Here is a 115,343-nt window from a genome sequence, read left to right as displayed (position 1 = left end):
ACCACCCATTGACCGGACGATGATCACAAATATCGCTCATGCCCTTTGGAGCCGGGAAGTGGCAAGAAAAGGGCGGCGCTGCATGAGCCGGAATTGTGGTTAAAAATCGAGGACGCTTACAACCTCGTAGGCGCCGTTGCCGGTAAGAAATGTAAGATGCAGACGATCGCCATCGCGCGGCGCTGTCTTGCCGTTACCCAGCAGCGGAAATATCAACACCCCGTTGGTTTCATCAAGTTCCGGCGGGCCAAATAGCGCCATCGAGTTCGCAACGTGGGCAATCACGCTTCCCATGTCGTACCCGGCCGGTTCAACAGCCACCATAATCGTCCGCGCTTGGGCATCGAAAGATGCAGCACCGAAAAGGTCGTTCTGGCCGTTCCATTGGACAGGCACCAAGGCTCGCGCCTGATCGATACGCAGGCCATTGGCACGGTCGGGCTGGGCAAAATCGAGATGCTGGGTAAATTGCGCCGCGACAGGCACACAGACGTCCGAACAAATGCCCAGAACGATATCGACATCGATCAGAACCTCGTCGGCGTCGATGTCCAACTCGAGCGGCAGCACTGTATGGCCGTAATAGACGTGATCGATATAACCCTTGTCAGTTTCGCGCATCGGCATCGGCCAAGCGACCGTATGGCCGGTAAGTCCTTGAGAACGGGCAAAATCGAACTTTGCGGGGATACCTGACTCACCGGGAACACGCCAATATGTCTTGGTATCGTCGGGCATTTCGATTTCCAGGCCGATCCAAGTGGTTCCCTCAGGCGTTACACTATTGGAGGCCACAAGCCTCATCTTGACGTCGGGCGCCACGTCCTGCCACAGAGTTTGGGACGCCCAAAGCGGTGCGGGCACGCTCAATAGCAGCAGAAAGGCAATCAGGATTCTCATAGCCGAATGTCTTATCCCAGCACTCCATCACGTAAAAGCACGATGCTATCAGGGCTTCGTGAACGCGCTTTCTTTGCAGTTATGTCATTCCCACGTTAAGATAAGGTACGGGAGGCCAAGGTAAAAACCAAACGATCCGAGTAGCACGATGGCCCAGACATTGGATTCGCTGAAAGGACAATTTCTGATCGCTACGCCCGACATGACCGATGAGCGGTTTGCCGGGACGGTGATCTATCTTGTCGCCCATGGGGAAGATGGGGCAATGGGTCTGGTTGTAAACCAGCCGATGCCCGACATGCATCTTTCCGACATTCTGGATGAGATTGACATGGGAGAGAACGCGGATTCGATCCGGATTTCTCCCAATCTGCTCAAGCAGGACGTGTTGCGGGGCGGCCCGGTCGATTCAAGCAGGGGATTTGTTCTGCACACATCGGACTATTTCCGCGATGGCAATTCCTATCTTGTCGAAGACAATATCTGTCTCACGGCAACGCTTGATGTATTGCGCGCCATCGCCGACGGCAGCGGACCCGAAAAAAGCCTTCTTGCCTTGGGGTATTGTGGCTGGGGAGCCGGACAGCTTGAAAACGAACTCAAGCAGAATGGTTGGCTGACAGCGCCGCGCTCGAACGACCTGCTGTTTTCGGTGCCGATTGCCAAACGCTACGACAAAGCGCTCGCAACGCTGGGGATCAACCGGGCCAATCTGTCGCCCAGTTCAGGCAGCGCCTGACCGGCAAGCCGCTTTCTTGCCCTACTTTGCAAATTGTGCGGCGAGTCTGCGCTGCAACTCGGCACCGGTAACTGCTGCACCGAACGCGAACCCCTGCGCGTAACGGCAATTGAGTGCCTTTAGCCGTGCGATTTCATCACTGTTTTCCACTCCCTCGGCAATCAGCATTAGATCGAGTTCGCGTGCCAACAAAACCACCGAATTTATGATCGGAATCTGGGTATGGGAAATACTGCTGTCGTCGCGAAGCTGAACAAAGGCCTGGGGTAGCTTGATCGTATCGAAGGGGAAGCGGTGCAGGTAAGAGAGCGAGGAATATCCTGTGCCGAAGTCATCGAGGGCCAAGCCAAGTCCCATGGCCTTGAACGCCTGTAACATATAGACGGCGTGCTCGGGATTGCTCATCACCTGGCTTTCAGTCACCTCGAGCTTGAGATGACGCGCCGCCGCACGATACTCGCTGAGAATACCCTTGATGTCATTGACCAGCGACTCACTGGTCAGTTGACCTGCAGACATGTTGACTGAAATGAAAAACGCGTCGGGAAGCTTTAATGTGCTGGTCCATTCCTTGGTCTGGGCAGCTGCCTGCTCGAACGCAATACGGCCCAAACGCTCGATCTGCCCGGTGCGCTCGGCCAAGGGAATGAATGTGCTGGGGCTGACCTGTCCGCGCTCGGGATGTTCCCAGCGCATAAGAGCTTCGGCGCCTACAACCTGTTCGGTATTGATGTCGACAATGGGCTGAAACAGAAGCTGCAGATCGCGCTGTTCGAGCGCCTGTTCGAGATCGTCCTCAAGCGCCTGAGCATAGACCGCAATCGAGCGCGTCGCAGCGCGGAAGGCCTCAATACGATCACCGCCATGGCGCTTTGCGTAGTGCATTGCCAATTCCGCGTCGCGCAGCACGTCTTCGGCCGCGACCGGCTTGTTGTCGTAAATCGTAACGCCGATCGAAGCGGTCAGCGTGAGATCGCGATCACCGAAATTGAAGGGCGTGCGCAGAGCCTTGCGCATTTGCTCGGCAAGGTCGGCAATTTTTGAGGCCGATTGCTCGGAGATCAGGATGACGGCAAACTGATCGCCGGTCACGCGAGCCAATGTATCGAGCGGCTTAAGGAGACGCGACAGGCGCCGCGATACCGCAAGCAATACAGAGTCCGCCGCCATATGGCCGATGCGCTCGTCGATTTCGGTGAATTTGTCGATGTCGATCAGGAAGACCGCTGGCTTGGATTCATTGAATTCGCGCGCCCGCAACAATGCGCGCTCCAATCTATCGAGCAGCAATTGCCGGTTGGGCAGACCTGTCAGGCTGTCGTGGACGGCATCATGCAGCAGCCTCTCGCGTGCGGCGCGTTCATCGGTCACATCCTGCAACGTACCCACGATGCGATTGACCTGGCTATCCCCGCCAAGCACGGGTTTCACCCGCATCTTGAAGGTGCGATAAGTGCCATCAAAGCCTGCAACGCGGATGTCGGAATTGACTTTTCCGCGTTTGAGTTCAACCAGAGTATCGAGTGCTGTACGGAAGCGGTCGCGGTCTTCGGGATGCACCCGGTCGAGCCAACGCTTGATGGCACCGCGCAGCGCCCCTTTTCGTTCGCCAAGCCGTGTCGCCAATTCATCGGAAACGCTGACACGATCGCGGTCGATATTCCAGTCGAAAACGAAATCGCCGCTACCGGTAACCGCAAGGGCCCGACGCTCCACTTCCGATAGCGTGCCGATGGAAACCTGCCCATCGGCAAAGGCGTGCTGGATCGCCGTAAAGCCAAGCAGCATTACGATGAGCACGAGACCGCCTGCGACAGCCGATTGGGCGATATCATTGGAAATCTGCCCGCTCGATACCATCCAGGCATAGAACAACCACGCGAGGAAAATGACCCAGGTTGGCACCAGCAGCACGGCCCGGTCATAGCCGCGGATCGAAAGCAGGATAATGAGAAGCAGCCCCATGATGCCGATGAGTGCCAGCGCCGTCCGCGCGATGCCCGCCGCGATTTCCGGATGAATGAACGAATAGATGAGCAGAGCGACAAAAATAGCCGTCAACCCCAGCGCCAGATGGGTAAAGCGGAAATGCCATCGGTGCAGATTGAGATAGATGAAGAGAAAGCCGAACATGGTGGTTGCCAAGCCGGCTTCGGCAGCGGCACGGAAAGCCTGCATATGTGCATTGCCGACGCCCAAGAGGTTGCCGAGAATGCCAAAATCGACAAGCAAAAACGCCAGAACCGACCATGCGAGAGCGGCAGTGGCGGGGAATACTCCCCTGCCCTTGACCACGAACATAATGGTCAGAAACACTGCGGCCAGACTGGCAATCCCCAGCACCGTGCCACGGAAAAGGGTAAACGAGTTTACATAATCGCGATAGGCATCGGGCTCCCAGAGGTAAAGCTCGGGCAGGTCCTCAGAACGCAATTCTGCAATCAGGGTTACGGTTGCGCCCGGATCGATCACGACCCTAAAGACATCCGCTTCCCGGTCTGGCACGCGCTCGGGCCGCAAGCCATGGCTGGGGGTCAGCGCGTTGATCCGGGCCGAGCCAAGGTCGGGATGGAAAACGCCCGATCCGGGCAAACGATAAAAAGGTGCCACAATGAGGCGTTCGATCTGCACATCGCTCTCATTGCGCAGAGCGAAGACGGCCCAATTCGGATCTGTCTCCGGATCGAGCGCAAGCACTTCGATGCGACGAATGATGCCGTCTTCACCCGGTGCCGTGCTGATCTGCACCCTGCCATCCTGACCGTCCATAACATCGATGGCGGCCTGCAGATTAACCGCGTTGATGCCTTGGGGGATCGTAATGACTTCAAATGCGCCAGCACGCGAAATTGCTCCAGCGCTCGCCAATACGAGCAAGAAAAAAAGGAGCAAAGAACGCAAGGTCAACTGGGGCATAAATCTCGAAATTCCTGAAGTAGCGCTTTGTGGTAGCGGTCTTTGGAAGGCTTAACAACCGGTTAAGCAGGCATTTCAACCAGCAAAACCGATATAGCGCTCTGCCGTCAGCGCAAATAAGAGGTGATCGCGCCAGGCACCGTTGATTTGCAGATAGTGCTCGGCCAAACCAATTTCCTGAAATCCGTTCCTGATCAACACCCGCCGGGAGGCCAGATTGTCCGGCAGACATGCCGCCTCGATCCGATGGAGCCCCAAGGTGTCGAAAACAAAAGGCAAGATCAGGGCAACGGAGCGCGTCATGATGCCCTGCCCGGCATAATCCACACCCATCCAATAGCCGAGCGTCACGTTCTGAGCGGCGCGGCGGCGGATATTGGAAAGGGTAAGCCCGCCCATGAGCTTGGGAATGCGCGATTTATCATCAAAAATAAGGAAAGAATACTCTGCGCCATTGGCGGCATCGCGACGATTGCGGCGCACGCGGGACGCGAAAGCCTTCTGAGTCAACTCAAACTCGGACCAGCGCGGTTCATAGGGTACAAGGAAGGCACGACTCTTGCTCCGCAGGGCCTGCCATTGGGCAAAGTCAGACCGGATAGGGCATCGCACGAGCAAGCCATCACCGCGGATAACCGGTCCTGATTGCGCCAACCCGGCAAGCCTGAACATCGTCTTGGCTTACCCCTACTTTAGCCGATCAGCCAAGACATCATAATGCGGCATTCCCTTGACCGGCCCGATTGAGGCAAGTGCAGGCTTGGCGCCTCCGAATATCTCGCCGGCAACGAAACGCACGCGATCGGCATCGATCCGATTGATTCGATCGACCGTTTCCTGCAGCGGAATGGGACGTCCCCAGAGTATCTGCTGGCGGGCCAGCTGACCGGCACGCGAGGATGGACTTTCGAGCGACATCAGCAGACCGGCGCGAATCTGGGCGCGTACACGGCTTACTTCGTCGTTTGAAATGTCCAATGTGGCCTTTTGCAACTCTTCAAGGATGACCGGCATAAGCTCTGCTACATCATTTTCGCCAGTCGCTGCGGCAACTCCGAAAACGCCACTATCGGCGAAAGCCCAGTGAAACGCGTAAATCGAATAGCAAAGGCCACGCAACTCGCGCACTTCCTGGAACAAGCGCGAACTCATGCCGCCGCCAAGAATCGAGGAGAGGATCTGCGCCGCATAAAAGCCATCGGAATTATAGGCGCGCCCCTCGAGACCGAACACGATATGGGCCTGCTCATGCTCGGAGGGTTGCCGTAGTTCGCCGCCCAGATATTTCGCGCTGTCCGGCGCGGGCGCTCCGGTGGTTTTGAGTGCATGGAACCGGTCGTTGACCATATCGACCAACTGGTCATGGTTCACGTTACCCGCTGCCGAAATGACCATATGATCGCCGACATACTGGCTATCCATATAGCTGCGGATTGCGTGGCGATCGAGACTACGCACCGAGTCTTCGGTGCCCAGAATGGTGCGGCCAATCGCTTGATCGGGAAAAGCCGCTGCCTGAAACAGATCGAAGACATGATCGTCGGGATTGTCGTGCGAAGCGCCGATTTCCTGAACAATCACGTTCTGCTCGCGGGCCAGTTCTCGTTCCTCAAATACGGAATTTTGCAGAATATCGGCCAGGATGTCCGCAGCCATAGGCACGTCATTCTTGAGCACACGGGCGAAATATCCGGTATGTTCGATCGAAGTCGCGGCGTTGATATCGCCCCCCACAGACTCGACTTCTTCGGCAATGGCGCGAGCGGTGCGCGTTTTCGTGCCCTTGAAAGCCATGTGTTCGAGAAGATGAGAAACGCCGTGCTGTTCGAGCCTCTCGCTGCGCGAGCCCGACTTGACCCAAACGCCCAGGGCAGCACTTTCCAGATGCGGCATTGCATCGGTAATGATGGTCATGCCGTTATCGAGGGTCGTGGTGCGTACGGTCAAATCTCAAGCCTCCCAGGCACGTGTTTTTGCGCGAATGAAATCTTCAACGATTTTCTGATCATTGGCCAGAACTGTAAAGCGTTCTTGCCGCGATGCGAGATCGCCCAATCGTTCGGGCAAGTTTGGATGGATGCCTGTAGCCTTCTCAACGCTTTCTGGAAATTTTGCCGGATGGGCGGTTGAAAGCGTGATGATCGGGGTGTGACCGAAGTTGAACCCGCGCGCAACGGCAACACCGACGGCCGTATGAGGATCAATCAGGTAGCCGGACTTTTCTTTTACATCCCCGATGATCGTTGCCGTCGCCGTTTCATCGGCCATGCCGGTGCCGAAATCTTCCCTGATACGCTCAAGCGCGGACTCAGGAATGGCGAAGGCCCCCGACTGGCGCAGGGATTCAAATAGGGCCTTGGTCTTTTCTCCATCGCGCTCGACCACTTCAAATATAAGCCGCTCGAAATTGGATGACACCTCGATATCCATCGAGGGGCTTGCGGTTTGCTGCACGCCGCGCTTCTCGTAACGGCCCACCTTTACTGCACGTCGCAAAATATCGTTGCTGTTGGTTGCAATGATGAGCTTTTCGACTGGCAAGCCCATGCATTTGGCAACGTAGCCAGCAAAAATGTCGCCGAAATTTCCGGTCGGAACCGAAAAGCTCACCTTGCGATGAGGCGCCCCAATGGCGACGGCAGAAGTGAAATAATAAACCACCTGGGCAACGATACGGCCCCAATTGATGGAATTGACGCCCGATAGCGCTGCGCGATCACGAAACTCGTGATTGTTGAACATGGCTTTGACGAGCGCCTGACAATCATCGAACGTGCCTTCGAGTGCAACGTTATGCACATTATCGTCGCGTACGGTTGTCATCTGCAGCCGCTGGATCGCGGATGTCCGCCCTTTAGGGTGCAGGATAAAAATATCGGTGTTTTCGCGTCCACGGAATGCTTCAATGGCGGCCGACCCGGTATCGCCCGATGTGGCACCGATAATGGTCGCGCGCGCACCCCGCTTGCCCAGGATATAATCGATCACCCGTGCGAGAAACTGCATGGCGACATCCTTGAACGCCAGCGTTGGGCCATGCCAGAGCTCCAGAACAAAGTGGCCTGGCTCAAGCTCCACCAGCGGAGCGACGGAGGGATGATTGAAACTCTGATAGGCGCCTTTGATCATCGCCTTGAGATCGTCGTCAGGAATCTCGCCATCAACGAACCGGGAGATAACGGCAAGCGCAACATCCTCATAATGGCGATTTGCAAAATCGGCAATTTCCTGTGCTGAGAATTGCGGCCAGTGCTGTGGGACATAAAGACCGCCATCGCGCGCCAGACCGGCCAGAACCGCGTCGCAGAACCCAAGGCTTGGTGCCTGCCCGCGCGTACTCACATATTGCATTTATGTTTGTCTCCCAAGATCAGGACGCCACCATTGCCCTTGATTTGCGTCGCAACCGTAATGGCCCTCTCCGCTCAGGGCAAGCGCCGCGATTTGCGCTGCCGCCACAGCCAGAAGCCCAGCATTATCGGTGTTATCCCGGCGAAGGCGAACCATGTTCCAGCATATTCGAGATGGCGGTTTGAAAAAACGATCTCGGTTTCACCGCCCTGGGGCAACGCTCCAAATTCGCCGGCAGGCAAATCTATCGTCACAGGAGCGACGGGAACGTCATTTTCGGACAGAAATGCGGAAAGCCGCTCGGGATTACGCACCCAGTCGCGCCGTTCGGACAGCTCCGACCCAGGCGTGAAAGCATTGGCACGCTCGGCTCTTCGGACGACACCCTCTATGGTTTGCTCGGCTTCGTCATCGACAACGCCGCCCTGGGCATAGGAGGACGCAAGATGGGAGGGCACAAAGCCACGATTGATCCAGACGATGCCATCGTCCGCAACACGGAGCGGCGCCATTACCCAATAGCCGGCACCGCCAAACTGGCCCCGAGCATCAACGAGGTTGTCGAAGACCAGCACGGTCTGCGTGTGATCGAATTGCCCCGTCAGACTGACCGGGCGGAAATCGAGCGCCTCGGGATCGATAGCATCCCATTCGCGCACCGGGGGGAAAGGAACCGGAGCAAGATCGAACCGTGCTTCGACCGCTGCGATCTGAGCTTCTTTCTGACCGAGGCGTTCAACCTGCCACATACCGAGGACGACAAAAAGCGCGGTCAGGCCTAGCATCAGGACGACGAAACTGACCTGGGCGATCCGACCGAGCGGAGCAATGCCGGATTGTTCGGTACTGTTCACGTGTCGTCGCGCTCCCCGGGACCGCCACCTGCAATGGCGCCAGCCTTATACTGGAGATTGATCATGGCACCCTTGAAGGGGCGCAGCAGCAGAACCGACAAAATGATGGTGGTCGAGAACCACAAAAGAATGTGAACCAGGAAGGACAAGCCGAATAAGGCATCGGTAATGAGCCAGAGCAGCACCACAATGGTGCCTACGGGAAACATGATAAGCACCGCTGGCCCATCACCGGAATCGGCGAAACTCAAGTCCAGGCCGCAGCTTTCGCAGCGGTCGGCCGGGGTGAGAAAGCCGGAAAAAATATGGCCCTCTCCACATCTGGGACAACGGCCCTTTATGCCGGTCACCAGTGGAGAAAGCCCCCTGTCTTGTTCTGTCATGTCAGGTTGCCGGAGCACAGATATCATCTGCGCTCCGGCCTTTCTTAGTCTTATTAGTGGACGGCTATCGTGGCGCCCCAGGAGCCCCAGACATAGATCGAGGCAAACAGGAACAGCCAAACCACGTCAACGAAGTGCCAGTACCAGGCCGCGAACTCAAAGCCGAGATGCTGCTTGGGCGTAAAGTGCCCCCTCAACGCCCGGATAAGGCATACGGCAAGGAAAATGGTACCGATAAAGACGTGAAAGCCGTGAAAACCCGTCGCCATGAAGAAGGTTGCGCCATAGATCGAGCCCGAGAAGCTGAAATGGGCCAGGCTGTATTCATAAATCTGAACAGCGCTGAAAAGCACACCGAGCATGACCGTGAGCGCAAGGCCCCACTTAAGACCCTCTCGGTCGTCCTCGAGAATCGCATGGTGTGCCCATGTTACGGTCGTTCCCGAAAGTAGAAGAACAAGCGTGTTGAACAGCGGCAAATGCCATGGATCGAAGACTTCAACGCCTTGCGGGGGCCATACCCCGCCTGTATAGGCCACGCGGGCTTGCTGCACGATCTCGTCGGGAAAGAACGCAGCATCGAAATAGGCCCAGAACCATGCCACGAAGAACATGACTTCCGAAGCGATGAACAGGATCATCCCATAGCGGTGATGAAGCTGGACAACTTCGGTGTGGTATCCGGTTTCGGCCTCATGGACCACGTCGGCCCACCAGCCGTACATTACATAGAGTACGGCAACCAGCCCGGCAAAAAACAGCCAAGGCACGCCACCGTGCATCCACATAATGCCACCAAGGGCCATTACGAATGCACCGACCGAGCCAAGTAGCGGCCAGGGGCTTAAATCTACCAGATGGTAGTCATGGTTCTTTGTCGTGGCTGCCATGTTGAAGCAAATCCCCCGTTAGGATTGATGAAATGAGTACGACAGCGCAATTTGACGGATCGTGCGCAATTCGCTGTTTAGATCAAGGTCCGGATCAACAAAATAGGTAACCGGCATTTCAACAGTTTCATAAGGTGCCAAGGTCTGCTGGGTAAAGCAGAAGCATTCGATCTTGTTGAAATAGATACCTGTAGAGTCCGGCGTTACATTAAAGCTCGCCGTCGTTGAAAGCGGTTCGCTAGACATGTTCGTCGCGCGATAGACTACCGTGGACACTGTGCCCATAGCGTTCGTCTCAATCCGGGCCGGTTCCACGCGCAGCAGCAGGCCGGGATCGACGGTGGCAAGGAACCGAACCTCCATCTCGCGGTCGATAACACCCTTGGGATTACCTTCGGACACCTGGGTCGTTCCGCCAAACCCGGTGACACGACAAAACAGGTCATAAAGCGGCACAGCGGCAAAGGCCATGCCAAGCATGAACAGGGCAAAGGCGACCAGCCAGCGCATGGTGCGCATGTTGGCGCCGGAACGATCGTTGGAGGTGGAAACTGAACTCATGGCGACCTCCTTCTAAAGATCCCGAACCATAATTTCCGGCCCAAGCTTGACGACCGTGATTGCGTAAAAAATCACGACCAACGCAGCCAATACCACAGCTATTGCAATGGAGCGGCGACGCCGGCGCTTGATGAAATCCTGCTCCTGCTCCGTGAGCACCTTGTTATCGTTTGTCACGATACACCTCCGAACCATCTGATCAGGCCAACGTCAGCCAACAGGGCAACGAAAAGCACGAACAAATAGCTTAAGGAATAGGTGAAAACGACGCGGGCACGGCGCTTCATTTCAGCGCCTTGGGAAAAGCGCAGCCGAACGGCGAGCACCGAGAAAACAACACCGAGAACCGCTGCCGGAATGGCGTAGAACCACCCGACAAGGCCGGTCAGAACGGGCCCAAAACCGGTAATGGTCAGCAAAACCGTGTAGATGACGATCTGATTTTGGGTAACACGCTCGCCTGCGACATTGGGCAGCATGGGAATACCTGCGGCCTCATAGTCGCCCTTTTTGTATAGCGCCAGGGCCCAGAAGTGGGGTGGGGTCCATAGAAAGATAATCATAAAGAGAATCAGCGCATCGAGCGAAACCGAACCGGTTACTGCAGCCCAACCGATCATTGGCGGAAAGGCGCCGGCTGCGCCCCCAATCACGATGTTCTGCGAGGTCGAACGCTTGAGCCACATCGTATAGACAACGGCGTAAAAGAAAATCGTAAACGCCAGCAATCCGGCAGCCAGCCAGTTCGTTGCCAGCCCGAGAATGGCAACCGAAAAGACCGATAACGTCATGCCGAAGCCAAGCGCCTCGCCCGGAGCGATCCGGCCCGAAGGAATCGGTCGGTTCATCGTGCGGCTCATGACCCGATCAATGTCAGCATCGTACCACATATTGAGGGCGCCGGACGCACCAGCGCCAATGGCAATGCAAAGGATCGCGACAAAGCCGATAACCGGATGAACCCCACCGGGAGCCACCAGCAGGCCGACAAATCCGGTAAAGACAACAAGCGACATCACCCGCGGCTTGAGCAGGGCAAAATAGTCCTCGACCCGTCCGGTCGAGACGGTCTCAAGGGTATCGCTGTTGTTCTCAGCATAGGCCAAGAGTGAGGCTCCTAAAGTGATGGTATGACCCGGATTTCCGGGTCATACCAAAAGTTGTGGCGTTGGACTGGCCGCTTACTTGAAGCGGGGCAGAGTCTCGAACTGGTGGTATGGCGGTGGGGAGGACAATGTCCACTCCAGCGTAGTCGCACCTTCTCCCCACGGATTTTCCGCAGCTTTGCGCTTGCGCATGATCGCTTCGACAACCGACCAGAAGAATACGCCCATCGCTACCAGGGTCACAAGGTAACCCCAGGACGATACACTGTTCCACAGCGCATAGGCATCGGGGTAGTCGATATAGCGGCGTGGCATACCGGCAAGACCAAGGAAGTGCTGCGGGAAGAAGATCAGGTTTACGCCAATAAACATGATCCAGAAGTGCAGCTTGCCGAGGAACTCGCTGTACATGATGCCGAACATCTTGGGGAACCAGTAGTACCAGCCTGCAAAGATCGTGAATACCGCTCCGAGCGAAAGCACATAGTGGAAGTGGGCAACCACGTAATAGGTATCGTGGAAGGCCCGGTCGGCGCCAGCATTGGCGAGAACAACCCCCGTCACACCGCCAACGGTGAACAGGAAGATGAAGCCAACAGCCCAGAGCATCGGCGTGGTGAAACGCATAGAGCCGCCCCACATCGTCGCAATCCAGGAGAATATCTTAACCCCTGTGGGCACCGCAATGATCATGGTTGCAGCCACGAAGTAGCGCTGTGCGTTGAGCGAAATGCCAGTCGTGTACATATGGTGCGCCCAAACGATGAAGCCTACGGCACCGATTGCGATCATCGCATAGACCATGCCGAGATAGCCAAAGATCGGCTTGCGCGAGAAGGTCGCGATGATGTGGCTGATGATGCCAAAGCCCGGCAGGATCATAATGTAAACTTCGGGGTGCCCAAAGAACCAGAACAGGTGCTGGAACAAGATCGGATCCCCACCGCCGGCAGGATCAAAGAAGGTCGTGCCGAAGTTGCGATCGGTAAGCAGCATGGTGATCGCGCCTGCAAGAACCGGCAGAGCCAGCAGCAGCAGAAACGCCGTTACCAAAACCGACCACGGAAAAAGCGGCATCTTGAACATGGTCATGCCAGGGGCACGCATGTTCAGAATCGTGGTGATGAAGTTGATCGCACCAAGGATAGAGGAAGCACCTGCGATATGCAGCGAAAGGATCGCATAATCCATTGCAGGCCCAGGATGCCCGGACGTCGAAAGCGGCGGGTAAACCGTCCAGCCACCGCCAAAGCCGAGCAGGCTCGGAGGCCCTTCGACAAAAAGCGAGATCAGCAGCAGAATGAAGGCGGGCGGCAGCAGCCAGAACGAAATATTGTTCATACGGGGAAATGCCATGTCGGGCGCGCCGATCATAAGCGGCACGAAATAGTTGGCAAATCCACCGATAACCGCCGGCATAACCACAAAGAACACCATGATCAGGCCATGGGCGGTGGTGAACACATTGTACATGTGCTTGCCGGCATCGAGCGCGGCGTCACCGTCGACGCCATAAACCATCTGAGCCAGACCGGGGAAAATCTGAATACCCGGCTCGGCCAGCTCCCAGCGCATGAAGCCGGACAGGGCACCACCGATTATGCCAGCAAAAATCGCAAAGTAGAGGTAGAGAAGACCGATATCTTTGTGATTGGTTGAATAGAGCCAGCGCTTCCAGCCGGTAGGCGTGCCGTGCGCGGCGTGGGCAGTGTCAGCTTGCGCTTGTGCCATATTGAATCCCTCTCGAATAACCGTGCCGCGTCAGATCAGTCGGCCTGCGCCAGAAGCAGATTGGCGCCATCTAAATCCCCAGCCTGTGCCGCTTCGAGCCAGGCGTCGTATTCTTCCTGCTCGACCACGCGAACGGCGATCGGCATAAAGGCGTGGTCAATCCCGCACAATTCCGAGCACTGCCCGTAATACATGCCGGTACGCCGTGCATAGAACCATGTCTCGTTGGTGCGACCGGGAACCGCGTCCACCTTGACCCCGAATGAGGGCACTGCGAAGGCGTGAATCACATCCGCAGCCGTTACCAGAACGCGCACCGTCGTGTTTACGGGCACCACGAGCTCCTGATCGACAGCAAGCAGGCGAGGTTCGTTTGGCTTGAGTTCGGCGAGCTGCTCGTCATTAAGCATTACGGAAATGAATTCAACGTCGTCATCGATATACTCGTAGCCCCAGTACCACTGATAGCCGATCGCGCGAACCGTCAAACCGGGCGCCGGCACATCGACCTCACCGCCGGAGAAAATCGCAGAACCCAGATACTGGCGCTCTCCATCAGGAATGGTTTCCTGATCGGCCAGAACACCGAAGGATGGAATCGCGATCACAATGAGAATCAGGATCGGCACAACGGTCCAGACAATCTCAATCAACGTGTTGTGCGTTGTCTTGGTTGGAACCGGATTGGCGCGATGATTGAAGCGAATGATGACCACAATCAGCAATGCCAAAACCAGCAGAACGATTGCCGTAATAATCCACATCAACAATCCATCATGGAAAGCTACGATGGAATCCATGATCGGGGTTACCGATGTCTGAAAGCCGAGTTGTCCCGGAGCGGGCTGCCCAACCTGTGCAAATGCAGCGGCAGGAAAAAGCGCAAGAAGCGCCACGAGCGAGGCCTGTACGAGACGGAAAGACAATCCTGTCACCTGGATCTCTCCTGAACGTGTTTATTTTTTAGCGCCCTCGTATAGCCATATGCGCATGACAAATGCCACACGCTCCCGACTCATTTGCAGGGTGCAGGTTTTTCTCCAAGAGAGCTAAACCACATCCAGACTTTGAAGGCAATTGAGCAAGGTGCCACATTTTGTGCGTCAAATTGCGCCACTTGTACGCACAATATGCCTCAAGCCTGCCGCAGTTTTGCGAGAGGAGGCGAGATGCAGACATCAAGACTGCCCTGTTGACAAGGCCGTTGCGCTGCCCGACACAAAGACAGTCAATACCCATTTTTCGGCTATCGGCAGGAGTACAGCCTCGATATGCGCATCAAATACCTTGTTCAAACCTTGATGATCGGCCTCGTTTTTGCCGGAAGCAGCCTTGTAGCCCTCGCCCCGGCCCAGGCGCAGGGAGCCGTTCGGTCGCAGCATGGAGACTGGCAGATGAGCTGCGACATGCTGCCGGGCGCAAGCGAAGAACAATGCGCGCTGATTCAGAACGTAACGGCCGAAGATCAGCCCAATGTGGCGCTTTCCGTCATCGTTTTGAAAACCGCAGATCAACAGGCGCGCCTGTTGCGCGTGCTCGCGCCGCTCGGCGTATTGCTACCCAACGGACTGGGCCTCAATATCGACGGCGAGGATCAGGGGCGCGTCGCCTTTGTACGCTGCCTGCCCAATGGCTGCGTTGCCGAAGTGGTGATGGATGACGAACTGATCGAAAAACTTTCCAATGGCGATACCGGTATCTTCATCGTGTTCAGAACACCGGAAGAAGGGATCGGCATCCCGATTTCCCTTTCTGGCTTTGCAGAAGGCTTTGAAGCCCTGCCATAACCATTTGCAGAACCCCAAAGCATAAAAGGCCGGACCCTAAGGTCCGGCCTTTCCGTTAGGAAACAAGACAATCGGCAAAAATTGTCCTTGTTTTTCAGTGCCCTTTGAAAACGGAGCCGAGCGTCGGCAAAAACGGCCAGCTCCAAGGGACTGAAGGGGTGCGTTCAACAATCTCCAGCGCGACGCTATCGATCGAAACGCTATATGGCTATCGGCAAGGGGTCACCGGAGCCATTCGGCTGCGCGCTGGCTGCGCCGCGCGTCAAGAATTTGCCCGGCAGCGTTACCGCCGTGGCGCATAGCTTCCGCAATGTCAAAGTGAGTCAATCCGAGATCATTAAGACGGGCGGAATCCATTTGCATCATGTCGCGCAAGGTCGACCGACGCATTTTCCCACCCCAGGAACGTCCAAACAAAAAGGCCATAGTGTCCACTCCAAAAGAAAATCGACAGCCTCACCGCCCAAAGCTCGGATTGGCATTGCCATCACGGCAACAATTCACTCTATCGAGAGAGTCGCGTTTTCAGCGCGATCACTCTTTACGTTGTGACTTTTAGATAAGGGCTTGTCTCTCATTATTCAAACAAATAGATTTCATCTATTCGATCAAAATTCGTGATGAAAGATTTGTCATGGCCAGCCCGCTCGATCTCGATCAGTTACAAACGTTCTGTGCCATTGCCGATTGCGGCAGTTTTACCGAAGCCGCCAAACGCGTTTACAAAACCCAGTCAGCGGTTTCGATGCAGATCAAGCGACTCGAAGAGCGGTTGGGACAAGTTCTGCTGTTGCGGGAAGGTCGACGTGTCACGCTGACCAATGAAGGGGAGGCGCTTTACGGCCGCGCGCGGCGTATGCTCAAGATCAATGCAGAGATCATCGATCTGTTTTCCGACACCGACCTTTCGGGCAATATACGGTTCGGTGTGCCGGACGATTACGCGGTCAAGCTATTGCCAATCCTGCTTTCCAGCTTTCAACGTACCCATCCGAAAATTACCGTCGACGTCCGCTGCCAACCATCAGAGGAACTGCTTGAGGGTATGCGCTCGGGCCGCTACGACATCATTGTCTTTACGCAAGGCACCATGCACGAATTCGGAGAGTTGTTCCGGACGGAGAAAATGTATTGGGTTGCCAGCCACGGCGGGCGGGCACTGAGCAGCGATCCCCTGCCCCTCGCTTCCGGGCCGCAATATTGCATATGGCGCGCCGAGGCCGTTGAGGCACTGAGCCGAATGAATCGAGACTTCCGTATCGCTTACACCTCGTCGAACGCGACAGCCATTTCGAGCGCGGTACTTTCCGATCTTGCTGTTGGGTTCCTGCCGGAAAGTGCGCTACAGCCCGGAATGCGGGTGATCGCGGAAGATCACAATCTGCCCAGATTGCAGGATGCCCAAATCGCGCTGTTGCGCGCTTCCCACGCTTATGGTGGCATTTACGATGCGCTTGTCAGGCATATCACGGAAGGTATGGGCAATCTGCCGGGATCGCGTAACGAAACGCCCGAACAGGCGGCAGAATAGGCGCCGTCTTTTCGCCTATTCACCTCGGCCGGCCATGGCGTAATCGGTGAAAATGCGGTTTATGTCGCCGTTCCACTCACCGTGATAGAGATCGAGCAGGCGCTCAGCCGGGGTCTTGCCGGTTTCGAGCGTATATTCGAGCGGCTTGAGGAAGACGGCTTCGTCGGCGCCTTCCCAGTTGAGATTGTTGCGCGCCTTGAGCCCGGCCCGTGAAATCTCGACGGCGCGCCGGGCAATTTCATGCAACGTGCCATTGCGGAACGGGGTGTTGAGCGCCAGTTCGGGCACCTGGTGCCGTAGCGCATCGCGTTCTTCGTCGGTCCAGTCCTTGACCAGATCCCAGGCGGCGTCGAGCGCGGAATCATCATAGAGCAACCCAACCCAGAATGCAGGCAGCGCGCAAACACCCTGCCAAGGCGCCCCATCGGCGCCACGCATTTCAAGGAACTGCTTCATCCGCACTTCAGGGAAAAGCGTCGAGAGATGGTCTTCCCAGTCCTTGACGGTGGGCAGTTCGCCGGGGCGCTGCGGCAATTTTCCCTCAAGAAACGCCCGGAAGCTCTCGCCCGCACAATTGATATACTTGTCATCTCGAATGATAAAATACATTGGCACATCGAGCGCATAGTCGACATAGCGCTCAAAGCCCATGCCGTCCTCAAATACGAACGGCAACATACCGGTGCGCGCATTGTCGGTATTGAGCCAGATATGGGACCGGAACGAAAGCAACCCGTTTGGCTTGCCTTCAAGGAATGGAGAATTGGCAAACAGCGCGGTTGCCACTGGCTGAAGCGCAAGGCTGACGCGCATCTTCTTGATCATGTCGGCTTCAGAGGCAAAGTCGAGATTGACCTGCACCGTGCAGGAGCGGAACATCATCGATGTGCCCAGCGTACCGACCTTATTCATGTAAGGCGCCATGACGCCGTAACGTGACTTGGGCATTTGCGGGATTTCATCGAGCGTCCATGTCGGCGCGGTTCCCAGGCCCAAAAACTCGATGCCCATAGGCTTTGTATATTTGTGCAGCGCCTTGAGGTGATCGTTTGTCTCGATACAGGTTTCGTGCAACGTCTCCAATGGCGCGCCGGACAGCTCGAATTGCCCGCCCGGTTCAAGCGAAATAGCCCCACCGCCCTTGGGATTGTTCAGCCCGATAACATTGTCGCCATCATAATATGGCGTCCAGGCGGTTTCCTCCTGCATGAGATTGAGCAGGCGGCCAATGCCATTTTCCCCAAAGTACGGTACGGGCTTAAAGCTGTCCTTATAGAACGTGAACTTTTCGTGCTCGGTGCCAATGCGCCATTCGTTCTTGGGCTTGCATCCGCGCGACAGTGTTTCGATCAATTGCGCACGCGATTCAATGAGCGGAGACGGCTTGTCTGCCATAGGGTACCTCGATGGTCGAACCGGCGACGGGATCTGCCGCGCCGGTGCCGCGACAATAGCGCGTCATATTCTGAGATCAATCCCCTTTATCGGCAAATTGCGATAAAAGAATTACCAGTCGCCGATTGTGGACTGAATCAGCGCGAGAGCGGCGACAGCAGCAGTATCGGCCCTTAGAATACGAGGGCCAAGGCTGATGGATGTTACAAACTCCTGTTCGTGCAGCAGCGCGCGCTCGTCGGCCGAAAAGCCACCTTCGGGGCCGATGATGAGGCCCAGTTCTTTTCCTTTGAGCGGCATAAGCGTGTCGATTGGCGAACTGGACGCAGATTCTTCATCGCAAAAGATCAGCTTCCGATTGCCATGATTTTCTTTCCAGTTCGCGATGAGTGGCTTGAGTTGAACTGGCTCGCGAACCTGCGGAATAGAAATAACCTCACATTGTTCAGCGGCCTCGATAGTGTTGGCCCGAACCTTGTCGAGATTGACGCGCGTATTCTGCACATATTGGGTCAGAATGGGCTGGATCACGCCCGCGCCCATTTCTGTGGCCTTCTGAACGCAATAGTCCATCCGCTTGATGGGCGCAAAGCCGTACCAGAGCGTGCTGGGCGGCGTTTGTTCGGCGCTTTTTTCAGCCAAATGCAGTGTCACGGTTTTCTTTCCCGCCTGAGCAATTTCGGCGAGAAATGCACCGTCCCGACCATTGAAAACGACGCAATTGTCCCCGGCCGCGCGCCGCAGCACGTTAACAAGGTAATTTGTCTGGTCCTTATCGAGCGCGATCTCGGCGCCAAGCCGCATCGGAATATCGATAAACAAGCGGGGCAGCGTCTTGTGGGTTCGGGGCATTTGGACCTGTTGACTTGTCGTGTTGCGGCGTTACAGCCTTATTGCCACGATTAGTAATGTGAGAACCGGAAACATGCCAAGCCCTCAAACGCCGAACGGAACTGTGGCCGATGCGCCAAAGGGCAATTGGGTCGACCGGTATGCGCCCGATGTGGCCAAGCCGTATTTCCGCATGTCGCGGCTGGACCGCCCCATAGGCTATTGGCTGCTGTTCTGGCCCTGCGGATTTGCGCTCGCCCTTGCCGCCATCGCGACCGGCACAGCCTTCAACTGGTGGTATCTGGCCCTGTTTCTGATCGGGGCCATTGCCATGCGGGGTGCCGGCTGCACGTTCAACGACATTGTGGATCGCGATATCGACGACAAGGTTGCGCGCACGCGCTCACGCCCCATTCCGTCCGGGCAGGTCAGTGTCAAGCAGGCTGCAGTATGGCTCGTGGCGCAATCTCTTGTCGGCCTGATCGTTCTGCTGCAATTCAACCTCACCACGATCCTGATGGGCATCGCTTCGCTGGGACTGGTCGCCATATATCCGTTTATGAAGCGAATAACCTATTGGCCGCAGCTTTTCCTCGGATTCGCTTTTTCCTGGGGCGCTCTTGTGGGCTGGACAGCCATCACCGGCGAATTGGCCTGGGCGCCGTTTGTCCTTTATGCCGGGACCATCGCCTGGACTATCGGGTATGACACCATCTATGCGCTGCAGGATGTCGAGGACGATATTCTGATCGGTGTCAAATCCACCGCTCTTTTGGCCGGCGACAAAGCAAAGCCCTTTATCGCCGGCTTTTTCGCGCTGACGCTGATTGTCTGGGCAACTGCCAGTTTCATGGTTGCGCAGACACCGCTCGTGCTGCTCGCCTTGATTGCACCAACGGCGCTCATGGGGTGGATGTTGGCAACCCTTGACCGGCACGACGGCGCTAACTGCCTTGCACGTTTCAAGGCCAACCACTGGGTTGGGCTGGCCTTTACTGCCGGACTTGTCATCTTTTCCATGCTCTAGAAACAAAAATGCCCGGACTTGTCCGGGCACTTAAAACCTTATCGATGGAGTGCCGGTCAGGCAGTATTCTGGCCGGGCTTGCGACGGCGCGCAAAGCGTGTGCGCCGCTCGGCATCGGTGGCCAACATGCGGCGACCGGTCTGGTTGCCGACAAGAACGCCATCGACCTGCTGGGAATAGGGAATGAGTTGGCCATCGCCCGAGCGGATAAAGAGTGGCAGGCGGAGCTTTTTGCCCCAGTTCTGCCATTCGGCAACGACCGAACCATTGCCCTCTTCTTCAAACACGCGATAGTTGAAATCATTATCGGGATGAACAAGTTCTATCGTGCTGGTCAAAACGCCTTCTTCTGAAATGCGCGTGCCTACGGCAACCCCGACATATTCCGCGACGGGAACCTTGATCTTTACGGCAACCCCACTCTTGTCCAGCTTGCGCCGGACAGTCACGGTCATTGCTTCACCCGGAGCGCGATTGTCGTTTGCCGGTCTGCCGATACGGCCCATCTGATATGCCGCTCCTCGCAAGAGAACGAGTTGCGAACCAGCCATGCTTACGCCGCGAACCATTGTTTTAGCCTCACTGTCAACTTTCGAGAGCTTGTTTTTTTCCGCTCTCTTGATGAGGCCAATCTACGTGCGGCATCTCCACATCCGCTTAAAAAACTGGGTTAAGTTTGTCTTGTCTCAAAATGGGTTAGCAGATGGTGACTCGGTGTAAGAGCCGATTAACCCCATCCTCTTGCCACCGCGCGCCAACCGGCATAGGAAAGGCCGCAATACCGGGCGGCGCAGGCCGACTCGATCAAGCGACCTTTCAACCTCTTGGACGAGCAATGGCTTCAGCCGTATCGACAGATCCGCAGGACGATCTCAAGCTCTTGAAATCGGCAGCGGTGCATGCGGGGATCATTGCACTGGGTTTCTTTCGATCCGATCTCAAGACCTGGACCAAATCCCATTCCTCTCCGGTCTCGGAAGCCGATATCGCTGTCGATACATTTTTGACCCAGGCTCTGCGCGCGGCGCGACCTGCCTATGGCTGGCTGAGCGAAGAAACGCTGGACAATACCGACCGGCTCTCGCTGGATCGTGTCTTCATCATCGACCCGATCGACGGTACACGCGGCTTTATTCGAGGTGACGATAGCTGGACGATTTCGCTTGCCGTGGTTGAGAATGGCGTGCCGGTTGCCGGTGTGGTCTATGCGCCCGCACGTGACGAAATGTATGCGGCCGCCATCAATGACGGCGCGACGCTGAACAACCGTATCCTGAAGGCACCAAGACGGACTTCGCCGGGCTGGCTTATCCCTGCCCCGATGGCGGTGCATACCCTATTGTCGGAAGGGGGGCTAGATTATGAGCGCGGCCCCTCCTATCCATCTCTTGCCTATCGACTGGTGCAGGTTGCATCGGGCGATCTCGATGCTGCGGTCGCACGACGCGGCGCACAGGATTGGGATATTGCAGGAGCCGATATCATTCTGCGGGAGGCCGGGGTGACATTTGAAGACGTTTGTCTTGGCACGCCTATCTACAATCGTGCCGAAACCCGGCACGCTGCCCTTGCAGCGACAGCAAGCCCTTCATTACTATCGCCATTGCGCTCTGCCTTGCGCAGCGTTTATGGATGCCCTGATCAACTACAACATGCTTCGGAGTGATGCCTGACATGAGCGAAACACAATCCAAACAACTGCTGCACCTTGTCATTGGCGGCGAGCTGGCAGGCCTTAAGGGCACCGAGTTCAAGAACCTTGACGAGGTCGATATTGTCGGCGTCTATCCCAACTATGCTGCCGCATATGACGTTTGGAAGCAGAAGGCGCAAATGACGGTCGATAACGCCGAAATGCGTTACTTCATTGTCCACCTGCACCGGCTTCTTGATCCCGCCGACGATTGATCGCTATTCGCCGATCGACTTTTTATAGGCGGTGAAAGCCGCCTCGGCATTGGCATAGGGCTCCTGCCGTTCGACGCTCCAATAGGTCAGTTCTTCCACAGGTATAGGCGAGCCCGTCACCGCGCAGCGCACAAAGGTGCCGGGCTTGACCACCACATAATCGGCGTCGAGATAGCGAAGCTTTGCTTCCGAAGGCGTAAAGCCGGTCTCAAGAATGTTCACAGCAAGGCTCCAGAACAGGCACAGTGATTGGATCGTCGCTTGTCATTAGCGCGCATTTTTCAGCGCGTCAAAACAGGCTTTCCTGACCGCCCGGTGAATTGTCCGGCTTCGGCTTGCGCCGGGGGACCGCAGGCGCGCCGCTGACATTGGCGTCAATCTGGCCATCGGCAAGCTCGATTAAAAGCGCGTCACCGGGTTTGACTGCATCGGCCTGCCGGACAAGATTGCCATCGGCGTCCTTGACCAGAGCAAAGCCACGCGCCAGCACACGCTGATAACTCACAGAGCCCAGCAGCTTGGCCTGCAGATCAAGACGGTTCCTGCATTCGACAATCAGGCGACCGGCTGCGGGAGCGAGTCGGGAACCAGCATTTTCCGTTCGCCCCTGCCCGGTGTCGATCAATCCACGCAGCAATTGCGGACGCAAGGATGGCTCAGCTCGCGAAAATGCCATGCGGGTTCGCGATAGCCTGCCCTCGGCCAGGTGGCGTGCGCGCACAGCGTGGCGATCCAGCAGGGCACGTGCCTGTTCAGTGCGCCGCTCAAGCAAGGCTGGACCGAACCGACCGGTCGTTTTGCCCAGGTCCATGGCCTTGGCATGTCGCGCTCCGCTAAGAGCCGAGGCCAGACGTGTTGCGGCCATATCCAGCCGCTGGCGTTGAGTGGCTGTAAGGTCATAGCCGCGCGGCAGTCCGGCGCTGGCTGCGCGCAACCGATCCTTAAGGTTCACCGCAATGCGTCGCGTCGCGTTGCGCTGGCGAACACCCAGATCATCAACATAGGCAATAAGTTCGCTTCTGACGGGCACCGCCATTTCAGCAGCCCCTGTCGGCGTTGGTGCCCGGCGATCCGCCGCATAATCTATAAGCGTAATGTCGGTCTCGTGCCCGACCGCCGAAATAACGGGAATCGTGCTTTCGGCAACGGCGCGAACGACAATCTCCTCGTTAAAGCCCCAAAGGTCCTCAATCGAACCGCCGCCGCGGGCAACGATCAAGAGGTCCGGGCGCGGGATCGGTCCATCGGGCGCAAAGGCGTTGAAGCCACGCACGGCATTGGCAATTTCGGTGGCGCTGGTGTCGCCCTGAACCCGCACCGGCCAAACCAGCACATGAGAGGGAAAGCGGTCGTCCAGCCTATGCAGGATGTCACGGATCACCGAGCCGGTTGGCGAGGTTACAACGCCAATCACATTGGGTAGATATGGCAGTTCGCGCTTGCGCTCGGGCGCAAACAGGCCTTCGGCCAAAAGCTTCTTGCGCCGCTCTTCCAGCAGTGCCATCAAGGCTCCGGCCCCGGCGGGCTCGATCTGCTCGATAACGATCTGGTACTTGGACGAGCGCGGATAGGTCGTCAGCCGCCCGGTGGCGATGACTTCCAGCCCTTCCTCCGGCTTGAACGTAAGGCGGGCGAAGTTACCCTTCCAGATAACCGCATCAATCGAAGCGCCTTCATCCTTCAAGGTAAAGTAGGCATGGCCCGAACTGTGCCTTCCGCGATAGCCGGAAATTTCTCCCCGGACGCGGACATGGCCAAATGTATCCTCGACCGTGCGCTTTACGGCCTGAGAAACCTCGGAGACGGTAAATTCGTGAGCATTGGAGGGTGCGCTTTCCATATCCGACTTGGTGGCCGATGGAATGGATTCGGTCAAGGGTGGCGATATCGTCCGGGCCATGATAGAGGGGCGCCAACGCACAGAACGGGGATGGACAATGCGGGTATTGCTGATCGGATCGGGTGGACGTGAACATGCTCTGGCGTGGGCGATGTCGCGCTCGCAGCGCTTGACCAAGCTGTTCGTGGCACCGGGCAATGGCGGCACGGCGAAGCTTGCGGAAAATCGCGATCTCGATATTGCCGATCATGGGGCTGTCGTTACGTTCTGCCAGTCCGAGCGGATCGATCTTGTGGTTGTCGGTCCTGAGGCGCCGCTGGTTGCCGGGCTGTCCGACGATCTGCGACAGGCGGGCATCACCGTTTTTGGCCCCTCAAAAATCGCAGCCCAGCTTGAAGGCTCAAAGGCCTTCACCAAGGCGCTTTGCGACGAAATGGGCATTCCTACCGCAGCCTATGCCAAGTTCGATGCAATCGAACCTGCTCTTGCCTATCTCGACAAGGTTGGTGCGCCCATCGTGATCAAGGCCGATGGGCTCGCCGCTGGCAAGGGCGTGACGGTTGCCGAAACGCTCGAAGCGGCCATTGCTGCGGTCAAGGATTGCTTTGAGGGGGCGTTCGGTGCTGCGGGGGCAGAAGTGGTTATCGAAGAATGCCTTGTTGGCGAGGAAGCGAGCCTTTTTGCCGTTTGCGATGGCGAACACATTGTGCTGTTGCCGTCGGCTCAGGATCATAAGCGGGTTGGCGATGGGGATACCGGGCCCAATACAGGCGGTATGGGCGCCTATGCCCCTGCTCCGGTGATGACCGATGCGCTTGTCGAACGCTCGCTGCGTGAGATCATAGCGCCAGCCATCAAGGGCATGGCTGCGCGCGGGACGCCGTTTTCCGGCGTTCTGTTTGCAGGTCTGATGATTACCGCCGATGGCCCCAAACTTATTGAGTTCAATACAAGGTTCGGCGACCCTGAATGCCAGGTGCTGATGATGCTGCTTGAAAGCGATGTGCTGGACCTGCTGGAAGCGGCCAGCACCGGCACGCTGGGTCAGATCACTCCGCGTTGGCGCGAGGAGGTGGCGCTCACCGTTGTGCTTGCAGCCAAGGGTTATCCCGGCAGTTATGAAAAGGGTAGCGTCATCGCGGGATGCGACACGCTGAACAGCGAAACCGTTCAGGTTTTTCACGCCGGGACAACGCGTGAGAACGCAGTGGTAAAAGCCAATGGCGGGCGCGTACTCAATGTTACCGCCCGCGGTGAAACCGTGGCCGAAGCGCAAGAACGCGCATACAAGGCCGTGGATGCCATCGATTGGCCCGAGGGATTCTGCCGCCGCGATATTGGCTGGCGCGCAATTGCGCGGGAAAGCTAACGGCGCGAGGGACTCGTGCTATCACGTTTTGCCCCTGCCACATTTCCTCAATTGCTTCTCAACCTTCTTGAGGCATAGTATGGGCCTTAAAGTTGAAGGCAGGGCTTGCCCGTGGGCACGATCAACGATCCGCGTATTGGAATAGCTTTGGGCGGCGGTTCAGCACGCGGGCTGGCGCATATCCCTTTCATCGAAGCCATGGACGAAATGGGCGTTAGACCCAGCGCCATCGCGGGAACGTCTATTGGCGCGCTGATCGGCTCTGGTTGGGCCGCCGGGATTGCGGGTCGCGATATTCGCGAATTGGCCTATGAACGGCTCGGCTCGATGAACGGGTTGTTCGGGCGGCTGTTCTCTCTCCAAATGCGATCAGTCAAGCAGGTGCTTCGCGAGGGGCTATCGATTCAACTCGATGCGGAGCGCGTTTTCGAGGCCTTTACCCCAGCCGACATGCCCAAGCGGTTTTCCGAGCTCAAGATTCCCTTCACATCGGTTGCGACAGACTTCAAATCCTGGCATCAGGTGAGTTTTCACGAGGGCCTTATAAAGCCTGCAGTAGCTGGATCGCTAGCGATTCCTTCACTCTTTAAGCCGGTGCATTATCACGACACGCTGCTGGTCGACGGCGGCGTGGTCAATCCGCTGCCGCTCGATGCGGCCGCTGCCGACAGCGATATTCTGATTGGTATCGATGTGAACGGCGATCCGCAGGACTGGCCTTTGGGCCGGGTCCCTTCCGCGCTTGATATCGGGCTGGGCTCGGCACAGATCATGATGCGGGCGCTGACATCGCATATGATTTCCGCCTATCCGCCGCATCTCTATTTCAGGCCGTTCCTGAAGTCCTTTGGCGCCTATGAATATTGGCGGGTGCGCGAGATCGTCAAAGCAGGCGACCGGGAAAAAGATCGGTTCAAGCGCGAGCTTTCGGCCAAGATCGAGACGTTCATCTCCGCTCAGCGAAAAATTTCCTAAGCATCTGAGCCGCCTTCTCTTCCGCGATGCCTCCGACGACTTCAGGCGCGTGGTGGCAGGTCGGCTGAGAAAAAAAACGCACCCCATTATCGATTGCGCCGCCCTTTGGGTCCTCGGCGCCATAATAGACCCTCCGCAACCGCGTGTGGGCGATTGCGCCTGCGCACATGGTGCAAGGCTCCAGCGTCACATAGAGATCGCATTGCGCCAGTCGCCCGCTGCCGATCTTTGCCAGCGCTGCGCGAATGGCCAACATTTCAGCATGTGCCGTGGGATCGCCGCTTGCGCGCATACGGTTTCGATCGGCGGCAACCAATGCCCCGTCGCGCACAATCACAGCACCCACGGGCACTTCGCCTGCCAAAGCGGCCTGCTCGGCCAGGGCAAATGCCATTTCCATGGGTTTGAAGCCGGTATTCATGTAGCGGTTCCGTTTTGAGCATTGGATCAAGACCCGATGCGGGGTGCAATAGGCGTATGGGCGACGTAAACTGGCCGCAAAGGAGAATCACAAACTTATGGTCATCCGGCAACTTCCAGACGATTTGGTCAACAAGATTGCTGCGGGCGAGGTGGTGGAACGCCCTGCTTCTGTAGTCAAGGAGCTTGTTGAGAACGCTCTGGATGCAGGCGCGAAGCGCATTGCCATCGCCACGGCGGCTGGTGGAAAGTCGCTTATCCGCATCGAAGATGACGGCCATGGAATGGACGAGGACGATTTGCGTCTCTCAGTGCAGCGGCACGCAACCTCCAAGCTCGCCGACGATGGGCTGGATGACATCCGGACGCTTGGTTTTCGGGGCGAGGCACTGGCTTCAATCGGCTCGGTCTCGGACCTCTCGATTGCCTCGCGCAGGGAAGATGGGCCAAGCGGCATGATCCTTACGGTCAAGCGCGGCCAGATCGATGGCCCGCGGCCTCACCCGATGAACCGGGGCACGATAGTGGAGGTCAAAAGCCTCTTTGCGGCCATCCCGGCGCGGCTGAAATTTCTCAAGTCCGACCGGGCGGAAGCCAACGCTATTACCGATGTGGTCAAGCGCCTCGCCATGGCGCATCGCAATGTGCATTTCGTTCTAACCGGCTCAGACCGGCAGACGCTCAATTGGCCGGCGCAAAGCGGCGAGACAGCGGTTCAGTCACGGCTGGCGCAGATCATCGGCACCGATTTCCCCCAAAACGCACAAGAGATTGCCTTTTCGCGGGGCGGTATTGTCGTTGGCGGGCTGGCCGGACTACCAACCTACAGTCGTGCCAATACGCTTAACCAGTACTATTTCGTCAACGGACGATCGGTCCGCGACAAGGTGCTGCTGGGCGCAGTGCGTGCGGCCTATGCCGACTTCCTGCACCGGGACAGATTTCCGGTGCTCGCGCTCTTTGTGGCAATCGACCCGGCGGAGGTCGACGTCAACGTGCATCCAGCCAAGGCGGAACTGCGGTTTCGCGATCCAGGCGCCGTGCGCGGCACGGTGATCCGGGCGATATCCGAGGCGCTGGCGGCGGCAGGCTTCCGAGCCTCTTCGTCAGTGGCACAATCGGCGCTTTCCAGCTTTTCCGTGCCGCAGTCGCGGGGTGAACCGGCAACGACTGCTACCGGTTTTGCTGCGCCACAGACCGAGCCCTTGCAGTATGGCGGCGACACTCCAGCCACGCGATCATATGCAGCGCCGCAGCCCAGCCATCGGCAGTATTTTGAACAGTTCGACGCACCCAGCGCGCGGATGGAAGACGTTTCGCCGCAACCGGAAAGTGCCAATGGACTGGACTATCCGCTTGGCGTGGCGCGCGCGCAGGTTTTTGAGAACTACATCGTGGCACAAAACGGCGATGCGCTGGTTCTTATCGATCAACACGCGGCCCACGAACGGCTTGTCTATGAGCGCTTCCGCAACCAATTGCGTTCTGGCCCCATCGCCAGCCAACGGCAATTGATTCCGGTCGTCATCGAATTGCCCGAAGAAGATTGCGGACGGCTGGAGGATGCCGCAGAAGTCCTTGCGCGGCTTGGCCTATATCTTGAACGATTTGGCCCGCGTGCGGTCGCGGTCAATGAAACGCCGGCGCTGTTGGGGCAGACCGACATCGAAGGGTTGATCCGCGACCTTGCGGACGGGCTTGCCGAATGGGACAGCGTTGCAATTATCGAGGAGCGGCTCGACGCCATCATCGCCCGGATGGCCTGCCACGGCTCGGTACGCTCCGGGCGCAGGCTTCGCGCCGACGAAATGAATGCGCTCTTGCGCGATATGGAAGCAACGCCCCATTCGGGCCAGTGCATTCATGGACGCCCAACCTATATCGAACTCAAGAAGGATGATCTCGAACGGCTGTTCGGACGACGCTAAACGGCTTCCAGCAGTGTAATTGTCGTATCGCCGTAGTCTCGCTGATTGACGATTTCGGTGCCTTGGGGCGCGGCGATTTCTGCGCCCTTTTGCTCTTCAAGCACAATGAGCGCGCCGGGCGCGATCCAGCCACCAGCAAGCGCGCTGGCAATGGCCTTTTCTCCCAGCCCCTTGCCATAAGGCGGATCAGCGAAAACAAGATTGGCCGGGCGAATGCGCTCAACAGGCCCCAAATCTGTTGCGTCGCGCCGCAAGAGTTTGACCTGCCCAGCGACGCCGAATTCCTGAATATGCCCCCGGATCAGCCCACGCGCCTCGATACCTGTATCCACGAAAACGCAATGCTCTGCCCCACGCGAAAGGGCCTCCAGCCCCAACGCACCTGTGCCCGCAAAAAGGTCCAGCACATGAATGCCATCGAGATTAGGCCCCAACCGTGAGCCGATAATCGAAAACACTGCCTCGCGTACGCGATCCGCCGTGGGGCGAATCTCGTCACTTTTTGGCGTTTCGAGCTGCTTGCCGCGAAACTTTCCGGCAACGATGCGCATGGTTTAGCTGCCCTTGCGACCGCGCGGCCCGCCTGACGGGCGACCACCGGATGGACGACCGCCACCAGGCTTGCCTCCGCGTGGGCCACCGGCGGGTTTATCACCCCCAGGCCTACCACCCCGCGGACCTCCGGACGGCTTCCCCCCGGGGCGAGCGCCTCCGGGACCGGCAAAGCTCCTACCACCGGGCTTGCCGCCGGGCCGCGATGATGGCTTTGGACCATCGAAGGCTCGGCCATCACGTGGCCTTTCCGACCGTTCGCCGAAAGGCTTGCCGCCATCCCGGCGCGCGGGACGACCAGCGGAAGCCGATTGCTCGCCGGTGCCTCGAGGACCGGTGCCATAAGGCTTTTTGCCGCCTGCACGCGCAGGGCGATCGCCAAAGCGCTTGTCTTCGGTACGCGGACCATCCTTGCGGAATGGTCTGTCTCCATCCTGCCGTGGTTTCCGCGGTCCGCCATCGCCACGTTTGGCAAAGCCTTCACCGGACGTCTTGCGGGAAGGCTTGTCGCCTTCGGCGCGTGGTTTCCGCGGCCCGTCGTCATACCGCTTCTTGAAGCCAGATCCGTCGGACGGGCGTTCACCACGGCCGGAACGATCATCGTCACGCTTGCCGCGCTTGAAATCCGGCTTTTCGACAAAGGTTTGCGAGGGACGACCATCGTCGAAATGGACTGTCCGCTCCCGCCCCTGCGGCTCCTCACGGCGCTTGAAATCAGGCCGTTTGCGCAAGCCGCCATATCTGTCGCGCTCCGTCGGTCGATCATCGCGCTCCGGCGTCCGGCGGCGCGGTGCGTTGCCCGTTTCAGGAACCGGGCCATCGAAATCGGCACCGGCGCTTTCAGCCAGGCGTTTACCAAGCTGATCCTTCAAAACCCGGTCCTTGACCTTTTCGACCGCTCCGACCGGGAGGTCGCCAAGTTGAAACGGGCCATAAGACAACCGGATCAACCGGTTCACTTCGAGCCCGAGGCTTCCTAAAACGTTGCGCACTTCACGGTTCTTGCCTTCACGCAAAGACATGGAAACCCAAACATTGGCACCCGCCGTGCTGTCGAGCGTTGCTTCGATGGGACCGTATTCCACACCGTCAACCACTGTGCCATTGGCCAGCGAATCGAGTTGCTCTTGCGTCACCTTGCCGAACGCCCGAACGCGGTAGCGCCGCACCCAGCCGGTCGATGGCAATTCCAACGTGCGCTTGAGCCCGCCGTCATTGGTGAGAATCAGCAGCCCTTCTGTATTGAAGTCCAGGCGCCCGACAGTGAGAACGCGCGGCAATCCGAGCCGCTCGAAAGCCTCAAAAACCGTGGGGCGGCCTTCGGGGTCCTTTTCGGTGACCATCAGGCCAGCGGGTTTGTGATATAGCCAAGCCTGTGTTGCCTCGCGCTGGGCAATCGGCTTGCCGTCGACAACGATCTTATCGGTCGGCACCACGTTGAAGGCCGGGGTTTTGACCGGGCTGCCATTGACCGCGACGCGACCCTGGGTGATCCAGCTTTCGGCATCCCGCCGGGAGCATACGCCAGCGCGAGCAATAACTTTTGCAAGCCGTTCGCCCGATGGCGCCTGTAGTTTATCGCTCATGGGGAGCGTTCTCTTTCGTTATCTGTAATCAAAATGAAGCGAGGCCCCATTTGCCGAGGCCCCGCTCCTGAAACGTTCAATGCGCCTGAGCCTGTCAGTTAGCGCCCAACTGAGCACGCACTTCGGGCGGACAGCTTGGATCCGAGATCGAAACCAGATCGCCATTGGGCGCAAGGCAGACGAGACTCTGATTGCCGACACGCGCGAAATAGTCTTCCGGCGGCAGATAGATATTGCGTTCTGTCATGCCCTGAGCGCGGCGATATGCTGCCATGCGCGCGGCGAGCTGGCGGGTTTCCGCGTCAGTGAGCGGGCGACCAGAGGCCACTCCGGAGCCAACGACACGCCCCTGTTGCAGCAGGCGAAGGTCGGCATCGGTCAAGCCCGTCGGGTCAACAACAACCCTGCTGGAATCTTGTGGCAGGCTCGCGGTGCGCTGCTGTGGCGGCGGCGGCACCGCTCCGGACGCCGGTACGACCAAGGGGCCACGCTCTGCCACCAGAGGATCCCTGGTTTCCTGATCGATGATCCCAACGCCCGAAAGCGTTGAGCGCAGAACCTCGCGCTCGAAGGTCATCGGATCGGATAGGGCATTGGTGCCTTCGATCGTCGTGCAGGCTGCCAGCCCAAGCGACATGCCGGCAAGCATGGCAAAGGCGCCCAGACGCCGCAAAATGCGGTTCGGACGATCACTGGAGGAGGATGAAATATTCATATAGCGCCTCTGAATGCCCAATCGTGGTTTGGCCCTTTGCAAAAAGGTCCGACCTAATCCGTTGTTATAAAGCGCATTTTCTTGGCCCTCGCAAAAGCATTTGCGTGAGGCCGCGCCCGATTTTCCGGCTTTATAGCCCATTGGTTGGCCTATGACCAGAATTTGACGGAATTCAGGATGGATTCGTTTTCGTTTTTCGGGGCCAGAAGACATCGAATATCAGCAATGCGACGCCAAGGCTGATCGCGATGTCGGCAATGTTGAAAATGTAAAACGACCAAGTGCCGGCATAGAAATGAAAAAAGTCCGCAACCGCCGTATAGACAACCCGATCCACCGCGTTGGAAAGCGCGCCGCCGATGGCCAGCGCGATGCCTAGACGTGTGAGCAGCGAGTCATCCTTCCACCACCACACAGCCAGTGCGATCATGGCAATTGCCATGATCACCAAAAGGACTTCAGGTGCCATACCGCCCAAAAGGCCGTAAGATATTCCGGTGTTCCACACCAGAACGTAATCGAAGAATGGCAGGACGGGGATAACCTCCCCGCCCGTCCAGCCGATCATATCGACCTGAATATATTTATGAACCCGGTCCACGACGAATGCTGCCAGCAGCAAAATCACGCTCCAGCGCACCGATGCCTTAGCCCAAAACTTCATGCGGTCATCCCGGCGGCAATGCGCTCACGCATCGCCTGGGCATCGCGCGGAGTCAGATCGGGATATTCGGCATCAGCGCCGACATCCTTTGTCACTTTCCACGAACGGGCGCAGCGGGTGCCTTCGGCCCTTGCAAAGCCCACGGCAACACCAGGCACATCATCGAGCGTGAAGGCATTCGCATTAACGGACTCGACCTTGCGCAGATCGATACCGGAGGTGATGCAGAGATCGGCAAAGGGCTGATCCTTGACCGCTTCATAGAGTGCAGCATCGGAAATCTCGACGACGGGCGCCGCTTCAAGCGAGGACCCGATGACCTTGTTCTTGCGCTCGATCTCCAGAGCCCCGGTAACGACGCGACGCACGGCCCGGATTTTCTGCCATTTTTCCGCCAGCGCGTCGTTGCGCCATTTGGCCGGCAGATCAGGGAAAATGCGCGCATGAACCGAAGAACCATCGACCGGATTGCGCTCAAGCCAGACCTCTTCCATCGTGAACACGAGAATCGGCGCCAACCACGCCGTGAGGCATGAATAAAGCTGGTCAAGAACCGTCAGCGCAGACTTGCGCGTGTTCGACGAGATCGGATCGCAATAAAGCGCATCCTTGCGGATGTCGAAATAGAAGGCCGACAATTCCAGGTTCATGAAATTGCCGACCAGCGAAACGACCCGCTTGTAATCGTAGGTCTTGTAGGCCGCGCGCACCTGTTCATCGAGCACCGAAAGCCGGTGCAGGATCAGCTTTTCCAACTCAGGCATATCTGTGTAACCGACAGCCTCTTCGGCCTTGTAATGGGCAAGATTGCCCAAGAGCCAACGGAAGGAATTGCGGATCTTGCGATAGCTTTCAACGGTATTGGCGAGGATCTCATCGCCGATGCGGTGATCTTCCGCATAGTCGATGGTTGCCGCCCAAAGGCGCAGGATATCGGCACCGAACTTCTTGATGATGTCCTGCGGGGCGATGGTGTTGCCCAGCGACTTGCTCATCTTGTAGCCGTTCTTGTCCATGGTGAAACCATGGGTCAGAACCGACTCATAGGGCGCATGACCGTTTGTCGCGCAGCTTTCGAGCAGTGAGGAATGGAACCAGCCGCGATGCTGGTCCGAGCCTTCCAGATACATAGAAGCCGGGAATTTAAGGTCTGGCCATTTCTGCTCATTGCGCAGCACGAAGGAATGGGTGGCCCCGGAATCGAACCACACATCGAGAATGTCGGTGACCTGCTCCCAATTGTCATGGTCGGACACATCATTACCCAAGAACCGCGCCTTGGCGCCTTCGGCAAACCATGCGTCCGAGCCTTCGTCCTCGAAGGCTTGCGCGATACGCTGGCTGACCGCTTCGTTGACGAGGATTTCGCCAGTGTCCTTGTTGACGAAAACCGTGATCGGCACACCCCAGGCGCGCTGACGCGAAAGCACCCAATCGGGACGATCGGCAATCATGGCACGCAGGCGGTTCTGCCCTGCAGCGGGATAGAACTTTGTCGCATCGATTGCGTTAAGCGCACGAGCGCGCAGCGTATCGCCCGCAGCGCTAAAGTCGCGGTCCATATAGACGAACCATTGCGGCGTATTGCGGAAGATGATCGGCTTTTTCGAGCGCCAGGAATGGGGATACTGGTGCTTCAGGCGTCCGCGCGCAAAGAGCTTATCGGCATCGATCAAAGCCTTAATAACGCGATTGTTGGCGTCGCCCTTCTTGCCCTTGTCATCGATGATCCGCGCAGGCCCACCTTCGGCGTCTGGCCCGAAGCCCGGCGCATCCTTGGTGTAAAAACCGGCGTCATCGACGGTAAAGGGGATCGTTGTATCAATGCCCTTGGCCGCGATGTCTCGCCCCTTGGCCATCCAGATATCAAAGTCGTCCGCGCCGTGGCCAGGTGCGGTATGGACAAAGCCCGTACCCGCATCGTCGGTGACGTGATCGCCGTCGAGGAGAGGAACGAGGAAGTCGTATCCACCGCCAACGCCGCGAAGGGGATGGTGCAATGTCATCGATGCAAGTTCGTTGGCACTGACGTCGCCAAGCCGAGTGAATGTCAGCTTGGCCTTGGTCGCACTTTCTTCGGCGAGATTGTCGGCAAAGATCAGCTTCTCACCGGGCTGGGGTCCGAAATCGTTCTCCGCCGTTGTGACTTCATACAGGCCGTAGCCGATGCGCGACGAAAACGAGACCGCGCGGTTGCCGGGTATGGTCCAAGGGGTTGTGGTCCAGATGACCACAGAAGCGCCCGCCAGTCGCTGTTGAGCAGAAGATTTCTCGCTACCGTCGCCCCATGTGGGAGAAGGTCCAACGCCCAATACTGGAAACTTCACCCAGATCGCATCGGACTCATAATCCTGATACTCGATCTCGGCTTCCGCCAGCGCAGTGCGCTCGACAACCGACCACATGACCGGTTTGGACCCGCGATAAAGCTGACCGGAGGCGGCCACCTTCATCAGTTCGCGCGCGATCTGGGCTTCGGCGTCGAAACTCATGGTGAGATAAGGATTGTCCCAATCGCCCATCACGCCGAGGCGCTTGAATTCCTCGCGCTGCACATCGATCCAGTGCTCGGCAAATGTCCGGCACTCGGCGCGGAATTCGTTGATCGGCACTTCGTCCTTGTTCTTGCCCTTGGCCCGATACTGCTCTTCGATCTTCCATTCGATGGGCAGACCGTGGCAATCCCAGCCCGGCACATAGGCCGAATTATAGCCCAGCATCTGCATCGAGCGGGAAACGAGATCCTTGAGCGTCTTGTTGAGCGCATGGCCGATATGGATATTGCCATTGGCATATGGCGGGCCATCGTGAAGCGTGAATTTGGGCTTGTCGCGACTTTCCTCGCGCAGCTTTTTGTAAAGGTCCATATCCTCCCAGCGCTTGAGCCATTCGGGCTCGCGCTGTGGCAGACCGGCCCGCATGGGAAATTCGGTCTGGGGCAGGAACAGGGTCTTGGAATAGTCGCGCTCGGTCGTCGCGCCTGGTGCAGTTTCGGTCATTACAACTCGCACAATGATCTTGAAATGTCGTCAGTTGGCACCGCTTTTAACAGCGGATGCCGATGGATGCCAGCGGCTAAGCTGAGACAAAGCCCAGTGCGGCGTCCAGCTTCGAGAGCGGGCGCGCCTGGGCGGTGATAATTCGCGCCTGGGTGCTGTCATGATCCATTTGCGCAATCAGCCCGTCCAATCCGTTAAATGTCATCTGGCCACGGATGAAGCCCAAAAGTGCAACTTCCAGCTCCTGACCGTAGATGTCCCGGTCGAAATCGAAGATGAAAGTCTCAAAGGGCGGCTTCGTGTTATCGAACATCGGCTTGCCATAGGCCGCTACGCCGTCGAAAACCACGCCGTCAAGCCGGGCTTTCACCGCGTAAACGCCCTGCGCAAGCCCGCAGGTTTCCGGCACCGCAAAATTGGCTGTCGGGTAGCCCAGTTCGCGACCGCGTTGATCGCCCCTTACCACGGTGCCTTTGAAGAAATGATGGTAGCCCAAAAGCGCATTGGCGCCAGCGACATCGCCTGCTTCAAGTGCAGCCCGAACGCGCGAGGAAGAAACCGGCTCCGCACCCTCATCGAGCATGTCCACGACCTCGACAGCGAAACCGCGCGCCTGGCCCTGCTCCTTGAGAAAACCGGGCGTCCCTGCCCTGCCCTTGCCGAAATGGAAATCTCCCCCGACAACAACCGCGGAGACATCGAGCGCATCGATCAGATAGCGCGCAACAAAATCGGGAGCCTCGACGCCCGCCAGGTCGCGGGAAAATTCCATGACGGCAATACCGTCAAAGCCAAGCGCCTTTACAAGCTCCGCCTTGGCGTCGCCGTCCGTCAGCCTGTAGAGCATGGGTTTGGGCGCAAAGACATCGCGCGGGTGAGGCTCAAAGGTCAGCACGACACACGGTACGCTGTTTTCCTCGGCCAGCTTCCGTGCCGCGGCAAAGACATGCTGATGCCCGCGGTGGCAGCCGTCAAAATTGCCAATAGCGACAATGGCGCCTTTGAGCGCGTCAGGCACGGCACCAAGGCCACCTATCCGGACGAAGTCTGGTTTGGCATTCATGAGCGACAAATACATGCAATCGTGAGGACTTTATCGAGCGCGGAAACTGCCCTTTTGAGCCGCTGAATGCAAGTACCGGTTTTCACCACTTGAGCTTTGGCATGTAGCCAGCCATCCGCGCACGGCTTACCGAAACGAAATCGGCAACTCGCTTTGGGTCAGGATCGTTAAAGGCGTCCAGTTCTTCGGCATGGATCGATCCGGTAACAAACAGCAGGTCGATGCCAAATTGGGCAGCACCAACCGCATCGGTGCGTACCGAGTCGCCAATAGCGAGAATGCCCGAGCGGTCCACAGTATAGCCGAGCGCCGCATCGAGCAGGCTCTTGGCTTCCTCATATATCGGATTGAATGGCTTGCCGGCCATCATCACCCGGCCACCAATATCCTCATAGGCGTCCGCCAAGGCCCCGCCGCAATAGATAATGCGGTCCCCCTCTTCCACCACCTTGTCTGGATTGGCGCAGATAAGCGGCAAATCGCGCGCCAGCCATTGAGCCATCCGGTCACGATAGTCATCGGGCGTATCGTCGTCGGTATCGAGATCCGTAACGGCGATGGCGCTGGCCTCTTCCACCGTTCCAAGCGTCAGGTCGAGTCCTTCAAACAAGACGTCATCAATTAAAGGACCGACCCGATGCACAACCTTGCCGCGATAACCTTCGAGCAGGGTGCGCGTTGCGTCCCCCGATGTCACGATGGCATCGTAGGCTTCGCGACTGACTCCAATTACATCGAGTTGCGCCATGATTGCGTCGCGCGGGCGCGGCGCATTGGTGATCAGCACCACGCGTCCTCCGGCACGACGATAGGCAACAAGCGCATCTACAGCGTCCTGATGCGGGGACACGCCATTATGAACGACGCCCCAGACATCGGAAAGAATGCCCTTATAGGACCGAGCCAGCGCGGAAAGGCCAGAAAGCGGGCCGGATGGGGCAGTCATATACAGTCCTTTAGTCTCTGGGCATAATCGAGCTGCCAGCGATGCAAGTTGCAGGCGCCATTGTTCCTGCGGATCAGCGCGCGGCCCGCTTGGGCATTTCTTCTTTCTCGTCTTCACGCAGATCATGGCGGATCGGGCCGACCTTGGCTATGCCGGGGCCTTGCGCCAAACCGATACCGTCATCTAGCAGCGCAAGGATTTGCTGGTCGTTGCGAACCTGTTCCATGCAAAGGGCGATGCCGAAGCGCTTCACATAATCGTTGATGTCTGCGGAATGGAAGTCGGACAGTTTCGCCGGACTTTCAAGGAATGTCGTGGCATTGGCAGAGATCATCTTGACGCCGCGCGCGGAGAGCTTGGCAAAATCGAGCCGTAGCGATTGCGCATCGCGAATGGCGATGCCCACGCCCTGCTCAACGATCCGATCGAGCGCAGCACCACGCTTGGTATCGAGTTCATCCCAATCCTGATATTCAAGCGCAAACATCAAATCGGGGCAGACCGCCCGATTTGCGGCAAGCAATGTCAGCAATTGATCCACAGCCACTGCGTTGTCCAGAGACGTAGCGGTCAGCGGCACGAGCATATGCACCGGATCCTGGATCGTGCGTGCGCGGCGAACAATGGCGATGGCCTGTTCCGCGCATATCCGGTCGACGCGCCGTACAACGGTTGCGCCATCCTTGTTGCGATAGGGCATATAGTCGGGGGGATCGGCCAGTTTGCCGTCGTCGAGCCGCAGGCGCGGTATCATCTCGAAAGCGTAAAGTTTGCGCTGGGGCAACGTGACGATCGACTGGGTGTGGTGAACAAGCTGCCCACCTTCAATTAGGCGGCGCACATCCGCCAAGGCAACGGTGGGCGCTTTTGGTCCTTCGGACGCTTCTGGCTTTTTGGGCGAAGTGGTACCGTCATCCTTTGATGCGGTAGCCGCGTGCGCATTTTCCAGATCGGATACAGCTTCGGCGACCTGACGGGTAACAGTTCCAAGAACCGAAATATCTGCTTCGAGGACATCAAGGCGCGAACCGAGGTCCAGATCGACCAATGCCTTGACGCGCTGGCTCAGCAATTGCCCTGCCTGTGCGTCCGTGCTCAACAGCCGCCCAAGCTCCTGAATGCCTTTTTCAAGGCGCGATTCGGCTCGGTGGCGGAGGGTGCGCTCATGAAAGAAAATGCCGGCCAGAATCACCATAAGCCCAAGCAAACCGGCCTCTATCGGGGTAAATGCAAGGGCAAAATATGCAGCCACTCCAAGCCCCAGGCCCGAGAGAGCAACAAATAGATAGACCAGACCCTGCACGCCAGTATTACCCCTATGGAATCGCCGCTATGACCGCATTGCTTCTAGCATTGCCCGGCCGAAAGCAAAAGCGCGCGGACGCCTAAACAGTGCATTTGCCAACGGTTTGTTTACCCTAATAGTTCGATAGTGGGGAAAGACAAGATCAATTGCCTTTGCACCGGCCGGGAGATAGCTGCCTGATGCAATCCGGACACCAATCCGTCGCAGATGTGACCATTTTGCTGATTGAAAGCAATGCGGCAGCATCGCGCCAGACCGAAGCCGCGCTGACAGCCTATTGGGGCGATGCCCTGCGCCTGTTGCGTTGCGCGTCCGGTCGCGATGCGATTCCGGTTATTCGCTCGGGCGTCGCCGACGTTATTTTGGCAGATCTATCTACGGTTTGCGATCTGGGCCAAAGCTCGGAGGCCGCATTTTCCCGTCTCGCGCAGATGGCGCGCTCAGCGTTGGTTATCGCCCTTTCCGACGGGGATTCAGTCTCCGCCGCCGTCGAGGCGTTACGCGCGGGCGCACATGATTTTCTTGCCAAGCCAGTGGCTGGCGCGGCGCTTGCCGCGCGGCTCGAAGAACTGGGCCGCAGGCATGGCAAAGCCAGAGCGCTAGGTTGCGAAGCGGCAGTCGTCGGCGCCGCAAACGACTTTGAGGGCTTTGTTGGTAAGTCTCCGCAAATGCGGGCGATTTACGATCAGATCACACGCATAGCACCTTCCAACGCGCCGGTGTTTATCACAGGTGAGAGCGGAACCGGAAAAGAAGTCAGCGCCGAGGCGCTGCACAAGCGCTCGCCGCGTGCGGAAAGGCCCTTTATTGCCATTAACGCCGCAGCGATCCCGCGCGAGTTGATGGAGAGCGAATTGTTCGGCGCGGCGCGCGGCGCCTATACCGGTGCGATGGTCGAACGGCACGGCGCAATTGAAGCCGCAAATGGCGGAACGCTGTTCCTCGATGAAATCGGCGAGATGGATTTATCCTTACAATCCAAACTCTTGCGATTCCTGCAAACCGGAACGATCACGCGGATTGGAGAGTCGAGTTCGCGCGCTGTGGATGTCAGAATCGTCTGCGCGACCAATCGCAATCCCATGCAATTGGTGAGCGAAAAGAAGTTCCGCGAAGACCTTTTCTACAGGTTGCATGTGCTGCCGATTCACCTGCCGCCGCTGCGGCAGCGGCCGGGCGATGTCATGCCTTTGGCTCTCAACTTCCTCGAGCGGTTTGCGCAAGAAGAAGGCAAGGATTTCAATGGCTTTGACCCTGACGTTGCCGATCTTTTCGTTGCGCGCGAATGGCCGGGCAACGTGCGGCAACTGCAAAATCTCGTGCGCCGGATTGTTGTGATGTTCGATGGCGGGCTGGTCAACGCGACAATGGCCAATGCCGCCGATATCGAGTCGCGCGCCGAAATTGCGAGCGGGAGAAAGCCCAGAAGTTCCGGGCCTTCCGGCGTTGTCTTGCCCATGTGGCAGCAGGAACAGCGCATTATCGAGGAAGCGCTTGATGCTTATGGCGGCAATATCGCAAAAGCGGCCGCGGCGCTGGAAATCAGCCCCTCAACCATCTATCGCAAAAGGCTGGGCTGGGAACGTCAGGGCGCGGCTTAGAGCCATTTTGCCAAAAGCCCACGCTCTGGATAACTCTTGCGGCGATTATGGCCGATCTAGCGCAAACGCCGTCGCGAAAAACAGCTCGATTCCATCCAGTTCGATAACGCCATTACGCTCGATGGCAATTGACTCCAGATACTCGACATTACCGAACATTTCCGTCAATTGATCGGCGACGCGATCAGCATCTCCGGTCTGGGCAATCACATATGCATTCCAGCCCAGATGATCTTCGGGGATGAAATTATATTCAAGATTGCGGACATCGGTACCGATGCAGGCAAGCGGTGCGCGGCCGGCGACCTGGGTGTCGATATAGCCGCAATCGATCCAGTTGACGCCCATGATGAAGGTCTCGGGCTGATCGAACGCCTCGCGGGCTTCCAAAGCCTCACCAAGTTCGGTCCACGGCAATTGCAGCGCCGTGGGATCTTCCCAATCGCCGGGAAAGACAGCCCGTGCCCATCCGGTCGCGGCGTGCGATACCAATAGCGTCAGAATGGTAAGCGTGACGGCAGCTGTGGTCCAGAGCCAGATGCGAATGGCGCGGCTGTTTTTCTGCGCGGCCCATGCCCCCAGCAGGATAAAGAGCATCATGTAGCCCGGCGCCTGCCAGTGGAAATGAAACTCAGTATCGGACCAAAGGGCAACGAGCGTGAAAAAGACAATAGGCGGCCAGCCGACATAGGAAAAGAAAGCGGCAGCACCGGAAACGCTTCCCGTTGGGTATTGGCCGCGCGGCCCCGCGGCAAGCGCACGCGCGCCGATGTAGAGCGCGGGAATGGCCAGCCACGGCACCATATAGAGCAACTGTCCCCAGATCATGCGCAAGAGACCATCCCAGCGCAGGCCTGATTCGCCAAGCGCCCGGCCGCCCTGGAAATTAAAGGACGCCCAATCGTTTTGTGCGTTCCAGATCAGGACCGGCGAAAAAACAATCAGAGCAATTGCGAGGGCCAGCCATGGCGCACGATGAAACAGCCAGCGGCGATTGATCGAATTGAAGAGCAGGAACAGCCCAGTCCCCGCGACGAGGAAAATCGCGTGATATTTTGACAGGAATGTCAGGCCAAGCAGAAGGCCAGCGATGGACCAATAGAGATATGGCCTTCGGCCGCCGTTATGGAAAAACAGTTCGACAAGCACCCAAACGGTGGCGAGCCAGAACAGGATCATCGGAGCGTCAGGCTGGGTCCATGAACCGATCGAGAGCGAGAACAAGACGCAGGCGTTGACGATCAACACGGCGTAAAACCCTGCAAGATCGGAATGGGTACGGCGCCCGATCATAAAGATCAGCCAGCTTGAGACCGCAAACATAGCGATGAACGGCAGGCGGATGACCAGCACATTTTCGCTGCCGGTCAGTTGCATGGTTGCCCAGATCACCCAAAGCGAAACCGGCGGCTGATCGAAATAGCTCAAGTGCAGTTCGCGCGCCGAAGCCAGGTAATAGGCTTCCCCCGTACCCCAGCCGATCACCGCTGCGCCAACGGCACGTAGGATGAAGGTGACACCGATCAGGATCAGCGTGGCCTGTGCCGGGGTGAACGGCCCGATGCGAGTCAACAGGTTATTCATGGAAAAGTCCGATGGTCGTAAGAAGGCTCACCCGGTTGAATTGGCGTAGTCACCGCCACGTAAAGACTCGCGTGACAGAATAGTTGAACACGACGCTCATCACCGCACCCGCGATGCCTGCAAAGAAGAAATTTGCGAGATTGGCTTCGTAAATGACGCTGGCGACCGAGACATTGGCCAGCGTGCCAAAGCTGCAGACGATGTAAAAACTCAAAAGCCCGATCCAGAAACGCCGCCCACGGAGGCGCTTGTCCGCGTAGGTCAATTCGTTATTGAGGATGAAATTGGTGGTCATGGCGACAAGCGTGGCCACCAATTGGCTATTGGCGAAATTGAAATCGAGAGCCTCGAAGGCGAGTGTAAGCATTGCCATGTGGACCACGACACCAGACGCTCCAACCAGCGAAAACAGCAAGAAACTGGTCGGCAGAATGCCACGGGAAATTTTGGAAACGATAAGGCCCAGGAATTGCGCGACGATCAGCGGGCTCATCTTGCTCTCGCCCGCAAAGCGAGGACGGAACGTGTAGGGCACTTCGGCAATCGAGAGCTGACCATTGGCCTTTGCATTCGCCGATACAATGATGTCGAGCAGGATCTTGAAGCCCTCCCGCGAAAGGTTTGGCACAACTTTGTTGAAAAGGTCACGCGAGATCAGGAAGAAACCGCTCATTGGATCGGAAAGCGACTTGCCGGTCAGGATACCGGAAAGGCGCGTCGCAAGCTTGCTGCCAGCCTGCCGACGTCTTGAAAACCCTTCATCTGAACTGCCCTCGCCCGTATAGCGCGAGCCGACAACAACATCCGCTCCGGCCTGGGCGCGCCTCAGCATATCGGGCAGGATGGCCTCGTCATGCTGATGATCCGCATCGATGACAGCGACATATTCAGCAGCCGAAGACGCCATGCCCTCGATACAGGCCGAGGACAACCCGCGCCGTCCCACGCGATGGATGCAGCGGACGTAAGGCTTTTTCGCAGCAATCTGCTTAGCGAGTTCGGCCGTGCCGTCGGGGCTGTTGTCATCGACGATGATGACTTCGAAAGCCGTGTCCTTGAGCGCCGCTTCAAGTTTTTCAATCAGAGGCGCAATGTTATCGCGCTCGTTAAAAGTGGGCACGATGACTGAAAGCACAGGGGTGGTCCACGCGGCCATGCCCGGCTGGGCAGGGGATGCAGATATTGACAACGTTATAGTCCTGTCATTGGCACAAACAGGCGCGCAAAAACGCCTCGCTTCGCATTAGCAAGCCCACCCCGCAGATGCAAAAAAAATCGGGCCTCGTGTCCGCAAGCGATTGAGGCCGCAGTTATAGATTTGCCCGGCCCTTGGAGCGCCGATGCCGCGTTGCGGGCGCTGGCGCACAACGGATGGCATCGCGCCCCGCCGTTTTCGCTGCGTACAGCGCATGGTCAGCGCGCGTCAGAACAGCATCGTCGGTATCAGCAGTTTCGGAAGACCATGCCGAAATCCCGATGCTTGCTGTCAACCGGATAGAGTTTCCGCCGCTGAGCAAGGGACTCTTACGCAAAAGCTCGGCAAAACGCTGGGCCAAGGCATAGCCATCGTCCATCGAACTATCGGACATGACAATGCAGAACTCGTCTCCGCCAAGCCTGGCAAGAAGATCGGTTTCACGCAGGCTGGTAGCAGCGATGCGCACCACATGGATCAGCGCCGCGTCGCCGCCCGCGTGACCGAGTTGGTCGTTGATACTCTTGAAGTTGTCCAGATCGAAAACCAGAAGCGCATAGGGTCTTCCGGTTCGCCTGCTGAAGCTGTTTTCAAGCACCAGTTGTTCGTCGAATTTGCGACGGTTGCCGACGCCTGTTAGCGGATCGATGCGCGCCAGTTCGGCCACTTCGTTGCGGAGCTGTTCTAGGGTCATAACGGCGAAACCGAAGTGCCAAAGAACGCCGCTGAAAATGACACCCAGCATTGTAAAGGATGCGATGAGCCCGGTTGCTGGCAGGGATATGCCCGCCATCAAGATGCCATTGAGCGCAATAACCGTTGCGTGACCGGTAAGCCCGACAACAATCCCGCCACTCGAGAGAAGCGCGCCCGAGGATCGTCGCGACCGGGAAAGGAGAAATGTCAGACTGACAAACATCGGCACCGACTGGCCAATGGCAAGTGCGCAAGCAAGAAGCTCATCGTTGTTGAATACGGAAATCGTTATGAGGGTGCTGATGGCCGTCGCGCCTAGCGCCAGCCCCCACCCGCCGGGCATGTTGTAAAAACGTCGCGCGCCAATCCAAAGCAACCAGAAACCCAGCACGACGATTCCGTTGCCGAGAACGGCAGGGACAATGGCGGTGTCTATCAGATGCTGAAATGGCAGGATGATCCCGCCCGTGCCGGTGAGCAAACAGGCCACAAACCATATGCGCGCGGCTAGGAAGCTTCGGTATTGCCACGCGATTGCCCCCCAGACGACGGACAATGCGAAGGATATCAGAATGATAACTATATACAGCGTGAAAAAATCAAGCGTCATGTCGCCCAACTGCTCAGAGGTCCCCAAGCGTGCCATAGACTGTTAATCCAAAAAAACTCCGAACCGGACGGTTCAAATTGCAGGTATCGGCATGGCCGCTGCTACCGCTATGAGCAAACAATGCCGACAGTGCCCCTTGCGTTTGCTTTTCGCGCTCACCATGTGAATGAATTCATGCCAATGAACGCGCCATCAGACAGCCCAGATGAGCCGCGTTAAGGAACAAAAATTCCCATTCCAGCGCTTGACTCTCCAGAGCCAAAATCCTATCTCGTCGGTCGGCTGTTAGCACTCCTGCAATAAGAGTGCTAACAGCGGAAGATATTGCATTTCAACCTTACGTTCCAAGGAGCGACCATGAGCTTCCGTCCCCTGCATGACCGGGTAGTTGTCCGGCGCGTTGACAGCGAGGAAAAGACCGCTGGCGGCATCATCATCCCCGACACCGCCAAGGAAAAGCCCTCCGAAGGCGTTATCGTCTCGGTTGGCCCTGGTGCCCGCGATGATAATGGCAAGGTATCCCCGCTCGACGTAAAGGCTGGCGACCGCGTGCTGTTCGGCAAGTGGAGCGGCACCGAAGTAAAGGTCAACGGCGAAGATCTGTTGATCATGAAGGAATCCGACATCATGGGCATCATCGAAGCCTAAGCGTTTCGATCCTGCCTGCTGATTGATCCCCAACACTGAAATTCGGAGCAAACTGACATGTCTGCAAAAGACGTAAAGTTCTCGACCGATGCCCGCGACAAGATGCTGCGCGGCGTCAACATCCTTGCCAATGCTGTCAAGGTCACCCTCGGCCCTAAGGGCCGCAACGTCGTTATCGACAAATCCTTTGGCGCACCGCGCATCACCAAAGACGGCGTGACCGTTGCCAAGGAAATCGAACTCGAAGACAAGTTCGAAAACATGGGCGCACAGATGCTGCGCACAGTGGCTTCCAAGACCAACGACATTGCTGGCGACGGCACGACCACTTCCACCGTTCTGGCACAGTCCATCGTCAATGAAGGCGTCAAGGCCGTTGCCGCCGGCATGAACCCGATGGACCTCAAGCGCGGTATCGATCTCGCCGTTGCTGACGTTGTTCAAAACCTCGCTTCGCGCGCTGTAAAAATTTCGTCCTCGAGCGAAGTTGCTCAGGTCGGCACGATCTCTGCCAATGGCGAAAAAGAAATCGGCGACATGATCGCTGAAGCCATGCAGAAAGTCGGCAACGAAGGCGTTATCACGGTTGAAGAAGCCAAGACCGCTGAAACCGAACTCGACGTCGTTGAAGGCATGCAGTTCGACCGCGGCTACCTCTCGCCGTACTTTGTAACCAATACCGAAAAGATGGTTGCAGCGCTGGAAGACCCCCTGATCCTCCTGCACGAGAAGAAGCTCTCGAACCTTCAGGCCCTGCTGCCGGTTTTGGAATCGGTTGTTCAGTCCAACCGTCCGCTGCTCATCATTGCTGAAGACGTTGAAGGCGAAGCTCTTGCAACCCTCGTCGTCAACCGTCTGCGTGGCGGACTCAAGGTTGCTGCTGTCAAGGCTCCTGGCTTTGGCGATCGCCGCAAGGCAATGCTCGAAGACATCGCCATCCTCACCGGTGGCCAGGTGATCTCCGAAGACCTCGGCATCAAGCTCGAAAATGTCACGCTTGACATGCTCGGCACTGCAAAGCGCGTCGAAATCACCAAGGAAAACACCACCATCGTCGATGGTTCGGGTGCCAAGGAAGACATCGAAGGCCGCGTAAACCAGATCAAGGCGCAGATCGAAGAAACCACTTCGGACTACGACCGTGAAAAGCTGCAGGAACGCCTTGCCAAGCTCGCTGGCGGTGTTGCCGTTATCAAGGTTGGCGGTTCGACCGAAGTTGAAGTCAAGGAACGCAAGGATCGCGTCGACGATGCGCTCAATGCAACCCGCGCTGCGGTTGAAGAAGGCATCGTTGCCGGTGGTGGCGTTGCGCTGCTGCGTGCTTCGGTCGAGATCAAGGCAAAGGGTGTGAATCCCGATCAGGACGCAGGTATCGCCATTGTGCGCCGCGCCCTGCAGGAGCCTGTTCGTCAGATTTCCAACAATGCCGGGGCCGAAGGCTCCATCGTTGTGGGCAAGATCCTCGACAGCGCCGATGCTGCATTCGGTTACGACGCCCAGACTGGCGAATATGGCGACATGATCAAGATGGGCATCATCGATCCCGTCAAGGTCGTGCGTGCTGCCATCCAGGACGCTGCTTCGGTCGCAGGCCTGTTGGTCACCACCGAAGCCATGATCGCAGAACTGCCCAAGGAAGCTGCTCCGGCAATGCCTGGCGGCGGCGGCATGGGCGGCATGGGCGGCATGGACTTCTAAGGCTTGCGCCTTAGACTTCTTTCGCTCACGGGCCGAATACTGGCCCTGCGCGGGCGCGGTCGACGACGGCCGGGCGCTCTTCGCGCCTCGAAATAGAGAATTGGGGCCTCTCCAAGGGTCTCGAACGGGAAGGCGGTCCTCCGGGGCCGCCTTTTCCGTTTCCGGCTTGCCGCCTGGTTCTGCAGGCCAAAGCAAAGGCACATAAGAGAAAGTTTCGTATTGGCGATGTCTTTGGATCACTCACATTCGTTAACATTAATGTGTCGTCGCGGTTTTGATCCCCCCGCTCGCGCCCTTCGTTCAAAGCATGGATCAGGCAGCGGACTGCTGTCTGGCTCAAACAAAACGAATGGAGGACTATCATCATGACTTCCCTCAAGACTCTTGCCGTCGCTTCGCTGATGACCGTAAGCCCGCTGGTTGCGGCAGGCGCCATTGCAAGCAATCACAACAGTCCGGGCAATGTTGTTGAAGTGGCAGCCGAGGCCGGTACGTTCGAGACCCTTCTGGCTGCAGCTACCGCGGCCGGGCTCGCCGATGCGTTGGCAACAACCGACAACATCACCGTGTTTGCACCGTCTGACGAAGCCTTTGCAGCCCTGCCTGAAGGCACAGTGGAAGGTCTGCTCGCAGATCTCGATGCGCTGACGGCAATCCTGACCGCACACGTTGTCCCTTCGGTTATCATGTCTGCTGACATCCCCGAAGGCGACACCGAAGTGGGCACACTCAATGAAGATGCAAGCCTCACTGTCACCAATGACGGCATGGGCATAACCGTTTCGCTATCGAATACGGCTAATGTGGTTGCGGCGGACGTTGAAGCCGCCAATGGCGTTATCCATGTGATCGACGCCGTTCTGCTGCCATAAGGCAGCGCTTCCGGCCCGGTCGTTCGCGACTTCCTCACGCTGTGCGCGACCGGACCGGATTTTTTCCTCCAGCAGGGCGCTGCCCCAGATGCCCTGCCCTCGAACGCAAAGCACTGCCCGGCTTTGCGTTTATGAGCCACGCCCGCCGCACCATGGGCGTGGCTTTTTTATCAGGAAAATATGATCAGCCGGATCGCGAGGGCAATCGAGACGACGATTACCAGCGGGCGGATGATTTTTGCGCCAAACCGGATGCCGGTCAAAGCGCCGAGATAGCCACCGATGATCTGGCCGATAGCCATTGCAGCTGCAGCAGACCAGACCACATCACCCGCCGGGATAAACAGCGCCAGCGCGGCGAGGTTGGAGGTCACGTTAAGGACCTTGGTATGGGCCGAGGCGCGGGTGGCCGACAGCCCGAACAGCGCAACGAAGGCCAGCATGAAAAACGAGCCGGTGCCGGGGCCGAAAATCCCATCGTAAAATCCGATGATGAAGCCAATTACCGGAACGAAAATCGCAAATTTCAGCTTGGCGATGCGATCGACGTCTTTGATCGAGGGCGAGAAGCTGAAATAGAGCGCGACGGCAACGATGGCGACAGGGACAGCGACCGAGAGCGCCGAGGTGTCTATGGCTTTGACGACTAGAGCGCCCGCATAGGACCCGACAAAGGTCATGATTATTCCGGGGATCAGTGTGCGCAGGACAACATAGCCACCGCGCCAGAAGGTGATGGCAGCAGCGAACGTGCCCACGACCGACTGCGCCTTGTTGGTGGCCAGTGCGGCCACGGGCGAAAGGCCCACCGACATCAAGGCGGGCAGTGCAATCAAGCCGCCGCCGCCCGCAACGGCATCCACGAATCCTGCAACTATGCCCACGCCGCCCAATGCGACCAGAACCCATAAATCGAGCACGATTGAAATAACTTCCCAAGACCTTCGCGTGTGTCGTTGCACCAATTGCGCAGAATTGTCCATTGGGGAAATTATTGTTCTTCCGAACTGCCCCGATTTGCGCGCGACTGGTCAACTATCGCGAACAAACTGTGTCCGTGTTGGGGAATTCTCATTGGGACAAATCGACAGCATTTTGGTGCCACTTCATTCTGTTTCAAAAGGATTTCAAAATGGACACTGTTCAAAAATTCGCACCAACCGTAGGCCGTGTGTTTCTTGCCCTGATCTTCATTCTGGCCGGTCTGGGCAAGATTCCCGCCCCGGAAGGCACCATCGGTTATATGGAAGCCTTTGGCGTGCCGGGCTTCCTGTTCTGGCCCACAGTTGCGGTTGAAGTGATCGGCGGGCTGTTCTTGCTGGTCGGGTTCCAGACCCGCTGGGCCGCTGCGGCGCTGGGTGCATTCACGCTGATTGCAGCGTTGATCTTTCACAACAACTTTGCCGACCAGATGGAAATGACCGCGTTTTTGAAGAACCTCGCGATCACCGGTGGCATGCTCTATGTAATCGCCTTTGGCGCCGGTGCGTTTTCGGTCGATGGCCGCAAGCCTAAAGCAACGCTGGCTACGCAGGGCTGATTAGCGAGCAATTACTCCGTGCCAGTCTGTTAGAGAGATCCCCGGGTCAAGCCCGGGGACGATAACGGCAGGAGCGGGGCAAAGATTGCTGAAAGAGCCGGGCGTCAGTGGCGCCCGGCTTTCTTGCAAACCCGTTGCAAGCAAAGTGGTAGTCGCTTGTCAGCGGCTCGCGCCGAGTTTGTTCAACAGTGCGTTGAGAATGGCGGTGCGGTGGGTGTCCCAATCGGCATTGCGGGCGACCATCAGCACAGCCTCGCTCTTGAGCATCACGCCATCTTCCAGGATACGCAAGCCATTAGCCTGTAATGTCGAGCCGGTCGTAGTGATGTCAACGATCAGGTCGGCAGCGCCCGAGGCCGGGGCTGCTTCGGTGGCGCCGAGGCTTTCGACAATGCGATATTCGGCAATGCCGAAACGGGCGAAATGGCGCCGGGTCAGATTGACATATTTGGTCGCAACCTTGAGCCAACGCCCGTGCCGGGCGCGGAAATCGGCGGCAACGTCCGACAGATCGTCCATGGCAGTCACATCAACCCACGCGTCGGGAACAGCGACAACCACATCAGCGCGGCCAAAGCCCAGCCGCTTTACGATCTCCACCTGATCGGGGCCAGTTTCCGCGCTTTCATGCACAAGGTCTTCGCCGGTAATACCGATGTCGATGCTGCCGCGAATGAGTTCGCGGGCAATTTCACTGGCCGACAAAAACCGCACCGTGACATCGGGCATGGCGTGCAACTCGCCCACATAGGAGCGTGCGCCTCCGGGCCGGGCGATGGGCAGTCCGGCATCGGCAAAGACCGCCATTGCATCGTCCTGCATACGGCCCTTGGAGGGCAAGGCGAGCATGATGGAACTCATTGGCCGGCCTCCCCTGCCCCACACGACGCCTCGAGCCGCTCGACCCAGACCGCGCACCCGACGGCGGGAATTTCGGTTTCCGCACCCAGGCGCTTGAGCAGCCGGTCATACTGACCGCCCGAAACCAGCACGGCGCCATCCTTGCCGGTCATCTCAAAGGTGATGCCGGTGTAATAATCAAGGCGCGGACTGAACCCGGCATCGAAAACAAGGCCACTCAATCGACCGCTGTTGCGCAGTTGCGCAACGCTGGCAGCAGCGTCCTCAATGGCCCCGGACAGAGCGAAGCCACCCCGTTCTGCCAGTTCCGCGATCGCGGAAAGCGCCTGGTCGGTATCGCCTGAAATGGCAAGATAGGTACGCAGCAAATCAATGGTGTGGCTGGGCACATGAGCCGCTTCGAGCGCCTGCTTTTCAAGGTAGCGCCGTGCGATTTCATCAGGGCCACGGCTTTCGGTCAGGCTCAGACCGTTGGTCAGCATCAATTCGCTGACCCAATCGGCAATGCCCTGCTGCGGGATGCCCTTGGGTCCTTCCATCGGCTTATGAGGATCGGCAAGCCGATCGAGCAGCCGGGTCATGGCGCGCGGATGTCCGAAACGCGCCCTGATGCGCGGGCGCCAGACATCGGGCATATCGCAGGACGCCAGAAAAGCCTCGAAGAGATCGATACTGCCCACGCGGATGGCGGGGCTGGCAATGCCGTAAATATCGAGAGCGGCACGCGCAAAGCCTATAACGCGATCCAGCGCCGCATCGGAATCGGGCAACGCAAGCAGTTCAAGCCCGGCCTGGTCGAACTCGGCAGGACCATCGGTGCGCTGGCGGAAAATCGGCCCGAGATAGCCATAGGCTGCCGGCGTCGATGCTCCGCTTTTCAAATGCTCAATGGCGATGGGTAGCGTGAAATCGGGGCGCAGGCAGAATTCCGAACCATCCGCGCCAATTGTGAGGATCAGCCGCGAACCAAACTCTTCACCAGCGAGATCGAAATAAGGCGCGGGCCCAATGAGGATCGGGGTCGCAGCAAAGCTGATGCCGTCGGTGGAGACGAGGTTTTTCAACGCTTCGCGACGAGTATCAGCGGTCATTACCCGTTCGCCTTCATCCATGCGGCAACGGCCGGGATTTGCTTGACGAATTCGACCATCTTGCTGCGCGGGACCGAATACTGGCCGGGGCGCTCGGTTTTCCAGGCAGCGTTGTCGGTGATCGATGCGGCGGCTTCAGCGCCTTCGGCAAGATCCTTGATCTGGACGACGCCCTGTTCGCGCTCGTCAGAACCCTGAATGATGACCGCAGGCGCGTTGCGTTTGTCGGCATATTTCATCTGCTTGCCCATCTGTTTGGATGAGCCGAGGAACAGTTCGGCGCGGATGCCCGCATTGCGCAAATCGGCGACCATCGCCTGATAATCGGCGATGCGATCCTTTTCCATGACAGTGACAACCACCGGGCCAGTGACAGGCTTGCTATCGAGATTGCCGGTGAGCTTGAGCGCGGAGGCCAGACGCGAGACGCCGATGGAAAAGCCCGTCGCCGGGGTTTCCTCGTTGCGGAAGCGCGAGACTAGCCCGTCATAGCGCCCACCGCCGCCGACAGAGCCGAACACCACATCCTGTCCCTTCTCGTTCTGGACCTTGAAGGTCAGTTCGATCTCAAAGACCGGGCCAGTGTAATATTCGAGACCCCGGACAACGGAGGGGTCGATGCGGATGCGGTCTGAGCCATAATGGGCGGAGGCAAAGAGCGCCGCCATGGTCTGAAGTTCGGCAAAGCCCTGCGCAAAAGCAGTCGTAATCTTGAAGCGGGACAGCGCCGGGGACTTGAACTCGGCATCAATGAAACCATCCGGGCCAGCATCGCTTTCCAGATCGACAAGATCATCGATACGCGCCGCTTCCATCATTTCAATGATGGCTTCGGACTGATCGGAATTAAGTTTGGCACCCTCGGTAAAGTCCCCGCTTTCATCCTTGCGGCCTTCGCCGAGCAAAAGGCGCACACCTTCCGGCCCGAACTTGTCGAGCTTGTCGATGGCGCGGAGGACCGTTAGTTTTTGGGCTTCATCGGTGACGCCGATGGCCTGCATCACCCCATCGAGCACCTTGCGGTTGTTGACCCGGACGACGTATTTGCCCTGCAGGCCGAGCGCATCCATCGTATCGGCCATCATCATGCAGATTTCGGCATCAGCCTCGGGGCCTGCCGCACCGACGGTATCAGCATCGAACTGCATGAACTGGCGGAAACGGCCCGGCCCCGGCTTTTCGTTACGGAACACCCAGCCCTGCCGATAGGAGCGGAAGGGTTTTGGCAAATCCTGATAATTCTGGGCGAAATAGCGGGCGAGCGGCGCGGTCAGATCGTAGCGCAGGCTCATCCATTGCTCGTCATCGTCCTGCACCGAAAACACACCCGCATTGGGGCGGTCGGTATCGGGCAGGAATTTGCCGAGGGTTTCGGTATATTCCATGAACGGGGTCTGGAGATGATCGAAGCCATAGCGCTCGTAAACATGGCGGATTTTGGCGACCATCTCTTCGATGGCAGCCAGTTCAGCCGGTTCGGAATCGACAAAGCCGCGCGGCAGGCGCGGCGTGATGAGCGCAGAATTTTTTGCCATTGGCGACGATTTCCTTTTGCCCCGAAAGGCGTGTGCGAATAACGCGGCTGTTCCTAGCCCATAAGCCCTTATGAGACAAGGCGAAGGGCGTGTGTTGTTTTCGGGCAACACCAAACGCAAAGTGCGACAAGCTGCCACATTACCCCTTGGCGGTCACGGATGCGTGATTTAAAAACCGATTGTCCTTAGCACCAGTTCGATTCAGGGAGGCGTATCCATGACAGCAATCGTTCACGCGCTACCCCGTGGTGTGCAAGGCACCGGCGTGCATTTTATGCATCGACGCCGTTTCGGCCTCAATCGGTCCATACGCGAACGCTCATAAGTTGCGCCAAAACCGGGTCGCTTTAGCCCGGCATTTCACCACACTTCCATAAAACCGGTTCGAGCCTTTGCGCGTCCTTGTGCGCGTTTAATGCCCGGACTCCCCCCTCTCATTAAAATGGAGCCAGTGCGCCTTTTGGCGGCTGGAAGCAAAGCTATGACAACACGTCAAATCCATTCCGATTCCGCAATTCTGCGGGTCTGCGTCGATACGCTGGTGGCCGAGCATGGCCGGTGGCAGGTGTTCAAAAGTGCCATTGTGGCGCTGGTGCGCTCAAAGCGGCGTACAACGGTTGTATCGAGTACCGACTTGCCACAGTGGCTGCGACACGACATCGGGCTGCCGCCGATTGCCGACCCGCCGAGTTCGGCACACTGGACGTACAGATGACGGTCAGGCCGGGCGTGCGAATTTAGCGCGCTCGGCTTCGGCCCTTGCCCGGCAGTGACAGGTCTCGATGTGATCATTGACCATGCCCATGGCCTGCATGAACGCATAACAGGTTGTGGGACCGACAAAGGAAAAGCCGCGCTTTTTGAGGTCTTTCGACAGCGTGACCGACGCCGGAACAATCGCAATCTTGCGCAACGTCTCCCATGAGTAATCATCGGGGCGCTGATCCGGCGTGGGCTCGAACCGCCAGATATAGGCGGCGAGCGAGCCGAACTCGGCGATGATCTCAAGCGTGCGGTTGGCATTGTTGATGGTGGAAACGATCTTGCCGCGGTGACGCACGATACCCGCATCGCCAAGCAGACGCTCGATATCGGCCTCGTCAAAGGCAGCGACCTTCGCAATGTCGAAACCGGCAAAGGCCGCGCGGAAATTCTCGCGCTTTTTCAGGATGGTGAGCCAGGACAGGCCCGACTGGAAGCCCTCAAGGCAGAGCTTTTCAAACAGGCGCGTGTCGTTTGAAACCGGGTAGCCCCATTCATCATCGTGATAGGACTGGTAGAGCGGATCGGCGCTCGCCCAGTTGCAGCGGATGGGTTCGGCGGTTTGGCTCATGATTCCCTCGAAGCATTTAGTGTTTGGGCAACCATAGTCCTGAGCACAAGTTTAACCATCCCATTTGACTCAAAATTTGCGAGCCGTGCTGCACATATCGAAACAATTGTTTCGAGACGACCCGAAAAGGGGATGCACGATGATGCGAATTGCACTTGCGCTTGTGGCACTCTGCACGCTCGCCATGCCAGCGGCTGCAAATTCAAACCGGGGGTTCATGGATGCCATGTTCGGCCCGCCGCCGGGCGTGGAACTGACGCAAGGGCGGCCTGCGCACCAGTTGCAGTATCAGAGCCAGTATGTGGGGCATCCGAAATTTCTGCGCCAGGTGGTCAATTACCGGACGCATCACGCGCCGGGAACGGCGGTGGTCGATACGCGCCAGCATTATCTTTATCTCGTGCTCAATGGCGGCAGGGCGATGCGCTACGGGATCGGCGTCGCGCGGTATGGCTTTGAGTGGACCGGCACGCACAGGGTCACGGCGAAGCGGGAATGGCCAAGCTGGACGCCACCCGCCGAGATGCACGCACGCCAACCAGGGTTGCCACGATTCATGGAAGGGGGGCCGAACAACCCTATGGGCGCAAGGGCACTCTATCTTGGCTCAACCCTCTACCGCATCCATGGCACCAACGAGCCGTGGACCATTGGGCGCTCGGTTTCATCGGGTTGTATTCGCATGACAAATGAGGACGTTATCGACCTTTATCGGCGCGTTCCGTTGGGCGCGAAGGTTGTGGTTGTCTGAATACAGCAAGTTTTACGGGTATTATTCAGCGATCTGGTAATCTTTTGTCAGTATTTTCGCCGACTGCCAGGTTTTAACAGAACTTGATTTGGGGGATGCGTGGTTAAACTTAGGGACTGCCTGAGACAGTTTGCCCGTAATGAAGACGGCGCGTTTATAGTTTTATTCGGCGTAATGGCAGTGGTTTTGACGGCTCTGAGCGGGGCCGTTGTCGACTACACACGCATGCAGGAGCAGCGCAATCGCGCACAGATCGCGTTGGACAGCGCGGCGCTCGCTCTGCAAGAGGGGATTTTTACCCGATCCCGGGAAGACATTCGGATCGACGCAGAACGGCTGGTACGCGAACGCGCTGGCAATAACAGTGCCAATGTATGGGTCGAGGACGCATTTATCGACACCGATGCAGGTTCGCTGACGCTGACGGGCGGGGTTGATGTGCCGATGCTGTTTGTGCGGCTGGTGGGCGTTGAGAACCTCACCGCTGCGATCACCTCGCAGGCGACACGCAAGAAGCTGCGGCTCGAAGTAGCCATGGTGCTGGATAATTCGGGTTCCATGCTGCAGCAAAACCGCATGGAGCATCTCCAGAAAGCAGCGACCAATGCGGTCAATATCCTATTTGACGGCGAGTCCGTGCATAACGACGTGTTCATATCGGTGGTGCCATACACCTATCACGTCAATGTCGGCGCTCATAATGCCGATGAGTTCTGGGTGGACCGCGGCGACTCGCGACTGTCAGGGGACAACTTCCGGTTCGATCCGGGGACGATTAACTACATACCTACAAGTACGCCGCAGCCGAAAAACTATAGCCCTACTACCCCACTGGCCGAACAGGACAGGCATGTCGATCGCGTCTGGCTCTACAATCAAATCAACAATGAAAGCTGGCGCGGCTGTGTAGAGGCCCGGCCTCATCCGTTGGACGTGATGGACATTCCTCCTCGCCGCGGTGGTGCAATTCCGCCTGATGACTCCGACGTTACGGCAATCAGCAACGCTCTTTCCTGGCGGGAAACGCTTTTCGTGCCTTTGTTTGCGCCCGACTTGCCGGACCGTCTGGGCGGTTCTGGAACAAATACCTACCTGCAATATGTCGGAGACACCGGCGGTGTATGCCAAGCGCCTCATCCGGCCAACGATGCCAGCGGCGATTTTGCGCGGCAGGAACGGATCTGCAAATATATCGGGGTTAATCTCAACCATGCCGGAGATTTCCGCGGCCCGAACGTGGATTGCGGCAAGCCAATGCTGCCTTTGACCAATGTTCGTCAGCCGATTCTGAACAGCATCAATGACATGGTGGCCCTGGGCGGCACCAATATCCATATGGGCGCCATGTGGGGTTGGCACACGCTTTCGCCGCATGAGCCCTTTCCCGCCGCAGACTATGACGATGACGACATATCGAAGGTCATGATCCTGATGACCGACGGTGAGAACACGCCCTACGAAATCACCGCTAACAACACCAACAACCCTAACGGGTCATGGTTGTTTTCGGCCTATGGGCACCCGGTCAATAACCAGCGCTCGAGGGATAATACCAGTGACCGCCTCGACGGCTTTATCCGGCTGGGCAAGAGACTTTGGAACAAGGCCCAATTGAAGGCGGAAATGGATCGGCGGCTCGAAGAAACCTGCACCAACGCCAAAGCGGCAGGTATCCGTATCTATTCGATTGGTCTTGCGGTATCGGCCCAGGCTGACCGGGATATGATGACGCGATGCGCCACCAGCCCTCAAGATGCCTATTTCACAAACAATCCGGCCGATCTGAACTCGGTTTTTGAAGAAATCGCAGACCAGCTTTCAGCCCTGCGGCTTTCTTTGTAGGAAACCATCAATTCGGGGAGAGTGGTACCGCCTCCCCGAATTGAACGGGGGACCTCCAGATCCACATTCTGGCGCTCTAACCAACTGAGCTAAGGCGGCACGCTTTTTGTTTCGCGCCCGGCGGATATTACCACCTCGGGAAACGCGGCGGAACATAGGGCGAGTTTCCCGCGATGACAAGACCAGATTTGGCAATCAACACGCATTTTATGTGACCGCTTGCGATCTTAACCATGCGCGCGATTGATTACCGTCGCGCAGCGCTTGGCCGTGGACCCGGCGGGCCATGCGCGATATTTAAGGAAAGATCAATTTTTTGACTCAATGTGTTCCAATTCGGCACACATTGCCAGACGCTGGCCATAATCGCGCTGAAAAGGTGGTTGTGGCGCAATCGGATGAACGGGAATGTCGTAAAGCCAGAACCTGTGAGGCGGTAACGACTTTTTGTTATTAGGGCATTAGGGTCCGCCCTTGATCGGGATCTGGAGCGTGACATGCGCCAAACCCGATCAAGGGCGAACCTCGAAAGAGTTGTAATGAGTGCAGACTGGACCAGCTTTGCGGATGCGGAAAGGGTTTTGGGCCTCGCAAACGATCCGCGTCCGGCTTGGCTTTGGTCCGGCAATGGCACAAAGCTGGTCTGGCACAATCACGCAGCAACTTTGTTCGGTGCCAAACTGAAATCATCGGGTCTGAAACGCGCCGATAACCCCCAGCCGGTTCGCGGACAGGCATCACGCATATTGCGCCTGGGCCTGACCGGACGCCCCCTGCTTTCGCGGGTGCAATTTCTGGCCGGGCGAAAGCCGCTTTCGGCGACCTGCACCTGTACGCCGCTCGATTTCGGGGGCGAGCGCCCGCATCTGCTGGTGGTCGGTGTCGATCCCATCGATCCCAAGATTCTCGAACTGGACCCGATAGCCCAAGCGGAGAAACCCGACGAGACCCCAGAGGCGGATGCGAAGATCGAATCTGCGCAAGTGGACGATGCAACCGCTCGCCCTGTTGTGCCTCAAGCGACGGAAGCTGAAGCGCAGGCCGTGTCCGATGACGTTGAGCCGGTTGAACCCGAAGATGCCGAGGATGCAGTGGATACCCATACTGTTACGGCGCCGTCGGCACTGGACAGCCGGGGGCTTTCGAGCCTGATCGACAGGCTTGCAGAGGGCTCCAATCTTTATGCGCCGTTGACCGAGGCGGATGATGTTGGGCTTCTCGAGCCTGCCGTCAAACCGGACACGCATGTGCCGCCCCGCGACTACGCAGCCATAGCCAATGACGAGGCCATCGAGGGTGAGCACGCCGAACGCGGTTCGGACTGGCCCGGCGAAGACGAACCGGAGGATGAGGAGGCTGCCTTCGCCGCCGATATTGCGTCGGATGAATATACCGGGAGTGCCAGACTTTGGCAGGTGACAGGACGCGGCCTCACGAGCAGCACGGCCAATCAAGACCATGCGACGCCCGAGGACGCCCCACGCCCCGATGACTATGCGGTCGAACAGTCCAGCCGCTACAATTTCGAGGAGTTATCGCGCATCCTGGCCGACCGGATCGGCCAGCCCCTTGCCGAAGACAGCACTCCAGAGCCCAAACGTCCCGTACACAGCGGTGGATCGCTGGTGCCGCTGAGCGACGAAACACTGGTGCTCAATCGCTTGCCGCTGGGCATTCTCATTTTCCGCGACCAGGACATTCTGTTCGCCAACAGGGCGCTTGTGGATCTGACCGGCTACGAAAATGCGACGACGCTGCGCGCCTTGGGACTGGCAACGGTTTTCCCGCAGGTTGAAGGTGACGACGCATTGGGGCCTGTCAGCCAACTTTTGCACCGGGATGGAACCAAGGTGCCGGTGACGGCGCGGCTGCAATCGATAAGTTGGCAAGGGCGATCCGCCTTCATGCTTTCGGCGCGTGCGCAGGACCAAAGCGACCCGCTCAAGGAAGGAGAAGTTCGCCGCTTTGCCGCGCTTGCTGCAAGAACCGCAGGACAGGTGTTTTTTGAAGCCGATGCAAAGGGCATTTTGACCCGGATCGTCCTGTCGGGCCAGCGCACGATGCCAGTCGGCATCAGTGCCGGCCAGCCGCTTACTGCGCTTGTTGCTGCAAAGGACCGGATGGCGCTAAACCTGTTTTTCGATCAGGGCGCAAAATTCAGCGAGACCGAACGCCCGGCAATTGCGCTCGATGGCAGTCATGCCGGGCAGACCGTTACAATTTTTGCAGAGGGTCGCGCCGGAATTGCATCTGGCTATTTCGGGGTGATCGACGAGACCACTCCGAAAGCGGTATCCACCACACAACCGAGTACGGTGCCCACCGTTTCGCTCGCACGGATCAGCCAGGAACTGCGCCGCCCGCTCAATACGATTTCCGGGTTTTCCGAATTGATCGCCACGGAAGCCTTCGGCCCGATCGACAACCCCCGCTATCTTGAATATGCACGCGACATTCGGGTCGCAGGATCGGCCATATCGGCACTGACGGACGAGCTTGACGACTTGGTTCGGCTGACCGAAGGGCAGATGACGCTTTCTCCCGATGATATCGATCTTTTCGATCTGCTTAATGGGTGCCTAGTCCGGGTGCGTGGTGCCGCAGGGACCGCGCGCGTCTTGCTCCGCAGCGCCATTTCCGAGCGTCTGCCCCGCATCAAAGCCGACCGCCCGACACTGCAGCAGGCGGTGCTCAACATGCTGGCCAGCGCCATCAACCAAGCCGGTGAAGGAGCCAAGGTGGTGCTGTCAGCCCAGAGGGAAACCGATGGCGCCGTAACCATTCATATACGCGACAGCGCAAAGACGCCCGGCGCGCTGGCCGATCAATTCGTGGTTTTCCGCGACGGTCTGGACAAGGACGGGACCGTCCGACAGCCGGCCGTGTCCTCTATCGGGCTGACGCTGACGCGCTCTCTGGCAGCGGTTAACGCTTGTTTTCTGAGCCTCGACCCTGCTGCCGATAGCGGCACGCTGATGGCGCTCACAATCCCCGCAACGCTGGTGGTGGACGTCAATTGACTCAGGCAGGGATAAACAGCGCAAAACGCAAGTGTTGCGTTCAGACCCTAAACATCCGTGTCGACGGCGCAGATGTCACTTTCCACGACAACCGCCGGTGCGCGGGGAACGACCCTGACCTTTGAGCCGGGACGGAACGGGCACAGAAACTCGGTATCAACCTGATATTCGGCAGAGCCGACCTTCACCCAATAGGTGATGTCGTGCCCCTTGAAATCGCGGGCCTGAATGACCGCGTTGCTGTCGGGACCGTTTTCCAGCACGAGATGCTCGGGACGCATGGACAAAAGCACGCTGCCTTGCGCTGGTTCGGACAAGGGCACGCGCCCTAGCGCAGTGATCGCCTCAAGGCCCTCAGCTTCGCCGGGAACCAGGTTCGTGCGGCCCAGAAAGCGCGCCACAAATGCGCTTTTGGGCTGCGCATAGACCTCTTCGGGAGCGCCCACCTGTTCAATTTTGCCACGCCGCATGACAGCTACGCGATCGGCAAATGAAAGTGCTTCTTCCTGATCGTGGGTGACAAAAATGGCACCAACGCCATTGGCCTTCAACAGCTCACGGATTTCCCTGCGCGTCGAATGACGCAAAGCGGCGTCGAGATTGGAAAAGGGTTCATCGAGCAGAATGAGCTTGGGCGTGGCCGCGAAGGTGCGCGCAAGAGCAACGCGTTGCTGCTGTCCGCCCGAGAGTTGATCCGGATAGCGGTCGCCATAGCCGGTCAGGCCGACCATATCGAGATACTTGATCGCCTTCTTGCGGCGCATTTTCTTTTCGGTATCGCGAATTGCAAATGCAACGTTGTCCAGGACGGTCAGATGCGGAAAAAGCGCATAGTCCTGAAAGACGATGCCAATATTGCGCCTTTCCGGCTCGGCCTTTGTGATATCGCGCCCTTCGAGCACGATGGTGCCATTGTCGGGTGTTTCAAAACCCGCAATCATGCGCAAGGTCGTCGACTTTCCGCAGCCCGACGGGCCGATCAGCGCGAAGATTTCACCCGGCTCGACAGAGAACGCGACATCTTGGACAACAGGCTGGACCGAACCGACAAAGGTTTTACCCAGACCATTCAAGGCGAGCATCGCGGTTTCCGACTTCAACGACTTATGGTTCTGCAAGTTCATCGTTTACCTTCGTAACGCATGATGAGGCCAACAAAAAGGCTAGAAAAGATCACGATCAGCGCCGCATAGGGAGCGGCCTCATAGAGCATGCCTTCCGATGTATGCGCAAAGACCCGCGTTGCAAGGGTAGTATAGCCAGTGGGTGCCAACAAGAACGTGATGGGCAGCTCCTTGACCACCATGATGAATACAAGCAGCGCACCGGCAATGATCGGACGGCGCAGGCCAGGCAGGGAGACGGCAAAGAACGCTTGCACACGATTATACCCCACCGAGCGTGCAGCCTCTTCGGTTCGCGTTCCCATCTGCAGAAGCGCGGAGCGGATAGGGCCGACCGTGAGCGCAAGAAAGCCCAGGGTATAGGCAACAATGAGCAAACCGAGAGTCTGATACGCCCATGGCATGACATTGAGCGCGAGAAACACCATGGCCAGTGCAAAGGCAAGCGGGGGAATCGCATAACCGAGATAGACCAAGCGATCCATGACCCAGGCAAGACGCGAAGGATACCGTACTGTCAGATAAACTATGGGAAGGGCCAACGCCGCAGCCAGAATGGCGGCAGGCGCCGCAGCCAGCGCCGAGCGCAAAAACACCTGCCAGAGCGTCGCGTAGTCGAAGGCGATTGGAGCGATATTGAGCCAGAATGCCAAGATCATGGCCGGCAGTCCAAGCGAGGCGCCATAGACCAACGTCAGGAAAAGCCAAGCCAAGGGACGCCACGCCCCCAAGGACACGGGTGCAGCCTGCCGGGCGACCCCGGTGCCCACCCGCGCATAGCGGCGGCGGCGCGCGATCCAGCTTTCAATGACAATGAAACTGACAGTGACCCCCACCAGCATCAAGGCCAGCCAAGCTGTATAAATGCGGTCGAAAGCAGCCGCGTATTGTGTGTAGATGGCATAGCTGAACACTTCATAACGCATAAGCGCGATGACGCCGAAATCACCCAAGACATAAAGTCCGATCACCAGCCAGCCCGCCGCCAACGCGGGCCAGAGATGGGGCAAAGTCACGGTGAAAAAGCTGTTAAGCCGTGTGCGGCCAAGACTGCGTGCGCTTTCTTCTAATCCGGGATCAAGGCCCATCAGGGCCGAACGCAGATTGAGAAACAGATAAGGGAACGTATAGAGCGACAGCGCCAGAGTTGCGCCCCACAGCCCCTCTGGACGCGGCAGGCGAACGCCGAAAATCGTATTGGCAAAACCGGAGAACCCGGACAGACCGATAAGCGCGTAGGCCATGACATAGCCCGGCACGGCAAGCGGCATGACGCCAAGGAACGCCAACAGTGTCTTGTATTTGAGATCGGAACGTACCACCAGCCAGGCCAGCGGCAGAGCTATCAATGTGGTCGCGACGATGACAGAGAATGTCAGCGCAAGCGTATTGCCCAAAAGATAGAGATTGCGCAGGCGGAAAACGACTTGAACGAGCGTTTCCGGATCTGCCTCGAAAGCACGCAGGACCAGATAGACGAGCGGCACACACATACTTGCGCCCACAAGAACCGCAGGCACGAGCAAGTAGATCGGTGGGCGGCGCTTTTGCGCCGCCCTTTGCGCTAGAAACGGACTTGTCAGATCAGACCAACTTCACGCAGGAGAGCAAGTGTTCCTTCAAGATCAGAAATCTCATCGATGTCAACCGCAGGACTGATTTCCAGCAGCTTGGCATAAGGTTCCAGTGTCGGATTTTCGATGACACCGGGGATCACGGGATACTCGTTACCCTGAGTCGTGATGTACTGCTGAGCGGGAACCGACAGCAGATATTCGATAAACTGGAGCGCAAGCTCCTGATTGTCGCTGGCAGCGACAACACCGGCACCGGCCACGTTGAGCATGTTGCCGATATCGCCGGCCTCGAAATGAGTCTGCGAGACAGGCAAATTAGCATTGTTGCGCAGGTGGTTGGCCAGATAGTAATTGTTGATCAGGCCAAAATCGACTTCACCATCGGCAACAGCAACGATCTGACTGTTGTTGTTGGGATAGACCTGAGCGTCGTTGGCAATCATGCCTTCGAGCCATGCCTTGGCAGCCTCATCGCCTTCGACGACACGGAAGGCAGTGACAAAAGCCTGGAACGAACCATTGGTCGGCGCCCATGCAACCCGGCCACGATACTGCTCATCGGTAAGGTCAAAAACCGACGCAGGAAATTCATCGTCGGATACGCGTTCGGTAGAATAAACCAGTACGCGCGAGCGGCCCGAAGTGGGGGCCCATTTATTGGCCGGATTGCGGAACGGGGCAGCAACGCCCTCGTTGATTTCGGCTGGCAATTCAGCAAAGACCGGCGCCAGAGCGCCCAACGCGCCACCGTCCTGCGCCCAGAACAGATCGGCAGGCGTCTGATCGCCCTCTTCGAGCAACAGGGTTGCAAGCTCGGACGTACCACCGTAGCGGACATTTACCGTGACACCGGTATCGCGCTCAAACTGTGTGATAATCGACCCCACCAGCGCTTCACCGCGCCCCGAGTAAACGGTCAACTCCTGTGCGGACACTGCGGTAATTGGCGCCATCAGCGAAAGCGTCGCAACTGATGCGAGTAAAATCTTGTTCATGACAGTCCCTTATGTCTGCGAGCGGGTCAAAGTCCGCCCGATACTTGGAGATTGCAGGCCTTGCGATCCCCTGCCCTGATGCCTGAACGTATTCAGACAAGCGGCGTTCTAGGAAAGGTGACGGTACAAGTCAAGTTTGAAACTGATTATTCCAGTCAGTTTTTCGGCGCCCATAGTCCTGATGCAAAAAAGGCCCCGCGAAGCGAGGCCTTTTGCAATGCTGAGAAAGCTGTTCGACTTATGCCTTGGGCTTTGCCGGAGCCTTGCGCGCCGGCGCTTTGCGTGCAGCAGCCGTTTTTACTGTACCAGCCTTGGGGGACGCGACTTTGGCGGCGGGCTTTTTGGCCGATGTTTTCGATGCCGGCATGGCAACCGCACCTGCCGATCCCACGACGCCTGCATCTGGCGCGCCACCCTTCGCCGAATTTGCGGGGTTGGCAGATCTTATCGAAGCCGCTTTCACCGGGGTGACGACGCCGGTTGTGATTGGGCTGCCGGTTTCGTCGAAGCGGTGGTAAAGGTCAGCCTCGGGCGCAAAGCTGATCGTATCGCCAGCATGGTATGGCGTCTTGCCGTCCTGACGAACAATGACGGCTTCCTCCTCGCCGATATCTACATAGATGTAACTGTCAGACCCGAGGTTTTCCGAATAGATGACCTTGCCTGACCATACGCCCGAACCATTGGGCGTGATTTTCATGTGTTCGGGGCGCACGCCAACCGTATGCGCCTTATAGGACTCGGCATGTTTACCGGTCATGAAGTTCATTTTCGGGCTACCGATGAACCCGGCGACGAACAGCGACTGGGGCGTATCGTAAAGCTCCATCGGCGTGCCGACCTGCATGACCACACCGTCCTTGAGAACGACGATCCGATCGGCCAGGGTCATGGCTTCGACCTGATCGTGGGTCACGTAGATCATGGTCGTATCGGGCAGCGATTCCTTGAGTTTGGCAATCTCCATACGGGTCGCAACACGCAGCGCAGCATCAAGGTTGGAAAGCGGTTCGTCGAACAGGAACACCTGCGGATTGCGAACGATGGCGCGGCCGATGGCAACACGCTGACGCTGCCCACCGGAAAGTGCCTTGGGCAAACGCTCAAGATAAGGGCCAAGCTGAAGCATATCGGCAGCCGCTTCGACCTTTTTCTTGATCTCCGCCTTTGAAATACGCTGCAGCTTGAGCGAATAGGCCATGTTATCGAAAACGGTCATATGCGGATAAAGCGCATAAGACTGGAACACCATAGCTATGCCGCGCTTGGATGGCGCAACGTCGTTGACCAGCCGACCACCGATTTCAAGGGCACCGCTGGAAATCTCCTCAAGACCAGATATGGTTCGCAACAGCGTTGACTTGCCGCAGCCCGACGGGCCGACAAAGACAATAAATTCACCGGAGTTGATGTCGAGATTGATGTCCTTGAGGACTTCGACATTTCCGTAGCGCTTGTAAAGATTGGTGATCTTGAGGTCAGACATTGTTCCTCCCAGCGGGCCCTTGTTCGCTTAGCCCTGTTTTACTCGCCCAATATAGGCTCCAAACGGGCCAAAGCTCAATTGGCCCTCACTCACTATCGCATCGGAACCGGGTGCGCCGGCATCCTCGAAGTCAAAATCCCAGAAAGGCGAAAGCCCGATCGCCTCCGCGTTCATGTTGAAAACGCAGAGCAGGGCTTCATTTTCATCGTGACGGATGAAAGCCAGCACGTTCTCCGGCGCGCCCTTAAGCAGTTTAACGCCGCCATGGGCAAGAACTGCATGTTCCTTGCGATACCGGATCATCGCCCGATAAAACTCCAACGTGGAATTAGCGACGTTTTCCTGCTGATCGACAGCGTAGTGCAGGTGATGTGCTGGCACTGGAAGCCAAGTGCGATTGGCGGTTGAAAAGCCGCCCTGATGGACATGGGCATGCCAGACCATAGGTGTGCGGCATCCGTCACGGCCCTTAAACTCAGGCCAGAATTCAATGCCGTAGGGGTCGACAAGATCCTCAAAGGCAAGTTCGGCTTCGGTCAGGCCAAGCTCTTCACCCTGATAGAGGCAAACCGAACCGCGCATGGTGAGAAGCATCAGTGCCGCAAGGCGCGTAAAGCGATCCTCGTGGCCATGCGGCGCCCAGCGGCTGACGTGGCGGATGACATCGTGGTTGGAAAATGCCAGGCACAGCCAACCATCGGGTGCTTTTTCCTCGGCGTCCTCAATTGCCTTGGCAAAGTGACTTGCCGAAAACTCGCCACCAAGAAAGTCGAACGTATAGCACATGTGCAGCATGTCATCGCCAGACGTGTATTGGGCCATGAGTTCGAGTTGGCGCTGCGCATCGCCGATCTCGCCAACGGTGGTGGAGCCGGGGTACTCGTCCAGTAATGCCCTCAAGCGCTTGAGGAACGCGATGTTTTCAGGCTGGCTCTTGTCGTAGACGTGATCCTGGAGGTTGTATGGGTTCACAGCCGGTGCAGTGCTGGCATTGTAATCCTCCGGACGTATGGGCGGGTTGTCTTGCAGCGCTTGCCCGTGGAAATAGAAGTTGACAGTATCGAGCCGGAAACCGTTTACGCCGCGCTCCAGCCAGAAACGCATTTCGCTCAAGACAGCATCCTGCACGGCGGGATTGTGGAAATTGAGATCGGGCTGCGATGTCAGGAAGTTATGCAGGTAATACTGCATACGGCGACCATCCCATTGCCAGGCCGAGCCGCCGAAAATCGACAACCAGTTATTGGGCGGCGAGCCATCAGGCTTGGGATCGGCCCAGACATACCAGTCCGCTTTTTCATTGGTGCGCGAATTGCGGCTTTCGGCAAACCAGGGGTGGCGATCGGAGGAATGGGAAACCACCTGATCGATAATGACCTTGAGGCCCAGCGAATGGGCCTTCTCCACAAGCCGGTCGAAATCTTCCAGCGTACCGAAGGTTGGGTCGATGTCGCGATAGTTCGACACATCGTAGCCGAAATCCTTCATTGGCGAGGTAAAGACCGGTGAGAGCCAGATTGCGTCGACGCCAAGGTCGGCAACATATTCCAGCCGCGAGGTGATGCCGACCAGATCGCCGATACCGTCGCCATTCTGGTCCTGAAACGAGCGGGGATAAATTTGATAGATAACGGCGCCGCGCCACCAGTCGCGGTCCACCGGAGATGTGTCAGCCGGATGCAGCACCTGCATCGATTCGGGCGTGAAATGGCTCATGCCACGCAAACTCCCCCTGGGAAATAAACCTTGCCCTCTGCGCAAGGCGTAAGCCTGTGCATATCCGTTCCGAGAATTCCGAAACCGACGCACTTGCTGCCCAACCCCTGCCAATCAATTATCAAACCGGTTTCATCCGATTTTCTTAACGGCAAGCACGACAGGTCGCCCAATTTTTCGGCTCTTTCCAAAACGTTTTGGACATCGATTGTTTACGCGGCAAAGCCGCCTGTCGTCAACAGCGCTCTGCAATGGTCAGATGATGAACATATCGTTATAAAGCCAATGTGGGTGTGCCGGAAAATAACCGCATAGCAGGCAGCCTGCAGGAGAGGAGAACCATGTATATAAACGGGGGTAAGACGGAACGAACCGGTGCGTTTTGCCGGCGGAGCACCGCTGCCTTGTGTTGCGAGGTCCTCGGTCGATGAGCGGCCCTTTACCCCGCGGTAAAAAGCGCCTGATGAGCGGCGGGCGCAAGGTCACGATCAAGGACCTTGCCGCCGAAATGGAGCTTTCGATAACCACCATCTCGCGGGCGCTCAACGGCTATACAGATGTGGGCGAGGAAACCCGCAAGAAGGTCGTCGCAGCCGCACGCAAAATGGGCTATACGCCCAATCGCAATGCGCAGCGGCTCGTGACCCAACGCAGCCATTCGATTGCCTGGGTGCAATCTGACGATGAAAGCAAATTCACCGATCCCCATTTCGTCGAGGTGATGGCGGGCGTTTTGCGCGAAGCGCAGCAAAGCCATTACGACATCGTGCTTTCCAGCGAAATTTCCGAACGCCAGATGACAACCTACGAGCGCTATGTGCATGACGGCAGCGTGGATGGGTTTATTGTCGACCTGCCCCGCCCCAACGATCCGCGCATCACCTTTTTGCTCGATGCGGGGGTGCCGTTTGTCGTGCATGGACGCGAAGAGCGAAGCGATCGATATGGCTGGGTAGATGTGGACAATTACGGAAATTTCTACGCGCTGGCCAAGCTCGTGATTGAGAACGGGCACAGGAAATTCGCTTTCATCAATGGCGACGAGCGGTTTCTATATGCCTCGACACGGCGGCGAGCCGTTGAAGATGCGGTAGCCGATATGGGGTTGCCACCGGAAACAGTGCTGACGCTCGAAGGCACGCACCCGATGGGAGAAGCAGGCTTTCAGCTTACAGAACTGGCACTGGCCGATCGCGATATTACCGCCTTTCTCTATTCGTCGGCATTGATGGCAGTGGAAGGCATCTCCGCAATCACGCGCGCTGGCAGGAAGCCTGGCACGGATGCGCTGATTGCATCGATGAACGACGAGTTGCGCTACCTCAACCTCGCGCCGCTGGAAGGCAATATAACGCTTGTGCGATCCTCGTTGCGGGCCGCCGGCCAGGCGATGGTGGCCGAGGTAATCCGCCAGTGCGAGCGCGGCACGGTGAGTGGGACGTTGATCCCTTCCTTGTTCGATCTTGGCACCGGCGTCAGCGGCGAAAGCATAAAGGGCGATGTGCTGTTTGTGTAAGCGGATGCAATTGTTAAATGAAAAAGGGCCGTCTCTGGGACGGCCCTTTTTTTGTCGCGATAGGCCGACGATCAACCGCCTTTGACCGATCCGGCCAACAGGCCGCGAACGAAGTAGCGCTGGAGCGAGAAGAATACGATCAGCGGTACGATGATCGACACAAACGCCCCGGCGGTGAGAATTTCCCAGTTATCGCCACGCGACCCAAGCAGTTCACGTAAACGGGCGGTAAGCACGATCTGGGACTCGCGGTTTTCAAGGAACACCGTTGCAACCAGAAGATCGTTCCAGACCCAGAGGAACTGGAAAATGGCAAAGGACGCCAAGGCCGGGAAACTCAGCGGCAGCACCATCGTGGTGAAAATCTGGAAGTGCGAGGCGCCATCCATGCGCGCGCTTTCCATGATCTCCTTGGGTAGCCCGGCCATATAGTTGCGCAGGAGATAGATCGCCAGCGGCAAACCAAAGCCGGTATGGGCGAGCCAAATGCCGAGATAGGTCTTCGACGAACCGCCGGTCACATTGGCAATGCCGTTATACATGCGCAGAAGCGGGATGAGTGACATCTGCAGCGGCACAACCAGCAAGCCGACGACCAGCGCAACCAAAAGCCCTCGGAACGGGAAGCTCATCCAGGCCAGCGCATATGCAGCGAAGGCGGCAATCAATATCGGAATGACGGTAGCTGGAATCGTCACCGTAAAGGAGTTGATGAAACTGCGCCCGATGCCCGACGATGTTAAAACTTCGTAATAGTTTTCCATCGTGAAGGTCGGCGGGATCCCGGCAATATAAAAGAGCCGCGCGCGGTCATGCTCGAACGGGGTTTGCGAAACCCATTCAAAACTGCCATCGGATTCCAGGGTGATCGACCCGCCGACATTCATATCCAGCGTTTCTCCGGCATCGGCAGCGGAGGGATTGTTGATGGAAGTGCCAAAGCGAATGATGGTACGGTTATCACCTTCCGGGAAGACGCTGCCACGCAGCACATAAACACCACCCTCTGCCACCTGCTCGGCGGAGGTTGGAAGCGTCGACGCACCAGAGCCTTGCGACATGGTGAGCGCTGTCCACCAGCCCGAGATGGTGAGCTGGCTTTTATCACGAACGGAAGAAATCAGAAGTCCGGCAGTCGGCACGGTCCAGATGACAACCAGCAAAAGCAGCGCCAACTGGGCCGCTACCTTGCCAACGCTGATCTTTGCCAACCAAGAGGGAGCCGGACGCGCCGCGGTTGCCTCGACTGTGGACTGTGGAGTGCTAATCGTCGCCATCAGCGTGTCCCCTCTTCTCTGTTGGCCTGGCGGATATTCCAGATCATGATCGGGATAACCGCAATCATGATGCAGATGGCGATGGTCGAGCCGCGCCCGAAATCGCCGCCGCCGCGGAACATCCAGTCAAACATCAGGTTCGCCAGGACCTGCGTTCCCCATTGCCCGTTGGTCATGGCAAGAACGATGTCGAAAACCTTCAGAACGACGATGGTAATGGTGGTCCAGACCACGAGAATGGTCGGGAAAATCTGCGGGATCATGATGTCAAAGAAAATGCGAATGTCGCTGGCGCCATCAATGCGTGCCGCTTCAAGCGTTTCTTCGGGAATTCCGCGCAGTGCCGCCGAAAGGATGACCATGGCAAAGCCGGTCTGAATCCAGATCAGGATGACCATCAAAAGGATTGAGTTCCAGATCGGGATGGTAAGCCAAGCCTGCGGCGTACCACCTAATGCCTGAACAATAGCATTGAGGATACCAATCTGCTCGGCGGCCGGGCCGCGGAAATCATAAACGAATTTCCAGATGACGGAAGCGCCAACAAAGGAGATCGCCATGGGCATGAAGATCAGCGACTTGGCGATATTGCCCCACCAGATCCTGTCGGCCAGCACCGCAACGATCAGCCCGAAAGCCGTCGACATAGTGGGCACGATCACAAGCCACATGAGGTTATTGAAGATTGAATTGCGGAATCCCGCGTCGTTAAATGCCCAGATGTAGTTGGAAAACCCGAGGAAATTGACGCCGTTGCGATCAAAGAACGTCAAGCGGAAAGTCTCGATGACCGGGTAAATAAGATATATGGTCAAAAAGAAAAGCGCCGGGAACAGAAATACCCAGGGCCTTATGCGCGTCCGCAACCGGTCCTGATGCGCTGTCGCGACACCATCGCCTGCGCCGCGAGGGCTCAGCATTTTATCAAGAAACCAATTTGCGCCCCAAAAATACAAAATGCACGCTGCAACGCCGATAACAACGGTTGCGAGCGCACCTGCAATCTGCATCCACATGGTCATCCCTCCCCGAGGCCAACTGACCCAATTATTATTGTTTGTTGCGCGTCCGTACCAGGAAAGAGCAAATCGCTCTTGGGCCACGCACCAATATTTACCTTTTTTCGACCCCGGCGCCAGTGACGCCGGGATCAAAGCGGTTAAGGTCGCGTCGGATCAGTTCAGTGCATCCCAGCTGGTCTGGATCGCATCGGCAACCGACTGGGCAGACTCGCCACCCACGAAGTTCACCATGCCAGTCCAGAACGAACCGGCACCAACGGCTCCGGGCATCAGGTCGGACGCATCGAAGCGGAAAGTGTCGGCATTGACAAGGATTTCACCCTGGCCGCGGTTGGCGGCACTCGAATAAGCGTCGAGATCGACGCCTGTATGCGGTGTCAGGAAGCCTTCACGAGCCATCCAGATTTCATTGGCCTCAACTGTCTTGAGGTACTCAATGAATGCGTGGGCGGCTTCATTCTCGTTCGTGATCGCAAACAGCGTTCCAGCGCCCATCACAGGCTGACCGAGATCTTTTTCTTCAAATGCCGGGAAATAGAAGAAATCGACATCTGCGCCCATCTCGGTGCCTTCTGGGAAGAAGGACGGAATGAACGAAGCCTGCTTGTGCATGTAGCAACGCGGGGGCACCGCGAACAAACCGCCTGGGCTGTCGCGGAAGTCGGTTGAAGCCGCTGCGGCGGCGCCACCATCGACCCAATCGTCCTGCACGAAGGTGCCGAACAACTCGATCGCTTCGACAATACGCGGATCGTTAAACGGAATTTCGTTCGAGACCCAGCCGTCGTAAACGTCCGGCTCGTGCAGCCGTAGCATCAGATCTTCAACCCAGTCGGTAGCCGGCCAACCAGTGGCCGCACCCGAACCCAGGCCAACGCACCATGGCGTACCGCCATCGGCTATGATCTGCTCGGAAAGCTCAAGCAATTCTTCCATGGTTTCAGGAACGTCGTATCCGGCATCGGCGAAGTTGTCGGGTACGTACCAGACAAGGGACTTCACATCGACTTTATAAAAGAAGCCATAAAGCTCTTCTTCTCCAGCGGCATTGGCATAGGTGCCAAGATCGACCCACGATTGTCCGGCGGCATAATTGTCCAGAAGCCATTGCTCGGTGCCTTCGGCCAGCGGGGTCAGAAGACCGCGCGACGCGAGGTCTGCGGCGAGTCCCGGCTGCGGGAAGATCGCAATATTGGGTGCCGAACCTGCCTGCGTGTCGATAACGATTTGCTGCTCGAAGCTGTCCGAACCTGAATATTCGACATTTGCCCCCGTGGCTTCGACGAACGGCGCGATAACGGCTTCAAAATGCTCCTGGTCGACTGTGAGCCAAGGGCCAAAAATCGAAAGCGTCTGGCCAGAAAGGTCCATTGCTTCGATATCTTCCATCGTAGCGGCCGAGGCAGCCGATGCCGATGCGAGCAGCAGAGCTGTGGCCGAGAGACCGGCCATTAGAGATTTGTGCATGTAGTCCTCCCATAGCACATTGCGATGCTTAGGTTGCATCGAGTTTCCGTTGCCGCCTTACCAAAACGTTTTGGCTTCCAAAACGTTTTAGCCGTCCTTTAAGTCAGATATGGCGGCATTTTACGGTGAGTCAAATTTGCACAATCTGCGATGATTGCCAAGCCGTCTCGCGCAGGTCCGATGTCAATTACGGATCAGGAAATCAGGCCATCTCAGCATAACCGGCACGATCGGTCGGAATATTGTTTCCAGCCAGCATGGCCTGAAATGCGCGATAGCTTTGCTTTGGCGTGCGCTGCTGGGTCTGGTAATCTACATGCACCAATCCAAACCGCTTTGAATATCCTTCGGCCCATTCGTAATTGTCGAGCAGGGACCACCCGAAATAGCCTTTCACATTGGCACCACGATTTTGCGCGCCCCGAACCGAGGCCAGATGCGAATCATAATAGGCCACACGGCGGGGATCATCGACGCCCTCCACTTCGGCCATGCCGTTTTCGGTCACGTAAAGCGGGATGGTGGTGTAATCGGTGGAAATTCGGGTGAGAATATCTTCCAGCCCCTGGGGGAAAATTTCCCATCCGATGTCGGTCTTTTCAAGCGGACCATCGACCTTGCGCAGCGGAAAGACCGTCCTTGCCGGATCATGGGCGTAAAGGCCCCGTGTGTAGTAGTTGACGCCGAGCCAATCGATTGGCGCCGTAACCGTCGCCATGTCGGCAAGATAGTGCGCAGGCATATGCTCGCCGAACTGTTCCAGAACGTCAGTAGGATATGCGCCCTTGAACAGCCCATCGAGATACCAGCGATTGAATATGCCGTCCCAGAGCAAGGCCGCCGTCATATCGTCGGGGTCAGCGCTAGCACTCTGCGCCACTTCAAAATTGAGAACCAAACCGAGGTTCTTCATACCCTCCGACCGCATGGCGTTTATAGCGCTCCCGTGGGCATAAAGCACATGATGGGAAGCACGGGCCGCCGCGCGCAAATCGCGATAACCCGGCGCATGAGCCCCCAGCATGTGGCTAAGGAATGCAACGCACCACGGCTCGTTGATGGTGGCGGTCGTGGCAAGCCGGTCGCCGAATTTCTGGGCGACAAGCACCGCGTAGTCCGCAAACCAGTTGGCTATGTCGCGATTAAGCCAGCCCCCTTTGTCCTGCAGCGCGCTGGGCAAGTCCCAGTGATAGAGCGTTGCAAAGGGCTTGAGATTTCGCTCCAGCATGCCGTCGATCAGGCGGTCGTAAAAGTCGATGCCCTTATCGTTGATGGTGCCCGTTCCCTCGGGAATGAGCCGCGGCCATGAAAACGAAAAACGATAAGCATCAAAACCCGCATCGGCGAGCAAATCGAGGTCTTGAGGCCAGAGGCGATAGTGATCGCATGCAACAGCGCCGGTATCGCCTGCCTGCACATTGCCGGGCGTTGCCGAAAAGCTGTCCCAGATGGAAGGACCGCGGCCATCGGTCTGGCCACCCTCGATCTGGTAGGCCGCCGTGGCCGCACCAAAGACAAACCCTTCGCCGAAATCGGCGCGCTTATGGCTGAACATGGATCATTCTCCGCCCTGAACGATTTTTGTAATCGGTTACATTACAGATAACAGCGTTTTGATCACTTGTCATCTAGCATAGTAAGGCGCTCAGGGAAGCGTTTTTGCCAGCGGAGCGTTGATACGGGCCGCAATCTGGTCGGCGATGGCCTTGAACGCCTTGGCTTCTGGACCTTCCGGGCTTGCGATGACCGCCGGTTGTCCGGCGTCCGAGCCTTCGCGAATGGCCATGACCAACGGGATTTCACCGAGGAAATCGATGCCAAGATCAACGGCAGCATTCCGCGCGCCGCCGTGGCCGAAGATATCATAGCGATTGCCGGTATCGGGCGCGATGAAATAGCTCATATTCTCGACAATGCCCAGGACGGGAATCTTGACCCGCGCGAACATGTCGATGGCCTTTTTCGCATCGATCAGGGCGAGGTCCTGCGGGGTCGAAATGATGATCGCGCCGGCAAGTTCAACCTGTTGCACGAGGGAAATCTGTATATCGCCAGTGCCAGGTGGCAGATCGACGACCAGAATATCAATGCCGCCCCAGTCGGTTTCGCGCAGCAATTGTCGCAAGGCGGAGGTCGCCATGGGACCGCGCCAGACAACAGCCTGATTGCCTTCAAGCATAGGGCCGATCGACATGGCCTTGAGGCCGTGAACCTCGAACGGGCGGAAAATGCCGTCATCGCGAATGGCGGGCTTGTCTTCGATGCCAAGCAGTTTAGGCAGTGAAGGGCCGTAAAGGTCAGCATCCAGAATGCCGACCTTGAGGCCGGTTGAAGCCAATGACAGCGCGATATTGACGGCGCAGGTTGATTTACCGACCCCCCCCTTGCCTGAGCCAACGGCAACAATGTGCTTTACGCCAGGGACCGGCGTGCGCGGCGGCGGACCGGGCCGGTTTGACGCGCCTTGCGGCGCTGCATTGGATGGGGGCTTTTGCGAGGAGAGCGAAACCATCACCTTGCGCCCTTCGGCAACCTTGGCGACCGCCGCCTCGGCGGCAGACCGAACAGGACCGAAAGCCGCTTCCATGCCCGGAGCAACCGAGATGGCAACGGCAATTGCGCTTTTGGTGACGATGATATCGGAAAGGCCGGGAAATTCGGCGAGCGAAGCTCCGCCGGGCACCTCGATGGCGCCCAGCGCATTGCGGATCGTCTGTTCAATCTGCGTGTCTGCCATAAAGGCGTCCAGCCTTAGATGATCGACTGGCCGGTGGACTTCCAATCCTTGACGAAGGCATCGAGGCCCTTGTCAGTCAAAACGTGGTCCGCCAGCTTCTTGAGAACGCCCGGTGGAATGGTGGCCACATCCGCCCCCGAAAGCGCGGCATCGGACACGTGGTTGGCCGAGCGGATCGAAGCTGCGAGAATTTCGGTTTCAAAGCCGTAATTGTCGTAGATGATGCGGATGTCCTGAATGAGCTGCATACCATCAACGTTCAGATCGTCGATGCGGCCGATGAAGGGCGAAATGTAGGTCGCACCGACCTTGGCGGCCAAAAGAGCCTGATTGGCAGAGAAGCACAGGGTCACGTTGGTCTTTATGCCACGACCGGTGAGCGCCTTGCAGGCCTTCAGACCGGCAAGCGTCAGCGGCAGCTTAACCACGACATTGTCGGCAATTTTGGCGAGCACATCGGCTTCCGCCATCATGCCATCATAATCTGTTGCGGCAACTTCAGCCGAAACCGGCAAACCGGGCAGCAAATCGCAGATTTCCTTGACGACTTCCTTGAAGTCGCGGCCGGACTTAGCAATCAGCGACGGATTCGTGGTGACGCCATCGAGCAGGCCAATATCGTGCAGTTCACGAATTTCGCTGACTTCTGCTGTATCGACAAAGAACTTCATTTCTCTCCCCCTTTCGGGATCATACTTTAGTCTAATGACCAAGATGTATTCATGGAACGGCATACCTGCAAGGCGAAATGCCGCAAATGACGATAATTAACGGGTTGCCGCGACAATCGCGTCAGCCAACCGCTCGATACGCTCACCAGAAAGACCGGCGATATTGATGCGGCTGTCATCGAGCATATAGATGGCGTTTTTGTCTTTTAGTTGGTCGACAGTGGCGGTCGGCAATCCGAGCAGCGAGAACATGCCGCGATGCTCGGAGACAAAATCGAAATCGGAACTGTTGGAACGGGCACGGATGGCTTCGGCCAGAGCCAGACGGTTTGCAACCATGCGGGTGCGCATGGCCTCAAGCTCGCTCTTCCATTCGGCACGCAAGGCGTCGTCGGAAAGGATTTCGCGCACCACCTCGGCGCCATGAGCGGGTGGCTGTGAATAGGCGGCACGCACGCAACTCATCATTTGCGCATTGGCAAGATCGGCAGCTTTTGCATCCCTGCCAACGGCGATGGCGCAGCCGGCACGGTCGCGGTAAAGGCCGAAATTCTTAGAGCAACTCGTGGCCACGACAAACTCGGGAATCTTGCGGGCAAGCGCACGCACTCCATAAGCGTCTTCCTCAAGACCATCGCCAAAGCCCTGATAGGCCATGTCAATGAGTGGGAAGGCGCCGGTGCGCTCAAGGCTCTCAATCACGCGATCCCATTGTTCGGGCGAAAGGTTTGCGCCCGTAGGATTGTGGCAGCAGCCATGCAGGAGAACGACGTCGTTCTTACCCAAGCCATCAAGGGTCGCCAGCATGTCCTCAAACCGGACCTTGCCGGTTTCGGGATCAAAATAGGGGTAGCTGGCTGACGGCATACCAACCTGCTCGACCATCGGCACATGGTTGGGCCAGCTTGGGTCCGAGATCCAGATTTTGGCGTCAGGGTTGGAGCGCTGGATCAGCATGAGAATGATCCACAGCGCACCGGTTCCGCCCGGGGCCTGAACGCCGCGCACGCGGTCATCGGGCACAGCGCCATCGAGCGCGAGATCAATCATCAGTTTGTTGAAGGTCTTGTCGCCGGCAACGCCAACATAGGATTTGGTCTTGGCTGTCGCCAGCAGGCGCTCCTCAGCTTTCTTGACCGCGGTCATAACGGGGGTGTTGCCCTCGTCATCCTTATAAACGCCAATGCCAAGGTCGATTTTTCCATCGCGATTGTCGGCCTGATAGGCTGCCATAAGCGCGAAAATCTTGTCCTGCGGGGCGGGCGTAAGGGATTCAAACATCAGGTTTCCTCGGTCCTGGGAAGCGTTAGCGTGCGCGATGCCTTTATAGACGTGTGCGGCGCGTTTTCAATGAGCAGTCGCAGCAAAGCTAAAGATTTCCCGCACCGATCCCCGGACCAAGGGCTGTTAAAGATCAGAACTGGCGGCCGATCTTGGCATCAACCGAAAACCGGTTGGCACCGCGCATCGCGAAAAACAACAAGATGGCTGACCAGAGGATCGACAGTTCGGCGCCGGAATAGCCCTGCCCCATCGCAATCCAATGCGCATAGACGGTAACGAGCAACACAACCATCGTCGCAAAGGCTGCAGGGCGTGTCAAAAGCCCAAGGACAAGCAAAAGGCCGCCAAAGAACTCGGTGACAGCGAGGGCCGGAGACCAGAAAATGCCCGGAACAAAGCCGAGACCTTCAACCATTCCCGCCATCCCAAATGGGTTCTGGATCTTGGGCCAGCCATGAACCATGAGCGCCATACCGGCAAGGACACGCAGGACGGTTTCGGCAATCGGAGTGCCAAGATCATAGACTTTTGCGAGCGGGGCGATGATGAGGCGTGGCTTGTTGGTTTGAAGGGTATTGGACATTTCTGGATTGGCTCCGTTTCAAGTTTGAACGCCTTAACCCATGATGGCCATCGGCCCGTGCAGACAAATTACAATGCTGTAATGTCAGAGGATTCCACCCGGTCAGCCGATCACAAACACGTCATAGCGGATGGTCTTGCCCATGATCTGATAGGAGGGGTTGCGGATACCCTCGATGGAAGCGGCGCGTAAGGGCCATTTCAACACCACCCTCTCTGTGGCCGAGGCGAATGCGACCTGCATCAATGCGGCAGAATCGGTGTCGGCGCCGACTGTATCGCGCATGATGCGCATTTCCTTTTTCACCAAAGCGGACTTGGTGCGATCCGGGTGCATGGGATCGACAAGCACGACCTCGGGCGCAAGTTCGGGTAAGAGGTCTTTTGCATCGCCATAAAGTAGCGTCATCCGGCTAACGATTGAGGCCAGTTCTGCGTTGTGGTCGCGTGCGCGGGTAATCGCCTCTTCCAGCGCCGCATAAACAGCCCGATTGCGCTCTATCATTGTGACCTGCGCGCCAAGCGTGGCCAGGACGAAACTATCGCGCCCCATGCCCGCCGTAGCATCGACCACCTGCGGCAGATGTCCTTTTGCCATGCCAACGGCCTTGGGCAAGGGCTGCGAGCGCCCATGCCCCTGCATTCGACGATACCCGACCGCGCCTCCGATAAAGTCGATCTCGAGCCTATCGGCGGGTGTAAAATCTCCGGTCATGGACGTGGCTCAAACAACCGGCGTCAGCAACAACTTGCCTGCGAAATGGGCTTCAATGTTCTTCACCACAAGCATACCCATCTGGTGACGGGTCTGGTCGGTCGCGCTGCCCTGATGGGGCGAGAGAACCACATTATCGAGCGCGAAAAAGCGCGAGTCCATTTTGGGCTCTTGCGCAAAGACATCGAGCGCGGCGCCACCGAGTTCGCCGGATTCCAGGAGTTCAAGCATGGCGACTTCATCGATCAGTGTGCCGCGCGCCAGATTGACAACTGCGCCCTGCGGCCCAAGCGCTTCGAGCACCTGTCTTGATACGATATTGCGGGTTTGTGCGCCGCCGGGTGCGATAACCATGAGCCAATCGGCATCGCGGGCCATGTCCGTGAGATCGTCGTAATAAATGAAGGGCTGGTTATCCTGCTTGTTCCGGCCATGATAGACGACTCGCATTTTCATGGCCTGGGCACGCACGGCGATTTCCTTGCCGATGCGACCAAGCCCCAGAATACCTAGTGTCTTGCCATTGAGTTCCCAAGTCAGCGGATAGGCACCATCGAGCCATTTGCCTTCCCGCACAAAACGATCGGTTTGGGGAATCTTGCGAGCCATTGCCACCATGAGCCCGATAGCAAGTTCGGCCACTGCATCGTTGAGCACGTCCGGGGTATTGGTAACGCGAATGCCGCGTGCTTTTGCTGCCTCGACGTCAACAGAATCATAACCGACCCCGAAGTTGGCGATCAGTTCGAGATTGGGCATCTTGTCCATCATTGCCGCATTTACGTTGCTGCCTGCGATGGCGCGAATCCCTGCTCCCTTTTCTGCCAGAAAGGCATCACGATCATCTGCTTCGTACAGTCGGCAGGTGTCGAAACGCGCTTCAAGCGCCTCCATACAGGTGGAATAGAGCTGGTGTGTAATCAGAACTGAATTGGAAATTGGTCTCACTCCCCTGATCGGCATAGTCCGTGTATCGGCCCAAAACGTTTTTTAAGACCGCTGGACGACGTACAATAAATATGCACCAATGGTTTGCGCGTAGGGAAGTGCCGGTTTCAAAAAGAAGGCATATGAGCGAAAAGAAATATTTCGACGAAATGCTCAATGCGGATGGATCGATCCGCGAACCTTACCGCATCCTGGCGGACTGGGTTCAGGCTCAGCCCAAATCGGCGCTAAAGCAATTGGCTGCGGATGCTGAAACGATTTTCAGGCGCCTTGGCATTACATTTGCCGTTTATGGCGACGATGCCTCTACCGAACGCCTGATTCCCTTCGATGTGATACCGAGAGTGATTTCCGCAGCCGAATGGCGGCGCCTCGAAAAAGGCATCGAGCAGCGCGTCAAGGCGCTCAACATGTTCCTGCACGATCTTTATCACAACCAGGACATTATCCGCGCGGGGCGTATTCCCGAAAAGCTCATCATCCAGAATGAAGCCTTTTGCCCGCAAATGATGGGATTTACCCCGCCGCGCGGGATCTATTCGCATATTATCGGGGTCGATCTGGTGCGCACCGGCCCCGACGATTTTTATGTGCTTGAAGACAATCTGCGCACGCCTTCGGGTGTTTCCTATATGCTCGAAGACCGGGAAGCGATGATGCACCTTGTGCCGGATCTATTCCACAAGCTCAAGGTGGCGCCGGTCGAAAACTACCCGGAAAACCTGCGCCGGACACTGGAAAGCGTTTCGCCCGATACATGCGATGGGGCGCCCAACATCGTCGTGCTGACGCCGGGCATTTATAATTCAGCCTATTTCGAGCATTCCTTCCTTGCCGACCAAATGGGCGCGACGCTGTGCGAGGGCCATGACCTGTTTGTCGAGAATGGCAAGGTCTATATGCGTACAACGCTGGGGCCAGAGCGGGTGCACGTCATCTATCGCCGGATCGACGACGATTATCTGGATCCACTGACCTTCAAACCGGACTCAATGCTGGGCGTGCCCGGACTGTTCGACGCCTATCGCGCAGGCAATGTAACACTGGTCAACGCGCCGGGAACGGGGATTGCCGACGACAAGGCGGTCTATACCTATGTGCCGCAGATCATCGAATTTTATCTGGGCGAAAAGCCCATCCTCAAGAATGTACCGACCTACAATTGCAGCAATGACGACGAGCGCGCCTATGTGCTCGACAATCTGGCTGACCTCGTGGTCAAGGAAGTGCATGGCTCGGGCGGCTATGGCATGTTGGTTGGCCCGGCTTCCACCAAGAAGATGCGGGCCGAATTTACCGACAAGATAAAAGCGCGGCCTGACAATTACATCGTACAGCCGACGCTCGCGCTCTCCACCTGTCCCACCTTCACCGACAAAGGGATTTCCCCCCGGCATGTCGATTTGCGGCCGTTCGTTCTTGTGGGCGACAAGGTTCGCATAACGCCCGGCGGACTGACACGGGTGGCTCTGAAACCTGGTTCCCTTGTGGTCAACTCCTCCCAGGGAGGTGGCACCAAAGACACCTGGGTTCTGGAGGATTGAGGTGATGCTTGGACGATCTGCCGCTAACCTGTTCTGGATGTCACGCTATGTCGAGCGCGCCGAAAACATGGCGCGTCTGCTCGATGTAGGATACCGCATGAGCCTCACCGAACGCGGTGAGGAGTCCGAGCATCTGTTGTCGATGCTGCAAGCAGCTGAAGCCGAAGAAGCCTTTGCCGCAAAGCACGATGTGATCGACGTGGCCAATGTCGCCCATTTCATGCTGTTCGACATGGATAATCCGTCTTCGGTGAAATCCAGCCTTTTCAACGCTCGCACCAATGCCAAATCGGTACGGACGGAAATCACCATCGACATGTGGGAAAGCCTGAACGGCACGTGGCTGGAATTCTCTCAGGTGCAGCCACGCCATGTAATGGGCAACAAACTCCCGAGCTTCCTGCAATCGATCAAGCAAAGCTCCAACCAGTTCCGCGGCGCATTGCTGGGCACATTGATGCGCACGGACGGATTTGCCTTTGCGCAGGCGGGAAATTTCATCGAGCGAGCCGATAACACCGCACGGATTCTCGACGTCAAATATTACGTTCTGCTGCCGCGCGCGAGCATGGTGGGCAGCGATGTCGATATCCAGCAATGGACGATGATTCTGCGCGCCGCCTCGGCGCACCGGGCGTACCGGCATATCTATCACGACCGGTACAAGGCCTGGAACATTGCCGACTTTCTGATTTTCCGCAAGGAAATGCCGCGATCCCTGGCTTTTTGCGTGACGTCGGTCAGTGCGATGCTGGCGATGCTCGACCAGATTTACGGCGAGCCATCTGCCTGCCACGACGAAGCTATAAAAATGGCACAACTGCTGACAACCGGCACAATGGACAGCGTCTTTTCCGGCGGGCTGCACGAATATCTGGTGGCCTTCATGGACAGCAACAATCGGCTATCGAATGCGATATCCGAGAGCTACAATTTCTACTGAGGAGGAAAAGCTAATGCGCATTTCGGTTCGCCATGAACTCCGCTTTTCCGCCGGGGAAGGAACATCTCATGCTGTGCAGCACCTACTGGCAACGCCCCGCGACACGCCAGCGCAAAAGGTCGTCGAATGGACGATCTCCATGCCTGGGATGGACGGCGCAGCGGTCTTTGACGACGCGTTCGGCAATGTCGCGCATATGGTCAGCCAATCGCAGAATGACGAGGCTCTGTTCATTGCAATCAGTGGCATCGTCGATACAAAAGATTGCAATGGGGTGTTGGGCAAGCTCGAAACCGACCCCAATATCGCACTGTTCAAACGAACAACCGCACAGACACGACCCAATGGGCATCTGATCAACCGTCTCAAGGCGCAGCAAAAGGCCGGGAGCAGCCGCGTGGATATGTTTCACTGGTTGATGAAGGTGCTCCACGATGCCAATGCACCCGATGAAGGCGAAGACGACGACACGCCCGAAATCGCGGCGGAAGATCATGCACATGTGTTTGTGGCTGCCTTGCGGGGCATGGATGTTCCGGCACGGTTCGTGACGGGGTACGTGCTAAGCGATGTCAGCGCCCCGACCCGACTGCATTGCTGGGCGGAAGCCTGGGATGACGGACTCGGATGGATCGGGTTCGACCCTTCGGTCAATTTGTGTCCGACGCCCAATTATGTGCGGCTGGCCGCTGGCCTTGATGCGGATACTACAGCTCTTGTCCGACTGGTTCCTAACGTGCCACGTGCCGCAGACGACGCGATCCGAGTGTCCCAGGACATGATGGCAAACCAGCAGCAACAGCAGCAGGCCATATCGATTTAGGGCAAACCGCCATTGACGCGCAAAGCCGGGCGGCAGAAAGTGCCTCTTTACTGATTTGTCCTCTCAGGTTTCTTATGCCCGTTATCAATCGTATCGCCGAGTTCCATGCTGACATCGCTGCGTGGCGCCAGACTATTCATACCAACCCCGAACTGCTCTATGAGGTTCATAAGACCGCAGCTTTTGTTGCTGAAAAGCTGAAGGCGTTCGGTGTCGACGAAATCGTAACCGGCATGGGCCGGACCGGTGTTGTGGGCGTCATCAAGGGCAAAACCAATACGAGCGGAAAAACAGTCGGTCTGCGCGCAGACATGGATGCGCTTCCGATTACTGAGCGCACCGGCAAGCCTTATGCCTCAAAAAATGATGGGCTGATGCATGCCTGCGGCCATGATGGCCATACGGCGATGCTGTTGGGTGCGGCACGCTATCTCGCCGAGACCCGCAATTTCGATGGCTCTGTGGCTGTGATTTTCCAGCCCGCAGAAGAAGGCGGCGGCGGTGGCAAGGCCATGGTCGAAGACGGGCTGATGGAAAAGTTCGGAATTTCCGAAGTTTTCGGCATGCACAACATGCCGGGCATTCCGCTCGGACACTTTGCGATCCGCGAAGGTGGCATCATGGCGGGAACCGATGAATTCGTCATCGATATAGAGGGCCATGGCGGACACGCGGCCATGCCCAACCTGGCAATCGATCCGGTCATCGTTTCGGCCCATATCATCACCGGCCTGCAGACGCTGGTATCGCGCAATGTCGATCCGATCCGCTCGGCGGTGCTGTCGGTTACAACGGTCAATGCCGGGACGGCACATAACGTAATTCCGCGGACAGCGCGGCTGACCGGCACGGTGCGCACCCTTGATGAAGCGGTGCGCAACCTGATGGAAGAAAATATGAAGCGACTGGTGCCGCAACTGGCGCAGGCCTTTGGGGCAAAAGCATCCGTGGCGTATCGGCGCGGCTATCCGGTAACGGTCAATGCTCCAGAACAGACCCAATTTGCGGCCAAGGTTGCCGCGGAATTGGTAGGCGAAGAGCGCGTCAATCCGCAGGTCGATGCAACGATGGGTGGCGAAGATTTCGCTTATATGCTCAATGCACGGCCCGGCGCCTATATCTTTGTGGGCAATGGCGACAGTTCTGACCTGCATACCGATACATATGACTTCAACGATGAGGCGATCCCCACCGGGGTGAGCTATTGGGTCCGGTTGGCCGAACGCGCCCTGCCGGCGCAATAGGGTCGCGGGGCTGTGCCTGTTATCGGCTGGACGCTCGCAACGCTGCTGATCTCGGCAGCGGGCGGGCTGACGCTTTCCCTGTTCGATGTGCCGGCCGGCATACTGATGGGCGGCGCACTGGCGGTAAGTGTCGCTGCGATTGCAGGCTTCAGAACCAGCGTGCCGAACCGGCTGAGGGACGGGCTCTTTATCCTTGTGGGCCTGACCATGGGGGCGAGCGTTGCCTCGGACACACTGGGCCTTGTCGCGCAATGGCCGATTACGCTGGCGGCGCTGGCGTTGGAACTTGTCGTCATCGTATTGGTCTGCGGGCTGGTGCTGATCAAGTTGTTCAAGCTCGACAAGGGCACGGCCTATCTCAGTTCCTTTCCGGGGCATCTGTCCTTTATCATCGGAATCGCTTCGGCGGGTGTCGGCGATCCGCGCCAGATTATCGTCATTCAGGTTTTGCGGGTGATGATCCTGACGCTTTGCGTGCCCATCGGGGCAATATTCCTGCCGGTCGGCAATTACGATGTCGGCATGACGGCAGAGCCGATGGAGCTGACCACTTTGGGAATGGTGGCTGCGGGCTGCATCTTTACCGGATGGGTATTTTCAAGGCTGAGGATTCCGGCGGGTTATGTTTTGGGGTCAATGGCCTTCGCTACAGCAATGAAGCTGACCGGTAATTTTGAGGGTAGCCTCCCACCACTGCTTGTCGATATCACCTTCATCGGAATGGGAGCCTTGATCGGGTCGCGCTTTGCAGGAATTTCGCGCGCAGAACTTGCACGAGCAACGGTTGGCGGACTGCTGACGACCGCGATCACAATCGGGATCGTAACACTCGTCGCCTATGGCCTTACCTATATCGTGGACATGCCCTTCGGCCAATTGTGGCTGGGGCTTTCACCCGGAGGCCTTGAATCCATGGGCGCTTTGGCTATCGCGCTCGGATATGACACTGCCTTTATCGCCGCACACCACGTGGCGCGACTGATGATGTTGACCTTGGCAATACCCACCGTGGCGTTGCTGGTGCGCAAGACCTGATCTCAGGCATCGGCCATTTCAGTGACGGCAAGCGAGGCAGGTTTCACCTTCATGCCGCACTCGATAAAAGCAAAGCCGTTGCCCTTGAGCGTCAGATGGCCCGATTCAAGCGCGATCCCGCGTGACTGACCGGATGGGACGACGTCATTGGGCAATCCCTTGACTGTCAGTTCCTGAGTGGCGGGCGAAAGGTTGAAAACGCACAATATCGTGTGCGCCTCATCATGCCGCATGAACGCGAGAATGGGCTCGCCGACGTCAAGGAAAGTGGTGTCGCCCCGGATCAGGGCAGAATGCCGACGGCGGAAGGCAAGCATGTCGCGATAATGATTGAGCAAGCTATCTTCAACGGTTTCCAGTGTTTGGACGCTTCGCGCCAGATGCGGAGATTTGACCGGAAGCCACGGCTTGGAATCGGTAAAACCACCATGAGTGCTATCATCCCAGGGCATTGGCGTGCGACACCCGTCGCGACCCTTGTTGTCCGGCCAGAAGCGGATCGCCTGAGCATCGGTTAACTCGTGATATTCGATCTCAGCTTCCGGCAGGCCAAGCTCTTCGCCCTGATAAATGCAGATCGACCCCTTTAGCGCCAGCAGCAGGGCAATAGTCAGTTCGCCAAGGCTGTCGGGTGTAACCTGATGGGATTCCCAGCGCGAGATATGACGGCGCACATCATGGTTTGAAAAACTCCAGCATGGCCAGCCATCGGGGGCACCTTCAAAGAACGCCTCAAGCCGGGAACGGAAATGTTCGGCCGTGAAATGGGGGCCGAGCATATCGAATGAATAGCACATGTGCAGAAGATCATCGCCCTGGGTGTATTGGGCCATCAACTCGATCGCGCTGTGATGATCTCCCACCTCGCCGACGGTCGTGGTGCCGGGATATTCATCCATCAGTGCGCGGACGCGCTTGAGAAAGGCTATGTTTTCGGGCTGGTTCTTGGAATAGCGATGAAACTGCATCGCATAGGGATCGCTGGCAAAAGATGTCTTTGCATTTCGCGGTGCCGGGGGATTGTTGCGCAGCATGGCATCGTGGAAATAGTAATTGACCGTATCGAAGCGGAACCCATCCACCCCGCGATCAAGCCAGAAACGCATTGTGTCGAGCACCGCATCCTGCACCTCAGGATTATGGAAGTTGAGATCGGGCTGTTCGATAAGGAAGTTGTGCAGATAATATTGCTGGCGCGCGCCATTCCATTCCCATGCAGGTCCACCAAAGACCGACGGCCAGTTCGTCGGTGGCGTGCCATCCTCGTTGGGATCGGCCCAGACATACCAATCGGCGCGGGAATTGCTGCGCGAAGAGCGGGACTCAACAAACCAGGGGTGCTGATCCGAAGTGTGGCTTACGACCTGATCGATGATGACCTTTAAGCCCAGCACATGGGCTTTTTCAATCACAGCATCGAAATCGTCCAATGTGCCGAACAGCGGATCGATATCGGTATAATTGGCAACATCGTAACCCATATCGGCCATTGGCGAGGTGAAAATCGGCGATAGCCAAATTGCATCCACGCCGAGGCTGGCAACATAGTCCAGCCGGGACAGGATACCGCGAAGATCGCCCACTCCGTCGCCATTGCTATCCTGAAATGAGCGCGGATAGATTTGATAGATTACGCCACCGCGCCACCATTCAGTCATGCTCAATCTCTTTCCTGGAACGAAAACCGGCCTAAAACGCTTTGAATACGGAACGACAATTCCGCTACGCAATCGCGCTTCGTTGTCGCGCATCAAAACACGGCAGGCCGAAACTGCCTAGTCAGCCAATGACCAAACCGGTTTAAGTGTTGCATAGGAGTAACATGGGGTTCTATGACAGGTAAGGCGCCGATCTTTGGCGCAGTCAAGCTTGAGAGGGGAGGCTCGAGTGACCACATTGCGGCAATTGGCCGAGCATCTGGGGCTATCGCCGGCAACGGTAAGCCGCGCGCTTAACGGATTTCCCGAGGTAGGCGCCAAAACGCGCGCGCGCGTCATTGCCGCTGCGGAAAAATTCAACTACCGGCCCAATCTCACCGCCAAAAAGCTCGCAACCGGCAAGTCGGGAATGGTGGGCATTATCTTTCGCGCCGCGCGCAGCCTGATGGTCGACCCGCATTTTCTGGAATATCTTGCAGGGTTGAGCATGGGGCTGGCCGAACGCGAGTTGGACCTGATCCTGCGTCATGCACCGCCCGGAGCTCAATTGCAGTCCTATGAACGCCTTATCAACTCCGGACTGGTCGACGGCCTGGTGATTGCAGCGCCGGAGTTGGATGATCCGCGGATTGCGATGCTTATGGAGAACGATTTTCCCTTCGTGGTACACGGACATATCGGCGATCATCCCAGCTACGCATTTTACGATATTGACAATTTGGACGCCTTTTCGCGCGCCACCCAATTGCTGCTGGCGCTTGGACACAGGCGGATCGCGTTTCTCAACGGCGCCGAAGGCATGGCGTTTTCCATGCAGCGCGAAGCTGCTTTTCAGGCGGCGCTTGCCGCGGAGGGCATCGGCGTGCCCGAGCTGTTCGTCAATCACTCCGAGATGAGCGAAGACCTGGGCTACCAGTGCGCCGTCAAATGGCTGCACGAAGAAAAGGCTCCGACGGCCATTCTGTGCTCCTCAACCCTGTTGGCGTTGGGCGCCATGCGCGCCGCGGGCGAGGCCGGACTAACCGTGGGAAAAGATATTTCCATCATCGCACATGACGATGTTCTACCTCATTTGCGGGCCGAGCACTTCCTCCCTGCATTGACCGTCACGCGCGCACCGATCCGCGATGCAGGCTTTGCACTAGCCGAAATGATCCACAGACGTATCGATGGCGAAGCGCCAGAGATGATGCAGACCATCGCGCCGGTGGACCTGATCGTGCGCGGCTCAACTGGGGCGGTCCCGCCCGATGCAGGCGAGCCCTGGCTTTAGGTTCCCAACACCAAGAGCCACATACTGATGGTAAAGACCGACATCACCGTTGAAATCAGGATCGTGTTGGCGGCAATGTCGACCGAGCGATTGTAAAAGGTTGAAAAGATATAGACGTTGATCCCCGCCGGCATAGCGGCCAGCAATACGCCATAGCGCGCAATTTCCGGGTCCACGCGCAACACCGGCACCATGATGACCCACGCGATGGCTGGGTGAACAACCAGCTTGAAGCCTGACATTAATGCAGCCTGCAACCATGTATCGGCCAGCTTATATTCGTTAAGCGCTCCCCCGAGGCCAAACAATGCAACAGGCATGACAGTGGAGGCAAGCAAGGCGGTCGTGTCGTCCAGAACGCCGGGCATGTCCAGATTGACGAGGTTGCCGATCATGCCGAGGGCGATGCCAATCAGGATGGGATTGGTGACCGACTTTTTGGCCCCCTGAAGCAGTGCAGTGGAAATCTTGCCACCATCACGGCGCGCGAGTTCCATCGCAAACATGCCAAATGTCATCAGGAGCGGCGCATGCAGCCCGATGATCGAATAAACGATGGGCATGGCCTCATCGCCATAGGCCCGCTGCATGATTGGAATACCCACCAGAACGGTATTGGTGAACATGGCCGCAAAGCCAGATGCAACGGCCTCGCCAGGCGTGCGATTGAAGAGGTTACGCGCAATCAAAAAAACAAGGACCATCACGCTGACAGCGCCGAGATAAAACGGGATGATGATCGAGGGCACAAAAGCTGCCTCGAAATCGACCGTCAGCATTGCGCGGAACAACAGGCACGGCGTCGCGAAATTGTTGACGTAAGCGATCAGCCCACGTACGCCCTCACGCGGATAAAGGCGCAAGCGCACGGCAAAATAGCCCAGGCCAATAAGGGCAAAAACGGGCGCAACGACGTTCAGAACGGCAAGCATACGGACACGCCAGGCAGGACAACGAAAAGTGCGTCAGGCGACAAGACACCTAATATGCTAGCGCGTCAACATTACTGCCCAATTTTGCGTTTTCAGGCCGCGTCGTACACTGACAGCAAGTTTGGCAGTACCGCGAGTTGCCAGTTGATGGCCTGCCCCCGCTCCAGCGCCCGGCAAGCCGAATTTGCCGCATGGATCGCAGCAAACGCGAGAATACGCTTGCGGCGATAGCCGAGCTTAGCGCTGAAAAGATCGGCCATTGCGTTGATCCTGATCGGGTCGGAGCCCAGCTTCACCGCACCCCATGGATGCATAAAACTTGCCGCCAGATCGTAGGCAGGATCGCCGAAAAGGCCTATCGGCGCGCGGGCGACCCAGCCGCGCTCGGTCAGCAACACGCGATCGTGATGTACATTGCCGTGCAAGGGGATTTCGGCATGGGGCTTGTCAAATGCCGTGTAGGCGATGCCGACCGAGCGGGCATAAAGATCGCGTGCCGTATCGGGCCATAGCCGCACGTCGGCCGCAAAGAAATCGGAAAGATATTCGCGCAACGGCACCAACCCTTCAGGCATGTCGGGCCTTGGCACATGCAGCATACCGACCAGATTAGCCAGCGCAGACATCGCCTGTCCGTCCTTGCCATCAAGCGCAGGTTCGGCCAGTTTGCGGCCATCGGCCCACTCGACCAGCAAGGCATCTTCCGACGAGCTGTAATGGTGCAAGGCACCATCGCCCCGATACCAATCGAGCAGTCGCCCGGCGCGGCGGGCATCTTCAGAGTTTCCGGTCTTGAACAAATAAAGTGCAGCAGGACGATTGTCGTCGCGCTGAACGCGATAAACCCAGCTTCGATCCGTCTGGGCGACCAGAACGGGCTTGGTCAGGCTCCAGCGAATTGCGGCCTTGTTGAGCTGGGTATCATTAGGTGTCGTTGCTGTCATTGTCCCCATCTGCAAAATATTCCCGGCTTTTTTCCGGCAGGAATCAGTTCGGACAGGAGATCAGTGTTTCTTTTTTAAAGGAATTTGTCGACGGGGTGCGCTCGATTGTTCAGGAATTGGTTCCCAGCCACGGCATTTTAGAGTGCCGGATATTGGTGGGCACGCGGCGCGTTTCGAGCGTGTGTATCTTGGGATCGGCAATCGCTGCATCGAGTTCTTGCAAGCGGGAAACAGCGAGATCCAGCAGTTGATCGAGCTTGGTATCAAACCATACGTCATTGGCTAGAATTGCGCGAGCCTGTTCCAGATTGTCCCTGGCCAGTAAATATGCTGACGGCATGATCTTGCCTCCGTAGGTTGTGAACTGCCCCTTGAATATTGATAGCAAATGAGTCGAGCCAGTGGACGGTTCTTTTCACGCACAGGTGGGGATAGTTTGCCTTAACGGGGCAGCAATGTCTGCGCTGCGATTTTAATCAAAAGCAACCGGTCTTTGGTGCGGAGACACTATAATGGCCAGAAAACCGGTATTAAAATCATGGCTATAGCGAAGACCACAAGGTTCATTACGGCACCAATCCGCACAAAGTCGAAAAATTTATAGCCGCCCGCGCCATAGACGAGGGTATTGGTCTGATAACCGATCGGGGTCAGAAAACTTGCACTTGCCGCAAACATGACCGCGACGACGAATGGGCGCGGATCGACGCCAAGCGCCAGCGCAAGGCCAATGGCAATGGGGGTCAGAATAACCGCCACCGCATTGTTTGTGACTACCTCGGTCAGAAACGAGGACAGCAGGTAGATGACTCCGAGCGCAAATAGCGGCGAAAGCGTGGAAAGAAATGGTGTCATCGAGAAAACGATAAGGCTGACCAGACCCACCTTTTCCATGGCAACGCCGACCGCGAGCATTGCAACGATAAGCCCGAGGATGCGCCAGTCGACCGCCTGAACAGCTTCGTCGACTTCCACGCAGCGGGAAACGAGTACGGTTGCCGCGCCAATCACGGCGAGCCCTGCAATCGGCATAATATTGAAGGCTGCGCCAATAACCACGGCAAGCGTTACCACGATGGCCAACGGTGCTTTTGCGCGACGAAAGCCACGTTCGGCCGGCTGGGAGACATTGACCAGATCGTAGTCTTCGACCATGCGGCGCAGATCGTCAGGGCTGCCTTCGATCAGCAATGTATCGCCAACCTCGAGCGGGGAGGTTTCAAAGCGCTCGGCAAGGTTAGCGCCCCGGCGATGCAACGCTATGGGATAGACGCCATAGCGTCGGCGCAAGCGAAGGTGCCGCAGGGTTTTGCCCAGAATACCGGCGCCCGGCCCGATCAGAATTTCAACCACCGTTGAACTTCTGGCGCCAAGCGACTGCATATGTTCGGTTTCAGGCACCGTGAGATCGCCCTCCTCCTTCATCGACAGCAATTCAGCAACCGAAGTGCGCAACACCACGACATCGCCTGGCTGTAAGACCACATCGTTGAGGTGCCGGCGCAGCGAGAATGTCGCGCGCAAGACGTCGATGAGTTGGCGGTCGGCGCGGTTAAAAGCAGGAACGTCTCGGGCCTTTTTGCCTACATGGGGGGAGTTTTCCTCAATCACAGCCTCAAGCACGAACTTCTTGTTGCTCTCGGAAATCGAAATCGAGGAAACGGTCGTGCGATCGGGCAAGAGCCCGCGCAGAGCCAGCATGACGGCGATCCCTGCGATAGCCGCGACAATGCCAAGCGGCGCAATCTCGAAAATATGGAACGGAGCCATGCCGTTTTGCTGGGCCACGCTATCGACAAGAATATTGGTGGACGTACCGATAAGCGTACATGTGCCACCGAGAATGGCCGCATAAGATACCGGTATGAGCAATTTGGACGCCGAACTGTTCAATTCCTTTGCCAGCGCCACCGCCACGGGGATCATCAGCATGACAAGCGGGGTATTGTTCATGACTGCCGACATGGCGGCAATCGAGAGCAGAAAAAACAGTAATGTTCGACGCGGCTGGGTTCGGGCGCGCATGGTAACTTGCCGCGCAAAGGCCTCGAGCGCACCGGTCCGTACAAGTGAAGCGGAGATAACGAACATCGCAGCGATGGTTACAGGCGCACTGTTGGAAAGCACGCCCAACAGATCGTCGACGGAAATAATGCCGAGAATGAGCAGTGCCGAGACGGCCACTGAAGCGCTGACTTCGGGAGAACGCCATTCGCGAGCGAATGCGAGAAAAAGGACCGCGATTGTCGCCGCAACGATTATAGCGCCATATGGCTCGATAAGATCCGCGATCAAATCCGCCCTCCGGTTTGTGCAGACCGCACCTTATTGCATCCCATCGCTTGAGAAAATGCGCAAGTTTGTTCGGGAAATAGATTTTTCCGGCAAAGACCCAGTGGTCAATTGTTATTGCCAGTCGAGCGGGCGATGAAAAATGGATTGGCAAAATCACTGTCGGATGGCTGGTCACGTTTCCCGTAGCGCAGCACGGCACCATCAAGCGTGACCACCGTGCCGCCAGCCGCGCGCAAAATTGCATCGCCTGCAGCGGTATCCCATTCCATAGTGCGGCCAAACCGGGGATAGAGATCGGCCCGGCCTTCGGCCAGGAGGCAGAACTTCAGCGAGGAACCTGCAGCTACAAAATCGCAGACTGCGATTTTCTCAAGATAGGCATCAAGTTCGGGGGTGCCGTGAGACCGGCTGCCAACGACCCGAAATCCTTGCGGACCGCAGGCGACCACGGCAATAGGTGTCGAGTCGGCAATCTTGCCCTGCTCCACTTGCGCGGATTGGGCAGGGACTGCCTTGCCTCCCCACCAGATCCTGCCAAGCGCCGGGGCATAGACGACCCCGAGCACCGGCTCGCCCTCCTCGATCAGGGCGATGTTAACGGTGAACTCGCCGTTTTTGGAGATGAACTCTTTGCTGCCATCGAGTGGATCGACAAGGAAGAAGCGATCGCTTGGAGGGGGCACACGGCCAGCGGCAACGGATTCTTCAGCTACGACCGGAATATCGGGAGCAATTTTCGCAAGACCGGCAAGGATGATGGCTTCCGCGCGCGTGTCGGCCTGTGTTACCGGCGAGGCGTCGGGCTTGATCTCGACGTCAAATTCGCTGGCATAGACGGTCATGATTTCCGCACCGGCGGCAATCGAGAGGTCCAGAAGGTCTGCGATCAAAAGCCCATCCAATCGTCTGGTGCCGCAAGCCTAGGTGTTGCGGTTCGGGCCAGAGACATAATTGACCGGTATTGGCATGGCAAGGCCGGGACGTTTCCGCACAGACGTAAGCTGGTCAATCACCTCAACAGCCCGGCAAACAGGTGCCCGAGTATCTCTTCCCATTCCTTACGACTTCCACCTGCAGCAATGTCGAGGGCAGCCTGATCGAAGGCGGCGGAGATCATCGCTGTCAGCGGTTCAATCGGCATGGCCGGCATGGCTCCGGCCTCAATTGCCAGTGTCAGCCCATCGTGCAATGTCCGCGCACCGTGGCGCATATCGATCGCCTTTGCTTCAGCGTGCCCTAATACCGCAGGCGCATCGATGAGCAAAAGCCTTGTACGACCGGGCACTGCCATGGCGTCGAGATAGGCCTTTCCTCCTGCAAGAAGTGCCTGGGCTGGCGATGTGTCCTCAGGTGACGATTGCTCTATTTCACTTGCCACCGCCGCCGCCTCGGCATCGGCCACCGCCGCAAACAGCGCTTGCTTGTCGGCGAAGTGATGATAAAGCGCGCCACGCGTCACCCCCGCTCGGGCGACGATCTCGGGCGTGCCTATATCCGAATAGGCTTTTTCGGCGAATAGTGCCCTTCCCGCCGCGATGAGCGCTGCTCGGGTCGTTTCAGACCGGTCCTTGTTGGAACGTCTGCGAATCTCTTGCATACATGCAGCCTGTATGTTATTTGCAATTTACATTCATACTGTATGTTTGTTCTATGCGAAAGGAAAGCCCATGCGTGTCTCTAGTTTTTATCCCGTCGTCATGACCGATGATGTCGCTGCCACAGCCGCATTCTACGTCGGCCATTTCGGCTTCAAGGCTCTGTTTGAGGCCGATTGGTACGTTCATCTGCAATCGGCGAGCGATCCGTCGATCAATCTTGCCATTCTCGATGGTCAGCACGAAACCATTCCCCAGGCTGGCAAAGGCAAGGTTTCAGGGCTGCTGCTCAATTTCGAGGTCGAGGACGTCGATGCTGAATATGGCAGGCTTCAGTCCCTCGGCCTGCCCATTCTTCTGGACTTACGCGACGAAGATTTCGGGCAGCGCCATTTCATAACAGCGGACCCCAATGGTGTCTTGATCGACATCATCAAGCCCATTCCGCCAAGTGCAGAATTTGCCGCCCAATATGCCGAAGACGCGCTTGCGCAATAAAGGTCAGGACGCCTCGACACCTTCAACGAGTTGAGCAAACTGGCCCTGCTCGATCTTGGAAGCGGCAATAACGGCCTGTGTGCGGCTATCGACATTGAGCTTTTGCAAAATGGCCGAGACATGCGCCTTGACTGTCGCTTCCGAGATGGAAAGCTCATAGGCGATCTGCTTGTTCATCAGGCCGTCCGACAACATCATCAGCACGCGCACCTGCTGTGGCGTAAGAGTTGACAGACGCGATAGCACTTCGGTTTGCTCATCTTCGCCTTCAAGGGTAACGCCTTCAGGAACCCACAAGCCGCCCTCAAGCACGGTATCGATGGACTTGCGGATACGGGCGGCACTTTCGGACTTGGAAAGATAGCCGGATGCCCCAAGATCAAAACAACGGCGGATAACGGACTGATCTTCCACGGCGGAAACAACCATTACCGGAATATCGGGGAACTGCGCGCGCAGCAGCAGCAGTCCAGAAAACCCTCTAACGCCTGGCATATTGAGATCGAGCAGAACGAGATCGCAATCGCGATTTGCCTCAAGCGTGGCGTTCAACCCGTCGAGATCACCGGCTTCTTCAATGGCCATGCCATTGGTTTCTTCCCCAAGGGTCTGCCGCAATGCCGACCTGAACAACGGGTGATCATCAACGATAACGATACGATGGCTCATGCCCGGGTTTCCTGTAATGCCCTTATCGGGATGTAACGGAACAATGACGCAGGCACAAGCTTGCAGGCCATCAGATTATGTCCCCCTGCCCGTCCGGGTCCTGCGGCTCGGCAAGCATTCCTTCAATGATCTGCTCCACCCGGACCAATTCGGCCAGCGACTTCTCGATTGCTGCGCGCCGCTGCTGAAGGAGATGACGCTGGTGATGCACCTTGTCGAGCGCGCGGCGCAGATGGTCGTAAGACCCGTCCCGCAGATCGTAGGTGTCGAGATACTCCTGAATCTCGCGCAAGGTCAGACCGACCTGCTTGCCATCGAGAATGATCCGCAAGCGGCGGCGGTCCCTGTTGGTATAGAGACGCTTGTTGCCGACCCGCCGGGGACGCAACATCCCCTTATCCTCGTAAAAACGGAGGGTGCGGTGGGTAATGTCGAAGGCATCGGCGAGTTCAGCGATGGTATAGATGGCGGGACCGTCAACGCGCCGGGGCGCCCGATCCTTGCTAGCGGAACTATTCATGGCCTTTGTGTTGCGAATTCAGTGTATGTGGTCAAGTGAAATCACCATGGGCAGTAGCGTATGACAAGCATTAATGCGAGAGCGTACGCCCTACAGCGTCGGCCCAGCCGTCGAGTTTGCGCTTGCGCTCGTCCTTCGCCATTTTCGGTTCAAAACGCCTGTCGCGCGCCCAGGCCTTTGCAAAGCCTTTGGCGTCAGGCCAAAGCCCGGTGTAAGAGCCAGCCAGCCAGGCTGCGCCAAGGGCAGTAGTTTCCAGCATGGTTGGCCGATCTACCGGCGCATCGAGAATGTCGGCGAGGCACTGCATGGTCCAGTCCGAGGCCACCATGCCGCCATCAACCCGCAAGACGGTTTCCGTATCGCCGGTCTGCCAGTCCTTATGCATGGCAGCCAACAGGTCGTGGGTCTGGTAGCAGACGGATTCGAGCGCAGCGCGGGCAAATTCAGGCGCGCCTGAGCCGCGCGTCAGCCCGAACATTGCCCCGCGTGCTTCCGAATCCCAGTGAGGAGCACCGAATCCGACAAAGGCAGGAACGAGATAGACGTGCTGATTGGGATCAGCCTTTGCGGCCAGCGCCCCCGCTTGGTCAGCACGATCAATAAGGCCGAGTTCATCGCGCAGCCACTGAACCGCCGCGCCTGCGACAAATATCGAGCCTTCCAGCGCATAGGTGGTTTCCCCATTGAACCGATAGGCAATTGTCGTAAGCAGCCGATTTTCCGACTTAACCTTTTGAGTGCCCGTGTTCAGCAGGGCGAAGCAGCCCGTGCCATAAGTCGATTTCAGCATTCCAGGCTCAAAACAGGCCTGCCCGATAACCGCAGCCTGCTGGTCGCCAGCGACACCGCAGATGGGAATTGGCGCGCCGAACAACTCAGGATCGCAGATGCCGAAATCATCGGCGCAGTCCTTGACCTCGGGCAGCAGCGAAGCAGGAACGCCAAGGATGCCCAGCAATTCCTCGTCCCAGACGTTCTCGCCGATATTGTAAAGCAGCGTCCGGCTGGCATTTGTCGCATCGGTTAAGTGCCGTTTGCCCCCGGTCAACCGCCAGATCAGAAAGCTATCGACTGTACCGAAGGCCAGTTCACCCTTTTCGGCACGTGTACGTGCCCCATCGACATTTTCGAGCAGCCATTTGACTTTGGTACCCGCGAAATAAGGATCGAGCAGCAGTCCGGTCTTGTCGGTAAAAAGCGGCTCATGGCCTTGCGCACGCAGTTGCTCGCAAAGACTGCCGGTGCGGCGATCCTGCCAGACGATGGCATTGTGAATCGGCTCACCTGTCGCCTTGTCCCAGATCAGCGTCGTTTCACGCTGATTGGTGATACCGATGCCTTTGACCTCTTGTGCAGCCACACCTGCTTTCTTAAGTGCCGTCCGGACTGCCCAAACAACAGTATCCCAGAGGTCCTGAGGGTCGTGCTCGACCCAACCCGATTGCGGGAAATGCTGAGGGAATTCTTTTTGCGCACTTTCAACAACCTGCATCTGCGCATCGAAAACGAGGGCGCGGGTCGATGTGGTTCCCTGATCGATTGCCAAGACATATCCCGTCACGAAAGTCTCCTCCGACATAGCTTGCCTTGAGGCGAGAATTCACACGGTCACATTGGTTGCGCAACCCCTCTCATGACGGGATAGATCGGCAAAGTCGGCGTAAATTGCGTCAATTTGCACAATGTTTTGCAAGATGCGACGCCGATTAACGCGATCTTTACCATGTTTTATCAACAGTCAGGCTAGGCGAATCCAACATGAAATGGCGCGTGAACCGCGCCGTCGAACAGCCCAGCGGGAACTGTAATGGCGCGTATCAATCCTCATCATGACTGGCACGAAGATGCTCGGCCGGGCGGCAGTTCTGCCGAATGGGAAAGTTTGCGCAACGAACTTGTGGCCCTGCTCGATCAGGTCGAAGGTCAAGTCATGAGTGGGCAGCGAGCACGCGCTGCGGCTATGCCACGTGCGCCGCAACCCGCTCAGCGCCCACATGCAGGCGAAGCGGAGCGCCATAACGCAGCCTTGCGCACCGTCCGGCAAGCCGTTGATCGTCTGGCCGATCGTTCAGACCGGCGAGATATGGGGCGCAACGACGCTGTGGCCGAGGCTATCGGACGCATCCGGGCGCGCCAGGGCGCGCGTGTTCAGGTGGAGCAAAAGCCGGCAATATCCGCATCAGATGTCGCCGGTTTCGCGCAATCTCTTTCCGCGCTGAGCGAACGCATCGAACTTTTTGAAGCCAAAATCGCGTCCCAACTCGGCGCCCTGGACACCAATGCGGAGATTTCCGCGCAGGTGGGCCAACTTAGCGAAGTGATCGAATTGCTCGCCAGTGCGGTCGGCGAATCCGGACAGGTCAAGCGGCTGGAAACCCAGCTTGAGCGATTGGCAGAAACTGTCGCCCAGGGCAGCCAGATCAGCCAACAGGACACAATCGAGCGCATTGAAGCGCTGGCACAGACAATCGAAAGACTCACTGCCTATCAGGTCGAAGCCAGCAGCCGCGACGAGCAGCGCGATGCGGAAGCCAATCGCATGCAGTCGGAATCGATGCATGCGATTGAGGAAAGCCTGCGCAATATTTATGACCGGATCGACACCCTCGAAAGCGCCGATACGGTCGGGGCGAGCGCTCTTGATCGACTGAGCCAGGATATGGCGGCTCTTTCGGTCGCCGTGCAGGAAAAGAGCGCCCCCAGCGCCTTGCTGGAGCGCATCGATGCGCTGGCGGACAAGATCGAACGGCTCGAGTCTCCCAATGTCAATTCAGCAGATATGCTGCGCGAAAGCATTGCCGTTCTGCGCGATGCCGTGTCCGAGACGATTGAGCCGCGCTTTACCGCCATTGAAACCCGCATTGATGCCTTGAGCGAAACGATGCAGGCTGCCGACACCCGCGGCGCAGTAGCAGGCGTAGAGGCGCAACTGCGTCAGATTGCAACCCGAGTGGACGACACGCGCGAGCAACTCACCGAGTTGGCAGCGCTTTATGCCGGGGCTCCAACGGCGCCCGAAGCACCCGATTACGCGAAACTGGCGGACATGATTGTCGCGCGGACCCGCGCAAAAGCGGACACAGCGCCGCAGCCGGACACAAGCACCACCGATGCCGACCTCATTGCGATCAAGGAACAACTTTCGCGCCTTGTCGCGCGCGACCAGATTCCGGTGCCCGGCCCTAATCTGGGTGGCGTGAAGGATTCGATCAATAAGGTCGATAGCCGCCTTGCGCGGCTAGAGGCCATGCTGAACACTCCGGCCAAGACCAGCCCTCCGGCAGATACGCCCGAGCGAGTGCAAAATCGCGATGTTATCGCTACCGCCGAGGCTCCGACAGTTGAAGATGCTCTGGCAGAAGCCGAAGTGGCTGGCGCTTCTGTCGAGCCACTTGCAGCTACACAAGATTCAATCGCCTCACCGGCACCAAAGCGACCGGATACAATGCCCGAAGACCCCGTATCGGGGTCGCCGGTCCCGCGCCGTGCGCAACCGGCACAGTCCGAAGCGGTGATCCCGCGGAAAACGGTCGAGCGCGGCTTTGCCATCGATCCCGAAGCGGTCGAGCGCCCATCGAAGCCGAAATCGAGCTTGATGGATGCCGATGACACCGGCCCTGCGAAAGATTGGCCACCCAGCACGAAAGTCGCAGCGACGCCTGCAAAGAGCACGGATTCCCCGGACGCCAGCAGTGTCAATCGTTCAAGCTTCATTGAAGCTGCGCGCCGTTCTGCCCGCCTTCATCCGGCAAGCCAGGACGCGGAACCCAAATCACTTATTGGTCGTGCCATGGCGCGCTTTCAACGCAGTGAGACCGAAGAGGCAGATGAAAAGGACATTGATCCGACCGCGGAAACGGCAAAGCCTGCCAACTCTCGACCCGATTTTGTCGCTGATGACGATATTTCGCTCGATGAGCGCCATGAGGGCGATGAAAAGCCCGAAAGCTTTTTTTCGCGTAACAAGCGTCCTCTTCTTCTGAGCACCGCGCTGATCGTCGTGATCGGCTTGACGGCACACTTCGTTATAAACCGTCCATTTGCGCGCGCCAATCTGGTTACGCCCCCCGCCGTTGCGGAACCGGTCGCGGCAGAGGAACAAACCGACGCGGCGCCCGAAGAAGCAACCATTCCTGCTGAGCCGGAAGTGGAGATCACGCCGGTCAGTGCAGCAAATGAGATCACCTCGCGCGTTCCCATGATCGATCAGGCACCGGCATTGCAATCGGACTTGGCCGATGCGCAGAGGGTCCTGAGCGGTATGAATATCGATCCGATCCAGACAGCAGCAATCGGCAATCAGCCCGATCGCTACATCGAACGTAGCGCATCCATGCCCACTGTCGCACAATTACCGGAAATTTCGGCTCCCGAAGGCATTGAACCGGAGATGCTGCGGCAGGCCGCCGAAAGCGGCGATATGCGCGCCCAATTCGAGATCGGGGCGATTTTGACCGAAGGTCATGTCGTTGAGCAGGATCTGGAACAGGCTGCGGCCTGGTACGAGCGTTCGGCAGCGCAGGGATTTGCGCCCGCGCAGTACCGCTTGGGCAATCTTTACGAAGGCGGCCGCGGCGTTGAACGCGATCTGGAAATGGCGCGGCTTTGGTATCAGCGTGCAGCCGAAGCGGGCAATCGCATGTCCATGCACAATCTGGCATCGCTTTATGCCAGCGGAGAGCTCGAAAATCAGGACTTCGGTTCGGCGGCCCACTGGTTCGAACAGGCGGCAGCACGCGGGCTGACAGATAGCCAGTTCAATCTCGGCATGCTTTATGCACGCGGGCTGGGTGTCGAACAGAATTTTGAGCAATCCTATCTCTGGTTCTCGCTTGCCGCACAGGCCGGCGATGAGGACGCCCTGGTCGCGCGCGAAGATGTCACACGTTCTCTGGACGCTGATGCCGTGCTGCGGCTTAACGATGCTGTGGCGAATTGGAAGCCGACCGAAACCGACCTGGCAACGAACTTTGCACCGATCGGCACCTGGGATCCCGAATTCGATCCCGGCCAGACGATTTCCAATCAGGAAGTCGTAAAGCGCGTACAAATGCTGCTGGGCAAGCTTGGCTTCGATGTCGGCGAGCCGGATGGCATTTCCGGTCCACGCACCCGTGAAGCCATCGCAGCCTTTGAGCAAGCGACCGGCATGAATGAAAGCGGTGAGGTAAACCCAAGACTTCTTGCGGTGCTCGGCAGTCAGCCGGTTTAGGAGCGCAAATCAATGTGGCTGATCCAGAGCTTTTCAACGATCACTGGTATAGCCGCATTGCTGGGTCTTCTACCATTTCTGGCAGGGCTGTTCTTCACGATTTTCCCCGGTCTGCTGCCCATCGACGCTGTGATCTATGAGCGTGCAATGCTGGGCTATGGCGCAGCGATCCTCTCGTTTCTGGGCGGCGTGCGCTGGGGCATACGCCTCGGTAGCGGCGCGGGTTCTGAACTTACCTATGTTGCGGGTATTCTTGGGTCGATCCTTGGGTTCGTCACGGTCCTGATGCCGGTGGAAATCGGGCTGACCATGCTCATCATCGGGTTCGGCATCTATGGGGCCTGGGACATATGGGCAGGCTTTCAGGGCACCCTGCCCCGCAACTACGCCCATATGCGATCCGTCATGACGGCGCTGGTCTGCGCCGTTCTCGCCATCATCATCGTTATCCGTTTGCTGTCGGCCTAACGGGCTACCAGCCTCGACGAACCGACAGGATAGGTTCGATCCCTGCCGATCATTACGACCTGCAACGCGCTCTTGTCGAAAAGACCCTGAAATGCTGGCGACAGGATGTTGAGACTACCGGTAGAGGCACCATAGGCGGGCAGGATCATCAGATTATCATCATAGGCAAAGCATGAGCGCCGCGCCGACTTGCCGTTCATAGCGATCCGGGCGGCCGGGTGAAGGTGCCCGGCGACAAGGCCCTTGGTGCCCGGACGCGGTTCGTGCTGGAACGTCAACCCGGCAATAGCCAGTTGCGCTGCGCAGTGGCCGCCCAGCGCATGAGCCGACGGATCGTGATTGCCCGCCAGCCAGACCCAATCGAGCGTTCCGGTCAAAGCCGACAAACGTTGTCTGTCCTGGGGCTGGAGCGTATTGACGCCATTGTCGCGGTGAAAACTGTCACCCAGGGCGATGACCTTGCGCGCACCTGTGAGGTCTATATCTCCCTCGAGCCGCTGCAGTGTCATTGCTGTATCGTAAGGGGGCAAAAACTGACCCGAGGGCGCAAAGCTTGAAAATTTCTCGAAATGCAAATCAGCGACCAGCAGTGCATCTATCTCCGGCCAATAGAGCGCGCCTGAGATCAAAGGCATGAAGTCATGACCGCAAAAACGGATCGTGGTTTGCCAGTCATCTACCGATATGGGCTGGGTCTGCGCCAAAAGCCATAGCCTCTGCAATAAGGTCTTCGGCAGCCTCGCGCATCAGGGCATCGCGCGCCTCGCCGAAGATGGGTTCTTTTCCGATATCGAGCATTACAGGTACCGCAAGCGGCGAGATTCGGTCCAGAGGCTTATGGAGAATATGCTGCCGAATACGCTTCAGGGCGACGCCCAGCCTCTCGATGTCGAGCAAGCCTCGTGCCGCATCGTGGCGCGTCGCTTCGATCAGAATGTGGTCCGGCTCGTGCTGATAAAGAACGTCGTAGATGATATCCGAACTCATCGTGATCTGGCGTCCCGACTTCTCCTTGCCCGGATGACGACGCTCGATCAGGCCGGAAATAATCGCGCAATTGCGGAAAGTGCGCTTCATGAGCGCGGATTCATCGAGCCAGGCTTCAAGATCGTCGCCCAGCATATCCTCATCGAAAAGCTGATCGAGCGACAAGCGGTCGGTGCGGATCAGAGCGGAAAGATCGGTTGCGCACCAGATGGCCAGCGCATAGTCCGACGCGACAAAACCCAGCGGTTGTGTCCTGGCCCGCTCCAGCCGCCGCGTCAAAAGCATGCCGAGCGTTTGATGCGCAAGTCGTCCTTCAAACGGATAACAGACGAGATAGTGCTTATCTGCGCGTGGAAAAGTTTCGACAAGCAGACTGTCACGCCCCGGCAGCACCGAAGCGTGGCGCTGGAGTTCAAGCCATTCACGCACTTGATCGGGCAATTGCTGCCAATGTTCAGGTTCGGCCAAGATTCGCCGGACACGATCAGCGAGAAAGGTCGACAGTGGGAATTTTCCGCCCATGTAAGAGGGGATTTTCGGATTGTCCGAAAAGGATCTGGAAACATAAGCCTCGGTTTCCACCACGCCTTCAAAGGCAACGATCTCCCCGCCGAACATGAATGTATCGCCACGCACGAGCTGATCGATGAAATATTCCTCGATCTCACCAAGCATCCTACCACCGCGCCCGATGGGACCGGTGGTTGCGCCCTTTTTGATTCCGCGTGCCCTTACAAACCGGACCTTGAGCATGGGCTCTTCAACGATTGTCCCAGCATTGAGCCGATATTGCTGGGCGATCTGGGGATTGGCGATCCGCAAGCGCCCATCCTCGGTCTTACGCAGTTTGGCAAAACGCTCATAAGCCTTGAGCGCATAGCCGCCGGTTGAGACAAATTCGAGGACCTTATCGAACTTCTCGCGCGGCAAATCGCGATAAGGCCATGCGGCGGTGATTTCGGCAAAAGCCGTGTCGGGGTCAAGAGGCGCAGCGCAGGCAAGCCCTAAAAGATGCTGCGCCAGAACATCCAGCCCACCGGGCAAGGGCCTTTCGCTATCTTGTGCGCCTTCTGCGACCGCTTCCAGAGCCGCCTCGCATTCAAGCACCTCAAACCTGTTGGCCGGAACGAACAGGGCCTTGGAGGGTTCATCGAGCCGGTGATTGGCACGCCCCACGCGCTGGAGCATACGCGAAGCGCCCTTTGGTGCGCCGACCTGCACGACGAGATCGACGTCGCCCCAGTCGATGCCCAGATCAAGCGTCGAGGTGCAAACAACAGCGCGCAGGTTTCCCGCGACCATCGCGCTTTCGACCTTACGGCGCTGTTCGACCGACAGGGAGCCATGATGCAGAGCAATAGGCAGTGCGTCCTCGTTGATGGCCCACAGGTTCTGGAACAGCATTTCCGCCTGTGACCGCGTGTTGACGAACAATAGCGTCGTGCCGTGCTTCTCTATGGTTTCGAGCAATTCCGGCACCGCGTAGGCTGCGGAGTGACCGGCCCATGGCACTCGGTCGTCGCTTGCGAGAATGGACAGCTTTGGTGGCGCGCCGCCGGGCGCATGAATGAGTTTTGCCGGCCTTGGAGCGACCGGAGCGGCAATCCAATCACGCAGAATTTCCGGTTCGGCAACAGTAGCCGATAGCGCGGTGACACGCATTTGCGGTGCAAGACGGGCGAGCCGCGATACGCCGAGCGCCAGCAGATCGCCGCGCTTGGAGGTGACAAGCGCGTGAAGTTCATCGAGCACCACGCGCTTGAGACCACCAAAAAGTTTGGCGCTATCGGGATGGCTGATCAGCAGGGCAAGCTGCTCGGGCGTGGTCATCAGGATATGGGGCGGATCGAAACGCTGGCGTTGCCGGCGGGAGGCCGGCGTGTCGCCGGTGCGGGTTTCGATCTTGATGGGCAGCGCCATCTCGCGCACAGGATCACCGAGATTGCGGGCGACATCCACTGCCAGCGCCTTGAGCGGCGAGATATAGAGCGTGTGCAAGCCCGAATGCGGTGACGCGATCAAATCCTCGATGGATGGCAGGAAACCGGCCAGCGTTTTACCGGCGCCAGTCGGTGCGATCAGCAGAACCGAATTGCCCTCCCGCTCTGCCGCAAGCACCGCCAATTGATGCGCGCGCGCCTGCCAGCCTTTGCCGGCAAACCAAGCGGTGACGGGAGCGGAGAGTTCGGGCAACAGGCGCTGGTTCCCTTGTAATACGGCGGTTTGCACACACATGGTGTAGCACTATAATGAGTGTGCGCAAGAATCGCAGGATGAGCAATCGTGCCAGAGACCATCGACAAGACTGAACGTGAAAAGAAGCGCGGTTGGGCCGAAAATGTTTTGGGCGACACTCCCGGCCGACTGTTCGTCCGGCTTGTCGTGATGAGCCTGATCGTGGGCTTTCTGATGGCGATCTTCGGGGTCAGTCCGCAGGATATTTTCCGTTCGGTAGAGCGGTTTTTCGCCGATATGTTCGACAACAGTTTTGAAGTGCTGTACCGCGCGTTCAGCTATGTTGTGACCGGCGCGATGGTGGTTATCCCGATCTGGATCGTGATGCGGTTGATGGCCTCGGCACGCCGCCGTTAGCGGCTTCCGGAACTTGCAGGGCGCGGAAATCGTTCACCTTCGTTAGATGGAAAAACGGAGGAAGCAATGACTGTTGCCAGAGTAACCGAGATTTCAGCGACCTCGCCCGACAGCTTCGATGATGCCGTAAAGCAAGGAATTGCGCGCGCCTCAAAGACATTGCGCGGTATGAAAAGCGCTTGGGTGAAAGACCAGAATGTCGAGATCGAAGATGGTAAGGTAAGCCATTATCGCGTCAATCTCGCTATAACCTTCATTCTTGAAGATTAGCAAAAGGTCCGGCGGGCCGTAACGACGAACGGCTCGGTTATTGAGGTGCACAGGCGGTTGCGCAGGGCGTTGGCTTTGCCGATAGTGGGCTGAAAACGTGCCAGAATCGGTTTCGCTTGACGGGAAATTCTGCGTCGTTTCTGGTCCTAAAATTCCTTGAAAGCCCCCCTTAGCGGAAAGTTTTTGCATGTCTTTAAGCCCTGTCATCTTCATTACCGGCGCGACCTCGGGTTTCGGCGCTGCGACCGCTCGTAAATTTGCTTCCAATGGCTGGAAGGTTGTGGCGACGGGACGGCGGCGTGAACGGCTCGACGCGCTGGTGGACGAATTTCCCGGATCGATCCATCCCGCCGTCATGGACCTGACCGACAAGGCCAGCATCGATGCGGCGGTTGCCGCCCTGCCCGACGATTTCAAGCCGGTAACGTGCCTTTTCAACAATGGCGGGCTGGCGCTGGGCACCGGCGCCATTCCCGACATCGATACCGACCAATGGCGCACCATGATCGAAACCAATGTGATGGGGCTGATCCACACGACGCTTGCGGTCCTGCCGCTCGTCAAAGCAGTTGGCCGAGGCTCATCGATCATCAATGTCGGCTCGATTGCCGGGCGCTTCGCCTATACGGGGGGCAATGTTTATGGGGCAACCAAGGCCTTCGTGAGCCAGTTCACGGCCAACCTGCGAACCGACACGATGGGCACCGGCATCCGCATAACCGCATTGGAACCGGGCCACGCGAAATCGGAATTTACCGCCGTGCGGACAGGCGGGGATTTCGAGGCCAATGAGAAGATGTATGCGGATAACGAACCGCTGTTGCCCGAAGATATCGCCGAAACCGTGTGGTGGCTGGTCAACCTGCCAGCGCATGTCAATGTCAACGCCATCGAGATCATGCCGGTATGCCAGGTGCCAACGCGGCCCGTGATTTTGAAAAAGGATGATTTTGGCTCTTGAGTGCCCCCGCAAAGCGTATGCTGCTCAATGCGGTGATATTCGGACTGGGCAGCCATGAGGCTGGTTGGCGGATGCCGGAAAGCAACCCGCTGGCGTCGACCGATCTCTCCTATTGGATCGATATTGCCAAACGTGCGGAAGCGGGGGGCTTCGATGCGCTATTTCTGGGCGATGTCCTGGCTTTGCAGCAAGGCGCCGAGCGGCACCTTTGCGATGCGATGGACCCGTTTGTCATCCTTTCGGCGCTGGCCGCAGTCACAAAACGGATCGGGCTGATCGGTACGGCCTCCACGAGTTTTGACCACCCGTTTCATCTGGCGCGCCGATTTGCGTCGCTCGACCATATCAGCGACGGCCGCGCGGGCTGGAATATCGTGACCTCCTCAAATGCGCTGGAAGCGCATAATTTCGGGCTCGATGCCATGCCCGAACATGGTGCGCGTTATGCGCGAGCGCAGGACGTGACAGAAGCCGTGCTGGCGCTCTGGGACTCATGGGCGCCCGACGCGCGCATCGCGGACAAGGAAAGCGGACATTATCTCGCACCGGATCGCGTACACGCTGTCCATCATGAAGGCCCGTTCGTGCGGAGCGCTGGGCCGCTTAACGTGCCGCGTCCGCCGCAGGGGCGGCCTGTTCTGGCACAGGCCGGGTCATCCGATGCGGGGCGCGATTTTGCGGCGCGCCATGCCGATATTGTTTTCACAGTGCAATCGGCACTGGAAGACGCACAGGCTTTTTATCGGGATATCAAGCAGCGCGTTGCCGGGTTCGGCCGCGATCCCGAAAGGGTTTTGATTTTCCCCGGCATTGTCCCTGTTGCGCGCGAAACGCGAGAAGCGGCAGAACAGCGCTTGGCTGAAATGAACGGGTTTGCGGTGCTTGACCATGTGGTTGCTAAGCTGTCGGAGTTTTTAGGTTCAGACCTTTCGAGTGAGGACCTCGATGCACCCCTGCCCGATCATGTTGGTATTGGATCGCCAAACCAATCCAGCCAAAGCCGGGTGGCAGTGCTTGTCGGCATTGCGCGGCGCGATCGACTGACCCTGCGCCAGTTGCTGATGCGCCTTGCCAGCGGACGCGGGCACCTGCTTGCGGTCGGCACCGGCAAGGACATTGCCGTGACCATGCAACACTGGGTGGAAAACGGGGCCGCCGACGGCTTTAACGTGATGTGCCCGGTCATGCCTGCGGATTTGCAGAGCTTTATCGACCTTGTGATACCGCAATTGCCCGGCGCGGCTGTTGAAGGCGAGGCCAAGACGCTGCGGGAGCGGTATGGGTTGAAACTGTCTGGCGGCAGGGGCCGTTGATTTGTCCTGGTCGATCAATCAATCATCTTTCCATATCTTCCCGTGTTTCTGGATAGAAGACTGAGCCCCCATGTCGGGATCACCCTTGCTCAAACGTCCTATGCAAAACGGGAGATGCGGAATGACCGAGCTTGTGCTGACAACTTTCAATTGGGTTCCCGAGGTGCCACGGGGCTATGTGCGCGACCTGCGGATACGTTGGGCGCTTGAGGAAGCAGGGCTGGCTTATCGCGTAGAGAGCGTACCATTTGCGGAGCGGAACGCGGATCATTTTGCACATCAGCCATTCGGGCAAGTGCCGTGGCTGACCGATGGTGAGATTTCGATTTTTGAGAGTGGCGCCATTTTGCTGCACCTTGGCGAAAAGAGCGAAGCGCTGATGCCGCAAGCTGGCGCGGGACGTGCTGCGGTGATCGAATGGCTGTTCGCGGCGCTCAATTCGGTGGAAATGGCGAGCCTGCCGTGGTCGCTTTACAAGTTTTCCAACGACAGTGTTGAAACGCCAGGGCGCGCGCTACTGGACACTTTTCTCGTTGGCCGGTTGAAGCATATGGAGAGCGTTCTGGCCGGGCACGAATGGCTGGCCGGCACATTTTCGGTTGCCGACATTCTTATGGCGGACGTGCTGCGCCTTGTGGATCGGTTTGACGGACTGGCGCAGTTTCCCGCCTGTCGCGCCTATGTTGCGCAGGCCACGGCGCGCCCGGCTTTCCAAAAGGCATATGCCGACCAGTTGGCGCATTTTGCTGCAGCGGACTGAGGGAGAAACTGCCCCGAATGTGCCGGGTGAGGGGTAAAATGTGAGCCTGCAAAGAGACCCCTCATCCGTCTTGGACCTGACGGTCCAATCCACCTTCTCCCTCAAGGGGAGAAGTGTGGCGCCGTGCGATAAGGCCACGTCCGGTGGGTTTGGTTTTCTGGGCGCAATCAAAACTGCTTAAATACAGTTGTCTCGAAAGGCTCCTACAGCCGTCGGTGACGAATGCGGGCGGAGGTCTCGATGGCGGCTGTCGTGAGGCGATCGACGGCAAAGGCGTCGCGGATCATTTCCAGAAGCCGCAATTCTTCCTGATTGAGCGTGAGATCAACCGTGACCACTTCCACAGCAAGCGCATAGGCGGTTTCCTGCAGGCGCGGTTCGAGCGCATCGGTGATCATCACCAGCAGGGCATCGAGCCCGCCCTTGTTGACGAGATCCACGCAATCGGATGCCACCTGCGGCAGCCGGCCAATATCGAAATTGGCAAAAACCGGCCAGCGGCTGATCAGCGCCGCAAACCGATCAACCTCGCGATCAGACACATCCTTGTCGGATACGGCCGCGATCACCATCGTGTAAACCAGAGCATCGGCGGGCGAGAGTTTCATTTGCGTTCAAATCCGGCAAGGTGATGACTGAAGCGATCCTAGGAAGCGAACCGCATTTGTGCAAGTGCGCCATTTGCCCCTGCCCCTTTGCAACGGGCGACGCCATTGACCTTTTTTGCCCGTTCGTGCAACAGGTGCAGCGATTTTTCGTCTCCCCAACAAAACAAAAGGATGGGCAAAGTGTCCCACAGCCTTCCCCCGCTTGACCCCGCTGCAATCGAAGCCGCCGTGACTGCACGCGCATGGCCTTTTGAGGAAGCGCGCAAAGTGGTCAAACGGGCTGAAAAGCTGGGCAAGGACGAAGTGATCTTTGAGACCGGCTATGGCCCCTCGGGCAAGCCCCATATCGGCACCTTCGGCGAAGTGCTGCGTACAACCATGGTGCGCACCGCATTCCGGCTTTTGACAGGCGATACGATCAAGACGCGGTTGATCTGTTTTTCAGACGACATGGATGGCATGCGCAAAATTCCGGACAATGTGCCCTCAAGAGAAGCGCTTGAGCCGTTTCTGCAAAAGCCACTGACTGCGGTGCCCGACCCCTGGACCAACGAATATGCGAGCTTTGGGGACCATAACAACGCCATGCTGCGGCGGTTTCTCGATACGTTCGGGTTCGATTACGAGTTTGCCAGTGCGACCGACTATTACAAGTCCGGCAAGTTCGACGAAATGCTGCTGCGCACGCTGGAGCGCTATGACGACATCATGGGCGTGATGCTTCCAACCCTTGGCACGGAGCGGCAGGCGACCTATTCACCCATCCTGCCGCTTTCACCGATTTCAGGCCGTGTGCTTTACGTGCCTATGAAGGAGGTTAATGCTGCCGATGGCACGGTGACTTTTGAGGATGAGGACGGGCGTGACGTTACGATTCCGGTGACGGGCGGCAATGTGAAGCTGCAGTGGAAGCCCGATTTCGGGATGCGCTGGGCCGCGCTGGGCGTGGACTTTGAAATGTTCGGCAAGGACCACCAGACCAATCAGGTGATCTATGACCGCATTTGCGCGATCCTTGGTGGCACCCCGCCCGAACATTACGTCTATGAGCTGTTTCTCGATGAGGAAGGCCAGAAGATCTCCAAGTCCAAGGGCAACGGGATCACCATCGATGAGTGGCTGACTTATGCCTCCTCGGAAAGCCTTGCGCTTTACATGTTCCAAAAGCCACGGACGGCAAAGCGGCTCTATTTCGACGTTATCCCCAAGGCCGTGGATGAGTATTACACCTTCGCGGCAAAGGCGCAGGGCGAAGACGCTGGCCAATTGCTGGAAAATCCGACATTCCATATCCATTCCCAGCGCCCTCCGGCCTACGAAATGCCGGTGAGCTTTGCCCTGCTGCTCAATCTCGCCACAGCGTCGAACCCGGAGAGCCGTGAGGTAATGTGGGGCTATATTTCGGCCTACGCGGCGGGGGTAACGCCGCAAACCCATCCCCATCTGGATGCGCTGGTCGGTTATGCCATGCGCTATTTCGAGGATTTCGTTCAAAAGTCCTACCGTGCGCCCGACGATTTGGAGCGCAAGGCGCTTGAAGATCTCTCCAAGGTTTTTGCAAGTCTTCCCCAGGACGCGAACGGCGAGGCGATTCAGAATGCGGCACTGGACGTTGCCCGCGAGATCGAACGCTATCAGGACCACAAGCGCCTCGGCCCCCATGGCGGTCCGGGGGTATCGGGAGCGTTCTTCCAGATGCTCTATCAGGTGCTGATCGGGCAAGAACGCGGTCCGCGCTTTGGTTCATTTGCTGCGCTTTACGGTGTTGAGAATACACGCAAGCTGATCGAAAAGGCGTTGAACGGGGAGTTGGCGTCCCGGACCTGACACGCAAAACGTGTCAGGTGCTACTGGCTGGCCCAGAGAATACGGGCGATCCAGTCAAGCTCTTCAGGCGCAAAGATACGCGGCGCGTGGTCGGGGTTGATCGAATGCAATTCGACCCGCTTTTCGGTGCGGCGGTATAAAATCTTGGCCATGACCTCGCCGTCATGGGTGCGCGCGACCACGCGATCACCACGCCGCAATGGCGCCGAGGGCGAAACGATCAGCACATCGCCATCGCGGTAAAGCGGCTGCATGGATTCTCCGGTGACTTCGAGCGCATAGGATGTGCCATCGCCCAGATCGGGCAATCGCACCTCATCCCAACCCTGCCCGACCGGAAAACCCGAGGCATCGAAATAGCCACCCGATCCCGCTTGCGCAAAACCCAGAAGCGGCACAGTCGCCCCTCCCATTCTGGCTGGCGTGGAGGTCTGCGAATAGGGCACGATCGAGGCCATCATGGAGTCGAAGCTCTCATTGGTGGCCTCGAGCACCTTGGCGATGGATTCAGTGGAGGGCCACCGTTCGCGCCCATCCTTGCTGATGCGCTTGGAGGGATTGAAGGCCGTCGCATCGAGCCCGGCGAGCTTGGCCAGGCCGGAAACCGACAGCCCGTGCCGCTCGGCAAGGGTGTCCAAGGCTTCCCATATTGTGCGATGCGTGAGCATGGGCAAAGGGTCCGAAAGAGGAATTAAATCTCTTGACTGCGGAAACAAATCCTATTTTGTTCTATTCGGAGTTAACCATTTTGTAAAGGGGCAAACCCCTTGGCAGAGGGGCGCTACACGGTTACATCAGTCGCGAACCAGCGACGAGGATCGACGATGGCGCAACCGATTTACAAGATAGCTCACAAGAGCGATTGGGAGGCCGCGATTGCGGCAGGCGAACTGGTGGGCACGCCGATCGATCTCAAAGACGGGTACATTCATTTTTCCACCGCCGGGCAATTGGCCGAAACGCTGGACAAGCATTATCGCGGGCAAGCCGATCTCATATTGGCGACGATCGATCCCGCATTGCTGACCGAGCCCCTGCGCTGGGAAGAATCTCGAGGCGGGCAGCTTTTCCCACACCTATATGCCGTGCTGCCGCTGTCCGCCGTGACGCGCTATCGCACACTTCCCGCCCGGGCCGATGGCGGGTTCGATCTGCCGGAGATAGAGCAATGAAACTGAGCACCCTTTTGCGGTCTGGTGGTATGCAGGACTTTGCGCGCGATGCCCTGCTCAAGATGGAGCCGGAAACCGCGCATGGCGCAACAATCAATGCGCTGCGCATGGGGCTTGGCCCGAAAGGCGCTCCCGACAGCCCGCGGCTTTCGACGCGCTTTTGCGGTCTGGACCTGCCCAACCCGATCGGGATGGCGGCAGGGTTCGACAAAAATGCTCAAGTGCCGCAACCACTGGCGCGTGCGGGGTTTGGCTTTGTAGAAGTGGGCACGGTGACGCCGCGCCCGCAAAGCGGCAATCCAACCCCGCGTATTTTCCGCATTCCCGAAGCACAAGGGGTTATCAACCGGCTGGGGTTCAACAATGAGGGCCATGAAGCGGCCTTCGAGCGGTTGAAGGATCGCAAGCCGGGCCATGTGGTTGGCGTCAATATAGGGGCCAATAAGGACAGCGAGGATTTCGTTGCGGACTATATTGCCGGGGTGGTGACATTTTCGCCGCTGGCCGATTACCTCACCGCCAATATTTCCTCGCCCAACACACCGGGGCTGCGCAATTTGCAAGCCGATGAGGCGCTGAAACGCCTTCTGGGCGCAATTGTCGAAACACGGGCCAAGCAACCGCGACAGACGCCGATCCTTCTCAAGATCGCGCCAGATCTCGATGAGGCGCAAATGGATGGTATAGCGCGGGTCGTGCTGGCGAGCGGGATCGACGGGCTTATCGTTTCTAACACCACGCTTTCACGCGATCCGGTTGCCGGGATGGTCAATGCCGATGAAACAGGCGGGCTTTCGGGCAAGCCGCTCTTTGCGCTTGCGACCCAACGGCTCGCGCAGATGCGCCAGCGGCTTGGCCCGGACTTCCCGATCATCGGGGTCGGCGGCATCCATTCCGCGCAAAGCGCCATTGCCAAGCTGGAAGCCGGGGCCAACGTGATCCAGCTTTATTCAGCGCTGGTTTATGGCGGGATGGGGCTGCTTGAGGAAATTAAACACGGACTGGTTGAAGCAATTGCGGCGCGTGGGCTTTCCTCCGCTTCGGACCTGACAGGCGCCAAAGTGGATGAATGGGCCGAGGGGCACGGCACCCTCTAGAAGCATTGTCAGGAAATGCTGAAATGCGCGACGCCTAGTTGTTGGTCCACATGGGCAAGACCAGACCCCATTGTGTTTCCTGAGGTGGTCCAAACGGCTTGAAACCCAGCTTCTTATAGACGGCTATCGCCCGTGCATTGTCTGGATGGGGATCAGTCGCAATCACGGGCACCCCCTCATCAAAGAGGGCCTGCATTCTCATGGCGATAAATGCTGATCCATGCCCGATACCGACCATTCCCGGATCTCCGATGAATTGGTCAATTCCCCGCGAACCCTCGGGAAGTTCAGCAAAATGGTGATCTTCCCATCCATGAACCGTGTAGTCCTGCATGTACGCGAAGGGGTGTCCGAGGGTTGAAACGATCCAACGCGCCACCCGCGGATCAGCCAATTCTTCTTCATCGTATGGCTCATCGGAGTCCCACCACTCACGGACATGGACGTTCGATTGCCATTCCATGAGCAGATCGAGATCGTCCAGCGTCACTTTGCGAAAACTGTATTTATTGGCTGCCATTCGGACAGTTTAGCAGATCGTCTGCCGGTAGGGATGGGTTCATTCCGGCTATTCCATAAAGGTGCCAGCGTCTGATTTTCACCACTCACGCATTTCGACTTTTGCTGCACACGCTCTAGGCGAAAAGCACCGGCTTTCGGCGTTCGATGGCAACGGCATAGATCGCGGCGCGGCCCAGCAGCAGGACATGCAGCGCAATCCAGAGCCCCCAAAGGCCCAAAAGCGGTTGCAGGGCCATTGCAACGGCAAGATAGATGGCAAGGGAAATCAACATGCCATTGCGCATGGTGGTGTTGAGCGTAGCGCCGATCATGATCCCGTCATAGACGAAGGCTGGCATGCCGGTGAGCGGGGTCAGCGCTGCCATGACCAGATAGACGCGGGCAAATTCGCGCACCTCGGCGTTGGTGGTCATCAGATCGATGGCCAGCCAGCCAAAGCCGAAAATCAGGGCACTGAGCGCTCCGGCCATCACGAAGCCCCAGCCCAGCCCGAGTTTGGTTGCGCGCTCAAAGGCCGGTTTCCAGTTCGCACCGACCGCCTTGCCGCAGAGCTGTTCGATTGCCGTTGAAAGACCATCGAGGAAAAAGGCCGAAACCGAAAAGAGCTGCAAAAGAATGGCATTTGCCGAGAGCACGACTTCGCCCATGCGCGCGCCCTGCGCAGCGAAATAGGCAAAAGCGCCCATGAGGGCCGCCGAACGGATGATGAGATCCCGGCTGATGCCGAGCATACGCCTGACGGCAGCGAGATCGAAAAGCTCGGCCCGCGGTGTGCGGCTGATAATGGTTCCAAGACTGCCGAAATGACGCCGGGCGATATAGAGCCCGACTGCTGCTGCTGCAATCTGGCCGATGACCGTGGCGAGCGCGACGCCGGCCACGCCCCAGCCCAGCCCGAATACAAAGGCAATCGAGAGCACGATATTGACGGCGTTGACGAGGATTTGCAGCCACATGCCGGTCTGCGCATCGGCGCGGCCATAAAACCAGCCCAAAAGCACATAGTTGATAAAGACGAAGGGCACCGAGGCCATGCGGATGTAAAAATAGTCGGCAAAGGCCTGCGCCGAATTGGGTGGCGGCGCCAGCGATATGGCAAAGAGCCAATGAATTGGCGCCGACAGCGCAAGCAGAACGATCGCGAGCACGCCTGCCACCAGCATGGCGCGCGCCATATGCAGCAGGCCATCGTCGGGATCGCGCGCGCCGACCGCCTGCGCCGTCAGACCCGCTGTGCCAAAGCGCAGGAAAAAGGCCAGCGCAAAAATCATGGAAAAGGCTACAGCGCCCAGCGCCAGCCCGCCAAGCAGACCGGCATCGCCCAGGCGCCCGATGACGGCAGTATCGATGATGCCCGCAACCGGCTCGGTGATAAAGGCAATCGAAGCGGGCAGCGCAATGGCCCACACGTCCTTGTGGCGAACCGAAAACGGGAATTGGGGGCGTGACATGAAGTGCGTCCGGCGCGGGGAATAGAGGATCGGAGCCTAATCCGATTCGCGCATAGACCTCACGGCCAATGTGGCGACGGGGTCATTGTCCGTTGGCAGATTGTGTGATGGGCAGGTGTGGCAGCGGATTGGTGCTGCGGTTTAGGGGGCGCCAGGACTGGAATGGGGTGGATTGCGGACTGGCGGCTTCCAGTGCTCGATTCATGTGAGCGGACATTGTTAGGTTGACGCCTCCGACAACAATGCCTGAAGCGCAATATAGGTTTCGGAGGAAATGATCTTGTGCCACATAGGTATTGTGATGGTTTTCTTGCGCTGCGAGGTCCGCATGTGAGTTGGGTGGTTGCTATCGGAATCGCAGCGGCATGTGCTGCGCTTGAGGCGTTGCTCTCAGGAAGGGCGCCCTTCAAGTTCCTGCAGACGCTTAAGCAGCCCAGTTGGGCTTTGCCTATTTGGGGCTGGATGGCCGTGGGCGGGCTCTTCTATGTCGTGATGACCGTGAGCTTGGCTCGAACGTTGGAAGTTGGCGGCGTGAGTAGTTTGCCGGCGATCCTGATCGTGTTGGTGCTCCTCACGGACGGCTTCTGGAACTTTCTGTTGTTCCGCTTACGGCGTTTCGATTGGGCTTACTGGTATCTCTTTCCTTACGCGCTGTTGGTTATATTGGCTTGCCTCGCCACCTTCTCTGTTGATGCGGTTTCTGGTGCGCTGATCGCCCTGTACGTGGTCTTCCTCCCCTACGATTTTGCCTGGGCACGCGCATTGCAACTCATGAACAGATCAGGGCCTGCGAGCTCATCAATATGACAGACCCAACCGCTGTCGACGCTGGCACCGCTCGAGCTATGCAAGAATCCATGCCCGTCTGCTTCCAAGCAGCTTGCGAAGCGTCGGGAACGTCGTCAATGAGGTCGAAACCCGCCAACCACGTCTGCAATAGCGCAAAACAAAACGGCCCCGGAGTGCATCCGGGGGCGTTTGCATGCCTTTATCGAAGTAAAGTAGCGATCAGAACTCGTCCCATTCTTCGGCCTTCAGGGCAGCATTGCCCTGGCTGAGATAGGCCGAGGCTGCAGTCCTGGTTTTGGCGGGGGCCGATGGCTTGGACGAGTTCGCGGGGGCAGGTTGCCGGACCGGTTCTGCTTCGCTGGCGCCGGAGACTTTGAAGACATCGACAATCCGGTCCAGCTCGGACGCCTGGGCTTCGGTCTGCTCGATGGCCGCATTGGTTTCTTCCACCAGTGCCGCATTGTGCTGGGTCATCTCGTCCATCTGCCGGATCGCGGTGCTGACCTCGTTGATGGCGGACGTCTGCTCACGGTTGGCGCGGGAGATGTCTTTCATCAGCGCGCTGTTTTCTTCCACCGATTGCAGGATGGCAGCGAGCTTCTGGGCAGCATTGGCAACAAGTTTCGAGCCACCATCGACTTCATTGGCGCTCTGCTCGATCAGGGCCTTGACCTCGGAAGAGGCTTCGGCAGCAGATTGAGCCAGACGGCGCACTTCCACGGCAACCACGGCAAAGCCCTTGCCCGCTTCGCCTGCCCGTGCCGCTTCCACCGACGCATTGAGCGCCAGAAGGTTGGTCTGGAAGGCGATGTCGTCGATCATGCCGATGATGTTGGAGATTTTCGACGAGGAGGTGGTGATGCGTTCCATGGCGGTCGTGGCATCGGCCATGACCGTCCCGCCCTCATTGGCAAGCTTGGCGGCCGTTTCGCTGCCGGCAAAGGCATTCTCGGCCTTCTGGGCGTTCTCGTTGACCGTGGTAGTAAGCTGATCCATGGCGGCCGAGGTTTCCTCGATTGCCGCGGCCTGCTTGGTCGTGCGTTCGGACAAATCGTTGGTGCCGGCAAGGATTTC

Annotated in this window: 104 protein-coding genes, 1 tRNA gene and 1 pseudogene; 38 read left to right on the top strand and 68 right to left on the bottom strand. The window is 57.7% G+C overall.

What is annotated here, in order from left to right; translation table 11 throughout:
* Positions 1-99 precede the first annotated feature (99 nt).
* Positions 100-900 carry a protein-disulfide reductase DsbD domain-containing protein gene (locus EO133_RS09290; RefSeq protein ID WP_127072370.1) on the bottom strand — a complete coding sequence of 267 codons (801 nt, stop codon included), beginning with the start codon at positions 898-900 and terminating at the stop codon, positions 100-102.
* Positions 901-1,048: 148 nt separating this feature from the next.
* On the opposite strand from EO133_RS09290, the gene EO133_RS09285 reads away from it, so the two are divergent.
* Positions 1,049-1,639, top strand: a complete 591-nt coding sequence (locus tag EO133_RS09285; RefSeq protein ID WP_127072369.1) for a YqgE/AlgH family protein — start codon at positions 1,049-1,051, stop codon at positions 1,637-1,639.
* Positions 1,640-1,660: 21 nt separating this feature from the next.
* On the opposite strand, the gene EO133_RS09280 is transcribed toward EO133_RS09285, so the two are convergent.
* The 12 genes from EO133_RS09280 to coxB all read right to left on the bottom strand — a co-directional run bounded on the left by EO133_RS09280 (position 1,661) and on the right by coxB (position 14,366).
* Positions 1,661-4,555 carry an EAL domain-containing protein gene (locus EO133_RS09280; protein WP_127072368.1) on the bottom strand — a complete coding sequence of 965 codons (2,895 nt, stop codon included), beginning with the start codon at positions 4,553-4,555 and terminating at the stop codon, positions 1,661-1,663.
* 75 nt (positions 4,556-4,630) lie between these two features.
* Complete coding sequence (locus EO133_RS09275) at positions 4,631-5,227, bottom strand: GNAT family N-acetyltransferase (protein WP_127072367.1); 597 nt, start codon at positions 5,225-5,227, stop codon at positions 4,631-4,633.
* 15 nt (positions 5,228-5,242) lie between these two features.
* Positions 5,243-6,502, bottom strand: coding sequence for a M16 family metallopeptidase (locus tag EO133_RS09270; RefSeq protein WP_127072366.1), 1,260 nt, complete (start codon positions 6,500-6,502; stop codon positions 5,243-5,245).
* Positions 6,503-6,505: 3 nt separating this feature from the next.
* Positions 6,506-7,906 (bottom strand): threonine synthase, encoded by a 1,401-nt coding sequence (thrC, locus tag EO133_RS09265; protein ID WP_127072365.1) that lies wholly within the window; start codon positions 7,904-7,906, stop codon positions 6,506-6,508.
* A gap of 74 nt (positions 7,907-7,980) precedes the next feature.
* Positions 7,981-8,760 carry an SURF1 family protein gene (locus EO133_RS09260; protein WP_127072364.1) on the bottom strand — a complete coding sequence of 260 codons (780 nt, stop codon included), beginning with the start codon at positions 8,758-8,760 and terminating at the stop codon, positions 7,981-7,983.
* A complete protein-coding gene (locus tag EO133_RS09255; protein WP_127072363.1) occupies positions 8,757-9,143 on the bottom strand; it encodes a DUF983 domain-containing protein in 387 nt (128 codons plus the stop codon). Before EO133_RS09255 ends, EO133_RS09260 begins: the two co-directional genes overlap by 4 nt.
* Positions 9,144-9,196: 53 nt before the next feature.
* On the bottom strand, positions 9,197-10,033 hold the full coding sequence (locus EO133_RS09250) for a cytochrome c oxidase subunit 3 (protein ID WP_127072362.1): 837 nt from the start codon (positions 10,031-10,033) through the stop codon (positions 9,197-9,199).
* A gap of 18 nt (positions 10,034-10,051) precedes the next feature.
* Positions 10,052-10,594, bottom strand: a complete 543-nt coding sequence (locus EO133_RS09245; RefSeq protein ID WP_127072361.1) for a cytochrome c oxidase assembly protein — start codon at positions 10,592-10,594, stop codon at positions 10,052-10,054.
* A gap of 12 nt (positions 10,595-10,606) precedes the next feature.
* Positions 10,607-10,771: a hypothetical protein gene (locus EO133_RS09240; protein WP_244640830.1), complete on the bottom strand. Its 165-nt coding sequence runs from the start codon at positions 10,769-10,771 to the stop codon at positions 10,607-10,609.
* Positions 10,768-11,700, bottom strand: coding sequence for a heme o synthase (locus tag EO133_RS09235; protein ID WP_127072359.1), 933 nt, complete (start codon positions 11,698-11,700; stop codon positions 10,768-10,770). The genes EO133_RS09240 and EO133_RS09235 overlap by 4 nt, the downstream gene beginning before the upstream one ends.
* Positions 11,701-11,775: 75 nt before the next feature.
* Positions 11,776-13,431, bottom strand: a complete 1,656-nt coding sequence (gene ctaD / locus EO133_RS09230; protein ID WP_127072358.1) for a cytochrome c oxidase subunit I — start codon at positions 13,429-13,431, stop codon at positions 11,776-11,778.
* A gap of 35 nt (positions 13,432-13,466) precedes the next feature.
* Positions 13,467-14,366 (bottom strand): cytochrome c oxidase subunit II, encoded by a 900-nt coding sequence (gene coxB, locus EO133_RS09225; protein WP_127072357.1) that lies wholly within the window; start codon positions 14,364-14,366, stop codon positions 13,467-13,469.
* 366 nt (positions 14,367-14,732) lie between these two features.
* Between coxB and EO133_RS09220 the strand changes: the two genes are divergently transcribed.
* The 3 genes from EO133_RS09220 (at position 14,733) to EO133_RS09210 (ending at position 16,749) form a co-directional block, all read left to right on the top strand.
* On the top strand, positions 14,733-15,218 hold the full coding sequence (locus EO133_RS09220; protein ID WP_127072426.1) for an invasion associated locus B family protein: 486 nt from the start codon (positions 14,733-14,735) through the stop codon (positions 15,216-15,218).
* A 204-nt stretch (positions 15,219-15,422) separates the two neighbouring features.
* On the top strand, positions 15,423-15,770 hold the full coding sequence (locus EO133_RS09215) for a hypothetical protein (protein WP_127072356.1): 348 nt from the start codon (positions 15,423-15,425) through the stop codon (positions 15,768-15,770).
* 82 nt (positions 15,771-15,852) lie between these two features.
* A complete protein-coding gene (locus tag EO133_RS09210) occupies positions 15,853-16,749 on the top strand; it encodes a LysR family transcriptional regulator (RefSeq protein ID WP_127072355.1) in 897 nt (298 codons plus the stop codon).
* Between the two features lie 15 nt (positions 16,750-16,764).
* On the opposite strand, the gene EO133_RS09205 is transcribed toward EO133_RS09210, so the two are convergent.
* Positions 16,765-18,144 carry a glutamate--cysteine ligase gene (locus EO133_RS09205; protein ID WP_127072354.1) on the bottom strand — a complete coding sequence of 460 codons (1,380 nt, stop codon included), beginning with the start codon at positions 18,142-18,144 and terminating at the stop codon, positions 16,765-16,767.
* A gap of 111 nt (positions 18,145-18,255) precedes the next feature.
* The gene (locus EO133_RS09200) at positions 18,256-18,996 is read right to left on the bottom strand and encodes a 16S rRNA (uracil(1498)-N(3))-methyltransferase (protein WP_127072353.1); all 741 of its coding nucleotides are present in this window, start codon (positions 18,994-18,996) and stop codon (positions 18,256-18,258) included.
* Between the two features lie 73 nt (positions 18,997-19,069).
* On the opposite strand from EO133_RS09200, the gene ubiA reads away from it, so the two are divergent.
* Positions 19,070-20,002 carry a 4-hydroxybenzoate octaprenyltransferase gene (gene ubiA / locus EO133_RS09195; RefSeq protein WP_127072352.1) on the top strand — a complete coding sequence of 311 codons (933 nt, stop codon included), beginning with the start codon at positions 19,070-19,072 and terminating at the stop codon, positions 20,000-20,002.
* A 56-nt stretch (positions 20,003-20,058) separates the two neighbouring features.
* On the opposite strand, the gene EO133_RS09190 is transcribed toward ubiA, so the two are convergent.
* The gene (locus EO133_RS09190; RefSeq protein ID WP_127072351.1) at positions 20,059-20,553 is read right to left on the bottom strand and encodes a DUF6101 family protein; all 495 of its coding nucleotides are present in this window, start codon (positions 20,551-20,553) and stop codon (positions 20,059-20,061) included.
* A gap of 284 nt (positions 20,554-20,837) precedes the next feature.
* On the opposite strand from EO133_RS09190, the gene EO133_RS09185 reads away from it, so the two are divergent.
* Together EO133_RS09185 and EO133_RS09180 are read left to right on the top strand one after the other, a co-directional pair.
* A complete protein-coding gene (locus EO133_RS09185) occupies positions 20,838-21,668 on the top strand; it encodes a 3'(2'),5'-bisphosphate nucleotidase CysQ (protein ID WP_127072350.1) in 831 nt (276 codons plus the stop codon).
* 8 nt (positions 21,669-21,676) lie between these two features.
* Entirely contained in the window at positions 21,677-21,910 is a 234-nt protein-coding gene (locus tag EO133_RS09180; protein WP_127072349.1) for a DUF4170 domain-containing protein, read from the top strand.
* Between the two features lie 3 nt (positions 21,911-21,913).
* On the opposite strand, the gene EO133_RS09175 is transcribed toward EO133_RS09180, so the two are convergent.
* The gene (locus EO133_RS09175) at positions 21,914-22,132 is read right to left on the bottom strand and encodes a DUF2093 domain-containing protein (protein WP_127072348.1); all 219 of its coding nucleotides are present in this window, start codon (positions 22,130-22,132) and stop codon (positions 21,914-21,916) included.
* A gap of 67 nt (positions 22,133-22,199) precedes the next feature.
* On the bottom strand, positions 22,200-23,750 hold the full coding sequence (gene xseA / locus EO133_RS09170) for an exodeoxyribonuclease VII large subunit (RefSeq protein ID WP_127072425.1): 1,551 nt from the start codon (positions 23,748-23,750) through the stop codon (positions 22,200-22,202).
* 97 nt (positions 23,751-23,847) lie between these two features.
* On the opposite strand from xseA, the gene purD reads away from it, so the two are divergent.
* On the top strand, positions 23,848-25,119 hold the full coding sequence (purD, locus tag EO133_RS09165; protein WP_127072424.1) for a phosphoribosylamine--glycine ligase: 1,272 nt from the start codon (positions 23,848-23,850) through the stop codon (positions 25,117-25,119).
* Between the two features lie 111 nt (positions 25,120-25,230).
* Positions 25,231-26,094, top strand: a complete 864-nt coding sequence (locus EO133_RS09160) for a patatin-like phospholipase family protein (protein WP_164734951.1) — start codon at positions 25,231-25,233, stop codon at positions 26,092-26,094.
* Here the strand turns inward: EO133_RS09160 and EO133_RS09155 are convergent.
* The gene (locus tag EO133_RS09155; protein WP_244640831.1) at positions 26,066-26,515 is read right to left on the bottom strand and encodes a nucleoside deaminase; all 450 of its coding nucleotides are present in this window, start codon (positions 26,513-26,515) and stop codon (positions 26,066-26,068) included. The two genes, EO133_RS09160 and EO133_RS09155, sit on opposite strands and share 29 nt — an antisense overlap.
* 97 nt (positions 26,516-26,612) lie before the next feature.
* On the opposite strand from EO133_RS09155, the gene mutL reads away from it, so the two are divergent.
* Positions 26,613-28,442 (top strand): DNA mismatch repair endonuclease MutL, encoded by a 1,830-nt coding sequence (gene mutL, locus EO133_RS09150; RefSeq protein ID WP_127072346.1) that lies wholly within the window; start codon positions 26,613-26,615, stop codon positions 28,440-28,442.
* Here the strand turns inward: mutL and rsmD are convergent.
* From rsmD to EO133_RS09110, 8 genes are all read right to left on the bottom strand, one after another.
* Positions 28,439-28,993 carry a 16S rRNA (guanine(966)-N(2))-methyltransferase RsmD gene (gene rsmD, locus EO133_RS09145; RefSeq protein WP_127072345.1) on the bottom strand — a complete coding sequence of 185 codons (555 nt, stop codon included), beginning with the start codon at positions 28,991-28,993 and terminating at the stop codon, positions 28,439-28,441. The two genes, mutL and rsmD, sit on opposite strands and share 4 nt — an antisense overlap.
* Positions 28,994-28,996: 3 nt before the next feature.
* Positions 28,997-30,580, bottom strand: coding sequence for a pseudouridine synthase (locus EO133_RS09140; RefSeq protein ID WP_127072344.1), 1,584 nt, complete (start codon positions 30,578-30,580; stop codon positions 28,997-28,999).
* Positions 30,581-30,674: 94 nt separating this feature from the next.
* Positions 30,675-31,295, bottom strand: a complete 621-nt coding sequence (locus EO133_RS09135; protein WP_127072343.1) for a hypothetical protein — start codon at positions 31,293-31,295, stop codon at positions 30,675-30,677.
* Positions 31,296-31,467: 172 nt separating this feature from the next.
* A complete protein-coding gene (gene lspA / locus EO133_RS09130; protein ID WP_127072342.1) occupies positions 31,468-31,959 on the bottom strand; it encodes a signal peptidase II in 492 nt (163 codons plus the stop codon).
* Positions 31,956-34,958, bottom strand: a complete 3,003-nt coding sequence (ileS, locus tag EO133_RS09125; RefSeq protein WP_127072341.1) for an isoleucine--tRNA ligase — start codon at positions 34,956-34,958, stop codon at positions 31,956-31,958. The genes lspA and ileS overlap by 4 nt, the downstream gene beginning before the upstream one ends.
* A gap of 76 nt (positions 34,959-35,034) precedes the next feature.
* Positions 35,035-36,021, bottom strand: coding sequence for a bifunctional riboflavin kinase/FAD synthetase (locus EO133_RS09120; protein WP_127072340.1), 987 nt, complete (start codon positions 36,019-36,021; stop codon positions 35,035-35,037).
* An 82-nt stretch (positions 36,022-36,103) separates the two neighbouring features.
* Positions 36,104-36,967 (bottom strand): TIGR01459 family HAD-type hydrolase, encoded by an 864-nt coding sequence (locus tag EO133_RS09115; protein ID WP_127072339.1) that lies wholly within the window; start codon positions 36,965-36,967, stop codon positions 36,104-36,106.
* 73 nt (positions 36,968-37,040) lie between these two features.
* Positions 37,041-38,219, bottom strand: coding sequence for an EAL domain-containing protein (locus tag EO133_RS09110; protein ID WP_127072338.1), 1,179 nt, complete (start codon positions 38,217-38,219; stop codon positions 37,041-37,043).
* A 233-nt stretch (positions 38,220-38,452) separates the two neighbouring features.
* Here EO133_RS09110 and EO133_RS09105 point away from each other — a divergent pair, with 233 nt between their 5' ends.
* Positions 38,453-39,874 (top strand): sigma-54-dependent transcriptional regulator, encoded by a 1,422-nt coding sequence (locus EO133_RS09105; protein ID WP_127072337.1) that lies wholly within the window; start codon positions 38,453-38,455, stop codon positions 39,872-39,874.
* A 45-nt stretch (positions 39,875-39,919) separates the two neighbouring features.
* Here the strand turns inward: EO133_RS09105 and EO133_RS09100 are convergent, their stop codons facing one another.
* The 3 genes from EO133_RS09100 to EO133_RS09090 form a co-directional block, all read right to left on the bottom strand.
* A complete protein-coding gene (locus EO133_RS09100) occupies positions 39,920-41,458 on the bottom strand; it encodes a glycosyltransferase family 39 protein (protein WP_127072336.1) in 1,539 nt (512 codons plus the stop codon).
* 49 nt (positions 41,459-41,507) lie between these two features.
* On the bottom strand, positions 41,508-42,614 hold the full coding sequence (locus tag EO133_RS09095; protein ID WP_127072422.1) for a glycosyltransferase: 1,107 nt from the start codon (positions 42,612-42,614) through the stop codon (positions 41,508-41,510).
* 154 nt (positions 42,615-42,768) lie between these two features.
* The gene (locus EO133_RS09090) at positions 42,769-43,995 is read right to left on the bottom strand and encodes a sensor domain-containing diguanylate cyclase (RefSeq protein ID WP_127072335.1); all 1,227 of its coding nucleotides are present in this window, start codon (positions 43,993-43,995) and stop codon (positions 42,769-42,771) included.
* 321 nt (positions 43,996-44,316) lie between these two features.
* Here EO133_RS09090 and groES point away from each other — a divergent pair, with 321 nt between their 5' ends.
* From groES to EO133_RS09075, 3 genes are all read left to right on the top strand, one after another.
* Positions 44,317-44,607: a co-chaperone GroES gene (gene groES / locus EO133_RS09085; protein WP_127072334.1), complete on the top strand. Its 291-nt coding sequence runs from the start codon at positions 44,317-44,319 to the stop codon at positions 44,605-44,607.
* A gap of 57 nt (positions 44,608-44,664) precedes the next feature.
* Positions 44,665-46,305: a chaperonin GroEL gene (groL, locus tag EO133_RS09080; protein ID WP_127072333.1), complete on the top strand. Its 1,641-nt coding sequence runs from the start codon at positions 44,665-44,667 to the stop codon at positions 46,303-46,305.
* Between the two features lie 365 nt (positions 46,306-46,670).
* Complete coding sequence (locus EO133_RS09075) at positions 46,671-47,177, top strand: fasciclin domain-containing protein (protein ID WP_127072332.1); 507 nt, start codon at positions 46,671-46,673, stop codon at positions 47,175-47,177.
* Positions 47,178-47,347: 170 nt separating this feature from the next.
* On the opposite strand, the gene EO133_RS09070 is transcribed toward EO133_RS09075, so the two are convergent.
* On the bottom strand, positions 47,348-48,097 hold the full coding sequence (locus tag EO133_RS09070; protein ID WP_127072331.1) for a TSUP family transporter: 750 nt from the start codon (positions 48,095-48,097) through the stop codon (positions 47,348-47,350).
* Between the two features lie 212 nt (positions 48,098-48,309).
* Between EO133_RS09070 and EO133_RS09065 the strand changes: the two genes are divergently transcribed.
* Positions 48,310-48,717, top strand: a complete 408-nt coding sequence (locus EO133_RS09065; protein ID WP_127072330.1) for a DoxX family protein — start codon at positions 48,310-48,312, stop codon at positions 48,715-48,717.
* A gap of 159 nt (positions 48,718-48,876) precedes the next feature.
* Here EO133_RS09065 and hisG read toward each other — a convergent pair whose 3' ends face one another.
* From hisG to hisS, 3 genes are read right to left on the bottom strand one after another with little or no spacing between them, the layout of a single operon-like run.
* Entirely contained in the window at positions 48,877-49,578 is a 702-nt protein-coding gene (gene hisG / locus EO133_RS09060; protein WP_127072329.1) for an ATP phosphoribosyltransferase, read from the bottom strand.
* Positions 49,575-50,669, bottom strand: a complete 1,095-nt coding sequence (locus EO133_RS09055) for an ATP phosphoribosyltransferase regulatory subunit (RefSeq protein ID WP_164734950.1) — start codon at positions 50,667-50,669, stop codon at positions 49,575-49,577. Before EO133_RS09055 ends, hisG begins: the two co-directional genes overlap by 4 nt.
* On the bottom strand, positions 50,669-52,204 hold the full coding sequence (gene hisS, locus EO133_RS09050) for a histidine--tRNA ligase (RefSeq protein WP_127072327.1): 1,536 nt from the start codon (positions 52,202-52,204) through the stop codon (positions 50,669-50,671). Before hisS ends, EO133_RS09055 begins: the two co-directional genes overlap by 1 nt.
* A gap of 481 nt (positions 52,205-52,685) precedes the next feature.
* Here hisS and EO133_RS09045 point away from each other — a divergent pair, with 481 nt between their 5' ends.
* Positions 52,686-52,919, top strand: coding sequence for a hypothetical protein (locus EO133_RS09045; protein ID WP_127072326.1), 234 nt, complete (start codon positions 52,686-52,688; stop codon positions 52,917-52,919).
* A gap of 3 nt (positions 52,920-52,922) precedes the next feature.
* Here EO133_RS09045 and EO133_RS09040 read toward each other — a convergent pair whose 3' ends face one another.
* The gene (locus tag EO133_RS09040) at positions 52,923-53,537 is read right to left on the bottom strand and encodes a DNA-3-methyladenine glycosylase I (RefSeq protein ID WP_127072325.1); all 615 of its coding nucleotides are present in this window, start codon (positions 53,535-53,537) and stop codon (positions 52,923-52,925) included.
* 184 nt (positions 53,538-53,721) lie between these two features.
* Between EO133_RS09040 and EO133_RS09035 the strand changes: the two genes are divergently transcribed.
* Positions 53,722-54,288, top strand: a complete 567-nt coding sequence (locus EO133_RS09035) for a L,D-transpeptidase (protein ID WP_371870933.1) — start codon at positions 53,722-53,724, stop codon at positions 54,286-54,288.
* 99 nt (positions 54,289-54,387) lie between these two features.
* Positions 54,388-56,130, top strand: a complete 1,743-nt coding sequence (locus EO133_RS09030) for a TadE/TadG family type IV pilus assembly protein (RefSeq protein ID WP_280516129.1) — start codon at positions 54,388-54,390, stop codon at positions 56,128-56,130.
* Positions 56,131-56,152: 22 nt separating this feature from the next.
* On the opposite strand, the gene EO133_RS09025 is transcribed toward EO133_RS09030, so the two are convergent.
* Positions 56,153-56,229: transfer RNA gene (locus EO133_RS09025), tRNA-His, on the bottom strand.
* A gap of 440 nt (positions 56,230-56,669) precedes the next feature.
* Between EO133_RS09025 and EO133_RS09020 the strand changes: the two genes are divergently transcribed.
* Positions 56,670-59,150, top strand: coding sequence for a sensor histidine kinase (locus EO133_RS09020; RefSeq protein WP_164734948.1), 2,481 nt, complete (start codon positions 56,670-56,672; stop codon positions 59,148-59,150).
* A 47-nt stretch (positions 59,151-59,197) separates the two neighbouring features.
* Here the strand turns inward: EO133_RS09020 and EO133_RS09015 are convergent, their stop codons facing one another.
* The 5 genes and pseudogenes from EO133_RS09015 to bglA form a co-directional block, all read right to left on the bottom strand.
* Positions 59,198-60,232, bottom strand: coding sequence for an ABC transporter ATP-binding protein (locus EO133_RS09015; RefSeq protein ID WP_127072321.1), 1,035 nt, complete (start codon positions 60,230-60,232; stop codon positions 59,198-59,200).
* 38 nt (positions 60,233-60,270) lie between these two features.
* A complete protein-coding gene (locus tag EO133_RS09010; protein WP_127072320.1) occupies positions 60,271-61,767 on the bottom strand; it encodes an ABC transporter permease in 1,497 nt (498 codons plus the stop codon).
* Between the two features lie 86 nt (positions 61,768-61,853).
* Positions 61,854-62,846, bottom strand: a complete 993-nt coding sequence (locus EO133_RS09005) for an iron ABC transporter substrate-binding protein (RefSeq protein WP_127072319.1) — start codon at positions 62,844-62,846, stop codon at positions 61,854-61,856.
* A 484-nt stretch (positions 62,847-63,330) separates the two neighbouring features.
* Positions 63,331-64,332 (bottom strand): annotated as a pseudogene (locus tag EO133_RS09000) (ABC transporter ATP-binding protein); the annotation flags it as partial.
* A gap of 27 nt (positions 64,333-64,359) precedes the next feature.
* Complete coding sequence (bglA, locus tag EO133_RS08995) at positions 64,360-66,048, bottom strand: beta-galactosidase BglA (RefSeq protein WP_127072317.1); 1,689 nt, start codon at positions 66,046-66,048, stop codon at positions 64,360-64,362.
* A 427-nt stretch (positions 66,049-66,475) separates the two neighbouring features.
* Between bglA and EO133_RS08990 the strand changes: the two genes are divergently transcribed.
* Positions 66,476-67,564 carry a LacI family DNA-binding transcriptional regulator gene (locus EO133_RS08990; protein ID WP_127072316.1) on the top strand — a complete coding sequence of 363 codons (1,089 nt, stop codon included), beginning with the start codon at positions 66,476-66,478 and terminating at the stop codon, positions 67,562-67,564.
* 71 nt (positions 67,565-67,635) lie between these two features.
* Here the strand turns inward: EO133_RS08990 and EO133_RS08985 are convergent, their stop codons facing one another.
* From EO133_RS08985 to EO133_RS08940, 10 genes are all read right to left on the bottom strand, one after another.
* Positions 67,636-68,841, bottom strand: a complete 1,206-nt coding sequence (locus tag EO133_RS08985) for a carbohydrate ABC transporter permease (RefSeq protein WP_127072315.1) — start codon at positions 68,839-68,841, stop codon at positions 67,636-67,638.
* The gene (locus tag EO133_RS08980) at positions 68,841-69,857 is read right to left on the bottom strand and encodes a carbohydrate ABC transporter permease (RefSeq protein ID WP_127072314.1); all 1,017 of its coding nucleotides are present in this window, start codon (positions 69,855-69,857) and stop codon (positions 68,841-68,843) included. Before EO133_RS08980 ends, EO133_RS08985 begins: the two co-directional genes overlap by 1 nt.
* Positions 69,858-70,016: 159 nt before the next feature.
* Positions 70,017-71,330: an ABC transporter substrate-binding protein gene (locus EO133_RS08975; protein WP_127072313.1), complete on the bottom strand. Its 1,314-nt coding sequence runs from the start codon at positions 71,328-71,330 to the stop codon at positions 70,017-70,019.
* Positions 71,331-71,532: 202 nt separating this feature from the next.
* Complete coding sequence (locus EO133_RS08970) at positions 71,533-72,885, bottom strand: GH1 family beta-glucosidase (protein ID WP_127072312.1); 1,353 nt, start codon at positions 72,883-72,885, stop codon at positions 71,533-71,535.
* Between the two features lie 90 nt (positions 72,886-72,975).
* Entirely contained in the window at positions 72,976-74,067 is a 1,092-nt protein-coding gene (locus EO133_RS08965; RefSeq protein WP_127072311.1) for an Mrp/NBP35 family ATP-binding protein, read from the bottom strand.
* A gap of 14 nt (positions 74,068-74,081) precedes the next feature.
* The gene (fsa, locus tag EO133_RS08960; RefSeq protein ID WP_127072310.1) at positions 74,082-74,738 is read right to left on the bottom strand and encodes a fructose-6-phosphate aldolase; all 657 of its coding nucleotides are present in this window, start codon (positions 74,736-74,738) and stop codon (positions 74,082-74,084) included.
* A gap of 96 nt (positions 74,739-74,834) precedes the next feature.
* On the bottom strand, positions 74,835-76,019 hold the full coding sequence (locus EO133_RS08955; protein ID WP_127072309.1) for an amino acid aminotransferase: 1,185 nt from the start codon (positions 76,017-76,019) through the stop codon (positions 74,835-74,837).
* Positions 76,020-76,152: 133 nt separating this feature from the next.
* A complete protein-coding gene (locus EO133_RS08950; protein WP_127072308.1) occupies positions 76,153-76,605 on the bottom strand; it encodes a DoxX family protein in 453 nt (150 codons plus the stop codon).
* A gap of 102 nt (positions 76,606-76,707) precedes the next feature.
* Complete coding sequence (locus tag EO133_RS08945) at positions 76,708-77,319, bottom strand: class I SAM-dependent methyltransferase (RefSeq protein WP_127072307.1); 612 nt, start codon at positions 77,317-77,319, stop codon at positions 76,708-76,710.
* A 9-nt stretch (positions 77,320-77,328) separates the two neighbouring features.
* Positions 77,329-78,267 carry a 2-hydroxyacid dehydrogenase gene (locus EO133_RS08940; RefSeq protein WP_244640832.1) on the bottom strand — a complete coding sequence of 313 codons (939 nt, stop codon included), beginning with the start codon at positions 78,265-78,267 and terminating at the stop codon, positions 77,329-77,331.
* Positions 78,268-78,389: 122 nt separating this feature from the next.
* Between EO133_RS08940 and EO133_RS08935 the strand changes: the two genes are divergently transcribed.
* From EO133_RS08935 to EO133_RS08915, 5 genes are all read left to right on the top strand, one after another.
* Positions 78,390-79,811, top strand: a complete 1,422-nt coding sequence (locus tag EO133_RS08935) for a circularly permuted type 2 ATP-grasp protein (RefSeq protein WP_127072305.1) — start codon at positions 78,390-78,392, stop codon at positions 79,809-79,811.
* 4 nt (positions 79,812-79,815) lie between these two features.
* Positions 79,816-80,754 carry an alpha-E domain-containing protein gene (locus EO133_RS08930; RefSeq protein WP_127072304.1) on the top strand — a complete coding sequence of 313 codons (939 nt, stop codon included), beginning with the start codon at positions 79,816-79,818 and terminating at the stop codon, positions 80,752-80,754.
* A gap of 13 nt (positions 80,755-80,767) precedes the next feature.
* A complete protein-coding gene (locus EO133_RS08925) occupies positions 80,768-81,577 on the top strand; it encodes a transglutaminase family protein (RefSeq protein ID WP_164734947.1) in 810 nt (269 codons plus the stop codon).
* 74 nt (positions 81,578-81,651) lie between these two features.
* Entirely contained in the window at positions 81,652-82,821 is a 1,170-nt protein-coding gene (locus EO133_RS08920) for a M20 aminoacylase family protein (protein WP_127072302.1), read from the top strand.
* 12 nt (positions 82,822-82,833) lie between these two features.
* A complete protein-coding gene (locus EO133_RS08915) occupies positions 82,834-83,856 on the top strand; it encodes an AbrB family transcriptional regulator (protein WP_127072301.1) in 1,023 nt (340 codons plus the stop codon).
* 2 nt (positions 83,857-83,858) lie between these two features.
* Here EO133_RS08915 and EO133_RS08910 read toward each other — a convergent pair whose 3' ends face one another.
* Positions 83,859-85,514, bottom strand: a complete 1,656-nt coding sequence (locus EO133_RS08910; RefSeq protein WP_127072300.1) for an alpha-glucosidase family protein — start codon at positions 85,512-85,514, stop codon at positions 83,859-83,861.
* Positions 85,515-85,743: 229 nt separating this feature from the next.
* Here EO133_RS08910 and EO133_RS08905 point away from each other — a divergent pair, with 229 nt between their 5' ends.
* The gene (locus tag EO133_RS08905; RefSeq protein WP_164734946.1) at positions 85,744-86,787 is read left to right on the top strand and encodes a substrate-binding domain-containing protein; all 1,044 of its coding nucleotides are present in this window, start codon (positions 85,744-85,746) and stop codon (positions 86,785-86,787) included.
* Here the strand turns inward: EO133_RS08905 and EO133_RS08900 are convergent.
* The 6 genes from EO133_RS08900 to EO133_RS08875 all read right to left on the bottom strand — a co-directional run bounded on the left by EO133_RS08900 (position 86,784) and on the right by EO133_RS08875 (position 92,555).
* Complete coding sequence (locus EO133_RS08900; RefSeq protein WP_127072298.1) at positions 86,784-87,719, bottom strand: AEC family transporter; 936 nt, start codon at positions 87,717-87,719, stop codon at positions 86,784-86,786. The two genes, EO133_RS08905 and EO133_RS08900, sit on opposite strands and share 4 nt — an antisense overlap.
* 92 nt (positions 87,720-87,811) lie before the next feature.
* The gene (locus EO133_RS08895; protein ID WP_164734945.1) at positions 87,812-88,663 is read right to left on the bottom strand and encodes an aminoglycoside phosphotransferase family protein; all 852 of its coding nucleotides are present in this window, start codon (positions 88,661-88,663) and stop codon (positions 87,812-87,814) included.
* 109 nt (positions 88,664-88,772) lie between these two features.
* Positions 88,773-89,003 (bottom strand): hypothetical protein, encoded by a 231-nt coding sequence (locus EO133_RS08890; protein WP_127072296.1) that lies wholly within the window; start codon positions 89,001-89,003, stop codon positions 88,773-88,775.
* A 167-nt stretch (positions 89,004-89,170) separates the two neighbouring features.
* A complete protein-coding gene (locus EO133_RS08885; protein WP_127072295.1) occupies positions 89,171-90,958 on the bottom strand; it encodes a sodium:proton antiporter in 1,788 nt (595 codons plus the stop codon).
* 104 nt (positions 90,959-91,062) lie between these two features.
* Complete coding sequence (cysQ, locus tag EO133_RS08880) at positions 91,063-91,845, bottom strand: 3'(2'),5'-bisphosphate nucleotidase CysQ (RefSeq protein WP_127072421.1); 783 nt, start codon at positions 91,843-91,845, stop codon at positions 91,063-91,065.
* A gap of 122 nt (positions 91,846-91,967) precedes the next feature.
* The gene (locus tag EO133_RS08875) at positions 91,968-92,555 is read right to left on the bottom strand and encodes a TetR/AcrR family transcriptional regulator (protein ID WP_127072294.1); all 588 of its coding nucleotides are present in this window, start codon (positions 92,553-92,555) and stop codon (positions 91,968-91,970) included.
* A gap of 70 nt (positions 92,556-92,625) precedes the next feature.
* Between EO133_RS08875 and EO133_RS08870 the strand changes: the two genes are divergently transcribed.
* A complete protein-coding gene (locus EO133_RS08870) occupies positions 92,626-93,051 on the top strand; it encodes a VOC family protein (protein WP_127072293.1) in 426 nt (141 codons plus the stop codon).
* Between the two features lie 3 nt (positions 93,052-93,054).
* On the opposite strand, the gene EO133_RS08865 is transcribed toward EO133_RS08870, so the two are convergent.
* The 3 genes from EO133_RS08865 to glpK all read right to left on the bottom strand — a co-directional run bounded on the left by EO133_RS08865 (position 93,055) and on the right by glpK (position 95,801).
* Entirely contained in the window at positions 93,055-93,720 is a 666-nt protein-coding gene (locus EO133_RS08865; protein ID WP_127072292.1) for a response regulator, read from the bottom strand.
* A gap of 70 nt (positions 93,721-93,790) precedes the next feature.
* The gene (locus EO133_RS08860; protein ID WP_127072291.1) at positions 93,791-94,240 is read right to left on the bottom strand and encodes a MerR family transcriptional regulator; all 450 of its coding nucleotides are present in this window, start codon (positions 94,238-94,240) and stop codon (positions 93,791-93,793) included.
* Positions 94,241-94,310: 70 nt separating this feature from the next.
* On the bottom strand, positions 94,311-95,801 hold the full coding sequence (glpK, locus tag EO133_RS08855) for a glycerol kinase GlpK (protein ID WP_127072290.1): 1,491 nt from the start codon (positions 95,799-95,801) through the stop codon (positions 94,311-94,313).
* Positions 95,802-96,047: 246 nt separating this feature from the next.
* On the opposite strand from glpK, the gene EO133_RS08850 reads away from it, so the two are divergent.
* Together EO133_RS08850 and EO133_RS08845 are read left to right on the top strand one after the other, a co-directional pair.
* Positions 96,048-99,452 carry a peptidoglycan-binding protein gene (locus tag EO133_RS08850; protein WP_127072289.1) on the top strand — a complete coding sequence of 1,135 codons (3,405 nt, stop codon included), beginning with the start codon at positions 96,048-96,050 and terminating at the stop codon, positions 99,450-99,452.
* Between the two features lie 12 nt (positions 99,453-99,464).
* Positions 99,465-99,920, top strand: coding sequence for a DUF3429 domain-containing protein (locus tag EO133_RS08845; RefSeq protein ID WP_127072288.1), 456 nt, complete (start codon positions 99,465-99,467; stop codon positions 99,918-99,920).
* On the opposite strand, the gene pdeM is transcribed toward EO133_RS08845, so the two are convergent.
* Together pdeM and EO133_RS08835 are read right to left on the bottom strand one after the other, a co-directional pair.
* Entirely contained in the window at positions 99,917-100,624 is a 708-nt protein-coding gene (gene pdeM, locus EO133_RS08840) for a ligase-associated DNA damage response endonuclease PdeM (RefSeq protein WP_280516130.1), read from the bottom strand. The genes EO133_RS08845 and pdeM overlap by 4 nt on opposite strands.
* Entirely contained in the window at positions 100,593-103,142 is a 2,550-nt protein-coding gene (locus EO133_RS08835; RefSeq protein WP_127072286.1) for a ligase-associated DNA damage response DEXH box helicase, read from the bottom strand. The genes pdeM and EO133_RS08835 overlap by 32 nt, the downstream gene beginning before the upstream one ends.
* 48 nt (positions 103,143-103,190) lie before the next feature.
* Here EO133_RS08835 and EO133_RS08830 point away from each other — a divergent pair, with 48 nt between their 5' ends.
* The 5 genes from EO133_RS08830 to EO133_RS08810 all read left to right on the top strand — a co-directional run bounded on the left by EO133_RS08830 (position 103,191) and on the right by EO133_RS08810 (position 106,803).
* Positions 103,191-103,499, top strand: coding sequence for a DUF6460 domain-containing protein (locus EO133_RS08830; protein WP_127072285.1), 309 nt, complete (start codon positions 103,191-103,193; stop codon positions 103,497-103,499).
* 66 nt (positions 103,500-103,565) lie between these two features.
* The gene (locus EO133_RS08825; protein ID WP_127072284.1) at positions 103,566-103,769 is read left to right on the top strand and encodes a dodecin family protein; all 204 of its coding nucleotides are present in this window, start codon (positions 103,566-103,568) and stop codon (positions 103,767-103,769) included.
* A 187-nt stretch (positions 103,770-103,956) separates the two neighbouring features.
* On the top strand, positions 103,957-104,730 hold the full coding sequence (locus EO133_RS08820; RefSeq protein ID WP_127072283.1) for an SDR family NAD(P)-dependent oxidoreductase: 774 nt from the start codon (positions 103,957-103,959) through the stop codon (positions 104,728-104,730).
* Positions 104,727-106,043, top strand: coding sequence for an LLM class flavin-dependent oxidoreductase (locus tag EO133_RS08815; RefSeq protein ID WP_127072282.1), 1,317 nt, complete (start codon positions 104,727-104,729; stop codon positions 106,041-106,043). Before EO133_RS08820 ends, EO133_RS08815 begins: the two co-directional genes overlap by 4 nt.
* A 121-nt stretch (positions 106,044-106,164) precedes the next feature.
* Positions 106,165-106,803, top strand: coding sequence for a glutathione S-transferase family protein (locus EO133_RS08810; RefSeq protein WP_127072281.1), 639 nt, complete (start codon positions 106,165-106,167; stop codon positions 106,801-106,803).
* A gap of 203 nt (positions 106,804-107,006) precedes the next feature.
* Here the strand turns inward: EO133_RS08810 and EO133_RS08805 are convergent, their stop codons facing one another.
* Complete coding sequence (locus tag EO133_RS08805; protein ID WP_127072280.1) at positions 107,007-107,411, bottom strand: tellurite resistance TerB family protein; 405 nt, start codon at positions 107,409-107,411, stop codon at positions 107,007-107,009.
* A gap of 171 nt (positions 107,412-107,582) precedes the next feature.
* Between EO133_RS08805 and EO133_RS08800 the strand changes: the two genes are divergently transcribed.
* Positions 107,583-109,238, top strand: coding sequence for a lysine--tRNA ligase (locus tag EO133_RS08800; RefSeq protein WP_127072279.1), 1,656 nt, complete (start codon positions 107,583-107,585; stop codon positions 109,236-109,238).
* Between the two features lie 20 nt (positions 109,239-109,258).
* Here EO133_RS08800 and EO133_RS08795 read toward each other — a convergent pair whose 3' ends face one another.
* Positions 109,259-109,906, bottom strand: a complete 648-nt coding sequence (locus tag EO133_RS08795) for a S24 family peptidase (protein ID WP_127072278.1) — start codon at positions 109,904-109,906, stop codon at positions 109,259-109,261.
* A 156-nt stretch (positions 109,907-110,062) separates the two neighbouring features.
* Between EO133_RS08795 and EO133_RS08790 the strand changes: the two genes are divergently transcribed.
* Both EO133_RS08790 and EO133_RS08785 read left to right on the top strand, forming a co-directional pair.
* On the top strand, positions 110,063-110,410 hold the full coding sequence (locus EO133_RS08790) for a DUF952 domain-containing protein (RefSeq protein WP_127072277.1): 348 nt from the start codon (positions 110,063-110,065) through the stop codon (positions 110,408-110,410).
* Positions 110,407-111,507, top strand: a complete 1,101-nt coding sequence (locus EO133_RS08785) for a quinone-dependent dihydroorotate dehydrogenase (protein WP_127072276.1) — start codon at positions 110,407-110,409, stop codon at positions 111,505-111,507. Before EO133_RS08790 ends, EO133_RS08785 begins: the two co-directional genes overlap by 4 nt.
* Positions 111,508-111,541: 34 nt before the next feature.
* Here EO133_RS08785 and EO133_RS08780 read toward each other — a convergent pair whose 3' ends face one another.
* Positions 111,542-112,027, bottom strand: coding sequence for a GNAT family N-acetyltransferase (locus EO133_RS08780; protein WP_127072275.1), 486 nt, complete (start codon positions 112,025-112,027; stop codon positions 111,542-111,544).
* Positions 112,028-112,142: 115 nt separating this feature from the next.
* Positions 112,143-113,480 carry an MATE family efflux transporter gene (locus EO133_RS08775; protein ID WP_127072274.1) on the bottom strand — a complete coding sequence of 446 codons (1,338 nt, stop codon included), beginning with the start codon at positions 113,478-113,480 and terminating at the stop codon, positions 112,143-112,145.
* A 330-nt stretch (positions 113,481-113,810) separates the two neighbouring features.
* Between EO133_RS08775 and EO133_RS08770 the strand changes: the two genes are divergently transcribed.
* On the top strand, positions 113,811-114,287 hold the full coding sequence (locus tag EO133_RS08770) for a tryptophan-rich sensory protein (protein ID WP_164734944.1): 477 nt from the start codon (positions 113,811-113,813) through the stop codon (positions 114,285-114,287).
* Positions 114,288-114,488: 201 nt separating this feature from the next.
* Here the strand turns inward: EO133_RS08770 and EO133_RS08765 are convergent.
* On the bottom strand, positions 114,489-115,343 hold an 855-nt coding region (locus tag EO133_RS08765), incomplete at its 5' end, for a methyl-accepting chemotaxis protein (protein ID WP_248297999.1).

This window comes from Pelagibacterium lentulum, from assembly GCF_003992625.1.
GTDB classification, from domain to species: Bacteria; Pseudomonadota; Alphaproteobacteria; order Rhizobiales; family Devosiaceae; genus Pelagibacterium; species Pelagibacterium lentulum.
This window is presented reverse-complemented; position numbering and strand designations above follow the sequence as displayed.

Coding starts and splice junctions, on each gene's coding strand:
- EO133_RS08865 (WP_127072292.1), bottom strand. CDS start 93,720: ATGAGCCATCGTATCGTTATCGTTGATGATCACCCGTTGTTCAGGTCG.
- EO133_RS08795 (WP_127072278.1), bottom strand. CDS start 109,906: ATGCTCACGCATCGCACAATATGGGAAGCCTTGGACACCCTTGCCGAG.
- ctaD (WP_127072358.1), bottom strand. CDS start 13,431: ATGGCACAAGCGCAAGCTGACACTGCCCACGCCGCGCACGGCACGCCT.
- bglA (WP_127072317.1), bottom strand. CDS start 66,048: ATGAGCCATTTCACGCCCGAATCGATGCAGGTGCTGCATCCGGCTGAC.
- groL (WP_127072333.1), top strand. CDS start 44,665: ATGTCTGCAAAAGACGTAAAGTTCTCGACCGATGCCCGCGACAAGATG.
- EO133_RS09250 (WP_127072362.1), bottom strand. CDS start 10,033: ATGGCAGCCACGACAAAGAACCATGACTACCATCTGGTAGATTTAAGC.
- EO133_RS09190 (WP_127072351.1), bottom strand. CDS start 20,553: ATGGCTGGTTCGCAACTCGTTCTCTTGCGAGGAGCGGCATATCAGATG.
- EO133_RS08900 (WP_127072298.1), bottom strand. CDS start 87,719: ATGCTTGCCGTTCTGAACGTCGTTGCGCCCGTTTTTGCCCTTATTGGC.
- EO133_RS09095 (WP_127072422.1), bottom strand. CDS start 42,614: ATGGCCGCGTGGACCACCCCTGTGCTTTCAGTCATCGTGCCCACTTTT.
- EO133_RS09090 (WP_127072335.1), bottom strand. CDS start 43,995: ATGGCACGCTTGGGGACCTCTGAGCAGTTGGGCGACATGACGCTTGAT.
- xseA (WP_127072425.1), bottom strand. CDS start 23,750: ATGGAAAGCGCACCCTCCAATGCTCACGAATTTACCGTCTCCGAGGTT.
- EO133_RS09155 (WP_244640831.1), bottom strand. CDS start 26,515: ATGAATACCGGCTTCAAACCCATGGAAATGGCATTTGCCCTGGCCGAG.
- EO133_RS08955 (WP_127072309.1), bottom strand. CDS start 76,019: ATGTTTGAATCCCTTACGCCCGCCCCGCAGGACAAGATTTTCGCGCTT.
- EO133_RS08965 (WP_127072311.1), bottom strand. CDS start 74,067: ATGGCAGACACGCAGATTGAACAGACGATCCGCAATGCGCTGGGCGCC.
- EO133_RS09005 (WP_127072319.1), bottom strand. CDS start 62,846: ATGAACAAGATTTTACTCGCATCAGTTGCGACGCTTTCGCTGATGGCG.
- EO133_RS08825 (WP_127072284.1), top strand. CDS start 103,566: ATGACTGTTGCCAGAGTAACCGAGATTTCAGCGACCTCGCCCGACAGC.
- EO133_RS09045 (WP_127072326.1), top strand. CDS start 52,686: ATGACAACACGTCAAATCCATTCCGATTCCGCAATTCTGCGGGTCTGC.
- EO133_RS09065 (WP_127072330.1), top strand. CDS start 48,310: ATGGACACTGTTCAAAAATTCGCACCAACCGTAGGCCGTGTGTTTCTT.
- EO133_RS08920 (WP_127072302.1), top strand. CDS start 81,652: ATGCCCGTTATCAATCGTATCGCCGAGTTCCATGCTGACATCGCTGCG.
- thrC (WP_127072365.1), bottom strand. CDS start 7,906: ATGCAATATGTGAGTACGCGCGGGCAGGCACCAAGCCTTGGGTTCTGC.
- fsa (WP_127072310.1), bottom strand. CDS start 74,738: ATGAAGTTCTTTGTCGATACAGCAGAAGTCAGCGAAATTCGTGAACTG.
- EO133_RS09020 (WP_164734948.1), top strand. CDS start 56,670: ATGAGTGCAGACTGGACCAGCTTTGCGGATGCGGAAAGGGTTTTGGGC.
- EO133_RS08925 (WP_164734947.1), top strand. CDS start 80,768: ATGCGCATTTCGGTTCGCCATGAACTCCGCTTTTCCGCCGGGGAAGGA.
- EO133_RS08950 (WP_127072308.1), bottom strand. CDS start 76,605: ATGTCCAATACCCTTCAAACCAACAAGCCACGCCTCATCATCGCCCCG.
- EO133_RS09010 (WP_127072320.1), bottom strand. CDS start 61,767: ATGTGTGTGCCGCTCGTCTATCTGGTCCTGCGTGCTTTCGAGGCAGAT.
- EO133_RS08890 (WP_127072296.1), bottom strand. CDS start 89,003: ATGCCGTCAGCATATTTACTGGCCAGGGACAATCTGGAACAGGCTCGC.
- EO133_RS08895 (WP_164734945.1), bottom strand. CDS start 88,663: ATGACAGCAACGACACCTAATGATACCCAGCTCAACAAGGCCGCAATT.
- EO133_RS09275 (WP_127072367.1), bottom strand. CDS start 5,227: ATGTTCAGGCTTGCCGGGTTGGCGCAATCAGGACCGGTTATCCGCGGT.
- hisG (WP_127072329.1), bottom strand. CDS start 49,578: ATGAGTTCCATCATGCTCGCCTTGCCCTCCAAGGGCCGTATGCAGGAC.
- ileS (WP_127072341.1), bottom strand. CDS start 34,958: ATGACCGAAACTGCACCAGGCGCGACGACCGAGCGCGACTATTCCAAG.
- EO133_RS09015 (WP_127072321.1), bottom strand. CDS start 60,232: ATGCTCGCCTTGAATGGTCTGGGTAAAACCTTTGTCGGTTCGGTCCAG.
- EO133_RS09185 (WP_127072350.1), top strand. CDS start 20,838: ATGGCTTCAGCCGTATCGACAGATCCGCAGGACGATCTCAAGCTCTTG.
- EO133_RS09245 (WP_127072361.1), bottom strand. CDS start 10,594: ATGAGTTCAGTTTCCACCTCCAACGATCGTTCCGGCGCCAACATGCGC.
- EO133_RS09205 (WP_127072354.1), bottom strand. CDS start 18,144: ATGGCAGACAAGCCGTCTCCGCTCATTGAATCGCGTGCGCAATTGATC.
- EO133_RS08860 (WP_127072291.1), bottom strand. CDS start 94,240: ATGAATAGTTCCGCTAGCAAGGATCGGGCGCCCCGGCGCGTTGACGGT.
- EO133_RS09105 (WP_127072337.1), top strand. CDS start 38,453: ATGCAATCCGGACACCAATCCGTCGCAGATGTGACCATTTTGCTGATT.
- EO133_RS08845 (WP_127072288.1), top strand. CDS start 99,465: ATGTGGCTGATCCAGAGCTTTTCAACGATCACTGGTATAGCCGCATTG.
- EO133_RS08820 (WP_127072283.1), top strand. CDS start 103,957: ATGTCTTTAAGCCCTGTCATCTTCATTACCGGCGCGACCTCGGGTTTC.
- EO133_RS09220 (WP_127072426.1), top strand. CDS start 14,733: ATGATCGGCCTCGTTTTTGCCGGAAGCAGCCTTGTAGCCCTCGCCCCG.
- EO133_RS09135 (WP_127072343.1), bottom strand. CDS start 31,295: ATGAATATTTCATCCTCCTCCAGTGATCGTCCGAACCGCATTTTGCGG.
- purD (WP_127072424.1), top strand. CDS start 23,848: ATGCGGGTATTGCTGATCGGATCGGGTGGACGTGAACATGCTCTGGCG.
- EO133_RS08930 (WP_127072304.1), top strand. CDS start 79,816: ATGCTTGGACGATCTGCCGCTAACCTGTTCTGGATGTCACGCTATGTC.
- EO133_RS09215 (WP_127072356.1), top strand. CDS start 15,423: ATGGCTATCGGCAAGGGGTCACCGGAGCCATTCGGCTGCGCGCTGGCT.
- EO133_RS08975 (WP_127072313.1), bottom strand. CDS start 71,330: ATGCACAAATCTCTAATGGCCGGTCTCTCGGCCACAGCTCTGCTGCTC.
- EO133_RS08870 (WP_127072293.1), top strand. CDS start 92,626: ATGCGTGTCTCTAGTTTTTATCCCGTCGTCATGACCGATGATGTCGCT.
- EO133_RS09040 (WP_127072325.1), bottom strand. CDS start 53,537: ATGAGCCAAACCGCCGAACCCATCCGCTGCAACTGGGCGAGCGCCGAT.
- EO133_RS09255 (WP_127072363.1), bottom strand. CDS start 9,143: ATGACAGAACAAGACAGGGGGCTTTCTCCACTGGTGACCGGCATAAAG.
- EO133_RS09285 (WP_127072369.1), top strand. CDS start 1,049: ATGGCCCAGACATTGGATTCGCTGAAAGGACAATTTCTGATCGCTACG.
- EO133_RS09290 (WP_127072370.1), bottom strand. CDS start 900: ATGAGAATCCTGATTGCCTTTCTGCTGCTATTGAGCGTGCCCGCACCG.
- mutL (WP_127072346.1), top strand. CDS start 26,613: ATGGTCATCCGGCAACTTCCAGACGATTTGGTCAACAAGATTGCTGCG.
- EO133_RS08775 (WP_127072274.1), bottom strand. CDS start 113,480: ATGTCACGCCCCCAATTCCCGTTTTCGGTTCGCCACAAGGACGTGTGG.
- EO133_RS08805 (WP_127072280.1), bottom strand. CDS start 107,411: ATGAAACTCTCGCCCGCCGATGCTCTGGTTTACACGATGGTGATCGCG.
- EO133_RS09140 (WP_127072344.1), bottom strand. CDS start 30,580: ATGAGCGATAAACTACAGGCGCCATCGGGCGAACGGCTTGCAAAAGTT.
- EO133_RS09035 (WP_371870933.1), top strand. CDS start 53,722: ATGCCAGCGGCTGCAAATTCAAACCGGGGGTTCATGGATGCCATGTTC.
- EO133_RS08850 (WP_127072289.1), top strand. CDS start 96,048: ATGGCGCGTATCAATCCTCATCATGACTGGCACGAAGATGCTCGGCCG.
- EO133_RS08990 (WP_127072316.1), top strand. CDS start 66,476: ATGAGCGGCCCTTTACCCCGCGGTAAAAAGCGCCTGATGAGCGGCGGG.
- EO133_RS08980 (WP_127072314.1), bottom strand. CDS start 69,857: ATGTGGATGCAGATTGCAGGTGCGCTCGCAACCGTTGTTATCGGCGTT.
- EO133_RS08780 (WP_127072275.1), bottom strand. CDS start 112,027: ATGGCAGCCAATAAATACAGTTTTCGCAAAGTGACGCTGGACGATCTC.
- EO133_RS09075 (WP_127072332.1), top strand. CDS start 46,671: ATGACTTCCCTCAAGACTCTTGCCGTCGCTTCGCTGATGACCGTAAGC.
- EO133_RS09100 (WP_127072336.1), bottom strand. CDS start 41,458: ATGAATAACCTGTTGACTCGCATCGGGCCGTTCACCCCGGCACAGGCC.
- EO133_RS08810 (WP_127072281.1), top strand. CDS start 106,165: ATGACCGAGCTTGTGCTGACAACTTTCAATTGGGTTCCCGAGGTGCCA.
- groES (WP_127072334.1), top strand. CDS start 44,317: ATGAGCTTCCGTCCCCTGCATGACCGGGTAGTTGTCCGGCGCGTTGAC.
- EO133_RS08910 (WP_127072300.1), bottom strand. CDS start 85,514: ATGACTGAATGGTGGCGCGGTGGCGTAATCTATCAAATCTATCCGCGC.
- EO133_RS09200 (WP_127072353.1), bottom strand. CDS start 18,996: ATGCCCCGAACCCACAAGACGCTGCCCCGCTTGTTTATCGATATTCCG.
- EO133_RS09055 (WP_164734950.1), bottom strand. CDS start 50,669: ATGACCGCTGATACTCGTCGCGAAGCGTTGAAAAACCTCGTCTCCACC.
- EO133_RS08785 (WP_127072276.1), top strand. CDS start 110,407: ATGAAACTGAGCACCCTTTTGCGGTCTGGTGGTATGCAGGACTTTGCG.
- EO133_RS09210 (WP_127072355.1), top strand. CDS start 15,853: ATGGCCAGCCCGCTCGATCTCGATCAGTTACAAACGTTCTGTGCCATT.
- hisS (WP_127072327.1), bottom strand. CDS start 52,204: ATGGCAAAAAATTCTGCGCTCATCACGCCGCGCCTGCCGCGCGGCTTT.
- EO133_RS08985 (WP_127072315.1), bottom strand. CDS start 68,841: ATGGCGACGATTAGCACTCCACAGTCCACAGTCGAGGCAACCGCGGCG.
- ubiA (WP_127072352.1), top strand. CDS start 19,070: ATGCCAAGCCCTCAAACGCCGAACGGAACTGTGGCCGATGCGCCAAAG.
- EO133_RS08800 (WP_127072279.1), top strand. CDS start 107,583: ATGGGCAAAGTGTCCCACAGCCTTCCCCCGCTTGACCCCGCTGCAATC.
- lspA (WP_127072342.1), bottom strand. CDS start 31,959: ATGAAGTTTTGGGCTAAGGCATCGGTGCGCTGGAGCGTGATTTTGCTG.
- EO133_RS08790 (WP_127072277.1), top strand. CDS start 110,063: ATGGCGCAACCGATTTACAAGATAGCTCACAAGAGCGATTGGGAGGCC.
- EO133_RS08970 (WP_127072312.1), bottom strand. CDS start 72,885: ATGTTCAGCCATAAGCGCGCCGATTTCGGCGAAGGGTTTGTCTTTGGT.
- EO133_RS09180 (WP_127072349.1), top strand. CDS start 21,677: ATGAGCGAAACACAATCCAAACAACTGCTGCACCTTGTCATTGGCGGC.
- EO133_RS09120 (WP_127072340.1), bottom strand. CDS start 36,021: ATGAATGCCAAACCAGACTTCGTCCGGATAGGTGGCCTTGGTGCCGTG.
- rsmD (WP_127072345.1), bottom strand. CDS start 28,993: ATGCGCATCGTTGCCGGAAAGTTTCGCGGCAAGCAGCTCGAAACGCCA.
- EO133_RS08835 (WP_127072286.1), bottom strand. CDS start 103,142: ATGTGTGTGCAAACCGCCGTATTACAAGGGAACCAGCGCCTGTTGCCC.
- EO133_RS09115 (WP_127072339.1), bottom strand. CDS start 36,967: ATGACTGCCCCATCCGGCCCGCTTTCTGGCCTTTCCGCGCTGGCTCGG.
- EO133_RS09280 (WP_127072368.1), bottom strand. CDS start 4,555: ATGCCCCAGTTGACCTTGCGTTCTTTGCTCCTTTTTTTCTTGCTCGTA.
- EO133_RS08875 (WP_127072294.1), bottom strand. CDS start 92,555: ATGCAAGAGATTCGCAGACGTTCCAACAAGGACCGGTCTGAAACGACC.
- EO133_RS08945 (WP_127072307.1), bottom strand. CDS start 77,319: ATGACCGGAGATTTTACACCCGCCGATAGGCTCGAGATCGACTTTATC.
- EO133_RS08935 (WP_127072305.1), top strand. CDS start 78,390: ATGAGCGAAAAGAAATATTTCGACGAAATGCTCAATGCGGATGGATCG.